The sequence below is a fragment of the Mycolicibacterium peregrinum genome (assembly GCF_001665625.1).
In the GTDB taxonomy this organism is placed as follows: domain Bacteria; phylum Actinomycetota; class Actinomycetes; order Mycobacteriales; family Mycobacteriaceae; genus Mycobacterium; species Mycobacterium peregrinum_B.
In genome coordinates this window covers 1-114,150 of sequence record NZ_LZSY01000172.1, presented here as the reverse complement: position 1 = coordinate 114,150, position 114,150 = coordinate 1, and the positions used below count along the sequence as shown (strand labels likewise).

At 67.3% G+C, this 114,150-nt stretch carries 109 protein-coding genes and 1 pseudogene (1 of these 110 only partly in view); 75 read left to right on the top strand and 35 right to left on the bottom strand.

Annotated elements, in window-relative coordinates; genetic code table 11:
* The 3 genes in view from A5779_RS27845 to A5779_RS27835 are tightly spaced (at most 13 nt apart) and all read left to right on the top strand, a layout consistent with a single transcriptional unit that may run on beyond the window.
* Positions 1-853: the 3' end of a thiamine pyrophosphate-dependent enzyme gene (locus A5779_RS27845; RefSeq protein ID WP_064886965.1), read on the top strand. 1,295 nt of this gene lie to the left of the window's left edge; the window shows 853 of its 2,148 coding nt (coding positions 1,296-2,148); its start codon lies off the left edge, out of view; its stop codon occupies positions 851-853.
* 13 nt (positions 854-866) lie between these two features.
* Positions 867-2,093, top strand: coding sequence for a CoA transferase (locus tag A5779_RS27840; RefSeq protein WP_064886964.1), 1,227 nt, complete (start codon positions 867-869; stop codon positions 2,091-2,093).
* A complete protein-coding gene (locus A5779_RS27835) occupies positions 2,090-2,893 on the top strand; it encodes an acyl-CoA thioesterase (RefSeq protein ID WP_064886963.1) in 804 nt (267 codons plus the stop codon). The genes A5779_RS27840 and A5779_RS27835 overlap by 4 nt, the downstream gene beginning before the upstream one ends.
* Here the strand turns inward: A5779_RS27835 and A5779_RS27830 are convergent.
* Genes A5779_RS27830 through A5779_RS27815 form a run of 4 tightly spaced genes read right to left on the bottom strand, consistent with a single transcriptional unit; the run spans position 2,813 to position 9,038 of the window.
* Positions 2,813-5,395: an AMP-binding protein gene (locus tag A5779_RS27830; RefSeq protein ID WP_064886962.1), complete on the bottom strand. Its 2,583-nt coding sequence runs from the start codon at positions 5,393-5,395 to the stop codon at positions 2,813-2,815. The genes A5779_RS27835 and A5779_RS27830 overlap by 81 nt on opposite strands.
* Entirely contained in the window at positions 5,392-6,450 is a 1,059-nt protein-coding gene (locus tag A5779_RS27825; protein ID WP_064886961.1) for an ABC transporter ATP-binding protein, read from the bottom strand. The genes A5779_RS27830 and A5779_RS27825 overlap by 4 nt, the downstream gene beginning before the upstream one ends.
* On the bottom strand, positions 6,447-8,021 hold the full coding sequence (locus A5779_RS27820) for an ABC transporter permease (RefSeq protein ID WP_064886960.1): 1,575 nt from the start codon (positions 8,019-8,021) through the stop codon (positions 6,447-6,449). Before A5779_RS27820 ends, A5779_RS27825 begins: the two co-directional genes overlap by 4 nt.
* Positions 8,022-9,038, bottom strand: coding sequence for an iron ABC transporter substrate-binding protein (locus A5779_RS27815; protein WP_064886959.1), 1,017 nt, complete (start codon positions 9,036-9,038; stop codon positions 8,022-8,024).
* Between the two features lie 140 nt (positions 9,039-9,178).
* On the opposite strand from A5779_RS27815, the gene A5779_RS27810 reads away from it, so the two are divergent.
* From A5779_RS27810 to A5779_RS27780, 7 genes and pseudogenes are all read left to right on the top strand, one after another.
* Entirely contained in the window at positions 9,179-9,547 is a 369-nt protein-coding gene (locus A5779_RS27810; protein ID WP_061264549.1) for a YraN family protein, read from the top strand.
* Position 9,548: 1 nt separating this feature from the next.
* Complete coding sequence (locus A5779_RS27805) at positions 9,549-11,060, top strand: YifB family Mg chelatase-like AAA ATPase (protein ID WP_064867665.1); 1,512 nt, start codon at positions 9,549-9,551, stop codon at positions 11,058-11,060.
* Positions 11,057-12,185: pseudogene (gene dprA, locus A5779_RS27800) on the top strand (DNA-processing protein DprA). The gene A5779_RS27805 and the pseudogene dprA overlap by 4 nt, the downstream one beginning before the upstream one ends.
* Positions 12,186-12,267: 82 nt before the next feature.
* A complete protein-coding gene (locus A5779_RS27795; protein WP_064886958.1) occupies positions 12,268-13,131 on the top strand; it encodes a siderophore-interacting protein in 864 nt (287 codons plus the stop codon).
* A 23-nt stretch (positions 13,132-13,154) separates the two neighbouring features.
* A complete protein-coding gene (locus A5779_RS27790; protein WP_064886957.1) occupies positions 13,155-14,315 on the top strand; it encodes a lactate 2-monooxygenase in 1,161 nt (386 codons plus the stop codon).
* An 84-nt stretch (positions 14,316-14,399) separates the two neighbouring features.
* Positions 14,400-15,299, top strand: coding sequence for a tyrosine recombinase XerC (locus A5779_RS27785; protein ID WP_064886956.1), 900 nt, complete (start codon positions 14,400-14,402; stop codon positions 15,297-15,299).
* A gap of 10 nt (positions 15,300-15,309) precedes the next feature.
* Positions 15,310-16,209 carry an alpha/beta fold hydrolase gene (locus A5779_RS27780; RefSeq protein WP_081278911.1) on the top strand — a complete coding sequence of 300 codons (900 nt, stop codon included), beginning with the start codon at positions 15,310-15,312 and terminating at the stop codon, positions 16,207-16,209.
* On the opposite strand, the gene A5779_RS27775 is transcribed toward A5779_RS27780, so the two are convergent.
* Both A5779_RS27775 and A5779_RS27770 read right to left on the bottom strand, forming a co-directional pair.
* Positions 16,206-17,171 (bottom strand): TIGR03621 family F420-dependent LLM class oxidoreductase, encoded by a 966-nt coding sequence (locus A5779_RS27775; protein ID WP_064886955.1) that lies wholly within the window; start codon positions 17,169-17,171, stop codon positions 16,206-16,208. The two genes, A5779_RS27780 and A5779_RS27775, sit on opposite strands and share 4 nt — an antisense overlap.
* A gap of 103 nt (positions 17,172-17,274) precedes the next feature.
* Complete coding sequence (locus A5779_RS27770; protein WP_064886987.1) at positions 17,275-17,739, bottom strand: M23 family metallopeptidase; 465 nt, start codon at positions 17,737-17,739, stop codon at positions 17,275-17,277.
* Between the two features lie 333 nt (positions 17,740-18,072).
* Here A5779_RS27770 and rpsB point away from each other — a divergent pair, with 333 nt between their 5' ends.
* The 7 genes from rpsB (at position 18,073) to A5779_RS27735 (ending at position 24,666) form a co-directional block, all read left to right on the top strand.
* A complete protein-coding gene (gene rpsB / locus A5779_RS27765; RefSeq protein WP_064886954.1) occupies positions 18,073-18,906 on the top strand; it encodes a 30S ribosomal protein S2 in 834 nt (277 codons plus the stop codon).
* A gap of 18 nt (positions 18,907-18,924) precedes the next feature.
* Positions 18,925-19,752: a translation elongation factor Ts gene (tsf, locus tag A5779_RS27760; RefSeq protein WP_064886953.1), complete on the top strand. Its 828-nt coding sequence runs from the start codon at positions 18,925-18,927 to the stop codon at positions 19,750-19,752.
* Between the two features lie 221 nt (positions 19,753-19,973).
* On the top strand, positions 19,974-20,828 hold the full coding sequence (locus A5779_RS27755; RefSeq protein WP_064886952.1) for an LLM class F420-dependent oxidoreductase: 855 nt from the start codon (positions 19,974-19,976) through the stop codon (positions 20,826-20,828).
* Between the two features lie 59 nt (positions 20,829-20,887).
* Complete coding sequence (locus A5779_RS27750) at positions 20,888-22,339, top strand: amidase (protein WP_064886951.1); 1,452 nt, start codon at positions 20,888-20,890, stop codon at positions 22,337-22,339.
* Between the two features lie 136 nt (positions 22,340-22,475).
* The gene (locus A5779_RS27745; RefSeq protein ID WP_064886950.1) at positions 22,476-23,030 is read left to right on the top strand and encodes a hypothetical protein; all 555 of its coding nucleotides are present in this window, start codon (positions 22,476-22,478) and stop codon (positions 23,028-23,030) included.
* Positions 23,031-24,194, top strand: a complete 1,164-nt coding sequence (locus A5779_RS27740; RefSeq protein WP_064886949.1) for a glutathionylspermidine synthase family protein — start codon at positions 23,031-23,033, stop codon at positions 24,192-24,194.
* A gap of 16 nt (positions 24,195-24,210) precedes the next feature.
* The gene (locus tag A5779_RS27735; protein WP_055112942.1) at positions 24,211-24,666 is read left to right on the top strand and encodes a DUF350 domain-containing protein; all 456 of its coding nucleotides are present in this window, start codon (positions 24,211-24,213) and stop codon (positions 24,664-24,666) included.
* A gap of 6 nt (positions 24,667-24,672) precedes the next feature.
* Here the strand turns inward: A5779_RS27735 and A5779_RS27730 are convergent, their stop codons facing one another.
* Positions 24,673-25,794 (bottom strand): glycerate kinase, encoded by a 1,122-nt coding sequence (locus tag A5779_RS27730; RefSeq protein ID WP_064886948.1) that lies wholly within the window; start codon positions 25,792-25,794, stop codon positions 24,673-24,675.
* A 56-nt stretch (positions 25,795-25,850) separates the two neighbouring features.
* Entirely contained in the window at positions 25,851-26,282 is a 432-nt protein-coding gene (locus A5779_RS27725; RefSeq protein WP_413784944.1) for a MarR family winged helix-turn-helix transcriptional regulator, read from the bottom strand.
* 45 nt (positions 26,283-26,327) lie between these two features.
* On the opposite strand from A5779_RS27725, the gene A5779_RS27720 reads away from it, so the two are divergent.
* The 4 genes from A5779_RS27720 to A5779_RS27705 all read left to right on the top strand — a co-directional run bounded on the left by A5779_RS27720 (position 26,328) and on the right by A5779_RS27705 (position 29,391).
* The gene (locus A5779_RS27720) at positions 26,328-27,020 is read left to right on the top strand and encodes a class I SAM-dependent methyltransferase (protein ID WP_064886946.1); all 693 of its coding nucleotides are present in this window, start codon (positions 26,328-26,330) and stop codon (positions 27,018-27,020) included.
* A gap of 146 nt (positions 27,021-27,166) precedes the next feature.
* Positions 27,167-27,922 carry a UMP kinase gene (pyrH, locus tag A5779_RS27715; protein WP_055112949.1) on the top strand — a complete coding sequence of 252 codons (756 nt, stop codon included), beginning with the start codon at positions 27,167-27,169 and terminating at the stop codon, positions 27,920-27,922.
* 42 nt (positions 27,923-27,964) lie between these two features.
* A complete protein-coding gene (gene frr / locus A5779_RS27710; RefSeq protein ID WP_055112951.1) occupies positions 27,965-28,522 on the top strand; it encodes a ribosome recycling factor in 558 nt (185 codons plus the stop codon).
* Positions 28,523-28,545: 23 nt separating this feature from the next.
* Complete coding sequence (locus A5779_RS27705; RefSeq protein ID WP_064886945.1) at positions 28,546-29,391, top strand: phosphatidate cytidylyltransferase; 846 nt, start codon at positions 28,546-28,548, stop codon at positions 29,389-29,391.
* On the opposite strand, the gene A5779_RS27700 is transcribed toward A5779_RS27705, so the two are convergent.
* Positions 29,299-30,252 (bottom strand): DMT family transporter, encoded by a 954-nt coding sequence (locus A5779_RS27700; protein ID WP_064886986.1) that lies wholly within the window; start codon positions 30,250-30,252, stop codon positions 29,299-29,301. The two genes, A5779_RS27705 and A5779_RS27700, sit on opposite strands and share 93 nt — an antisense overlap.
* 170 nt (positions 30,253-30,422) lie before the next feature.
* Between A5779_RS27700 and A5779_RS27695 the strand changes: the two genes are divergently transcribed.
* Entirely contained in the window at positions 30,423-31,277 is an 855-nt protein-coding gene (locus A5779_RS27695; protein ID WP_064886944.1) for a LysR family transcriptional regulator, read from the top strand.
* A gap of 13 nt (positions 31,278-31,290) precedes the next feature.
* A complete protein-coding gene (gene rlmN / locus A5779_RS27690) occupies positions 31,291-32,382 on the top strand; it encodes a dual-specificity RNA methyltransferase RlmN (protein ID WP_064886943.1) in 1,092 nt (363 codons plus the stop codon).
* A gap of 77 nt (positions 32,383-32,459) precedes the next feature.
* On the opposite strand, the gene A5779_RS27685 is transcribed toward rlmN, so the two are convergent.
* The 4 genes from A5779_RS27685 to A5779_RS27670 form a co-directional block, all read right to left on the bottom strand.
* Positions 32,460-32,873, bottom strand: coding sequence for a nuclear transport factor 2 family protein (locus A5779_RS27685; protein WP_082941887.1), 414 nt, complete (start codon positions 32,871-32,873; stop codon positions 32,460-32,462).
* Positions 32,873-34,357 carry an aldehyde dehydrogenase family protein gene (locus A5779_RS27680; protein ID WP_064886941.1) on the bottom strand — a complete coding sequence of 495 codons (1,485 nt, stop codon included), beginning with the start codon at positions 34,355-34,357 and terminating at the stop codon, positions 32,873-32,875. The genes A5779_RS27685 and A5779_RS27680 overlap by 1 nt, the downstream gene beginning before the upstream one ends.
* A 208-nt stretch (positions 34,358-34,565) precedes the next feature.
* Positions 34,566-35,123 carry a TetR/AcrR family transcriptional regulator gene (locus tag A5779_RS27675; protein ID WP_064886940.1) on the bottom strand — a complete coding sequence of 186 codons (558 nt, stop codon included), beginning with the start codon at positions 35,121-35,123 and terminating at the stop codon, positions 34,566-34,568.
* A 43-nt stretch (positions 35,124-35,166) separates the two neighbouring features.
* Positions 35,167-36,306 (bottom strand): phosphotransferase, encoded by a 1,140-nt coding sequence (locus A5779_RS27670; RefSeq protein WP_064886939.1) that lies wholly within the window; start codon positions 36,304-36,306, stop codon positions 35,167-35,169.
* A 55-nt stretch (positions 36,307-36,361) separates the two neighbouring features.
* Here A5779_RS27670 and A5779_RS27665 point away from each other — a divergent pair, with 55 nt between their 5' ends.
* Entirely contained in the window at positions 36,362-37,543 is a 1,182-nt protein-coding gene (locus tag A5779_RS27665; protein WP_064886938.1) for a CoA transferase, read from the top strand.
* Here A5779_RS27665 and A5779_RS27660 read toward each other — a convergent pair.
* Positions 37,531-39,744, bottom strand: coding sequence for a glycoside hydrolase family 3 C-terminal domain-containing protein (locus A5779_RS27660; RefSeq protein WP_064886937.1), 2,214 nt, complete (start codon positions 39,742-39,744; stop codon positions 37,531-37,533). The genes A5779_RS27665 and A5779_RS27660 overlap by 13 nt on opposite strands.
* A gap of 36 nt (positions 39,745-39,780) precedes the next feature.
* Entirely contained in the window at positions 39,781-40,317 is a 537-nt protein-coding gene (locus A5779_RS27655) for a TetR/AcrR family transcriptional regulator (RefSeq protein ID WP_064886936.1), read from the bottom strand.
* Positions 40,318-40,404: 87 nt separating this feature from the next.
* Here A5779_RS27655 and A5779_RS27650 point away from each other — a divergent pair, with 87 nt between their 5' ends.
* On the top strand, positions 40,405-41,661 hold the full coding sequence (locus tag A5779_RS27650) for a cytochrome P450 (RefSeq protein ID WP_064886935.1): 1,257 nt from the start codon (positions 40,405-40,407) through the stop codon (positions 41,659-41,661).
* A 9-nt stretch (positions 41,662-41,670) separates the two neighbouring features.
* Positions 41,671-41,862 (top strand): ferredoxin, encoded by a 192-nt coding sequence (locus A5779_RS27645; RefSeq protein WP_064886934.1) that lies wholly within the window; start codon positions 41,671-41,673, stop codon positions 41,860-41,862.
* A gap of 75 nt (positions 41,863-41,937) precedes the next feature.
* Here the strand turns inward: A5779_RS27645 and A5779_RS27640 are convergent, their stop codons facing one another.
* On the bottom strand, positions 41,938-43,167 hold the full coding sequence (locus A5779_RS27640) for a cytochrome P450 (protein WP_082941886.1): 1,230 nt from the start codon (positions 43,165-43,167) through the stop codon (positions 41,938-41,940).
* A 29-nt stretch (positions 43,168-43,196) separates the two neighbouring features.
* Here A5779_RS27640 and A5779_RS27635 point away from each other — a divergent pair, with 29 nt between their 5' ends.
* Together A5779_RS27635 and A5779_RS27630 are read left to right on the top strand one after the other, a co-directional pair.
* Positions 43,197-44,105: a cyclase family protein gene (locus tag A5779_RS27635; protein ID WP_064886932.1), complete on the top strand. Its 909-nt coding sequence runs from the start codon at positions 43,197-43,199 to the stop codon at positions 44,103-44,105.
* Complete coding sequence (locus tag A5779_RS27630) at positions 44,102-45,280, top strand: alpha-hydroxy acid oxidase (RefSeq protein WP_064886931.1); 1,179 nt, start codon at positions 44,102-44,104, stop codon at positions 45,278-45,280. The genes A5779_RS27635 and A5779_RS27630 overlap by 4 nt, the downstream gene beginning before the upstream one ends.
* A gap of 45 nt (positions 45,281-45,325) precedes the next feature.
* Here A5779_RS27630 and A5779_RS27625 read toward each other — a convergent pair whose 3' ends face one another.
* On the bottom strand, positions 45,326-46,147 hold the full coding sequence (locus A5779_RS27625; protein ID WP_064886930.1) for a thioesterase family protein: 822 nt from the start codon (positions 46,145-46,147) through the stop codon (positions 45,326-45,328).
* Between the two features lie 12 nt (positions 46,148-46,159).
* Entirely contained in the window at positions 46,160-47,020 is an 861-nt protein-coding gene (locus A5779_RS27620) for an SMP-30/gluconolactonase/LRE family protein (protein ID WP_064886929.1), read from the bottom strand.
* Positions 47,021-47,095: 75 nt separating this feature from the next.
* On the opposite strand from A5779_RS27620, the gene A5779_RS27615 reads away from it, so the two are divergent.
* The 8 genes from A5779_RS27615 (at position 47,096) to A5779_RS27580 (ending at position 55,416) form a co-directional block, all read left to right on the top strand.
* Positions 47,096-47,800, top strand: coding sequence for a hypothetical protein (locus tag A5779_RS27615; protein WP_064886928.1), 705 nt, complete (start codon positions 47,096-47,098; stop codon positions 47,798-47,800).
* Between the two features lie 61 nt (positions 47,801-47,861).
* A complete protein-coding gene (locus A5779_RS27610; RefSeq protein WP_064886985.1) occupies positions 47,862-49,037 on the top strand; it encodes a cytochrome P450 in 1,176 nt (391 codons plus the stop codon).
* Position 49,038: 1 nt separating this feature from the next.
* Positions 49,039-50,007 (top strand): zinc-binding dehydrogenase, encoded by a 969-nt coding sequence (locus tag A5779_RS27605; protein ID WP_064886927.1) that lies wholly within the window; start codon positions 49,039-49,041, stop codon positions 50,005-50,007.
* Complete coding sequence (locus tag A5779_RS27600; protein WP_064886926.1) at positions 50,004-50,816, top strand: HpcH/HpaI aldolase family protein; 813 nt, start codon at positions 50,004-50,006, stop codon at positions 50,814-50,816. Before A5779_RS27605 ends, A5779_RS27600 begins: the two co-directional genes overlap by 4 nt.
* Positions 50,817-50,854: 38 nt before the next feature.
* Positions 50,855-51,559 carry an SDR family NAD(P)-dependent oxidoreductase gene (locus tag A5779_RS27595; RefSeq protein ID WP_236734905.1) on the top strand — a complete coding sequence of 235 codons (705 nt, stop codon included), beginning with the start codon at positions 50,855-50,857 and terminating at the stop codon, positions 51,557-51,559.
* Entirely contained in the window at positions 51,541-53,076 is a 1,536-nt protein-coding gene (locus tag A5779_RS27590) for a flavin-containing monooxygenase (protein ID WP_064886924.1), read from the top strand. The genes A5779_RS27595 and A5779_RS27590 overlap by 19 nt, the downstream gene beginning before the upstream one ends.
* A 3-nt stretch (positions 53,077-53,079) precedes the next feature.
* Complete coding sequence (locus tag A5779_RS27585; RefSeq protein ID WP_064886923.1) at positions 53,080-54,003, top strand: alpha/beta hydrolase; 924 nt, start codon at positions 53,080-53,082, stop codon at positions 54,001-54,003.
* 177 nt (positions 54,004-54,180) lie between these two features.
* Positions 54,181-55,416, top strand: coding sequence for a MinD/ParA family ATP-binding protein (locus A5779_RS27580; protein ID WP_082941885.1), 1,236 nt, complete (start codon positions 54,181-54,183; stop codon positions 55,414-55,416).
* Positions 55,417-55,514: 98 nt separating this feature from the next.
* Here A5779_RS27580 and A5779_RS27575 read toward each other — a convergent pair whose 3' ends face one another.
* Entirely contained in the window at positions 55,515-55,994 is a 480-nt protein-coding gene (locus tag A5779_RS27575) for a hypothetical protein (protein ID WP_064886922.1), read from the bottom strand.
* A 33-nt stretch (positions 55,995-56,027) separates the two neighbouring features.
* Positions 56,028-56,735 (bottom strand): DUF427 domain-containing protein, encoded by a 708-nt coding sequence (locus A5779_RS27570; RefSeq protein WP_064886921.1) that lies wholly within the window; start codon positions 56,733-56,735, stop codon positions 56,028-56,030.
* 226 nt (positions 56,736-56,961) lie between these two features.
* On the opposite strand from A5779_RS27570, the gene A5779_RS27565 reads away from it, so the two are divergent.
* Together A5779_RS27565 and A5779_RS27560 are read left to right on the top strand one after the other, a co-directional pair.
* The gene (locus A5779_RS27565) at positions 56,962-57,546 is read left to right on the top strand and encodes a hypothetical protein (RefSeq protein WP_082941884.1); all 585 of its coding nucleotides are present in this window, start codon (positions 56,962-56,964) and stop codon (positions 57,544-57,546) included.
* Entirely contained in the window at positions 57,546-58,412 is an 867-nt protein-coding gene (locus tag A5779_RS27560; protein ID WP_064886920.1) for an acyl-CoA thioesterase, read from the top strand. Before A5779_RS27565 ends, A5779_RS27560 begins: the two co-directional genes overlap by 1 nt.
* A 22-nt stretch (positions 58,413-58,434) precedes the next feature.
* Here A5779_RS27560 and A5779_RS27555 read toward each other — a convergent pair whose 3' ends face one another.
* Complete coding sequence (locus A5779_RS27555) at positions 58,435-58,689, bottom strand: DUF2631 domain-containing protein (protein WP_064886919.1); 255 nt, start codon at positions 58,687-58,689, stop codon at positions 58,435-58,437.
* Between the two features lie 87 nt (positions 58,690-58,776).
* The gene (locus A5779_RS27550; protein WP_064886918.1) at positions 58,777-60,111 is read right to left on the bottom strand and encodes a cryptochrome/photolyase family protein; all 1,335 of its coding nucleotides are present in this window, start codon (positions 60,109-60,111) and stop codon (positions 58,777-58,779) included.
* Positions 60,112-60,158: 47 nt separating this feature from the next.
* Here A5779_RS27550 and A5779_RS27545 point away from each other — a divergent pair, with 47 nt between their 5' ends.
* The gene (locus A5779_RS27545) at positions 60,159-61,028 is read left to right on the top strand and encodes a TIGR03619 family F420-dependent LLM class oxidoreductase (protein WP_064886917.1); all 870 of its coding nucleotides are present in this window, start codon (positions 60,159-60,161) and stop codon (positions 61,026-61,028) included.
* A gap of 60 nt (positions 61,029-61,088) precedes the next feature.
* On the top strand, positions 61,089-62,579 hold the full coding sequence (locus A5779_RS27540; protein WP_174554282.1) for a hypothetical protein: 1,491 nt from the start codon (positions 61,089-61,091) through the stop codon (positions 62,577-62,579).
* Between the two features lie 3 nt (positions 62,580-62,582).
* Here A5779_RS27540 and A5779_RS27535 read toward each other — a convergent pair whose 3' ends face one another.
* A complete protein-coding gene (locus A5779_RS27535) occupies positions 62,583-63,665 on the bottom strand; it encodes a hypothetical protein (protein ID WP_064886916.1) in 1,083 nt (360 codons plus the stop codon).
* Between the two features lie 106 nt (positions 63,666-63,771).
* Here A5779_RS27535 and A5779_RS27530 point away from each other — a divergent pair, with 106 nt between their 5' ends.
* Together A5779_RS27530 and A5779_RS27525 are read left to right on the top strand one after the other, a co-directional pair.
* Positions 63,772-64,245, top strand: coding sequence for a hypothetical protein (locus A5779_RS27530; protein ID WP_064886915.1), 474 nt, complete (start codon positions 63,772-63,774; stop codon positions 64,243-64,245).
* Between the two features lie 20 nt (positions 64,246-64,265).
* Positions 64,266-65,084, top strand: a complete 819-nt coding sequence (locus A5779_RS27525) for a DUF4097 family beta strand repeat-containing protein (RefSeq protein ID WP_064886914.1) — start codon at positions 64,266-64,268, stop codon at positions 65,082-65,084.
* A 19-nt stretch (positions 65,085-65,103) separates the two neighbouring features.
* On the opposite strand, the gene A5779_RS27520 is transcribed toward A5779_RS27525, so the two are convergent.
* Both A5779_RS27520 and A5779_RS27515 read right to left on the bottom strand, forming a co-directional pair.
* Positions 65,104-65,556 carry a nitroreductase family deazaflavin-dependent oxidoreductase gene (locus A5779_RS27520; protein ID WP_064886913.1) on the bottom strand — a complete coding sequence of 151 codons (453 nt, stop codon included), beginning with the start codon at positions 65,554-65,556 and terminating at the stop codon, positions 65,104-65,106.
* A 12-nt stretch (positions 65,557-65,568) separates the two neighbouring features.
* Positions 65,569-66,411, bottom strand: coding sequence for an NmrA family NAD(P)-binding protein (locus A5779_RS27515; RefSeq protein ID WP_064886912.1), 843 nt, complete (start codon positions 66,409-66,411; stop codon positions 65,569-65,571).
* A 93-nt stretch (positions 66,412-66,504) separates the two neighbouring features.
* On the opposite strand from A5779_RS27515, the gene sigI reads away from it, so the two are divergent.
* Positions 66,505-67,359, top strand: a complete 855-nt coding sequence (gene sigI / locus A5779_RS27510; protein WP_064886911.1) for an RNA polymerase sigma factor SigI — start codon at positions 66,505-66,507, stop codon at positions 67,357-67,359.
* Here sigI and A5779_RS27505 read toward each other — a convergent pair.
* On the bottom strand, positions 67,350-68,105 hold the full coding sequence (locus A5779_RS27505) for a GNAT family N-acetyltransferase (protein WP_207549126.1): 756 nt from the start codon (positions 68,103-68,105) through the stop codon (positions 67,350-67,352). The genes sigI and A5779_RS27505 overlap by 10 nt on opposite strands.
* Positions 68,106-68,211: 106 nt before the next feature.
* On the opposite strand from A5779_RS27505, the gene dxr reads away from it, so the two are divergent.
* From dxr to A5779_RS27485, 4 genes are read left to right on the top strand one after another with little or no spacing between them, the layout of a single operon-like run.
* Positions 68,212-69,396 (top strand): 1-deoxy-D-xylulose-5-phosphate reductoisomerase, encoded by a 1,185-nt coding sequence (gene dxr, locus A5779_RS27500; RefSeq protein ID WP_110777800.1) that lies wholly within the window; start codon positions 68,212-68,214, stop codon positions 69,394-69,396.
* Entirely contained in the window at positions 69,393-70,613 is a 1,221-nt protein-coding gene (locus A5779_RS27495; protein WP_064886905.1) for a M50 family metallopeptidase, read from the top strand. Before dxr ends, A5779_RS27495 begins: the two co-directional genes overlap by 4 nt.
* A gap of 13 nt (positions 70,614-70,626) precedes the next feature.
* Complete coding sequence (gene ispG, locus A5779_RS27490) at positions 70,627-71,781, top strand: flavodoxin-dependent (E)-4-hydroxy-3-methylbut-2-enyl-diphosphate synthase (RefSeq protein WP_055113031.1); 1,155 nt, start codon at positions 70,627-70,629, stop codon at positions 71,779-71,781.
* Positions 71,782-71,836: 55 nt separating this feature from the next.
* Entirely contained in the window at positions 71,837-72,691 is an 855-nt protein-coding gene (locus A5779_RS27485) for a GNAT family N-acetyltransferase (protein ID WP_064886903.1), read from the top strand.
* Positions 72,692-72,709: 18 nt separating this feature from the next.
* On the opposite strand, the gene A5779_RS27480 is transcribed toward A5779_RS27485, so the two are convergent.
* Positions 72,710-73,270, bottom strand: a complete 561-nt coding sequence (locus A5779_RS27480; RefSeq protein WP_082941883.1) for a peroxiredoxin-like family protein — start codon at positions 73,268-73,270, stop codon at positions 72,710-72,712.
* A gap of 75 nt (positions 73,271-73,345) precedes the next feature.
* Between A5779_RS27480 and A5779_RS27475 the strand changes: the two genes are divergently transcribed.
* From A5779_RS27475 to A5779_RS27465, 3 genes are all read left to right on the top strand, one after another.
* Positions 73,346-73,954, top strand: a complete 609-nt coding sequence (locus A5779_RS27475; protein WP_064886901.1) for a TetR/AcrR family transcriptional regulator — start codon at positions 73,346-73,348, stop codon at positions 73,952-73,954.
* A 91-nt stretch (positions 73,955-74,045) separates the two neighbouring features.
* Positions 74,046-75,869 carry a penicillin-binding transpeptidase domain-containing protein gene (locus A5779_RS27470; RefSeq protein WP_064886899.1) on the top strand — a complete coding sequence of 608 codons (1,824 nt, stop codon included), beginning with the start codon at positions 74,046-74,048 and terminating at the stop codon, positions 75,867-75,869.
* 23 nt (positions 75,870-75,892) lie between these two features.
* On the top strand, positions 75,893-76,480 hold the full coding sequence (locus tag A5779_RS27465) for a DUF1707 SHOCT-like domain-containing protein (protein ID WP_055113041.1): 588 nt from the start codon (positions 75,893-75,895) through the stop codon (positions 76,478-76,480).
* Positions 76,481-76,482: 2 nt separating this feature from the next.
* Here A5779_RS27465 and A5779_RS27460 read toward each other — a convergent pair whose 3' ends face one another.
* Entirely contained in the window at positions 76,483-76,863 is a 381-nt protein-coding gene (locus tag A5779_RS27460) for a PaaI family thioesterase (protein WP_064886897.1), read from the bottom strand.
* A gap of 153 nt (positions 76,864-77,016) precedes the next feature.
* On the opposite strand from A5779_RS27460, the gene map reads away from it, so the two are divergent.
* The 4 genes from map (at position 77,017) to A5779_RS27440 (ending at position 80,695) form a co-directional block, all read left to right on the top strand.
* Complete coding sequence (gene map, locus A5779_RS27455) at positions 77,017-77,874, top strand: type I methionyl aminopeptidase (RefSeq protein WP_064886896.1); 858 nt, start codon at positions 77,017-77,019, stop codon at positions 77,872-77,874.
* Between the two features lie 10 nt (positions 77,875-77,884).
* Positions 77,885-79,384: a cobyric acid synthase gene (locus tag A5779_RS27450; RefSeq protein WP_082941882.1), complete on the top strand. Its 1,500-nt coding sequence runs from the start codon at positions 77,885-77,887 to the stop codon at positions 79,382-79,384.
* Between the two features lie 9 nt (positions 79,385-79,393).
* Positions 79,394-80,068: a hypothetical protein gene (locus A5779_RS27445; protein ID WP_064886894.1), complete on the top strand. Its 675-nt coding sequence runs from the start codon at positions 79,394-79,396 to the stop codon at positions 80,066-80,068.
* Between the two features lie 63 nt (positions 80,069-80,131).
* Complete coding sequence (locus A5779_RS27440; protein ID WP_064886892.1) at positions 80,132-80,695, top strand: alpha/beta fold hydrolase; 564 nt, start codon at positions 80,132-80,134, stop codon at positions 80,693-80,695.
* Positions 80,696-80,887: 192 nt separating this feature from the next.
* Here the strand turns inward: A5779_RS27440 and ngg are convergent, their stop codons facing one another.
* Positions 80,888-82,675 carry an N-acetylglutaminylglutamine synthetase gene (gene ngg / locus A5779_RS27435; RefSeq protein ID WP_064886891.1) on the bottom strand — a complete coding sequence of 596 codons (1,788 nt, stop codon included), beginning with the start codon at positions 82,673-82,675 and terminating at the stop codon, positions 80,888-80,890.
* Positions 82,672-84,477 (bottom strand): N-acetylglutaminylglutamine amidotransferase, encoded by a 1,806-nt coding sequence (locus tag A5779_RS27430; protein ID WP_064886889.1) that lies wholly within the window; start codon positions 84,475-84,477, stop codon positions 82,672-82,674. The genes ngg and A5779_RS27430 overlap by 4 nt, the downstream gene beginning before the upstream one ends.
* Positions 84,478-84,574: 97 nt before the next feature.
* Here A5779_RS27430 and A5779_RS27425 point away from each other — a divergent pair, with 97 nt between their 5' ends.
* Positions 84,575-87,901: a DEAD/DEAH box helicase gene (locus tag A5779_RS27425; protein WP_064886888.1), complete on the top strand. Its 3,327-nt coding sequence runs from the start codon at positions 84,575-84,577 to the stop codon at positions 87,899-87,901.
* Here the strand turns inward: A5779_RS27425 and A5779_RS27420 are convergent.
* Complete coding sequence (locus tag A5779_RS27420) at positions 87,860-89,491, bottom strand: amino acid permease (protein ID WP_064886886.1); 1,632 nt, start codon at positions 89,489-89,491, stop codon at positions 87,860-87,862. The two genes, A5779_RS27425 and A5779_RS27420, sit on opposite strands and share 42 nt — an antisense overlap.
* Before the next feature lie 189 nt (positions 89,492-89,680).
* Between A5779_RS27420 and A5779_RS27415 the strand changes: the two genes are divergently transcribed.
* The 7 genes from A5779_RS27415 (at position 89,681) to nicT (ending at position 96,269) form a co-directional block, all read left to right on the top strand.
* Positions 89,681-91,048, top strand: a complete 1,368-nt coding sequence (locus tag A5779_RS27415; protein WP_064886885.1) for a glutamine synthetase family protein — start codon at positions 89,681-89,683, stop codon at positions 91,046-91,048.
* Positions 91,049-91,181: 133 nt separating this feature from the next.
* Positions 91,182-91,889, top strand: a complete 708-nt coding sequence (locus A5779_RS27410; protein WP_064886884.1) for a gamma-glutamyl-gamma-aminobutyrate hydrolase family protein — start codon at positions 91,182-91,184, stop codon at positions 91,887-91,889.
* The gene (locus A5779_RS27405; protein WP_064886882.1) at positions 91,886-93,250 is read left to right on the top strand and encodes an aldehyde dehydrogenase family protein; all 1,365 of its coding nucleotides are present in this window, start codon (positions 91,886-91,888) and stop codon (positions 93,248-93,250) included. Before A5779_RS27410 ends, A5779_RS27405 begins: the two co-directional genes overlap by 4 nt.
* Positions 93,251-94,024 carry a 3-oxoacyl-ACP reductase gene (locus A5779_RS27400; RefSeq protein WP_064886880.1) on the top strand — a complete coding sequence of 258 codons (774 nt, stop codon included), beginning with the start codon at positions 93,251-93,253 and terminating at the stop codon, positions 94,022-94,024.
* 17 nt (positions 94,025-94,041) lie between these two features.
* Entirely contained in the window at positions 94,042-94,773 is a 732-nt protein-coding gene (locus A5779_RS27395; RefSeq protein ID WP_064886878.1) for a FadR/GntR family transcriptional regulator, read from the top strand.
* Positions 94,774-94,782: 9 nt separating this feature from the next.
* Positions 94,783-95,112 carry an ArsR/SmtB family transcription factor gene (locus A5779_RS27390; RefSeq protein WP_064886877.1) on the top strand — a complete coding sequence of 110 codons (330 nt, stop codon included), beginning with the start codon at positions 94,783-94,785 and terminating at the stop codon, positions 95,110-95,112.
* A 56-nt stretch (positions 95,113-95,168) separates the two neighbouring features.
* Positions 95,169-96,269: a Nickel transporter NicT gene (gene nicT / locus A5779_RS27385; protein WP_064886875.1), complete on the top strand. Its 1,101-nt coding sequence runs from the start codon at positions 95,169-95,171 to the stop codon at positions 96,267-96,269.
* On the opposite strand, the gene mtr is transcribed toward nicT, so the two are convergent.
* A complete protein-coding gene (gene mtr / locus A5779_RS27380; protein ID WP_064886873.1) occupies positions 96,266-97,651 on the bottom strand; it encodes a mycothione reductase in 1,386 nt (461 codons plus the stop codon). The two genes, nicT and mtr, sit on opposite strands and share 4 nt — an antisense overlap.
* A 9-nt stretch (positions 97,652-97,660) precedes the next feature.
* Positions 97,661-98,698, bottom strand: coding sequence for an alpha/beta hydrolase (locus tag A5779_RS27375; RefSeq protein ID WP_064886872.1), 1,038 nt, complete (start codon positions 98,696-98,698; stop codon positions 97,661-97,663).
* A 325-nt stretch (positions 98,699-99,023) separates the two neighbouring features.
* Between A5779_RS27375 and mqo the strand changes: the two genes are divergently transcribed.
* From mqo to A5779_RS27330, 9 genes are all read left to right on the top strand, one after another.
* Entirely contained in the window at positions 99,024-100,463 is a 1,440-nt protein-coding gene (gene mqo / locus A5779_RS27370) for a malate dehydrogenase (quinone) (RefSeq protein WP_276029272.1), read from the top strand.
* Between the two features lie 13 nt (positions 100,464-100,476).
* Positions 100,477-100,962 carry a GNAT family N-acetyltransferase gene (locus A5779_RS27365; protein ID WP_064886870.1) on the top strand — a complete coding sequence of 162 codons (486 nt, stop codon included), beginning with the start codon at positions 100,477-100,479 and terminating at the stop codon, positions 100,960-100,962.
* An 83-nt stretch (positions 100,963-101,045) separates the two neighbouring features.
* On the top strand, positions 101,046-102,932 hold the full coding sequence (locus A5779_RS27360; protein WP_064886869.1) for a magnesium chelatase subunit D family protein: 1,887 nt from the start codon (positions 101,046-101,048) through the stop codon (positions 102,930-102,932).
* 34 nt (positions 102,933-102,966) lie between these two features.
* Entirely contained in the window at positions 102,967-103,581 is a 615-nt protein-coding gene (cobO, locus tag A5779_RS27355; protein ID WP_064886867.1) for a cob(I)yrinic acid a,c-diamide adenosyltransferase, read from the top strand.
* Positions 103,582-103,654: 73 nt separating this feature from the next.
* Positions 103,655-105,031 carry a cobyrinic acid a,c-diamide synthase CobB gene (locus tag A5779_RS27350; protein WP_064886866.1) on the top strand — a complete coding sequence of 459 codons (1,377 nt, stop codon included), beginning with the start codon at positions 103,655-103,657 and terminating at the stop codon, positions 105,029-105,031.
* Positions 105,032-105,040: 9 nt separating this feature from the next.
* Entirely contained in the window at positions 105,041-106,258 is a 1,218-nt protein-coding gene (gene cobA, locus A5779_RS27345; RefSeq protein ID WP_064886864.1) for a uroporphyrinogen-III C-methyltransferase, read from the top strand.
* A 33-nt stretch (positions 106,259-106,291) separates the two neighbouring features.
* Positions 106,292-107,812: an MFS transporter gene (locus A5779_RS27340; RefSeq protein WP_064886862.1), complete on the top strand. Its 1,521-nt coding sequence runs from the start codon at positions 106,292-106,294 to the stop codon at positions 107,810-107,812.
* Positions 107,813-107,845: 33 nt separating this feature from the next.
* A complete protein-coding gene (locus A5779_RS27335; RefSeq protein WP_064886860.1) occupies positions 107,846-108,520 on the top strand; it encodes a 4a-hydroxytetrahydrobiopterin dehydratase family protein in 675 nt (224 codons plus the stop codon).
* A 24-nt stretch (positions 108,521-108,544) separates the two neighbouring features.
* Positions 108,545-110,305 (top strand): proline--tRNA ligase, encoded by a 1,761-nt coding sequence (locus A5779_RS27330; RefSeq protein ID WP_064886858.1) that lies wholly within the window; start codon positions 108,545-108,547, stop codon positions 110,303-110,305.
* Positions 110,306-110,374: 69 nt separating this feature from the next.
* Here the strand turns inward: A5779_RS27330 and A5779_RS27325 are convergent, their stop codons facing one another.
* Both A5779_RS27325 and A5779_RS27320 read right to left on the bottom strand, forming a co-directional pair.
* Positions 110,375-110,854: a ferritin-like domain-containing protein gene (locus A5779_RS27325; RefSeq protein WP_064886856.1), complete on the bottom strand. Its 480-nt coding sequence runs from the start codon at positions 110,852-110,854 to the stop codon at positions 110,375-110,377.
* Complete coding sequence (locus A5779_RS27320; RefSeq protein WP_110777797.1) at positions 110,851-111,381, bottom strand: hypothetical protein; 531 nt, start codon at positions 111,379-111,381, stop codon at positions 110,851-110,853. Before A5779_RS27320 ends, A5779_RS27325 begins: the two co-directional genes overlap by 4 nt.
* 201 nt (positions 111,382-111,582) lie before the next feature.
* Here A5779_RS27320 and rimP point away from each other — a divergent pair, with 201 nt between their 5' ends.
* The 4 genes from rimP to A5779_RS27300 all read left to right on the top strand — a co-directional run.
* A complete protein-coding gene (gene rimP / locus A5779_RS27315) occupies positions 111,583-112,128 on the top strand; it encodes a ribosome maturation factor RimP (protein WP_064886979.1) in 546 nt (181 codons plus the stop codon).
* Positions 112,125-113,153, top strand: a complete 1,029-nt coding sequence (gene nusA, locus A5779_RS27310; RefSeq protein WP_055113091.1) for a transcription termination factor NusA — start codon at positions 112,125-112,127, stop codon at positions 113,151-113,153. The genes rimP and nusA overlap by 4 nt, the downstream gene beginning before the upstream one ends.
* A gap of 51 nt (positions 113,154-113,204) precedes the next feature.
* Positions 113,205-113,582 carry a YlxR family protein gene (locus A5779_RS27305; protein ID WP_082941880.1) on the top strand — a complete coding sequence of 126 codons (378 nt, stop codon included), beginning with the start codon at positions 113,205-113,207 and terminating at the stop codon, positions 113,580-113,582.
* 79 nt (positions 113,583-113,661) lie between these two features.
* Positions 113,662-114,150: translation initiation factor IF-2 N-terminal domain-containing protein (locus A5779_RS27300; RefSeq protein WP_207549124.1), on the top strand; the 489-nt coding region annotated here is incomplete at its 3' end.

Genomic DNA, 114,150 nt, shown 5'->3' with positions numbered 1-114,150 from the left:
CACCCTGCTCGACGAACAGACCATCTTGGGACTGGCCCTGGGCGCCGGTGTCTCGGGGCTGGTGCCGATCCCGGAGATCCAGTACCTGGCCTATCTGCACAACGCCGCCGATCAGATCCGCGGTGAGGGGGCCACGCTGCAGTTCTTCTCCAACCGGCAGTACCGCAATCCGATGGTGGTGCGGATCGCGGGCTACGGATATCAAAAGGGGTTCGGCGGTCACTTCCACAACGACGATTCGGTCGCCGCGATCCGCGACATCCCCGGGGTGGTGATCGCCTCGCCGGCCCGGCCCGACGACGCCGCGGCGATGCTGCACACCTGCGTTTCCGCCGCGAAAACCGCTGGTGTGGTGTGCATTTACCTCGAACCCATCGCCTTGTACCACAGCAAGGATCTCCATGTCGACGGTGACGAGCAGTGGCTGGCGGCCTATCCACAGCAGCCAGTCCGTGTCGGTACGGCCCGCACGTACGGCAACGGTGCCGACCTGACCATCCTGACGTTCGCCAACGGACTGTGGATGAGCCTGCGGGTCGCGGCTCGCCTGGAGCGCGCCGGGATCGCCGCCCGGGTGGTCGACCTGCGCTGGCTGTCGCCGCTGCCGGTCGAGGACATGCTGCGCGAGGCGGACGCGACCGGACGGGTGCTCATCGTCGACGAGACCCGCCGCACCGGGGGCGTGGGGGAAGGGGTGCTGGCCGAACTCGCTGACCACGGCTTCACCGGGCGGGTGCAGCGGGTCTCCAGTGCCGACAGCTTCATCCCACTGGGCGATGCCGCACTGGAGGTGCTGTTGTCCGAGGACACCATCGAGGCCGCCGCGGTGAAACTGGTGGGCGAACCGGCTTGATAGCTTGACTCCCATGGCCGAATCCGTAACGCCGGACCCGACCCGCCCGCTGGCCGGGGTACGGATCGTCGAGATCTCCAGTTTCGTCGCCGTGCCGCTGGCCGGCATGACCCTGGCCCAGTTGGGCGCCGAGGTGGTGCGCGTCGATCCCATCGGGGGTGCTGCCGACTATCACCGCTGGCCGCTGACCGACGGTGGCGACAGCATCTACTGGGCCGGGCTGAACAAGGGCAAGCGTTCGGTGGCTGCCGATATGCGTTCACCGGAGGGCCAGCAGCTGGTGCAACGGCTGATCGCCGAGGCCGGTGTGCTCATCACGAATGTGGCTGGACGGCAATGGCATTCGTACGACGTGCTGTCCGCGCAGCGTCCGGACCTCATCCACGTCGAGGTGTCCGGGCGTGCCGACGGCGGCACCGGGGTGGATTACACGGTCAACGCCGGGTTGGGCTTCCCGATGGTCACCGGGCCAGCGCAGCTGTCCACCCCGGTGAACCATGTGTTGCCCGCCTGGGATGTCAGCTGTGGGCTGTACGTGGCGCTGGCGGTCAGTGCCGCACTGCGCCACCGTGATTCCACCGGTGAAGGCGCCCGGATCAGCATCCCGCTGGAGAACGTCGCCCTCGCCACCGCGGGCAATCTCGGATTCCTGACGGAGGTGATGGTCAACGGTACGGGCCGCGAACGGCTCGGCAACACGCTGTACGGCACCTACGGACAGAACTTCACCAGCAGTGACGGCGTCGGCTTCATGCTGGTGGCGCTCACCGGACGGCATTTCCGTGACCTCACCGAGGTCACCGGCACCACGAAAGCCGTTGCCGCCCTTGCCGAGGCGTTCGGCGCAGATTTCACCGACGAGGGGCAGCGGTACATCCACCGAGACGCCTTGACTGGCCTGTTCACCTTGTGGTTCAGCGAACACACCGCCGAGGAGATCAGTGCGGCGCTGTCGGGCACCTCGGTGCTCTGGGAGCGGTACCGCAGCTTCGCGGAGGTTGCCGTCAACGAGCGGGTGGTGGCCAATCCGCTGTTCACCCCGCTGGAGCAACCCCGCATCGGCACCTACCTGGCGCCGGGCCTGCCGGTTTCGATCGGCGGGATGTATCCGCCTGCGGTCCCTGCTCCCGCTCTCGGCGACGACACGGCCTCGGTGCTGGCCGAACACCTCGGGCTCGGTGCCGACGAGATTGCCGCGCTGACCGAATCAGGCACTGTCGCAACGGGTACCGATCAATGAGTGCTCTGCTGAAGCTGTTGGACGTACGGGCCGCCGACGGTGATGTGTTCACCGGGCAGGCCAGCGGTCCGGAGGGCAAGCGGGCCTACGGTGGTCTGCTCGCCGCACAGAGCCTGGCCGCCGCCTGCCGGACGGTGGGCGATGACCGGTCGCCGACCAACATGCACCTGCAGTTCCTGCGCGGCGGGGACGCCGGGGAACCGGTCGAGCAGCGCGTGCACCGCGTGTACGACGGGCGGACCGCCTCGGCGCGACGTGTCGAATCGTATGAACATGGCCGCATGCTGACCACGGCCACGGTGTCGTTCGCGACAGCTCTCGCCGGCCCCGCACACGGGCTCGGTGCGATGCCACACGACCCCGAGGTGCTTCCGTGCACCGGCCCGCCCGGCCCGGCGCCGTCCCTGCCGCTCGACGAGTTCGACATCCGCATCGCCGACGACGGTTCGGGCGAGGAGTTCGTGCGCCGCATGTGGTGGCGGGTCACCACCGAGCTGCCGGACGATCCGTTGGTGCACATGCTGATCGCGGTGTACATCACGGACCTGTACGGCATCGATCCGGCGTTGGCCGTGCATGGGCACAGCATGCGGTCGCGCAGTCACCGCAGTGGCACCACGGATTCGTCGATCTGGTTTCACCGTCCGGTGCGGGCCGGGGAGTGGAACCTGCTGGAGTCACGCTCACCTGCCGCTGAGCGGGGGCGGGGGCTGATCACGTCAAGCCTGCTGCGTGCCGACGGTGCGGTGGCCGCCACGCTGGTGCAGGAGGGGCTGGTCGCCGACCGCTTGGCGGACTGAGTTTCCGTGCCCAGCAGACACGTAGGGACCCACTTTCGTCGCGATCCGGGCACCTACGCGTCTTCTCGCGAACTTCCTTCGGGTCACGTTGATCAGGTACGTGAGCGCCACCCCCACGATCAGCGCCGCCACCACACCGAGCACCCGGTGGTCGCCGAACAACGGATAGACCTGGTAGTGCGTCAGGTACGTGTACAGCGAGGCCTCGGCGAGCAGCCCGCAGCCAGTCGCTATCGGCGCGGGACAGCGCACCGCGGGCAGCCAGATCAGCAATGCGAACCCGGCCAGTACCAGGGTTTCCCGGCCGGTGTTGCCGAAGTAGCCGTGCAAGCCCACCACCAGCACGACGGTGACGAGGGCGCGTTGCCAGGTGGCGGTGGCCTTGGCTGCCACCCACCCGGCCGCGAAGAACCAGAATGCCAGCACCGTGAACCAGGCTTCGCGGCCCAGACCCAAACCGGGTAGGTCGTAACGCAATACCAACCCGAGTGCGAGGAACGCCGCGGCGAAGGCCAACGGGCGGCGTCGCTCCAGCCGGTCGGCGCCCGGCAGTGCGCATACCGCGGTCAGTGCCACCAGGATCCAGACGAGGACCTCGACGAACCACAATCGTCCGGCGGTCATGCTGTCGGGCGGCCCGAGGAACTTGTTGGCCAGCAACAGGTTCGACGCGTGATAGTCGTCGGTGAGGACCAGCGCGACGGCGACCCAGACGATGGAGGGCACGGCGATCCAAGCGATCGTGTTGCGCAGGTGACGCAGCCGCGTCGACGGCGGGACCGGGGTCAGGCAGAACCGGCCGAAGTTGTAACCGGCCACCCCGAGCAGGATGTGCGCACCGCCCCACAGTGCGAACAACTCGGCATGCGAACCGACGATGAGAACAATGGCTGCGGCGCGCAGGGCGACGCTGGTTTCCACGGTTGCCCATCGACGCCGACGGGGCGCGCAATGGTGCTCCAGGTCCCGCAGCGGCATCCGGTGCCAATCCTTCGGCAGCCGTCCCAGGGCGCGTTCCAGCCGAACCGACATCGCCACATAGGACAGTGAGTTACCGCCGAGATCGATGAAGCTGGCGTCGCGGTCGACGGACGCAGCAGGCAGGTGTAGAACCTCGGCGAACAGGCCCTTCAGGTCCGAGATGTCGCCGACTGGGGGTGCGGCGGCCAACGTGCGCACCGTGGCGTAATCGGGCTTGCCCGAGATCAACCGGGGCAGTTCGGAGACGAGCGCCGAGCGCACCGCACCGGCGGGCACGCCGGCCAGAGTGGCGGTCAACTGCTGCACTTCACCGGCAGTCGTTGCGCCCGTGTCAACGGCGGCCACCGCAAGGGCTTCGCCGTCGTCGGCGCACAACGCCGTCACTCCGTGGTCGGCGAGGGTGGTCTGGAGACGGTCGAGGTCGATGCGCAGGCCGAACAGCTTCACGAATCGGCCACTGCGGCCGATGACTTCGTACAGGCCGTCCGAGGTGCGCCGGGCGATGTCGCCGGTGCGGAGTTCGGAGATGGCGGCGCCGAGGGCCAGGTCCTCGGGTCGCTGCGCGTATCCGAGCATCACGTTGGCGCCGCGGTAGACGAGTTCACCTGTGCCCTCGGGCCAGCCGTCACCGGAACGGATGGACAGGCTGCCGCCGGGAATCGGACGTCCGACGGCTTCGGGGTGAGCCAGAGCCAATTCCGGTGGCAGATACGCCATCCGGGCGGTCGCCTCGGTGGCGCCGTACATCACGAACAGCTGCCAGCCACGGCGCTGTCCCAGTGCCGCGAAACGACGCACCCGATCGGGTGCCATCCGGCCACCCGCCTGGGTGAGGTACCGCAGATGGGGCAGGTCCATGGTGTCGAAGCCGATGCGGTCGAGCAGTTCGAACGTGTGGGGTACCCCGGCGAAGGTGGTGGCCCGGTAACGGGTGAACAGGTCCCAGAACTCGTCGTCGACCACCGAGCGATCGGTGAGGATCAGGCCGGCTCCGCGCAGCAGGTGACTGTTGACCACCGACAGTCCGTAGCAGTACGACAGTGGCAATGTGGTTGCCGCCCGATCGGTTTCACTGATCGCGAGGTACTCGGCGATGGCGGCGGCATTGCTGGCGAGATTGGTGTAGGACAGCCGGACCAGCTTCGGTGACCCGGTGCTGCCGGAGGTCGACATCAGCAGTGCCAGATCGTCGTGCAGCCGGTGCGTGCTGTGGGTGCGCCGGTGGTGGATGCCTGCGGCGTCGATCACGGTGTCGGGGGAGTAGGTCCGCAGGATCGTGCCGTGGTCGCCGTCCGCGGGTACCGGCAAGGACACGTGGCCACCGGCCAGTGCGCCCAGGTAGTGCACCAGGGTGGGCAGGTCGTTGCGTGCTCCGAGGAGCACGAGGCGCCGTTCGGTGCCCAGCGTCATCGCGGACTGTGACACGAGGTCGGCGAGGGTCGCGTAGCTGATCTGCCGGGTCTCGGTGAAGACCGCGATCCGGTCACCGTGCGCCCTCAACGCGGCGACGATGTGGCTCAAGGCAACGCCGTTCCCGCGCCCCGCACATCGATCCGGACCTTGGTGTCGCGGGCCGGCGGATTCAGACTGTGCTGGCGCACGACGATGGGCTCACCGGCTGCGGCCGGCTCGATGGTGAGCAGCACATCGTGGCCGAGGAACTCGGTGCCGACCACGGTTCCCACACTGGCGGCGGCGTGGGCATCACCCTCGCTGTCCGAAATCGCGGTGGCGACAAGCTGTTCAGGCCGCAGCACCAGCGTGCACGGACCGTCGGCGGCGCCGGCCTGTACCGGTATCCGGCCCAGCGCGCTGTCGGCCCAACCTGACGTGACGGTGCCGGCCACCGTGATGCAGTCCCCGAGGAACTCGGCGGTGAACCGGTCGGCGGGTTGGCGGTACACGTGCTCGGGTGTTCCGACCTGGGTGAACCTGCCCTCGCGCATCACCGCGACCTGATCGGAGATCGACAGCGCCTCCTCCTGGTCGTGCGTCACGATCAGGGTGGTCACCCCGGTCTCGGACAGCGCCCGGGCCACGGACTTTCGGGTGGCGGCACGCAGTCCGGTGTCGAGCGCGCTGAACGGCTCGTCGAGCAGCATGACCACCGGCCGGCGGGCGAGCGCCCGGGCCAACGCGACGCGCTGCTGCTGGCCACCGGAGAGTTGATGCGGGCGGCGCTGCGCGAACGACGAATCCAGGGACACGGTGGCCAGCAGCTCGCCGACCCTGGCCCGGGCCGCGGTGCCGCGCTCGCGCAGACCGTAAGCGACGTTCTGGGCCACCGTGAGGTGGGGGAACAATGCACCGTCCTGTGCCACGTAGCCGACGTCGCGTCGATGGGGTGCGACAGTGTTTGTCGGACTTGCCATTTCGCGCCCACCGATGGTCACGGTACCGGCGTCGGGGGATTCGAAGCCGGCGATCACCCGTAGCAGCGTGGTCTTACCGCACCCGGACGACCCGACCACCGCGGTGATGGTCCCCGGCGTCAGGGTCAGGTCGATGCCATCGAGCACCGCAGTGCCGTCGAAGGACTTGCGGAGTCCGCGCACCTGCAGGACATCGTCGGTCACAGGGCAGCCACCTTTGTCGACTGGCGCAACAGCATCAGGGTCACGGGTATGGACAAGGCGATCAGCATCAGGGCGTAGGGTGCCGCCGCGGCGTAATCGAGTTCGCTGCTCAGCGACCAGAACCGCATGGCCAGGGTGCGAGTGCCGGTCGGTGCCAGCAACAGCGTCGCGGTCAATTCCGTTGCCACGGCGACGAAAACCAGCGAGGCCCCGGCCGCGGCGGCCGGGGCGGTCAGCCGCAGGGTGACGCGCACGAACGTCCGCGCCGGTGAGGCCCCCAACGAGCGCGAGGCTTCTTCCACTGACGGCGGGACCTGTGCCAGGCCCGAGCGCAGGCTGACCAGGGCGCGCGGCAGGAACAGCAGCACGTAGGCGCAGATCACCAGGGCGGCAGTCTGATAGAGCGGGGGAGCGTAGCGGATCGCGACGGTGACCAGGGCCAGCGCGGTGACGATGCCGGGCATCGAGCTGGTGATGAAGTTGGCGCCCTCGATCGAGCGGGCCAGCAGGCCGCGGTAGCGGACGGCGACCCAGGCGAACGGGAAGGCCAGCACGGTGGTCAGAACCGCGGCGGCAGCGGCCAGCGTCGCGGTCTGGGCGAGCGCGGTACCGATCTCGGTGGCGTCCCACACCTGCGCGCCACCGATCCACGTCCACCGCGTCAGCGTCCACAGCGGAACTCCCAGTGCCAGGGCGGCCAGGGCCAGCAATCCGACGGTGGCCGGCACCATGGTGCGGCCCAGACGCATCGGCGCACTGGCCCGTTGCGCTCCGGAGCCGATCCGTGCGAAGCGGGCATTGCCGCGGGCCGCGGCTTCGGTGACCAACAGCAGCAGGCACAGCAGCACCAGAACGGCGGCCAGCGTGGCGCCGGCCGCGCCGTCGAACGTGGCCTGGAACTGTTCGAAGATCGCGGTGGTGAAGGTCGAGAAGCGGATCATCGCGAACGCGCCGTATTCGGCCAGCAGGTGGACACCGATCAGCAGTGCGCCGCCCAGGATCGCGAGGCGCAGCTGCGGCAGCACCACCCGGAAGAACACGCCCGAGGAACCCGAACCGAGTGCGCGGGCCGATTCCTCGAGTGCCGGGTCGATGCGACGCAGCGTGGCCGCGGCGGGCACATAGACGAACGGGAAGTACGACAGCGTCGCGATCAGCACCCCGGCCGAGAATCCGTGCAACGACGGCACCACACTCACCCAGGCGTAGCTGTTGACGAACGCAGGCACGGCCAGGGGTGCGACGAACACCGGCCGCCACCATGTCCGTCCCGGCAGATCGGTGCGCTCAACCAGCCAGGCTGCTCCGACTCCGAGCACAACGCACACGGGCACGGTGATCACGACCAGGCCCACGGTGTTGAGCAGGAGTTCGCCGACCCGGGGCCGCACCACCAGCTCGATCACCCGACCCGGGCCGGTGGTGATGACCGACCAGGCGACGTAACCCAGCGGGATGAAGGTCGCTGCCAGCAAGAGCACCACGGCGGAGCTCAGCGCTGCCCCCGGCCGGGGACGTGCGGAACGCTGCTGCGGTCCGGGTTGAGCCGGTGGTGCTTCTGTCGCGACCAATTACAGCAAGCCAGCCTTCGTCATCAGGTCGGTGACCTTGGCGGCATCGAGATTGGACGGGTTGACCGCGGGCGCCTGCAACGTGTCCAACGGCGGCAGGGCCGGGTTGGCCGCGACACCACTGGCGACCGGGTATTCGAACGAGGTGCCCTTCTGCAGCACTTCCTGACCGGCCTTGCCCGTGATGAACCGGAGGAACCGCTGGGCCTGATCCTGCTTCTTGCTGGATTTCAGGACGCCGCCGCCAGACAGGCTGACGAACGCGCCGGGATCTTGGTTCTTGAAGTAGTGCAGGGCGGTGTTCCCGCTGATCTCCTTGGTCTTGGCTTGATCGCGGAACCAGTAGTAGTGATAGATGATCCCGCCGTCGACCTGACCGTCGTTCACGGCGCGCAGCGTCGCGATGTTGTCCTGGAGCACAACGGCATTGGTCTTCAATCCGGCCAGCCACTGCGCCGTGGCCGGCTCGCCCTTCAGCTCGAGGATGGCCGCGACGATCGCCTGGAAGTCCGCCTTGGCCGGCGGCGCACCCCAGCGACCCTTCCACTGTGGCTGCTGCAGATCCATGATCGAGTGGGGCAGCTGGTCGGCCGGCAGCTTGGCCTTGTTGTAGACGAAGACCGTCGAGCGCGCCGCCACGCCGCTCCACTTGTTCGACGACGGGCGGAACTGGGCCGGGACCTGGTCGAGGGTCTGCTGCTCGACGTCGGCGAACAGCCCGGCCTTCTCGACAGCCGCCATCGCCGGGGAGTTCTCGGTGAGGAACACGTCGGCCGGGGAGGCGTTGCCCTCGGCCACCAGCTGGTTGCCGAGCTCGGTGTCACCGCCCTGCCGGTAGGTGACCTTGATGCCGGTCTCCTTGGTGAACGCGTCGATCCACTCCTTGGTGAGCGACTCGTGCTGGGCGTTGTAGATCAACAGCTCGTCAGACCCCGAACTGGAGCACGCGACCATCCCGGCGGCGACCGCGACGGCAGACAGGACAACAGCAACCCGGCGGCTCCAGCGTGTGAGCATCAAGTGAATCCTTTCGGCGTTAGCTGAGCATCACCTAAGGACACTACCGGGGTGGGCGAGACCTGTGGATGAACTCGACGCTGGGGATAACTCGGCCGGATTGAGCAGATGCTGTCGGACCGGGTCCGCACGGTGTGGGCATGAGTTCTCTGACACGGGCCGAGATCGGCGCACTGGGCGAACAGCTGGCCGTCGAGTATCTGACGGCACAGGGCTTGCGCACCCTGACCCGCAACTGGCGATGCCGCTACGGCGAGCTCGACGTGATCGCCGTGGACGTCGCCACCAACACGGCGGTCTTCGTCGAGGTGAAGACCCGCACCGGCGATGGTTTCGGCGGGCTGGCCGAGGCGGTGACGGCCCAGAAGGTGCGCCGCATCCGCCGGCTGGCGGCGCTGTGGCTGGCCGAGCAGGAGGTTCGTTTCGCCGCACTGCGCATCGACGTGATCGGGGTGCGCCTCGGCCGCCGCCGAGAACCCGAGCTGACGCACCTCAAGGGGGTGGGTTGAAATGGGTTTGGGCAGAGCCTATTCGGTGGCCGTGCGTGCGGTGGACGGCGTCATCGTGGAGATCGAGGCGGATATCACCTCGGGGTTGCCGGGCGTGCATCTGGTGGGGTTGCCCGACACCGCCCTGCAGGAGTCGCGGGATCGGGTGCGGGCGGCGATCACCAACTGTGGCAACGAATGGCCGATGTCGCGCCTGACGTTGGCGTTGTCCCCGGCCACGTTGCGCAAGGTCGGTTCGGTCTATGACGTGGCGCTGGCGGCTGCGGTGCTCTCGGCGCACACCAAGACGGCGTGGGCCCGGCTGGAAAAGTCGGTTCTGCTCGGCGAACTCGCCCTCGACGGCCGCATCCGTCCGGTCCACGGCGTCCTGCCGGCGGTGTTGGCCGCCAAGCAGGAGGGCTGGCCCCTGGTGGTGGTGCCCGTCGACAACCTGGCCGAGGCGAGTCTGGTGGACGGGATCGAGGTGTGCGGTGTGCGCACGTTGCGTCAGCTGCAGGCCTGGCTCGACGGCAAAGGAGATCTGGTGGCGCGGGTGGCCGCGCCGGGGTGCGCCCCCGAGCCCACAGCTGATCTTGCCGATGTGGTCGGTCAGGCTCAGGCCCGCTACGCCCTGGAGGTGGCCGCCGCGGGTGCTCACCACCTGATGCTCACCGGCCCTCCCGGCATCGGTAAAACGATGTTGGCGCAGCGTCTTCCAGGCTTGTTGCCGCCGTTGTCGCCGGGGGAGTCGTTGGAGGTGACCGCGATTCACTCCGTGGCAGGGCTGCTGGCAGGGGATACACCGCTGATCACGCGGCCGCCGTTCGTGGCTCCTCACCACACCTCGACCGTGGCGGCGCTCGTCGGAGGGGGAAGCGGGTTCGCTCGCCCCGGAGCGGTCAGTCGGGCACACCGCGGTGTGTTGTTTCTCGACGAGTTCGCCGAGATGGGCTCAAGTGCCCTCGAAGCGCTGCGAACCCCGTTGGAGGACGGTGAGATCCGGCTGGCCCGCCGGGACGGGGTGGCGTGTTACCCAGCCCGCTTCCAACTGGTTCTGGCGGCCAATCCGTGCCCGTGCGCGCCGCCCAAATCGCAGGACTGTGTCTGTTCGGCCCAGGCCAGGCTGCGGTATCGCGGCAAGCTGTCCGGGCCATTGGTGGACCGCGTCGACCTGCAGGTGGAGTTGCATCCCGTCAGCGTCGGAGCATTCACCCCGCAGGCCGGAGAGTCGAGCGCCGTGGTGCGCGACCGTGTTGCGGCGGCCCGCCTCGCCGCCCAGGAACGGTGGAAGCCGTACGGGATCGGTACCAACGCCGAGGTCGGCGGTTCGCTGCTGCGGCGTGAGTTCCGACTGCCCAGAGCCGCCATGGAGCCTTTGCGGTCCGCACTCGACCTTGGGGTGATCAGCATGCGCGGCGCCGACAGGAGTTTGAGGGTCGCCTGGACGTTGGCCGATCTCGCCGGTCGGACCATGCCGGCGCGTGAGGACGTGGCCACGGCGTTGGGCTTCCGTCGGGCCGGGGGTGTGTCATGACCGACGAGGTCCGGCGTGCCTGGGCCTATCTGTCACGGGTCGCTGAGCCGCCGTGCGCGGAACTGGCGGCCTTCGTCGCGCAGGTGGGTCCTGTCGAGGCGGCCGATCGGGTCAAATCCGGTGAAGTCGAGTCGGAGTTGTCGAGCCGGGTCGAGGCCCGTCGGGAATTGGATTGTGCAGTCAAGGATCTGGACATCCTCGACAAGATGGGCGGGCGGTTGATCTCCCCCGATGACGATGAGTGGCCGCTGCTGCGATTCCGCGCACTGGGCGTGGGCAAGGATCGCAAGCGTTCCAATGATCATCCGCCGTTGGTGTTGTGGGCGAGCGGGCCGGTCCGGCTCGACGAGGTGACTGAGCGCGCCGCGGCGATCGTCGGTACCCGCGCGGCCACGGCGTACGGCGAGCACGTGACCGCTGACTTGGCCGCTGGGTTGGTTGAGCGCGAGGTGACGGTGGTGTCCGGTGGTGCGTATGGAATCGATGGAGCAGCGCACCGCGCCGCCCTGGCCTGTGAGGGTATGACCGTCGCGATCGTTGCCGGCGGCATCGACAATCCGTACCCGGCCGGGCACAGCGCACTGTTCCATCGGATCCGCCAGGAATGCCTGTTGGTCAGCGAGTATCCGCCTGGCGTGGCGCCGGGCCGGCTGCGGTTTCTCACCCGCAACCGGTTGGTCGCTGCACTCTCGGGCGCGACGGTGGTCGTCGAGGCCGGGTTGCGCAGCGGTGCGGCCAATACAGCCGGGTGGGCCAAGTTGCTGGGGCCGGTCGGTGTGCGCGGTGCCAGGGCCAGTGACATCGGCGGCATCGGCGGGATGCCATGCGCTGCTCCGAGGTGGTGCCAATCTGGTCGGCCGTGCCGAGGAGATCGTCGAACTCGTCGGCCGCATAGGCGAACTCGCATCGGAGGAACCGCATCCGGTGGCGCCGCTCGACAAGCTCTCGCCGATTGAGAAACAGGTCTACGACGCGCTGCCGTCGCGCGGCGCCCACACCGTGGACGAGATCGCGATGCTCGCCGCCCTTCCGCCGCATCAGATACTGGGGCCGTTGACGACGTTGGAGCTCGCCGGGATGGTCGTCAGCGAGGACGGGTGCTGGCGGTTGCGCCGGCGCCGGTAGACCCCATGCGCGGGGCCTGTCTCCGTATAGTCGATGAGGTCGGCTAATAAAGAGATCCGGCCGAGCGAGTTTTGGAGGCGGTATGGCAGGACGTCCCGTGCACACTTTTGAAGTGGTGCGCCGCGAGCAACTGACCGACCACATGGTCAGGCTGGTGCTGGGCGGCAACGGTGAAAATGGCTTCGACACGTTCTCGCCCAACGAGTTCAGTGATGCCTACGTCAAAATCGCCATCGTCCCTGACGGTGTCGATGTCGCGGCGCTGCCGAAGCCTTTGACACTGGACAGCTTTCAGGAATTGCCCGCCGAGCAGCGACCGACGGTGCGCACCTACACCGTGCGCAACGTCGACGCCGAGCGTGGCGAGATCACCATCGACTTCGTCGTGCACGGTGAGCAGGGCGTAGCCGCACCGTGGGCTGCGGCGGTCCAACCCGGTCAGCCCGCTTACCTGATGGGGCCGAGCGGGGCCTACACCCCCGACCCGGCCGCTGATTGGCATCTGCTGGCTGGTGACGAAGCCGCGCTGCCCGCCATCAGTGCAGCACTGGAAGCCTTGCCCGACAACGCGATCGGCAAGGTCTTCATCGAGGTGGCCGGCCAGGGGGATGAAATCGCGCTCACCGCTCCCGATGGTGTCGAGGTCACATGGATCCACCGGGGTGGGCGCGCCGACCTGGTCGGCGACGACCACGCCGGAGACAACGCACCACTGATTGCCGCGGTCAAAGAGGCGGCCTGGCTGCCAGGCCAGGTCCAGGTGTTCATCCACGGCGAGGCCCAGGCCGTCATGCACAATCTGCGCCCGTACATTCGCAAGGAGCGCGGCGTCCCGGCGAAGTGGGCCGCCTCGATCTCGGGCTACTGGCGTCGTGGACGCACCGAGGAGACGTTCCGGCAATGGAAGGCCGAGCTGGCAAAAGCGGAGGCCGACACCGCGGGCTGACGCCAGATGGCAAGGTAGCCGTCATGGCATTCGGCGATTACCAACTCGAGATCTACCTCCAGGGGCTGTCCGGCGTACTGCCGACCATGCCGATGGACTACGCAGGACTTGAGGCCAAGGCCCAGGCGGCCATGCCGGCCTCGATCTGGTCGTATGTGGCCGGTGGTGCCGGTGACGAGCGCACTCAGCAGGTCAACCGCACCGCCTTCGACAGGTGGGGGTTGATGCCCCGGATGTTCAACGCGCACCGGGAGCGCGATCTGTCCGTCGAGGTGTTCGGGCTCAAACTGCCGTCCCCGTTGTTCATGGCGCCGATCGGGGTGCTGGGCATCTGCGGGCAGGACGGTCACGGCGACCTGGCCGGTGCCCGCGCCGCGGCGCGGACCGGGGTGCCGCTGATGGTGTCCACCCTCACCGAGGATCCACTCGAAGACGTCGCCGCCGAATTCGGCGACACCCCAGGCTTTTTCCAGCTGTACACACCGACCGACAAGGACCTGGCCGCCAGTCTGGTGCAGCGTGCCGAGAAGGCCGGGTACAAGGGCATCGTCGTCACACTCGACACCTGGGTGCCCGGCTGGCGCCCCCGCGACCTGTCCACCTCGAACTTCCCGCAGTTACGCGGCAAATGTCTGGCCAACTACACCAGTGACCCGGTGTTCCGTGCCGGCCTGCAGCAGCCGCCCGAGGAGAATCCCCAAGCGACGGTGCTGCGCTGGGTCAGCCTCTTCGGCAATCCGCTGACCTGGGATGACCTGCCGTGGCTGCGGTCGCTGACCAAGCTGCCGCTGATCCTGAAGGGCATCTGTCACCCCGACGACGTCCGGCGGGCCAAGGACGGTGGCGTCGACGGTATCTACTGTTCGAATCATGGTGGGCGCCAAGCCAATGGTGGCCTGCCGGCGATCGACTGCCTGCCCGGTGTGGTCGAGGCCGCCGACGGGCTGCCGGTGCTGTTCGACTCGGGAATCCGCAACGGCGCCGACATCGTCAAGGCGCTTGCGCTGGGCGCCACCGCGGTCGGTGTGGGCCGTCCGTATGCCTACGGGCTGGCCTTGGGCGGCACTGACGGCATCGTCCATGTGCTGCGGTCGCTGCTCGCCGAGGCCGACCTGATCATGGGCGTCGACGGTTATCCGACGCTGGCCGACCTCACGCCGGACGCCCTGCGACGGGTGGACTGACCCGGCTCGCGGCAACCAACTGAACGCCGCGACACGCGCAGGCGGTTGCCTGCGACGGTCGGAACGGTCTGACACGGTGGTGGGGTGAGCACCGGGACCGACGCGATACTGGACGAGTTCGACCAGTATCTCGAGCTGGAACGTGGCAGGTCTGCACACACCCGCCGCGCCTACCGGGGTGACCTGACTGCGCTGTTCGATTTCACCGGCGGCGGACTGGAGACTCTGACCCTGCCGAGGTTGCGCTCGTGGTTGGCCGCCCAGGCTGCAGCCGGAACGGCGCGGACCACGTTGGCGCGCCGAACCTCCTCGGTCAAGACCTTCTCCACCTGGGCGACACGGCTGGGACTGTTGCCGAATGACCCCGCCGCGCGGTTGCAGGTGCCCAAGGCTCACCGCACGCTGCCTGCGGTGCTGCGCCGCGACCAGGCAGTGGACGCCATGGAAGCGATGAATTCAGCTGTGCAGGAAGGTGACCCGCTCGCACTGCGGGACAGGTTGATCGTCGAGCTGCTGTACGCCACCGGTATTCGGGTCAGCGAACTCTGCGGTCTGGACGTCGATGACATCGATACCCCGCGCCGGGTGCTGCGGGTGTTGGGTAAGGGCAACAAGCAGCGCACGGTCCCGTTCGGGGTACCGGCACTGGTCGCGTTGACCTCCTGGCTCACCGACGGGCGGCCCGAGCTGGTCACTGCCGATTCCGGCCCCGCGCTCCTGCTCGGGGCGCGCGGCAAGCGCCTCGACCCCCGTCAGGCCCGAACCGTGGTGCACCAGACCGTCTCTGCGGTCGACGGTGCCCCCGCCATCGGCCCCCACGGACTACGCCACAGCGCGGCCACCCACCTGCTGGAAGGCGGTGCCGACCTGCGCGTCGTACAGGAGTTGTTGGGACACAGTTCGCTGGCCACCACCCAGCTCTACACACACGTCACAGTGGAACGGTTGCGCGCGGTGCACGACCAGGCGCACCCACGAGCCTGAAGAGGAGATCGTGCCGGAGTTGACTGTCGAGCCGACCCGAACCACCGTCGATCTGCCCTGCGGGCCGGTGTCCTATCTCAGCTGGGCCACCGACCACACGGCGCCGACCGTCGTGTTGCTGCACGGTGGAGGCGTGGACAGCGCGTCGTTGTCCTGGGGCGGTATCGGCCCCCGGTTGGCCGAGGCAGGCTACCGCGTGATCGCGCCCGACCATCCCGGCTATGGCTGCAGTCCGCCGGCGCGGTTGCCCGTGACACAGGACCGTTTGGTCGGCTACGTGGGGGAGTTCGTCGACGGACTCGACCTGCAGCGCTACGCGATCGGCGGGCTGTCACTCGGTGGGGGCATGACCATCGGCCATGTCCTGGACCGGCCGCAGCGGGTGACGGGTGCGATGCTGCTGGGCAGTTACGGCCTGATGCCGCGCCTCTCGGACGGGCCGATGTCCGGTGTGCGGCAACTGGTCACGTGGGTGACGCTGCGTACCGGTCTGCTCGGAGCGGTGACGCGGTGGGTGGGCACCAACCGCCGAGCGATGGTGCGCAGCATGCAGGCCCTGATCACCGACCCCGCGCAGGTCACCGATGCGTTGATGGACGAGGTCATGGCTGCCGCGGGCCAACCGGAGGGATTCTCGGCGTTCGAGCAGTGGCAGCGCGATCAGGTCCGGTGGAACCGGCTGCGCACGGACTACAGCGGACGGTTGTCATCGTTTCCCCGCCCGGCGCTGATCGTCCACGGTGACCGTGATCCGGGCGTGCCGGTTGCGCGGGCCCGGGCGGCTGCGGAGCTGATCCCGGATGCGGAGCTCAAAATCATTGCGGGAGCCGGACATTGGGTGCAGCGCGATCGTCCGGACGCTGTGCTCGAGGCGATGGCCGGGTTTCTGGGGGGCGTCGTCGGCCGTTAGCGCAGCAGCTTGATGACTTCGGCCAGGTGCGGAAGCGCCGACTCGCGGCCCGTCCATGCGTCGATCGCCGTCCAGTAGCTGATCCCGAACCGACGCTGCCGCTCGGCCAGAGACTCGGCCATCTGCTCGTAGCTGCCGAACAATGCAAACGGCGATTCCAACAGCAGTTCCGCCGAGGCGCCCAACGGCCCGGCCACCTCGGCTGCCGCGGCCGCGGGGTCGTCGGTGTGGACCACGAACTGCAGCAACCCGTTGAGCTCGATGGCTTCGAACCGGTCGCCGGCGGCATCGTGCACAACAGCGATCCGGTCCAGCAGGCCCTTCGCGTCGAAGTGAGTCAGCCGGACCTCCGTGGCGTCATGGTTGTGACTGAAACCCGCCAGCCCGGCGATATCGGCGACCCGACCGGCGAGCTGCAGCACGCGCGTGCCGTTCCCACCGATGAGCAGCGGCACGTCGACTCCTGCCGGTGCGACCAGCGAGCCGGCGTCCGCCCGCACGCAGTAGTGCGCGCCGTCCGCGTCCACGGGCTCACCGGCCAGGAGTGGGCGGATCACGTCGACCGATTCGATCAACCGGTCCACCCTGGTGGCCCCGTTGTCGAATTTCAGTCCGGCCGCGTCATATTCGGCCTTCATATGGCCCGCACCCAGGCCCAACTCGAACCGTCCACCCGACAGCGCTGCCACGCTTACGGTTTCCCGTGCGGTGTCGACCGGATGACGCAGATCGTTGTTGAGCACGAGTGTGCCGGTGCGCAGGCGTGAGGTGACGGCACAGGCGGTGGCCGCCCCGCTGAACGGTGCCAGTGTCGGTGCGAGGTGGTCGGGGATCGTCATGACGTCGAACCCGGATCGTTCGACGGTGCGCGCGAACTCGGCGAAATCGGCACCGCGGGGGAGTGCGGTGTGCAGACCGAATCGCATCGGCCGGGTGCTGTGGAAATGCGACGCGACGGTCATATTTCGACCCTAGGCCGCACTCGGTGCGGAGTGAGTGTGCGCGAACTGCTGATGTTTGGCGGCGTGGCGGTCGGCAGACACGCACGGTCGCGATGCAGGGGGGTCACCCACCCACCGGCTTGAGCCGGATCGGGGTCTCGGCGAGCAGCCCCAACGGGTTGACGTAGTCCGCCCTGGCAGCGGCGCCCCACATCGCGCCCCAGTGCAGGCAGGCGGTCGCCGCACAACCGGGGTGACCGGCCAGCAGTGTGCCGAGCAGCTGGCCGGCGGTGACGGTCTGTCCGGGCTGGACCGTGGCCTGTACCGGCTCGTAGCTGGTGCGCAGCCCACCCGGATGGGCGAGCGAGACCACCGGCCGCCCGGCCAGCACACCGGCGAACACCACAGTTCCCGGGCCGGCGGCATAGACCGGTTGATCCGGCGCGGACGCGAGGTCGACGCCGCGGTGGCCGCGGTTCCAGTTGGGGGAGGGGGCGTCGAAACCCCTGGTCACCGTCGGTCGGGGGGACACCGGCCACTGCAGTCGGGGGGTCTCGGCGTGGGCGGCCGCCGGCCAGATCCACGTCATACTGAGCAGCAGCGCCGTCACGGCAAACCTCACTGCTTCAGTTCAGCGTCAACCCCGGGCGGTCCGGAAGCCCCAAAGTCGGGGCTGTGGATGGATGGGCCCGCGTTTGCCGCGTGGTAAAAGCACCCCTGCCCAGCGTGTAAACTTCTACCCGCAGCTCGCTTGCGGGCTGACTTCGCGTGTCTGCGCATATTGATCGCCTTGATGGGGTCGTACACGGATGCCGACGGTCCTGACCTGGGATTTCCCGGATCGGGTTCGGCGTCCGGGCAGGCACCAGGGCCTGGCATCACCCGACGCCTGGCGACAACCGACACATAAAGGAATGAGCTCATGGCTGTTGTGACCATGAAGCAGCTGCTGGACAGCGGCGCTCACTTCGGGCATCAGACCCGACGCTGGAACCCCAAGATGAAGCGGTTCATCTTCACCGACCGCAACGGCATCTACATCATCGATCTGCAGCAGACGCTGACCTACATCGACAAGGCCTACGAGTTCGTCAAGGAGACGGTGGCCCACGGCGGCTCCGTCCTGTTCGTCGGCACCAAGAAGCAGGCGCAGGAGTCCATCGCCGAAGAGGCCACCCGCGTCGGCATGCCCTACGTGAACCAGCGCTGGCTGGGCGGCATGCTCACCAACTTCTCCACCGTGCACAAGCGCCTGCAGCGCCTCAAGGAGCTCGAGGCCATGGAGCAGACCGGTGGCTTCGAGGGTCGCACCAAGAAGGAAATCCTCATGCTCACGCGTGAGAAGAACAAGCTTGAGCGCAGCCTCGGCGGTATCCGGGACATGCAGAAGGTGCCCTCGGCCATCTGGGTCGTCGACACCAACAAGGAGCACCTGGCGGTCAACGAGGCCATCAAGCTCGGTATCCCGGTCATCGCGATCCTGGACACCAACTGCGACCCCGATCAGGTCAACTACCCGATCCCGGGCAACGACGACGCCATCCGTTCGGCCGCCCTGCTGACCAAGGTCGTCGCCTCCGCGGTTGCCGAGGGCCTGCAGGCTCGCGCCGGCCAGGGTGCCGGTGAGAAGCAGGACACCGAGGGTGCTGCTGAGCCGCTCGCCGAGTGGGAGCAGGAGCTGCTCGCCGGTGCGACCGCTGGTACCGCCGAAGGCGAGGCCGCTGCTGCACCCGAAACATCCACTGACGCTTCGTAATTCCAGGAGAAGTCTTAAATGGCTAACTACACCGCCGCCGACGTCAAGCGCCTTCGGGAGCTGACCGGCTCCGGCATGATGGACTGCAAGAACGCGCTGGCCGAATCGGACGGCGATTTCGACAAGGCCGTCGAGTTGCTCCGTATCAAGGGCGCCAAGGACGTCGGCAAGCGCGCTGAGCGCGCCACCGCCGAGGGTCTGGTCGCGGCCAAGGACGGCGCGCTCATCGAGCTGAACTCCGAGACCGACTTCGTCGCCAAGAACGCCGAATTCCAGGAGCTCGCCAACCAGGTCGTGGCGGCCGCCGCTGCGGCGAAGGCCGGCGATGTGGATGCCCTCAAGGCCGCCAAGGTTGGCGACACCACGGTCGAACAGGCCATCGCCGACCTGTCCGCCAAGATCGGCGAGAAGCTCGAGCTGCGTCGGGTCGCCTACTTCGACGGCACGGTCGAGACCTACCTGCACAAGCGTGCCGCGGACCTGCCGCCGGCCGTTGGTGTCCTGGTCGAGTACACCGCCGGTGACGCGGAGAAGGGCAAGGAGGCCGCCCACGCGGTCGCCCTGCAGATCGCCGCGCTCAAGGCCAAGTACCTCACCCGTGAGGACGTCCCCGCCGACATCGTCGCCAACGAGCGGCGCATCGCCGAGGAGACCGCGAAGGAAGAGGGCAAGCCCGAGCAGGCACTGCCCAAGATCATCGAAGGTCGCGTCACGGGCTACTACAAGGACGTCGTGCTGCTGGACCAGCCGTCGGTGTCCGACAACAAGAAGACCGTCAAGGCGCTGCTCGACGAGGCCGGTGTCACCGTGACCCGCTTCGTGCGGTTCGAGGTCGGTCAGGCCTAACACCGAGAAGACTCGGGCGACACATCACACCCGATTGACGGCTCGGCCGTCGCCGCCCGTCGCAAAACCCCGCGCTCATTCCGGCGATCCCGGAAAGCGCGGGGTTTTGTTCATTCGTGACCCGGTCGGTGCCGGGTAGTTGCTCACGGCGGGGCAACAGGCTTTGCCGATGTGGGAGTGTGGCAGGTACGAATGGGTTGGGGAGTGGTGTTGGAGGTGACATGCGCGTAGGTGTGGTGTTTCCGCAGACGGAACTCGGCGGAGATCCGGGAGCGGTGCGCGCATACGGCCAGCGTGTCGAAGAGTTGGGCTACACCCACATCCTGGCCTACGACCATGTGGTCGGCGCCGATCCGGCTGTTCACCGGGACTGGTCGGGCCCATATGACCTCTACACCACTTTTCACGAGCCGATGGTGATGTTCGGCTACCTGGCCGCAGTCACCTCGTTGGAACTGGTCACCGGGGTGATCATCCTGCCGCAGCGCCAGGCCGTTCTGGTTGCCAAGCAGGCCGCCGAGGTCGACCTGCTCAGCGGTGGGCGGATGCGCCTGGGCGTCGGGCTGGGCTGGAATGCGGTCGAGTACGAGGCGCTCGGCGAGGATTTCGGAAACCGTGGCAAGCGGTCCGAGGAGCAGGTCGAGTTGATGCGTCGGCTGTGGACCGAATCGTCGGTGACCTTCGAAGGTCGCCACCACCGGGTGACCGGTGCGGGTCTGGCGCCGCTGCCGGTGCAGCGTCCGATCCCGGTGTGGTTCGGCGCTGCCTCCGCTCGCGCCCTGGAGCGGGCCGGGCGACTCGGCGACGGCTGGTTCCCGATGGTCGGGCCGGGGCTGGAACTCGACGACGCCCGGGCCAGGGTTGAGCGTGCGGCCATCTCCGCCGGGCGAGATCCCGCCGGGATCGGCATGGAGGGTCGGGTGACCTGGACCGGCGATCCGGACAAGGTGGTGGCCGACATCGCCGCGTGGGCCGACGCCGGGGCCACCCACGTCACCGTGAACACCATGGGAGCCGGTCTGCGGACCGTCGACGAGCATCTGGCTGTGCTGCAGAGCGTGGCCCGGACGCAGTAGGCGGCGGTTGGGCGGCGAGAGCCCGCCGCCCGATCGGTACCAGTTGGTACCGTCTGGTCATGAGTCGAATCTTCGCCTTCGGCGACGACGCCCTCGGTGAACACGACGCCGTCGGTCTGGTGGAAGAACTGCGAGCCGGCCGGGTATCGGCGGCCGACCTGATCGAGGCGGCAGTGGCGCGCGTCGAGGCGGTCAATCCCACCCTCAACGGGCTGGCATTCGAGGCCTTCGACCGGGCCCACGCCCGCGGCGCCGCCCCCAGCCCCTACGGCGGGTACTTCGACGGCGTCCCGACCTTCGTCAAGGACAACTCCGCGGTCGAGGGCATGCCGACGATGCGCGGCACCGACGCGTGGGAACCCCGCGCCGAAACGTCGCACGGCGACTTCGCCCGCGCCTACCTCGCCACCGGCCTCGTACCGCTGGGAAAGACCCGGCTCTCGGAATTCGGTTTCAGCGCGGCGTGCGAGCACCCTCGGCTCGGCCCGGTGCGCAATCCATGGAACCCGCTCTATACCGCCGGCGCGTCCTCGTCGGGTTCGGGTGCCTTCGTCGCGGCCGGAGTCGTACCCATCGCGCACGCCAACGACGGCGGCGGATCGATCCGGATCCCGGCGGCCTGCAACGGGCTCGTCGGTCTCAAGCCAACCCGGGGTCGGCTGCCGCAGGATCACGATCTGCGGATGATGCCGTTGCGGATCGTGGCCGACGGCGTGCTCACCCGGTCGGTGCGTGATACCGCAGCGCTGTACCGGGAGATGGAACGCGTCTACCGCAACCCCAAACTGCCACCGATCGGCGATGTCAGCCGCCCGGGCAAACAGCGTCTGCGCATCGCGGTGTGCACTCAGTCCGTCGTGCACGATGCCGGCCCGGAGATGACCGAGCTGACCCACAAGACCGCAGCGCTGCTCGAGGAGCTGGGGCACCAGATCACCGTGATCGGCAATCCGGTCCAGCCCCGGTTCAAGGATGATTTCCTGCTGTACTGGTCGTTCCTGGCCTATGCGTTGGTACGCGGTGGGAAGCGATCCTTCGGCCCGAGCTTCGACCGCGACAAGCTCGACAATCTCACGTTGGGCCTGGAACGACACGCATCGCGCAACCTGTATCGGGTCCCGGCGGCGATCGCCCACCTGGCCCGGTCGCGGCGGATCACCGAGCGGCTGTCCAACAGCTATGACGCGGTGCTCATGCCCACCCTGGCCGAGCCCACCCTGGAAATCGGCCGGCTCGATCCCACGGCGGACTACCAGCAGATCATCGACCGGCTGCTGGGTTGGGTGGCGTTCACACCGCTGCAGAACGCCACCGGGGACCCGGCCATCTCGCTGCCGCTGGCCCAGACGAAAACCGGCCTTCCGGTGGGCATGATGCTGTCGGCGACCCGTGGCCGCGAAGCGCTGCTGCTGGAGCTGGCGTACGAGCTGGAGGAGGCCAGGCCCTGGCCGCGTATCCAGGATCCGGTTCCCGCAGCTCCGCGGAAGCGGGCACGAAAAGCAGTGAAGTAGACCGTTTTTACGCGACCGGAGCCAGATCTGAGACGCGCTCCCGCCTCCACACCCGGGTTTTGCTCAGGTGCTGCGCTCAGGGGTGGCGATGTGCTCTTATGATGACCGTCAGGTGTCAGAGTTTGCGGGGGTGTGAATGACGTCTGGGCCAGACGAGCAGTGGAACCAGGCCGGCGAGGGATCGATTCGTTGGCAGGATCCGGCCACAGCCACGCCACGGCCTCCGACCGTGGCCGAGGCGCGGCAGCGCGACAAGATGCAGAAGGAGCGCGAGGCCGCCGAGGCGTGGGCCAGGCAGCAGGAGGAGACGCGCGAACAGCGTGCCGCCACCGGCAAGAAGATCCTGATGGGCTCGGTGGCCGTGGTCGGTGTGGTCGGAGTCATCGCGCTGGGCTACCACTTGTTGCACAAAGAGGAAATCGCGGCCTCGTGCGTCAAGGACGGGACCAACGAGGTGGTGCCCGACTCGTATTGCTCCAGCGGCCACAGCGGCTCCGGGGGCACCTTCATCTACCTCGGCTCGCCATACCGGTACTACTACGGCGGCAACAACAGCGGCGTCGGCACCATTGCCCGGGGCGGGACCATCGAACAGCCCAAGGGCACCACGGCCAAGACCAAGTCGGGGACGTCGATCTCGCGCGGCGGTTTCGGCTCGTCGTCGAGCTACGGCAAGAGTTCGGGGAGCTGAATGCACCGCCAACGCAGTTCCCCGCGACCAGGCTGGGAACAGATCGTCGCCGACCAAGGCATGTGTTATGGCACTCCGGCACGCGACGCGACCGGCGCCGACCGCCCGTACTGGGACGAGTCGGTGCACTACGTCTTCGACATGGACGAGGTGTTGTCGATCGAGGCCTCGGTCGAAGTGCTGCACTCGATGTGTCTGGAGGCCGTTGAGCACGTCGTGCTGACCGGGCGCTACCGCGACTTCGGGCTTCCCGAATGGAGCTGGGAGCACATCGAGAAGTCGTGGCGGCGCAGCGACCCGCACCTCTACGGCAGATTCGACCTGCGCTACGACGGTCGTCGGCCGCCGGTTCTGCTGGAATACAACGCCGATACGCCTACCACACTGTTGGAGGCGGCGATCCTGCAGTGGCACTGGAAGACCGACGTCTACCCGGCCGACGATCAGTGGAACTCGTTGCACGAGAAGCTGGTTGCCCGCTGGGCTGAGGTCCGTGACCGCCTCCCGGGCGCCGAGACCTACTTCACCTGGTCGGGTGCCGAGCACACCGGTGAGGATCACGTCACCGTGGCCTACCTCCAGGAGTGCGCAGCGGAAGCCGGCCTGCACACCGTGGGCCTGGCCATCGAGGACATCGGGTTCGACCGCGACCTCGACCGGTTCGTCGACCTGGAGGAAGCTCCGATGTCGTCGATCTTCAAGCTCTACCCGTGGGAGTGGATGCTCGACGACGATTTCGGCCGTCGGGCCGTCCAATCGTTGCCGGCCACCATGTGGGTGGAACCGCTGTGGAAGACGCTGCTGAGCAACAAGGCGATCCTGGCCGTGCTGTGGGAGATGTATCCGGGGCATCCGAATCTGTTGCCCGCTTACGTCGATGACCCGCACGAGCTCACCGACTACGTTCGCAAACCGAAGCTGGGTCGCGAGGGCGCCAACATCACCATCGTCGGCGCAGGCTTCGAGACCGAGACCGGCGGTGTCTACGGCGAAGAGGGCTACGTGTACCAGTTGCTCGATCCGCTACCGCAGTTCGACGACATGCGCCCCGCGTTGGGGGCGTGGATAGTCGGCGACGAATCTGCCGGACTCGGGATCCGCGAGACCTCGGGTCTCGTCACCGACAACGGCGCTGCCTTTGTGCCACACCGCATCCCGCAGTGACCCGGAAGGAATACCTATGACAACCACTCTGGTTGCGCTCGACTCCGATTACTGGTCGGTTCTCGGCCACGGCGTCTCGGCGATCGTGTTGTACACGATTGTCGGTGTGGCACTGATGGTCCTGGGTTTCTACGTGATCGACTGGACCACACCCGGGCCATTGCGGACCTTGGTACGAGCGGGCCGCCCGAATGCTGCCGCTGTGACGGCCTCCGGCGTGGTGTCGATGGCTTTCATCATCGTTCTCGCCATCTACTCCTCGTCGGGTGACCTCGTCCAGGGGCTCATCATGACGCTGGTGTTCGGGCTCTTGGGCATTGCGGCCCAGGCGTTTTCCGTTCGGCTCATCGGCGCGATCAAAGGCATCGACATCGGCATGGTGCTGGCCTCCGAGCGGTTCACGCCCCAGGTCCTGGTCGTGACGGCGTCCTATCTGGCTTTCGGGCTGATCGTCGCGGCGGCGATCCTGTAGCTGGCGCTACAGGGACCGGCACACCGCGGCGGCCGCGCGGGTCAACGCGGCGCGGCCGTCGCGCAGGGCCTGATCCAGCGGAGTGCCCGGCTCGGTGATGGCGACCAGCTGTGCCACCCCGTTGGCCAGCAGGACGTCGGCGTCGGGGGACACCCGACCGGCGAAGATCACCACCTGGGTGCCGGTGTGCGCGGCCACCCGGGCGACGCCGAACGGCGTCTTGCCCAGCATGGTCTGGGCGTCCACGCTGCCCTCCCCGGTGAACACCCAGTCCGCTCCGATCAGTGCCTGCGCCAGCCCCACGGTCTCGGCGATCACCTCGACACCCGGGTCGCATTCGGCGGCAAGGAATTCCATCAGCCCGAAACCCAGGCCCCCGGCGGCCCCGGCACCCGGGCGATCGGGCCGGGCGTGGCCGAGAGCGGTCTGGGTCACTTCGACCAGGCGGGCGAGGGCGGCTTCGAGGGTTGCGACGTCTGACGGGGTGGCTCCCTTCTGCGGTCCGAAAACCGCACTGGCACCACCGGTTCCGAGCAGCGGTGCGGTGACGTCGGAGGCGATCCGGACGTGTACTTCGGCGAGCCTGGGGTCCAGGCCGGCGACGTCGATGTGATGGAGCCGGGCCAATGCCGCGCCGCCGGGTGGCAGAACGGCACCGTCGGTGTCGGTGAAGGCGACGCCGAGCGCGGTGAGCATGCCGGCCCCGCCGTCATTGGTAGCCGAACCGCCGATGCCGATCAGCAGCTCGGTCGCGCCGTGCTCCAGGGCTGAGGTGATGAGCTGTCCGACTCCGAAGGTGCTGGCGCGCAGGATGTCACGATCCTCCGGTGCCACCAGCTCTAGGCCGGAGGCGGCGGCCATTTCGATCACGGCCAGGTGACGCTCGGCGACATAGCCGTAGGTGGCCGCGACCGGTCGGCCGAGCGGGTCCTGCACCGTCTCGGTGATGCGGTCACCGCCGAGCGCGTCGACGACGGCGTCGACGGTGCCTTCGCCGCCGTCGGCCATCGGCACCCCGATACATTCGGCCTCCGGCAGTGCAGACCGGACGCCCTCGCGCAGCGCTGCGACCGCTTGCGACGCGGTCATCGACTCCTTGAACGAGTCCGGGGCCAGCACGATCTTCATCGGCTGGCGACATTACCGACTGCGGCGCCACACGGCGCGCCAGACGGCATTCCGGTTCAGGGAACGGCGTGGGCCAACAGTCGCTTGAGCTCGTGTCGCTGCTCGGCGTCGAGGCGATCGAGCACCTCCTCCTCGGCGGCGTACACGGCGGCTTCGGCGCGTTCGAGCAATTCGGCGCCCTCGGCGGTCAGCTCGGCGGGTAGTGCGCGTCCGGAGTCGACGGTGGCCGGCCTGCGCACCGCCCCTCGGTCTTGTAGCCCGCGCAGCACGTTGTTCATCGCCTGCGGTGACACGTTGGTGTGGCGGGCGAGCTCGGCGTTGGACTGACCCGGGGCCATGGACAGGATGCGCAGGCAGACGAACTCGGGCAGTTTGAGGCCCAGTGGTTGCAGTTGCGCGGAGACCCGTGGCTGCAGCACCGCGACCACGCGATACATCAAGTAGCCGAGTGGCTGCTCCTCCAGGGCGGCTCCCTTATCGGAGTTCATGTCAAGCATATTGACACATATCAACCAGGTTGATATACCGGACGTATGACCACGCCAAGCGAAATGTCAGACGCAATGTTCGAATCCGCTTACCGCGGTGAGGCTCCGGAGTTCGCTGGGGTACGCCCGCCGTGGAGCATCGGCGAACCGCAGCCCGAGATCGCGGCCCTGATCGCCGAGGGCAAATTCCACGGGGAGGTGCTCGACGCCGGCTGCGGTGAGGCGGCCACCGCTCTCGACCTGGCCGAGCGCGGATTCACCACGGTCGGGCTGGATCAGTCGGCCACCGCCATCGAGTTGGCCAGGGCCGAGGCGGCCAAACGCGGGCTCACCAACGCGACCTTCGAAGTAGCCGATATCAGTGCCTTCACCGGTTACGACGGCCGTTTCGGCACGATCGTCGACAGCACGCTGTTCCACTCCATGCCCGTGGAACTGAGGGACGGCTACCAGCAGTCGATCGTGCGGGCCGCTGCTCCCGGCGCCTCCTACTTTGTGCTGGTGTTCGACAAGGGGACGATGGGCGATTCCGGACCGGCCAATCCGGTCAGCGAGGACGAATTGCGTGAGGTCGTCGGCAAGTACTGGGTGATCGACGACGTGCGGCCGGCCCGCATCCACGCGCACGTCCCGGCGGAATTTGCCAACTTCGCCGATTTCGCCCGAACGGACCTCCGTGACGAGGGCAAGGACCGGAAGTCGATGGCCGCCTGGTTGCTTCAGGCGCACCTGGGATAGGCGCCGGCTGAGCTGCGCCGCCGGCGACACTCGGTCCTGCAGAGTTCACCCAAACTAGGTGTGCCGCCCGCCATAGGGCAGGATGGAGAGGCCGTCCAGGGGTAACCCGGGTGGCTCTCTACATGCGAGGAGTGCCGAGGAGACCGATGGCGGATCCGAATGTCGCCGGCGAGGGCGCAGCACCCATTCGTCCCTTTTACAAAAGGGTTCTGCTGAAACTCGGCGGAGAGATGTTCGGCGGCGGCCAGGTCGGCCTCGACCCCGACGTCGTGCACCAGGTGGCCCGCCAGATCGCCGCAGTGGTGCGTAGCGGAGTTCAGGTCGCGGTCGTGATCGGTGGTGGCAACTTCTTCCGCGGCGCCCAGCTTCAGCAGCGCGGGATGGAACGCACCCGCAGCGACTACATGGGCATGCTCGGCACGGTGATGAACAGCCTTGCGCTGCAGGACTTCCTGGAGAAAGAGGGCATCGACACCCGCGTGCAGACCGCCATCACGATGGGGCAGGTCGCCGAGCCGTACATCCCGTTGCGGGCCGTGCGACACCTGGAAAAGGGTCGCGTCGTCATCTTCGGTGCCGGCATGGGCCTTCCGTACTTCTCCACCGACACGACGGCCGCGCAGCGGGCTCTCGAGATCGGGGCCGACGTGGTGCTGATGGCCAAGGCTGTCGACGGCGTCTACACCGCCGACCCACGCGAAGACCTGAACGCCGAGTTGCTCACCGAAGTCAGCCATCGTGATGTCATCGACCGCGGCCTGCGGGTCGCCGATGCCACTGCCTTCAGTTTGTGCATGGACAACCGCATGCCGATGCTGGTGTTCAACCTGCTCACCGAAGGCAATATCGCCCGTGCCGTGGCGGGTGAGAAGATCGGAACACTGGTCACCACCACCACCTGACCTGCCGCGCACGCGAGGAGCAAGATCGATGGAGAACCCGAAGTGATCGACGAAACTCTCTTCGACGCCGAAGAGAAGATGGAAAAGGCCGTGAGTGTGGCCCGTGACGACCTGGCCACGATCCGCACCGGCCGGGCCAATCCGGGCATGTTCTCCCGGATCAACATCGAGTACTACGGGTCGATGACGCCGATCACGCAGATGGCGAGCATCAACGTGCCCGAGGCGCGGCTCGTCGTCATCAAGCCCTACGAGGCCGCTCAGCTCCGGCCGATCGAGGACGCGATCCGTAACTCCGACCTCGGGGTCAACCCGACGAACGACGGCAACATCATCCGGATCTCCATCCCGCAGCTCACCGAGGAGCGCCGCCGCGAGCTGGTCAAGCAGGCAAAGTCCAAGGGCGAGGACGCCAAGGTGTCCGTGCGCAACATTCGTCGTAAGGCGATGGAAGAGCTCAGCCGGATCAAGAAGGACGGCGAGGCCGGCGAGGACGAGGTCGGGCGCGCGGAAAAGGATCTCGACAAATCCACCCACACCTACACCAGTCAGATCGACGAGTTGGTCAAGCACAAGGAAGGCGAGTTGCTGGAGGTCTAGGCGACCTTCAGCACCCCAGTCCCGTGGCACAGACCGAGCCACCGCAGAAGACCTCGCGCGCCGGCCGTGACCTGCCGGCCGCCATCACCGTCGGCGTGGTCCTCGGCGCCCTCGCGATAGGCACCCTGCTCTTTGCGCCCATCTGGTGGCTGCCGCTGTTGGCCATCGCCATCGCCATCGCCACCCATGAGGTGATCCGGCGGATGCGTGAGCACGGTTACGCATTGCCCGCCGTTCCGCTGCTGCTGGGTGGCCAGGCGATGATCTGGCTGACGTGGCCCTTCGGGGCCGTCGGTCTGCTGGGCGCCTATGGCGGCACGATCGTCGTTTGCATGGTCTGGCGTCTGGTCGGGCAGGGCCTGGACCAGCAACCGGTCAATTACCTGCGAGATGTCGCCGCCACGATCCTGCTTGCCACGTGGGTGCCGTTGTTCGCGGCCTTCACCGCGCTGCTCATCTTCGCCGACCACGGCGGAGTCCGGGTTTTCACCATCATCGTGACGGTCGTCTTCGCCGACATCGGCGGCTACGTCGCGGGCGTCCTGTTCGGCAAGCATCTGCTCGCGCCGGCGATCAGTCCGAAGAAGTCCTGGGAAGGTTTGGGCGGATCGCTGCTGTTCGGTGTCACCGCAGCGGTGTTGTCCGTGGCGTTCCTGTTGGACAAGCCGGCCTGGGTGGGCGTACCGCTCGGCCTCTTGCTGGTGATCACCGGTGTGCTCGGGGACCTGGTCGAATCGCAGGTCAAACGCGATCTCGGCATCAAGGACATGGGCACGCTACTGCCGGGCCACGGCGGGATCATGGACCGCATCGACGCGATGTTGCCGTCCGCCGTCGTCGGCTGGATCGTGCTCACGCTCCTCGCGTAGACCGCGTTCGCTGCGCGTGGCAGACGCGTTCAGCCAGCAGGCGATCGCACCCAGGACCAGTCCCGCGGCGATGCCGATGTTCACCCGCTCGCCGAGCATGAGCCAGGACAACACCCCGGCGACTGCGGGGATCACACAGAACAGCATCGCGACCGCCGACGCCCCGTGCAGGTTGATGGCCCGCACGTAGAGCGACACCCCGAGGATGGCGTTGAGCAGCACCACGCCGGCCACCGCCAGCACGGCTTTGGTGGCGTCATGCACCTCGATCGGGGTGCTGAGCGCCAGCGCCAACGCGGGTAGGAACGCGACGGCGTTCTGCACGGAGGTCGAGGCCCGGAAGTCGACATCAGAGCAGAACCGCTGCTGATACACCCCGCCTGCCGCCAGACCGAGCAATGCCACCAACAGCAATCCGACTGCCGGGTCGATACCACCTGAGGTGACCAGTCGCGTCGCGCATGCTGCCAGCACTGCGGCGATACCGAGCACCAACGCGACGATCCGGCGTGGTGTCAGCCGGTCACGTAGGAACACCGCGGCCAGCAGTGCCGTCGCCACCGGGTTCATCGCAATGACCACCGCGCAGAGCACTGCCGGGGCGCCCTGCTGAATCGCAACGTAGAGCGCACAGAACTGCACCGCCTGCATGAGCAGACCCGCCACCGCGACGTGCAGCAGCTTCCGGCCCGTCGGGAAGCCGACCCGGGCCAGCCCGGCCCAGGTGCCGAGGATCAGTCCTGCCGCCCCGAAACGAACAGCCAACACCGCCATCGGGGAGAGGGCGTGCACGGCCAGGTTCCCGATCGGATAACCCAGGGCGTAGAAGAACGTCACGGTGGTCGCCGTGCGCATCGGCATCGGAGTGGGCGGCATGATCCCTATCGTGAGCGAGCCTCGTGCGCGCGGTCCAACGATTATCGGCAATCACGATTGATCATCGATGCTAATCAATTCGGCGGAATAACCCGATGAATAGGGTGAAATGCCAGGTCTTTGATCGTGAGTACTGATCGGAGTACCTTGATCGCATGGGTCAGGTGCTGGACATCGCGCCGCTGCGCAGCGTGGTGGCGGTGGCGGACTGTGGCGGGTTTCACCGTGCCGCCGCGGTGTTGCACATGACGCAGTCGGCCGTCAGTCAGCATGTGCGGCGGATCGAGGCCGTCGTGGGTGGCCCCGTCGTCGAACGGTCCGGTCGCGGTGTCGCCTTCACCGAACTGGGCCACCGCGTACTCGGGCACGCCCGGGGCATTCTCGCCGCCCACGACGCGGCGCTGACCGATCTCGGTGCAGCCGAGGAGCAGGTGCTGCTGATCGGTGCCACCGAGCACGGCGCCGATGTCATGCTGCCCGCCCTCACCGCGGCGCTGGGCGAGCGGTTGCCGAACTGGCGGCTGCGGTTTCGCCTCGACCGCAATGTCACGCTCGCCGACGCCGTCGAACACGGTCTGGTCGACCTTGCCGTGATGCTCGACGGTTCCGGGATGGACCCCGCTCACGCCTCGGGAACGCTTGCACTGAAATGGGTTTCGGGGCGCAGCCTCGCTGCGCACGCGGTGAACCAGCCGTTGCCGGTGGTGATGTTCTCCGAACCCTGCACATTGCGCGAACCCACGTTCGCCACGCTCGACCGCAGCGGGACCGACTACCGCATCGCCGCCGAATCCGCGAACCTCTCCGGCCTGTTCGCAGCGGTGCGCTCTGGTCTCGGGGTGGCTCTGCTGCCGATGATCGGCCGGCTGCCCGACGGGTTGTGTCTGGCCGAGGGGCTGCCCCCGGCCAGCCGCGCATCGGTCTTCGTCCGCGGCCGTCCCGGGGTGGATAACGATGTCCTGGACACCGTTGAGCGCACTGTTCACGATGTTCTCGCCGAACAAGCCTGATACTGGAAAAGACATGAAGCAGGAATTGGTCTTCGAAGCCCCGCGACGCGGCATGCCGCCGCGGCACCTTGCCGACCTCGACGAGGACGGCCGCGCTGCTGCCGTCACCGAGCTGGGGCTGCCGAAATTCCGGGCCAAACAGCTGGCCAACCAGTACTACGGCCGCCTGATCGCCGACCCGAAGCAGATGACCGACCTGCCTGCCGCGGTGCGAGATCAGGTGGCCGAGGCACTGTTCCCGACGCTGATCGACCCGGTGAAGCAGGTCCAGTGCGACGCGGGGGAGACCCGCAAGACGCTGTGGCGCGCCGGCGACGGCACGACCTTCGAGTCGGTGCTGATGCGCTATCCGCAGCGCAACACAGTGTGCATCTCCTCGCAGGCCGGCTGCGGCATGGCCTGCCCGTTCTGCGCGACCGGCCAGGGCGGCCTGATGCGCAACCTGTCCACCGCCGAGATCCTCGAACAGGTCCGGTCGGCGTCGTCGGCCATGCGGCTCGAACATGACGGGCGGCTGTCCAACATCGTCTTCATGGGCATGGGTGAGCCGCTGGCCAACTACAACCGGGTGGTCGCCGCGGTGAAGCGCATCATTGCGCCGCCGCCGAACGGTTTCGGGATCAGCGCCCGGTCGGTGACGGTGTCGACAGTCGGTCTGGCTCCGGCCATCCGCAAGCTCGCCGACGAACGCCTCGGCGTCACCCTTGCCGTGTCGCTGCACACCCCCGACGATGAACTACGCGACACCCTGGTGCCGGTCAACAACCGGTGGAAGGTGGACGAAGTTCTCGACGCCGCGCGGTACTACGCCGACGTCACCGGCCGTCGCGTGTCCATCGAGTACGCGTTGATCCGCGATGTCAACGACCAGCCTTGGCGCGCAGACCTTCTCGGTAAGAAGCTGCACAGCAAGCTGGGGCAGCTGGTGCACGTCAACCTCATCCCACTCAACCCGACGCCGGGCAGCAAATGGGACGCCAGTCCCAAACCCGCCGAGCGTGAGTTCGTCAAACGCGTTCAGGCCAAGGGCGTGTCGTGCACCGTGCGCGACACCCGGGGGCGTGAGATCGCCGCGGCCTGTGGCCAGTTGGCCGCCGAGGGCTGAGGTGCGGCGTCGACTTTGAACTGATGGTGCAAAAGGTCGAGTAGACGTCTGCGTCGATTCAATGTCAACGTGGGTCGTCAGGCTTGACCCGGCGCGTTGGTGAACCAGAGGTTCTCTTCGCGCAGACTGCGACTGCGCCAACCGTCGAGGGTGCGCACCAACTCGTGGTGGTAGTAGCCGCCGCACGCGCTCATCTCGGCCATCCCGGGCAACTGCATGGGGTTGTAGAACATCGCCCGCACCGTTGCGGCGTCGCCGTCGCTTTCCAGGATCTCGACGTTGGTGATGTAGTGCATGCTCCACGGGATCACCCCGAAGTTGGCGGCGAACCAGTCGACCACCTCGTCGCGACTGCCCACGACGGCCCCCGCCGACGAGTAATCGATGTGTGCGTCCTCGGTGAACACCGACCGGTACAGCTCCCAGTCCTTGGAGTCGACCGCCCGCGCGTAGCGGTACAGCAGGGCCGAGATGTCGGAATGCTCGCTCACTATTCGGGCATCCCGATGGTCTTGGATTCGAAGTACTCCTTGAAGCCTTCCTCGCCGTTGCGCCGGCCCAGACCGCTCTGCTTCGAGCCACCGAACGGGCTGTTGATACCGAAGTGGCTGCGGCTGTTGATGGTGACGTTGCCGGTCCGGATGCGGCGTGCGACGGCGAAGGCCCGGTCGACGTCACCGGATGAAACCTCCCCGGACAGGCCGTAAATCGAGTTGTTGGCGATGGCGACCGCTTCGTCGTCGGAGTCATACGGGGTGACCGTCAGCACGGGTCCGAAGATCTCCTCCTGCGCGACCTGCGAATCGGGGTCGACGTCGGCGAGCAGCGTGGGCTGAGTGTAGTAACCCGTGGGCAGGTTTTCCGGAACGCCGCCGCCGGTGACCAGCCGGGCGCCCGAATCGATACCCGACTTGATGAGCCCGAGCACCTTTTCGCGCTGCGTGGCGCTGATCTGCGGGCCCTGCATGATGCCCGGGGTCCACGGGTCGCCGACCGGAAAGTTCTCCATCGCGCCCTTGAGGAGCTCGACTCCTTCGTCGTAACGGCTGCGGGGGAGCAGGATCCGGCTGGGCAGGATGCAGGACTGGCCGCTCATGACGCAGGCCATCATCGCCGCGATGGGCAGTGCCGAGTTGAAGTCGGCGTCGTCGAGCACGATGTGCGCGGACTTGCCGCCGAGCTCGAGCATCGTCTTCTTGACCGTCGAAGCGCCGGCGGCCAAGATGGCGCGTCCGGTCGCGGTCGAACCGGTGAAGGTGATCATGTCCACCCGCGGATCCGCCGACAGCGCGGCGCCGACCTCATTGGCGTTCGAGACGACGACGTTGAACACGCCGGCCGGGATGTCGGTGTGCTCGGCGACGATGCGACCCAGCTCGGTACCTGACCACGGAGTGAGCTGCGCGGGCTTGAGCACCACCGTGTTGCCGGCCATCAAGGCCGGAACGGTCTCGGCGACGTTGAGGTAGAACGGCACATTCCACGGGGTGATGGCGCCGACCACACCGACCGGTTCATAGGCGATCTTGCGTCGCGCCGGCCCGAGCTGGGTTTGGTGGACGCCATTGTCGACCACGTACTCGAAATTCCTGCCGTGTTCGGCCCAGTGCTTGACCTCGCCGATCGGGTCTTCGATCTGGGAGCCGGTGACGGTGACGGGACAGCCCACCTCGGTGACCAGAATCCGGCGCAGGCGCTCTTTCTCGGCATCCAGCGCGTCGTGTAGCTGCATCAGGCAGTGGTAGCGGAACTCGACGTCGCGGCTCCAGTCGGTTTCGTCGAAGGCTCGTCGCGCGGCACCGACGGCACGCTCGATGTCGGCCACCGTACCGTCGGTGGCCTGGCCCGCCACCTGCTCGCTGGCGGGGTGTACGACGTCGAACTTCGCGCCGCCGCTGGTGTATTGGAGTTCCCCGTCGATGAGCATCCGCTCGTCACCGGCGAGCACGCCGGTGTCGCTCTGCACCTGAGTCATGCCGATAGCTTTACAAAATTTACGTGTCGTGTCACCCCTCAAAACGAGGATTGACCGATCGGGAAGTCTCTGCGATCGTAGAGTTCCGAATGTCACGCCAGAGTGGCGGTCGGCGCCGAGAGTCACGCCGGCGTGACGGAAAGGGGTTCAGAACCGAGCAGAAACAATCAGAACCGAGCAGAAACAAGTAGCGCCGAGGCTGGAGGTCTCAGTTCGAGTCGGGCTGTTTGAGGCCGACGGCATGACGCAGCTGCGCCAGAAACTGGTCGCCGTCATCGCTGCGCACGATGTAGTGCGAGACCGCGACCCGGATCGCGGTGGCCGCCTTGACCGGGGCATTGGCGCCCGACAGCAGCTTGAGCAGCCGTGCGCGCATGAGGGGGATGACGTTGGCCAGTTGGGCGATCACGACTTCCGGCTCGATGTCGACCAGCCGGACCCCCGAATACGACTGCTGATACTGCACGATGAAACGCAGTGCGGCGTCAAGCTTCTCGTTGCCGCGCAGGCCTACGGTCGCGCGGCTGATGCCGTGGTCGAACATCTCGCGCTCGTAGGTACCGAACGCGTCGAGTAGCTCCTGTTTGTCGGCGAACCAGCGATACAACGTGGGCCGGGAAACGCCCGCCTGCAGCGCCACCTCGGACAGACTCAGCTTGGTCTGACCGCTGCGGGCCAGCACCTCGGCCGTCGCGACCAGGATTCGGTGGCGTGTCGAGGTGTCTTCGACTGATGCGTCCCGCTGCGCGGGTAGAGGTTCATTCACGTCCAGGCCTTGGTTGTTCGTGGTTCACCAAATGGTAGGACCATCACAGCAACTTCTTGAGTATTGCCACAGTCTCGAGGTCGGCCAAGGCTGCCACGCCCCGCCTGGCTCCTTCTATTGCGATACCTTCATCCTGCATACCGCCGAGTCCGGCGGTGATGACCGGTGCGGCGTAGGCGTAGATCGCACCGAGCCGATAGCGCTCCCACAGGTCATCGTGACCCAGTGTCGGTCCGCCCGCCGCGGCGAGTGCGCGTCGGTACTCGTCGAGCAGGTCGCGTTCGGCAGCCTGCCGGTCGGCCGTGGTCATGCAGGTGACCAGCGTGTAGGCCAGCTCCCGGCCCGGATGGCCGCGGCGCACGGCCTGCCAGTCGAGCAGGCCCGCTTCGCCGTCGCGGAAGAACAGGTTGCCCGGATGCGCGTCACCGTGCATCACTGTGTGTGGTGGCCGGTCCAGTAGTTGGGCCGCCGCGCGATAGTTCTCGTCGATGAACCGGCCGTCGGCCACCGGTATGTCGGTGCTCTCGGCCAGCCGTTTCGTCGACAGCTTGAGCAGGGAACCGGTCATCAGCGAGGTGTGGTCCCCGGACGCGGAATACAGCCAGCCCAGCGGCCCGGTGCCGGTTCTGGCCGGCAGCCGCCCCCAGAACGCGGCGTGGACCCGGGCCAGGAGCTCGACGGTCTGCGCGGCGCGGTCCTTGTCCAGTGGATGCAGGGTGTCGGTGAACTCGCATGGGCTGAGCGTCAGGTCTTCCAATGCCAGTACGTACCGCCCGGTCAGGGCATCGAAGGCGGCGCCGTAGGCGCGGGGCACTCCGGGCAGGCCGTCGGCCAGTTGTTGGTAGAAGCGCACCTCGGTGTGCCCCAGCCGGCCCAGTTCGCCCATCATCCGGGTGGCCGCGGTTTCGGCGGGCATCTTGACGAAGACCGATTCCGGCGCGTCGACTCCCGTCAGTGCCAGCCGCGCCCGCGACGACGTGCCGGCGTCACCGCCGATGATCGATACCGATTCGATCCTGCGCCCGGTGAGCTGCGACAGGTAGGCCGGGTCGAGGTCGCCGATGCGGCGGGGCATTGCACGCATTCGGCTGACGGCCGCGTCGGTTGCGATACGTTGCACGCCATGGCCGATATGTGCGGCCAAGCCGGCGACAGGGACGAGGCGGCGGGCCGGTGTGAGCATTGGCCAAGTTTACAAATCTCAATCAGATTGTAAAGCACTTTCGGAAGGAGCGTTGATGGCGGGTCCGATGGAGGGTTTTCGGGTCATCGAGTTGGGCGTGTGGGTCGCCGCGCCGGCCGCCGGAGCGATCCTCGCCGACTGGGGCGCCGACGTCATCAAGATCGAACCGCCCTCGGGTGATCCGGCGCGAACCTTCGGTCGGATGCTCGGCCTCGATCCGGACCTGGGCGTGGCGGCCAACCCGCCCTTCGAGATGGACAACCGGTCCAAGCGCAGCATCGTCCTCGACCTCGCCACCACCGAGGGACGTGATAACGCACGGGAATTGCTTTCTACCGCAGACGTTTTCCTGACAAATGTGCGCCCGGCAGCGTTGCGCCGGCTCGAACTCGACTTCGAGACCGTCGCGGCGCGCAATCCACGTCTGGTGTACGGGTTGGTCACCGGCTATGGCCTGACCGGGCCGGAGGCGGATCGGGCGGCCTACGACGTCGCCGCGTTCTGGGCGCGCGCCGGTGTGGCCGATCTGCTCACCCGCCCCGGCGACACTCCGCCGTTTCAGCGCGGCGGCATGGGGGACCACTCCGCCGGAATGACGCTGGCGGCCGCGGTGTGCGCCGCGCTGCTCGCCAGAAACCGCACGGGCACAGGCCAATTGGTCAGCACCTCGCTGTACCGGCAGGGTGCCTACACCGTCAGCTTCGATCTCAACACCGTGCTGATGAGCGGTGAACAGATCGCGATCGGCCAACGCGAGGCAATGGCCAACCCGTGTATGAACAACTACGCCGCCGGTGACGGGAAGCGCTTCTGGATCGTCGGACTGCAGGGGGACCGGCACTGGCCCGCACTGTGCCGGGTGGTGGCTCGCGAGGACTGGCTGACCGACACCCGGTTCGCCACGGCGCGGGACCGGTACCGCAACGCCCGCGAGCTGATCGCCGAGTTGGACACCATCTTCGCTGCCCATCCGATGGACCACTGGGCCCCGCTCTTCGATGGCGAGCCCGATTTCTTCTGGTCGCCGATCAACAGCCTCGACGACGTCATCGCCGACGAGCAGTTCCACGCTGCCGGTGGCATCGTCGAAGTGCCCGACGGCATGTCGACCGTGCCGATGGTGGCCAGCCCCGCCGACTTCTCGGCCACGCCGTGGCAGCCACGCATGGTTGCCCCGACCCTCGGGGCGCACACCGACGAGATCCTGGCCGAGCTACGGGGCGGTCAGGATCGGTGAGCGTTGATGCCCGCGAGCAGTTCATCGAGCTGCTCGCGGGTGACCTTGCCCGCCGAGAACCCGACCATCCGACCGACCGGCACTGATTCCAGCATCCGCAGCAGGTCGCTGCCGAGCGCGGAATCGGCAGCACCGAACGGGGATGCACTACCCAGCGCCGTCAGGATGGTCTGCGCTGCCGTGGGGTCGGCGAGCAGTTCGCCCAGCGTCGACTCCCGGGTGAACGGCCGCGCCGGCTCGTCGCCGGCGACGGTCACCGTCGCGGTCAGCCGGATGTCTCGGCTTGATGCCCCCACCGACACCTCATATCCGCCGGATTCCACGACCCAGCGGGCGGCATCCGTGCTCCAGTACGCGAGATCGGTTCGGTCGACGGCGATTTCGACCGTCTGTCGGCGCCCTGGGTCGAGGGTGACCGAAGCGAATCCGGCCAACCAACGCGTCGGCCTGCCGACGCGGGAGCCGGGTAGCCCGGCGTAGGCCTGCACCACGTCCCGGCCCGGTCGGTCTCCGGTATTGGTGACCGTCACACGCACGGTCACACCGGCACCGGTAGCCTCCAGCTCGAGATCCGAGTACGTGAAGTGGGTGTAGGACAAGCCGTGGCCGAACGGGAATGCCACCGGTAGATCCCGCGTGTCATACCAGCGGTAGCCGACGAACATCCGCTCCCCGTAGACGGTGTGACCCGATTCGGACGGAAAGTTGAGATAGGCCGGAGAATCCTGCAGCCGCAGCGGTACCGTCTCTGCCAACCGGCCCGAGGGGTTCGCAACGCCGAACACCACGTCGGCGAGCGCGCCGCCGCCGGCCTGCCCGAGCAGCGCCCCGTCCATGACCGCCGGGGCCAGATCGGCGACGGTGTCGAGGCGTACCACGCCACCATGGGCCAGTACCACCACCGTGCGCGGCTGGACCTCGACGACGGAACGCAACAGGTCGAGTTGTTCGGGCGGCAGATCGATGTGCTCGCGGTCGTAGCCCTCGGATTCCTCTTCGGCGGTGAGTCCGAGGAAAACGATTGCGGTTTCCGCAGATTCAGCGGCCGCGGCTGCAGCCGCGACGTCGGTTCCGGAGGAGTAGCTGACCGGATGGTCGCCCGCCAGCCTGCGGATCTCGTCCAACGGAATGTCGACGCGGGACGGGTTCACATGGGAACTGCCGCCCCCCTGATATCTGGGCTCCTGGGCGAACCGGCCGATGACCGCAAGGGTTGACGGCGCCAGCGGCAGCAGATCATCGTCGTTCTTCAATAACACGATGGCTCGAGTGGCCGCCTCGCGGGCCAGCTCGTGGTGGGCATTGACATCGAATGATGTTGCAGCGGGGGTTGTCCGGGTGGCACGGCGCGACAGGTCGGCCACCCGTGCGGCGGCCCGTGCGACGGCAGCCGCGTCCAACTCGCCGGCGCGGACCGCGCGCACCACCTCGGCATCGGAGCTGCCACCGGTCGCCGGCATCTCCAGGTCCAGGCCCGCGGCCACCGCCGCGACCCGGTTGGACACCGCGCCCCAGTCGCTGACCACCACGCCGTCGAAACCCCATTCGTCACGCAGGATCGTGGTCAGCAGCCAGGTGTTCTCCGAGGCATAGACGCCGTTGATCCGGTTGTAGGAGCACATCACGGTCCATGGTCGGGCCTGGCGCACCACGATCTCGAACGTCCGCAGGTAGATCTCACGTAACGTGCGGACGTCGACGTCGGAGCTGGCACGCATGCGATCGTGCTCGGCGTTGTTGGCCGCGAAGTGTTTCAGCGACGCGCCGACACCACGGCTTTGTACGCCGCGCACCCAGGCCGCCCCGAGCGCGCCGGACAGGAGCGGGTCTTCGGAGTAGTACTCGAAGTTGCGCCCGCACCGTGGGTCGCGCTTGATGTTGACTCCGGGGCCGAGCAGCACGTGGACGCCCAGCGCACGGCTTTCGTCGCCGAGAGCCTGACCGATCCGTTCCACCAGTTCGGGATCCCAGGTGTGGCTGAGCCCGACCGCGGGCGGAAAACAGGTCGCCGGCTCACTGCCGGAGATGCCCAGATGATCTGTCGCACTGCCGGATTGACGGCGAACGCCGTGCGGTCCGTCGGTGAGCATGATGGCCGGCACCGTGCCGATTGCTTTGGTGGTCCAGAAGCTCGCGCCGCTGCCCAGCGCGGCCTGGTCGGTCAGGTCGAGCCCGGCGATGGCATCAATGGAGTCGGTCACCGCCGCCAGCGTAGCGCCGGATGCGGCCTGCCCAGGTCAATGCGGGTGTCGGACGCCGGCGGCATGGCGCAGCTGTGCGAGGAAATCGTCGGCGTCATCGCTACGAACCAGGTAGTGACAGACCGCCACCCGCACTGCGGTGGCCGCGGCGATGTCGGCGTCGGGCCCGGTGGTCAGGCGCTGCAGGCGCTCCCGCATCAGCGGGATGACCTGGGTGAGCCGTTTGATGACGTGTTCGGGCTCGATATCGACCATGCGAAGACCCGGGTAGGACTGCTGGTACTCGACCACCGTGCGCAGGGCGGCATCCAGGTGCTCGCCCTCGGGCAGATCGGCGGAGGCCTGTGCCACCGCCTGTTCGTAATACTTGCGCTCCCACACGACGAACGCGTCGAGCAGCTCCTGTTTGGAGGCGAACCAGCGGTAGAGCGTGGGCCGGGACACCCCGGCCTGCATCGCCACCTCGGACAGACTGAGCTTGGTCATCCCGTTGGCCCCGAGCACCTCGGCGGTCGCGGCCAGGATCCGCCCTCGGGTACTGCTCTCGTCGTCGAGGGACGATATTTCCGCCATGCCCACAGCTTTACAAACTATCGACGAACTGTCACGCTAATTCGTGGCGCGACACCGTGGTCGGACGCCGTGCAGGGAGGGAATACCGTGACAGTTGCCAGCTCACCGCAGGCACGCGAATACAGCCCATTCGACATCACGTCGCACGACTTCTGGAGCCGGCCGTTCGCGAAGCGCGACGAGACTTTCGCTCGGTTGCGTGCCGCTGACGGCCTGAGCTGGCATCAGCCGCTGTCGACACTCTTCGACGTCGAAGAGCCGGGTTTCTGGGCGATCACCCGCCGCGCCGACATCCAGTTCGTGAGCCAGCATCCTGAGTTGTTCACCTCCACAAAGGGTGTGGCGCTGGATCCGATGCCGGCCGACGTGCAGAAGTTCGCCACCTTCTTCCTGATGATGGACCCGCCCGAGCACACCACGTATCGCCGCCTGATCAGCTCGGCGTTCACCCCGCGGAACGTGCGCAAGATCGAGGAGCAGATTCACCGCAACGCGGTTTCCGTCGTCGACGAACTGATCGGTGCCGGCGACGTCGATTTCGTCGAGGCGTGCTCGGCGCAGCTACCGATGCGGACGATCTCCGACATGCTCGGTGTGCCCACCGCCGATCAGCCCGCATTGGCCAAGGCGGCCGAAAAGCTCTTCAGCATGAGCGACGACGAGTACTCGTCTCTCGAGGAGCGGGCGATGGCCACCATCAACGAGATCATGCTGATCTCGAACACCGGGGTCGAGCTGGCCAAGTTCCGGCGGGCCAACCCCGGCGACGACCTGATGACCAGCATCGTCAACGCCGAGGTCGACGGCCACCGGCTCACCGACGAGGAAATCGGCGCCTTCCTGATCCTGTTGGCCTCGGCCGGCAACGACACCACCAAGCAGACCACCACCCACGCGATGATGGCGCTGGCCGCAAATCCGGACCAGAAGGATTGGCTGCTGGAGGATTTCGACAACCGGATCGGTCTGGCCACCGAGGAATTCGTTCGGTGGGCCACCCCGGTGATCCAGTTCGCGCGGCATGCCACCGAGGACGTCGAACTGGCCGGCCAGCAGATCAGGGCCGGTGACAAGGTGGGCCTGTTCTACTGTTCGGGCAACCGGGACGAGTCGGTGTTCACCGAGCCCGGCCGTTTCGACCTCAGTCGTTCGCCCAATCCGCAGGTCGGTTTCGGTGGTGGCGGCCCGCACTTCTGCCTGGGTAATCAGCTGGCCAAGACCGAGCTGCGACATCTGTTCCGTGAGTTGCTGACTCGGCTCAAGGCCGTCGAGTTCGGTGAGCCCGAACTGCTGTACAGCAGTTTCGTGCACGGCATCAAGCGCGTGCCCGCGCACATCGCGTAGGTCGCGGCCATGCGCGTGGAAGTCGATCTGGGCAAGTGCACCGGGCACGGCATCTGCGAATCGATCGCCGAGGACGTGTTCGAGGTTTCCGACGAGGGCATGGTGCACATCCACGGCGACGACCACCCCGAGAGCGACCGGGAACGATTGCAGCAGGCCGTGACTCAGTGTCCGGCTGGGGCTCTGTGGATGCAGGGCTGAATCACGTCGACCGGCCAGCTATGCGCACGATCTTCCGGAATTCGTGTCATAACTGGCCATTGGGCGACTGAATCGTCAGCCCAGCGACACAAGTACCCGGCTCGGCCCGCGCACCGTGTAGTTGGTGCCGTAGTCCAGCGGACCGGCCAGCTGCCAGTCACCCACGGTGCCGATCAGTTCCTCGAGGAAGATCTGGGCCTCCAGACGAGCCAAGTTCATCCCGAGACAACTGTGCAGGCCGAACGCGAATCCCAGGTGCGACAGCTTGCGCCTGGTGACGTCGAAGTCGTCGGGGTGCTCCCAGCGTCGCGGATCGCGATTGGCCGCGCCCAGGAGCAGGGTGATCCGTTCACCGTCGGCCATGGCAACGTCACCGACGGTCACGCCGTCACCGACCACATCGCGGAAGATGGAGTGCGACACCGTTTCCAGGCGGTGCACCTCTTCCACCGCGTCCAGCGCCAGAGTGCGATCTGCCTGTAGGGCTCGGCGCTGATCCGGATGTGTGGCCAGCGTCGCGACGATCTGAGCGAGCAGCTTGGCGGTGGTCTCGTTGCCGGCGAACACCAATTGGGTGTTGCTGGCGACGATCTCCTGCTCGGTCATGTGCTCACACGCGTATTCGTGGGCGACCATCGTCCCGATCAGATCCCAGCTGTCGTCGGCGGGGCAGCCGCGGCGGGGCAACTGCTCACGAATGTAGGAATTCAGTTGGGCGGTGGCGTGTTTCCCGGCTGCGATCAAGTCAGCTCCGTGCCCGTTCGGCATGCTGTAGCCCTCGGCGGAAGCGCCCATCGCGTCGCTCCACACGGTGAACTGGCCGACCATCTCCGGTTCCACGCCGAGCATGTGCGCGATCACTTCCGTCGGAATGCCACGGGTGAGTTCCGAGACCACCTCGACGGTTTCGCCATCACGCAATCTGGCGGCGACCGGCTCCAGCCTGGACCGGACGATTTCGGCGATCACCGGGCGCAGCCGCGCCAAGGCCCTGGGGCGGAAATCGCCGGACCAGATCGACCGGATCTGATCATGGTGCGGACCGTCGTAGAACTCCATCGTCGGCCCGCCGAACACCGCGGCGTGCTCCACCTGACCGCGTTCGGAGCCGAACCGTGAAGGTGCGCTGAGGATCTGCTTGACCAGGTCGAATTCGCCGACCATCCAGCGGTTGATCCGCTCGTTGAAGACAATTCCGCCCAGATCCCGGATCTCGCGGTAGCGCCCCCACGGCTCGGCGACGAACGCCGGGTCGGTGGTGTCGAACGACAGCAGCGGAGAATGGGTGGCGACCATAGCTGCCATGTTGACAATTGTGTGCAATTCTGTAAAGCGTGAGTTTCAAAGACCTCGGCCGGGAACTGTCCAACTGGGGCCGCTGGGGGCCGGACGACCAGATCGGCACCCTCAACCTCGTCGAGCCCAGTCATGTGCAGGCCGGCGCCCGTGAAGTCCGTTCGGGCAAGGTGTTTCAGCTGAGTATCCCGGTGGGCAAGGACGGTCCCCAGAGCGGTATCGGCGGCCGGCTCAACCCGGTTCACCTGATGTCGATGCAGCCCGACGACTGGGAGCCGCACGGTCTGCAGGTTGCTGACGACTGGATCATCATGCCGTTGCAGTCCGGTACTCAGTGGGACGCCCTGTCGCACGTCGCCTACGACGACAAGCTGTACAACGGTTACTCGACCGACCAGGTCCGCACCCGTGCCGGAGCCCGTCAGTTGGCTGTCGACGCCTTCACCGACAAGATCGCCGGGCGCGGGGTGCTGCTCGACATCGCCCGGTTGCACGGAGTGGACTGGCTCGAAGGCGGTACCGCGATCACCCCGGCCGATCTCGAAGCGGCCGAACAGGCGCAGAGCGTGACGGTCGGCGAGGCCGACTTCCTGCTGGTGCGCACCGGGTGGCGGGGCAGGCTGCTGGCGCAGGGCCGCGACGACTGGATGTCCACCGAGCCGGGCCTTGGCATCGACTGCGCGCGCTGGTTGCATGACCGCGGCGTCGCAGCGGTGGGCAGCGACAACTGGGCCATCGAGGTGATCCCCAGCGAGACAGGGGAGACGCTGCCGCTGCACTGCATCCTGATCCGCGACATGGGCATGCCGCTGGCCGAGATCCTCGATCTCGACGAGCTGGCCGCCGACTGTGCTGCTGACGGCCTGTGGAGTTTCCTGTTCGTGGCGCCGCCGCTGCACATCAGCAACGCGGTCGGCTCACCCGTCACGCCCATCGCGATCAAATGAGCCCGGCCTTTCAGTACCGGTTGCGCACACCGACCCCGTTGGTCACGGTCGAGGACTATCGGGACGTGGCGCGCCGGGTACTGCCGAAAATGGTGTGGGCCTACCTCGACGGCGGGGCCGAAGACGAGCGCACGTTGCGTGCCAATCGCAGCGCCTTTTCGAGTTGGTCTCTACGCCAACGGGTTCTGGCCGGGCACCCAGGCGCTGACTTGGGAGTGACGATCGACGGACAGCGACTCGAGCTGCCGGTGGTGCTGGCCCCCACGGGACTCACCGGCCTCGCGCACTGGTCGGGTGAACTGGCCGCCGCGCAAGCCGCCGAACGTGTCGGAACCCGTCTCACGCTGTCCACGGCGTCGTCGTACTCCATCGAGGAAGTCGCGGCGGGAACCTCGGCCGACCACTGGTTCCAGCTGTATCCCTGGGGCGACGGCCCGTTCTCGGATTCGATGCTCAGCCGGGCTCGTGACGCCGGGTATCGCACCCTGGTGGTGACGGTCGACGTTCCCGTGCAGGGCAACCGGACGGGGGAGCGGCGCACCGGCATGGGGCACCCGCCGATCCTCACTCCGCGCCGGATCGCCGACGCCGCGATCCGGCCGCACTGGTGGTACGGGCTGCTGCGACACCAGCGGATGACGATGCGCAGTCTCACCCATACCGCCGGAGCGAAAGGGGCGGTGGAATCCGTCAGCATCCAAAATCGCCGGATGCGGCCGGATCTCAGCTGGCGTGACGTCGCCGCGCTCCGCGAGCGCTGGGACGGGCCGTTCCTCGTCAAAGGCGTGCTGGAACCCGGCGATGCGGTGCGCGCGATCGATGACGTGGGCGCCACCGGGGTGGTGGTGTCCAATCATGGTGGGCGCCAACTCAATGGCGCGATCGCGTCGGTCGACGCGTTGCCCGACATCGCGGACGCGGTCGGCGGCCGCGCCACCGTGCTGCTGGACAGCGGCGTGCGAACCGGTAGCGACATCGTGACGGCGCTGGCTCTCGGCGCCGACGCCGTACTGATCGGCCGGCCCTACCTCTACGGACTGGCCGTTGCCGGTGGCGCGGGGGTGGGCGCAGTGCTCGACATTCTGGCTGCCGAGATCCGGTCGACGCTGACGCTGATGGGCGTGGCGAGCGTCGCCGACCTGACCCGTGACGTTCTTCGGCGAGCAGACGCGTAGGTACCCAAAAAGCGCTATTGACGGGTACTTGAGTGTCTGCTCGCGCTAGGAACGCTTGGGCGGACGCGGCCGCACCAGCACCGACTGTTGGATCGCGCCGACCGCACCGCTCTGGTCGAACAGCGTCCCGACCGTGGTGCCGATACCGTCGGGCCCATAGTTGGTGTCGGCACGGATGCCGATCCACTCGCCGTCCGGCACTCGGTGGATGTGCACGACCAGATCGGTGTTGAGGAACGTCCACTTTCGGATGTCGATCTTGGAGCCGATTCCGTTGGCGTCATCGGCCACTGCGAACAGCCGCTGCAACGGCGTCATCGGCTCACCCTTGACCACGTCGACCGTCGGCTTGAGCCAGGACTCACCGGGCCCGGGTGCCTGCGGCACCGTCAGCCAGCGCCAGTCCACGCTGTGCACGTAGTTGGGCTCCCAGTTCTTGGCCATGTCGCGGCTGCGGGCCTGCTCGAGCGGTGGTAGCGGCTCGACCCCGGTGTGCGCGACCGCGGTGGTGTCCAGCCGCAACATCCGCCAACCGCTGGCCCGGGCCACCACCCGGGGATCACCATCGGGCCCGGTCGCCAGCATTTCGGCGCTGACCAGTTCGATCTGCTTGCCCGGTCGCTCCAGCTGCGCACGTACCCACAGATCACCCTCGGAGGGCACGCCGCCCATCAGATCGATCGCCACCCGGCTCAACCGGGTTTCGGCACGGTGCTCACACCCTTCCAGCGCCCGCACCAGCAACGCCGATACCGGGGCACCGTGCTGGATCGCCGCCGACCAGATGCCGCGCGCCATGTCGGTCGCGCGAAATTTCGCTCCGATCGGATCGTTCTCGTCGATCAGCTCGTAGTAAGAGTCAGACATGTCTACCTGTCGTCAGTGGTGGTGATGTGAGTCGTGATCGCCCGGAGCGGGCGTTTCGACCATCAGCGCGTCGACCCGTGACAGTTTGGTGCCGATCAGTCGCTCCGGATAGGCGTCGGTGGTGGTGACCAGAAACAGCGTGCGTCCCTCGACACCGCCGAGGGCGCACGCGATCGCGGTACGTCCGTCGGTTTCGATTCGATGCGTGATGGCCGATCCGCCGGGCGCGATGCGCTGGAACTCGTGGGCCAACGTCAATGCTGCCCACACCCCGCCCTCGACGTCGATCGCGAGACCGTCGGGAGGGCCGTCGAGCCCCTCGGCGAACACCCGCCGATCGGTGAGGCCGCCGTCGGCGCCGATGGCGAACGCGCTCAGTCGTCGTGCGGTGGACTCCGCGACGATCAGGGTGGCGCCGTCCGGGGTGATCACCATGCCGTTGGGGAAGTCGAGATGTTCGGCGACGACAGCCGTGGTGCCGTCGGGGTCGATGCGCACGATCACCCCATCCGTACGGGCCTGCGATCCGACATAGGCCCGGCCGTGCTCATCGACCACCATGTCACCGAGGGCGGCGGGGACCAGGTCGGTCAGATCGGACAGAAGTTCGACTGCGTCGCCGTCGTAGCGCAGCACCTGGCGGCGCTCGGTCGACACGATCAGCAGGGTGCCGTCGGGCCGAAAACCCAACCCGGACGGGGAATGTCCGGGGACAGGCAGCGTGGTCATGGAGCCTGCCAGCGTGACCGTGTGCACGGCCTCGCCCAACATGTCGGAAAACCAGAGCAGACCCTCGAACCAGCGCGGGCCTTCACCAAAACAGAAACCCTGTGCCAGTTCGGTTGTCCCGGTTTGGTCGGTTCCCGCCGTCATGTTCCCGCACCTTTACAAAACACGCCTCAAGTGTCACGCTCGCAGGGTGTCACTGTCAACCACCGGAGCGTCGTGATGAAGAAGTTCTACGGCCACACGCTGCTGTACTTGCACGAGACCATCGACCTTGGGTCCGGTCGAACCGATCGGTTCACAGAAATCTTCGGTGAGGTCTATCAGCCGATGATGGAGGACCTCGGAGCCCGGCTGTTCTCGATCTGGGAAACCACGCCCTACAACGGGCACTGGCCGCAGGTGACGATCATCTGGGAGATCGACGCATTCGCCGACTACGCCCGGATCGGCAAGGCGCAGGCGGTCGGCGGCAGCCACGAGAAGCCCGCGCTGCAGTGGGCGTCCTACCTGTCCGAGATCGGGGCCCGTGGTGAGGGCCGAATCATGTACGCCGGCAAGTACAACCGGACACTCGCACAGTTGCGAGAGGCGAACTTCGGTGCGGGCCTGGTGATCCAGGAGATCATGGAGACCAAGCCCGGACGTCAGGACGACTACATCCGGGAACTCGAGCGGCTGTATGTGCCGTGGTCGGAAAGCACGGGCAAGCGTTGGCTGGGTTCGTTCATCACCACCTTCCGGTTCAACGAGGTGATCCACTACTGGGCACTCGACGACGACTGGGACTGCTTCGAGAACCACTACCCGTCGTGGAAGGGCAATCCGCCCGCGGAGATCGTCACCTGGATGAGCGTGGCGCCCGCGCTTCGCGACGGCTGGGAAGATTCCATTCTTTCAGCCCTGCCGCCGTCGCCGCTGAAGTAGGACTGCCGTGAATCAGCCCGTGCTGCAGGATTTCACCTACGATCCGTTCGATCCGGACGTGATGGCCAACCCGCTGCCGTACTACCGGATCCTGCGCGACGAGTACCCGGTGTACTACATCGACAAATGGGACACCTACGCGCTGTCCCGGTTCGACGACATCTGGAACGTGCTCGGACTCAACGACGGGACCTTCGTCGCCTCGGAGGGGACCCTGCCGGCCGCGAACGTGCTGGCGAACCGCAACGACGGCCCGGTGCCCGATCCGCCGCTTCATCCCATGCCCTTCCACGCCAACTTCGATTCCCCGCTCTACGAGAATGTGCGGCGGTGCACCTCGGCGCAGTTTCGGCCGCGGTCGGCGGCCAAGCTGGTCGAGAGGATCCGGACGTTGGCCAACGAGCGCCTGGACGAGTTGCTGCCACGCGGCACCTTCGACCTCACGCAGGATTACGGTGGCATCGTCGCCGCCGCGATGGTGTGCGAGTTCGTCGGACTGCCAGTCGATCTCGCGCCGGAGGTGCTGGCCACGGTCAACGCGGGCAGCCTCGCGCAACCCGGGGAGGGGGTGGAGGTGGGCAACGCCCGCCCCGGCTACCTGTCCTACCTCACCCCGATCATCGAGCGGCGGCGCGCAGCCGGTCACGACGGCAGCGTGCCGATCGCCGATGCCCTGATCGACTTCCGGCTGCCGGATGGATCGGCGTTCGGGGACATGGAAGCCGCTGTGCAGATGCTCGGCGTGTTCATCGGCGGCACCGAGACGGTTCCGAAGATCACTGCGACCGGGCTGTGGCAATTGCTCCGGCACCCCGACCAGTTGGCCGCGGTACGTTCCGATCTGGACGCCAACGTGCCGGTCGCCCGCGAGGAGATCATCCGGCACAGCGCCCCGGCGCAGTGGTTCGCCCGGACGGTGCGGCGGCCGTACACCGTTCACGGCACCACCATCAATCCCGGGCAACGGGTCATCACACTGCTGGCGTCGGCCGCCCGAGACGAACGGGAGTACGAAAATCCGGACGATTTCGTGTGGAACCGGCCCATCGAACGGCTGTTGTCGTTCGGCCACGGGCAGCATTTCTGCCTCGGCGTACACGTGGCCCGGCTGGAGATCACCATCATGATCCAGGAATTCCTCAAGCGCGTGCCTGATTACCGCATCGACGAGGCCTCGGCATCCCGGCCGCCGTCGAGTTTCCAGTGGGGCTGGAACAACATTCCCGTGGAGGTGTGACGTGTGGTCGTATCGACTCGTCGCTCCATTTACGTTCGAGCGGCAAGAGGTTTCAGAACCATCGCCGGAATCGTTGGCCGACGGCCAGGTACTACTCGACTTCCTGGCCGCCGGTATCTGTGGCAGCGATCTCCCGGGATTCCGTGGAACCCAAGGCAAGCTGCCGGGGGACACCGGATGCTGCGCGGCGGAGATGAACGGCTTCCCCATCCACGAGATCGTGGGCGAGGTACTGGCCAGCCGCCATCCGGACCACCGGCCGGGCGAGCGGGTGGTGGGGTGGGCGTCGGGTTTCGACGGTCTGATGGGCCGCGTGATCGCCGACGGAGCGGGGCTGGTCTCCTACGATCCAGCACTGACGCCGGAACAGGCCGTCGGCCTGCAGCCGCTGGCGTGTGTCCTCTACGCCGTCGAACAACTGCCGGTTCTGGAAGGTCGTCACGTCGCAGTCATCGGACAGGGCTCGATCGGCTTGTTGTTCTCCTATGCGGCAAAGGCTTTCGGTGCCGCACGGGTTACCGGGGTGGATCCGGTGGATCGTTCTTCGGTGAGCGCCCAGTTCGGGGTTGACGACGCGGTCCGGGCCACCAGTGACCGTTGGGTCCGACATCTGGAACACGCGGACAAGCCCGATGTCGTCATCGAGGCGGTCGGGCACCAGGTCGCCACGCTCAACCACGCGTTGGAAGCCGCCGCGTTCGGGGGCACGGTGTTCTACTTCGGGGTGCCCGACGACGACAGCTATCCGATCAGCATGCGCACGATGTTGCGAAACAACCTCACCCTGAAATCTGGTGTGACACTGGACCGTCAGCGCGTGCTGCGCCGGGCCGACGAGTTTGCCAGGGAGCATCCCGATCTCTTGCCCAGCTACGTGACCCACACTTTCGGCTCGGACGATGTGCAGGCGGCATTCGAACTGGCCTGTCGTCCGGTGCCCGGGCGCGTCAAGATTGCGATCACCCGATGAACCCCAGTCGCCTGCAGGACGCGTTGGCATCCAACTCCCAGGTCTGGGGTGGATGGGTGGTCGGGCCGACGATCCTCGGGCCCGAGGAATTCGCCGCGGCGGGATACCACTATGTCGGATTCGACGTTCAGCATGGGTATCTCGACGATGCGGACGTGGCGCTGCTGTTGCGGCGCCTGGAGCACGTGCCGATCGCCACCGCCGTGCGCCTGCCCTCGGCCGATCCCGCACCGATCGGCCGGGTGCTCGACGCCGGCGCTGACGCGGTGATCATCGCGATGGTGGAATCGGCCGAGCAGGCCGCCTCGGCGGTGGCGGCTACGCGATATGCGCCCGCCGGGATACGCAGCTTCGGGCCGTTGCGTGCTGGTCTGGGACACGACACCGCAGCGCTGGAAGCCCGGGTGAGTGTGTTCGCGATGATCGAGACCGCGCGGGGTCTGGCTGCTGCCGACGAGATCTGCGCGGTGCCCGGTCTCACCGGGATCTACGTCGGCCCGGCTGATCTGGCCATCTCGATGGGTTACCAACTGTCCGATGCCTGGACGCATCCCGAGGTGCGGGCGGCGATGGTCGCGATCCGGACTGCCGCCCATGCGGCCGGACTGGTCTCCGGGATCCATGCCGGCGCAGGAAAACTCGGAAAGGCCATGGCCGACTTGGGGTTCCAGATGATCACGCTGGCCTCGGAATCGCAGGCGCTGCGCCGGGGTGCCACCGAACACCTCAACGAGGCAACAGGAAATACCGACGGTCCGTCTGCCCCCGCGCAAGCCGCGACCGGCACCGAACGAGGAGGCTACAACTGAACGCAGGACCACAGCCTGGCCGCACCCGGGTGGCCTTGGTGACCGGAGCTGCCCGGGGCCAGGGCGCGGCCATCGTGCGCAGGCTGGTGACCGACGGCTACCGGGTGACCGCGGGGGATCATCTGATCGACGAACTCACCCCTACTACAACGGAGTTCGGCGACGATGTGTTGGCTGTCGAGCTCGACGTGACATCGTCAGAGCACTGGCAAGCTGCCGTATCGGCCACCGTGGCCCGATTTGGTGGGCTCAACGCACTGGTGAACAACGCCGGTGTGCTGCACAGTGCCTCGATCGCCGAGGAAACCCCGAGCGGTTTCGAGGGCTTGTGGCGAGTGAACTGCCTGGGGCCGTTCCTGGGACTGCAGGCAGCGCTCGAGCCGCTGCGGCGCGCGGACAACGCCGCGGTGGTGAACACCTGCAGCACTGGCGCGATCCGCCCGTTTCCGCACCACGCGGCCTACGGTTCGTCGAAGTGGGCACTGCGCGGGCTCACTCAGGTGGCGGCCGCCGAACTCGGCCGTCACGGGATCCGGGTCAACTCGATCTTTCCCGGCCCCGTCGAGACGCCGATGCTCGACGAGTCCACCCAGGCCCGGCTGGCGGAGCGGGCCACGTTGGGGCGGCTGGGCAAGCCGAGCGAGATGGCCGACGCGGTGGCGTTCCTATTGTCCGACCAGGCGGCGTTCATTACCGGTTCGGAGCTCGTCATCGACGGCGGCCAATGTCTGCAGATCGGATGACGCAGGTGCCCGGTTCAAGACTGTCAGTCGGGATCATCGGTGCCGGTCCGGGTGGGCTGGCGCTCGGAATCTTCCTGAAGAAGGCGGGTTTCGACGATTTCACGATCTTCGACCGCGAGGACGGGGTCGGCGGAACATGGCGGATCAACACGTACCCAGGTCTGGCCTGCGACGTGAAGTCGCACCTCTACTCGTATTCGTTCGATCTCAATGCCGGCTGGAGCCGGCTGTGGGCGGGGCAACCGGAGATCCTCGAGTACTTCGAGCGCTGCGCCGAGCGCTACCGGTTGGGTCCGCATCTGCAGCTGAACACCGAGGTCACCTCGGCGCGGTGGAATGCCGACACCAACAGTTGGCTGTTGACCACGGCCTCGGGAGGGCAGCACAGCTTCGACATCGTGGTGTCTGCCATCGGACTGTTCACTCAGCCGCTGCAACCGGATCTGGTGGCCGAGGAGCCGTTCACCGGCACCGTCATGCACACCGCTGAATGGGATCACAGCGTGGCGCTCGACGGCGCCAGGGTAGCCGTTCTCGGCACCGGATCGACTGCTTCCCAAGTGGTTCCGGAACTGGCGAAGGTCGCCGACAAGGTGTACTCGGTGCAACGTTCGGCGACCTGGGTGCTGCCCAAGCCCGACCGCCCGTACACCGACCGGGAACGCTGGCTGTTCGCGCATGTGCCGTTCGCGAAGAAGATCTACCGGACCCGGCTGTGGCTGCGCAGTGAATCCAACATCGCGGTCATCGAGAACGGCAGCGACAAGACCCAAGAGTTCAAGGCGATTGCACTCAACCTCCTCGAATCGACCGTCGCCGACGAGGAATTGCGCGCCCGGCTCACCCCGGATCACCCGCTGGGGTGCAAGAGACTGGTGTTCTCCCCGGATTTCATCGCGGCGTTGACCAAGCCCAACGTCGAGGTGGTGTCCAGCCCGGCTCGTGCCCTGCGGTCCCGGTCCCTGGTCACCGACGACGGCCGGGAACTCGACGTCGATGTCGTGGTGTGCGCCACCGGTTATGCGGCGGCCGATTACCTGGGTGAGATCGAGGTCACCGGTGAAGGCGGGGCGTCGCTGCACGACACCTGGAGTGACGGGGCATTCGCCTACCTGGGCATGACGGTGCCGGGCTTCCCGAATTTCTTCATGCTGTACGGGCCGAACACCAATGTCGGCTCCAACAGCGTCATCTTCATCCTCGAGGCGCAGGCCCGCTACGTGGTGCGGGCCCTGAAACACCTTCGGCGCAAACGTAAGTCCTATGTGGCGGTGCGTCCCGGCGCGATGGCCGCGTTTCTCGCCGACATCGACCGGTGGATGCAGGGCACCGTGTGGCTGACCCGGTGCAGCAGTTACTTCCGGGCCCCGAGCGGCCGGGTGGTCACCCAGTGGCCGCGCAGCGCCCGAGCTTTCTGGTCGATGACCCGCCGGTTCCGGTCCGCGGACTACACTTTCGAACCGCCCATCAACTACCCGGCCCGGGTCCCCGCGGCCGCCGATCGGACGGACGGCTGAGCCATGGCCTGGCTGGAGCGCCTCGACCCCGCGTTACACGGATTTGCCGAGGCCCGGACCGACCTGAGCGCCGAGCAGTTGGGCGTGGTGCGTACCTCGCTGGATCAGCGTCGGCGGGACGCTGCGCAGGTGCTGGACACCCCCGGCGTGGAGATCGTCGGGGCCCGCGTCGCACTCGGGCGGCGCACCATCCCGGTTCGCATCTACCGCGGTGGACCGTCGCCGTCGCCGGTGGTCGTCTACTGCCATTCGGGTGCCTTCGTCCTCGGCAATCTCGACACCGACCAGATCCAATGCGTGGAGTTGGCCAGGCGCGCCAGGTGCACGGTGATCGCGATGGATTATCGGCTGGCGCCCGAGTATCCGTATCCGGCCGCTTTCGACGACGCGATGGTGGTGCTCAACTGGGCCGCCACGCTGGCCGGGGAACTCGACATCGATGCCGGCCGCATCGCAGTTGCCGGCACCAGCGCCGGCGGCGCGCTGGCCGCGCTGCTGGCCCAGCACTCCGCAGCCGGTTCCGCTCCACCGATCGTGTTCCAGGCGCTGCATCAGCCCGTGCTCGACGACCGGCCCACCCGTTCCAAGCAGGAATTCTCCGACACCCCGGGCTTCGACGGCCCGGCGACGGTGGCGATGTGGCGGCACTATGCGGGCGCGAGGGACGTTCCGGAGGCGGCGGTGCCCGCCCGGGCCGCCACCTTGGCCGGTGTGGCGCCGGCACTGATCACCTGCTCGGAACTCGATCCGCTGCGCGACGAGGCACTCGACTATGCGCGCAGGCTGCTCGCCGACGGCGTTGCCACCGAACTGCATCTGTTTCCCGGGACGTGCCACGGGTTCGATTCGTTGCTTCCCGAGTGGGAGGTCAGCCACCAGCTTTTCGCACTACAAGGTGCGGCGTTGCGCCGCGCCCTGCACGGATGACGCGGTAGCTGGCCAGCTCGGCGGTGGTTGCGATCGACGTTGTGGGCAATAATGCAGGTTCTGTTCTATCCGGATTTCGCACGGACAAATCTGTGCGGCCGGTGCGACGATGGCTGCGGCACGCCCGAGGGGTCAACCCGGGTACGTCGGGAGCGAGTAAGCGATTGAGAGGTAACTATGTCGGCCGACGACGACCGGCTCATGTACTCCGGCGACGCCAAACACGCCAGGGAACCTCTGGGATACGGCGGACTCGACGCCCTGCTGGGCGGACCGGTCGCGGCCCTGCCGAGCGGACGGTCCCGCCACGGCGACGCCAGGGTATCGACTCCTCCCATCGTTCTGACCTCGAATTTCGCTGCTCCCCGCGAATCGGAGATCACCACCAAGCTCCCGCCGGTCCCCGGCCGCCCGATCAGCGGGTCGTCCTCGGCCGGGAGCTGGATCCTGGAACAACCGGTCCCGGCGGCCGCTCCGGGCGAGCCCCGCGCCATCGACAACCTCTCCCGCGTCGGCGTGCGCTCCTCGGTCAAGATGCAGCCGCGGCGCGGCTGGCGGCGGGCGGTCTATGTCACCACCCGCCTCAACCTGGGGTTGTCCCGCGACGAGCTGTACGAACTGGACCTCTACGCCAGGGTGCGCCGCACCGCCCGTGAGTCCCATCAGATCGGTGTCTTCGGCCTGAAAGGCGGCGTGGGCAAGACCACCGTCACCGTGGCGCTCGGATCGGTTCTGAGCGCGGTTCGGGGTGACCGGATCCTCGCCGTCGACGCCGACCCGGCCGGCGGCAATCTGGCCGACCGGGCAGGCCGGCAGTCCGCGGCGACGGTGAGCGACCTGCTGGCCGCCAAGGACCTGTCGCGTTACAACGATGTCCGGGCCTACACCAGCATGAACGAGTCGAAGCTGGAAGTGCTGTCCAGCGATGAGTACAGCGGCGCCAGCCGGGCCTTCAACGACGCCGACTGGAATGCGGCGACCGCCGCTGTCTCCAAGCACTACAACCTGGTGCTGGCCGACTGCGCGGCCGACATGTTCGCGCCGGCCGGCCGCGGCGTGTTGGCGACGGTTTCCAGTGCGGTCATCGTGGCCAGTGCCTCGATCGACGGTGCGCGCCAGGCCGCGGTGACCATGGACTGGTTGCGTCACAACGGGTACCAGGACCTGCTCAACCGCTCCTGCGTGGTGGTCAACCACGTCGGGCCCCGTAAACCCAACGTGAACACCGGCGACCTGGTGCATCAGTTCCAGAAGCATGTGGCTCCGGGCCGGGTGTTCGTGCTGCCGTGGGACAAACACATCGCCGCGGGCACCGAGATCCATTTCGATCTGCTGCGGCCGGCGTTCCGGCGCCGCACCCTGCAGTTGGCGGCGGCGCTGTCCGACGATTTCGAGGGCGGTGCGGGCGTCTGATCCGCGGCTCAGCCGTGCCGGCTTGATTCGCGGCTCCGACCGCGGTGCCTGATTCGCGGCTCAGCCGCGGTGCCTGATTCGCGGCTCAGCCGCGGCCGCTAGCTTGACTCGCCGCTCAACTCCCGGGCCACAGCGGCGTGATAGGCGTCGATGTTGGCCGGGTTGACCACGCGGAACAGTGCATCCGGCAACGGGGCATCTTTGTAGGCCTCGATGGTCATCGTGCGACTGAACAGCGTGATGTCGTTGCCCGGGCGGGTGAACTGGTACTGCACGGTGATGCGGCCTTCTCTGCCGCCGTTGCCGTCGGCATCGTGGCCGAGCCGGCCTACCGAGTTGAACACCCACATCCGCGGTCGCATGGCGATCGCCAGGTGCCAGGTGTAGATCTGCGTGCCGTCGGGTCCGGCCTCGGTCCAGGTGTCGCCGACCTCCAGCGGCAGCCGCTCGGGTAGTCCGCCGATGTGCGCACTCCCAGGGTAGGTCTTCACCCAGTTCGCCGGATTGGTGACGAAGTCATAGATCTCCTCCGCCGATTGTGTGAACGCGGTTTCGGAACTGGTCGTCACGATGCCCAAAGTTGTTCGCCTTCCTCGGTGTTCCCGGTGTGGTCAGAGCTCGCAGCCGCAGGTTGCCGACGCCCCCGAGGAGGGAAGCTCGGCGAGTACGTCCACCCGCGTCGTGTCGAAGCTGAGGAATCCCTGGATGGGCAGGGACTCCGGAGGGGTGTCGGGGTAACTCCACGCCACGTCGGCGATGACGGTGTCACCCACGACCGCCGACCAGTAGGCGGCGATGCCCTTGTAGTTGCAGTACGACGTGGTCGAACTGGGCTGCAGGAGATCGGTGCGGACCAGGGTGGGGTCCACATACAGTCGCGGTTCCAGTGCCGTCTCGAAGACGATCACTGTGTCGTCGGTGTCGACGAGAACGGACCCGGCGGCCGTCACCCGAAGGCCTCGGCGGGACGGCCGGCAGTCGATCCGGTGGTAGGGGTTCGGCGGGTAGTGCACCAGCTTGCGTCCCTCTTCGAACCACGCGTCGACGGCATCCCAGGGCACCGTCACGTATCCCGGTGCCTCGGCCACCGGCGCATGCGGAAGGCCGCCGACCTCGTCGCTCGGAAACGCATAGCTGAGCGGGTGGCCGGCGCGGTGCACCATCAGGGCATGTTCGGTGTCGAGCACGGCGACATCGCCGCGCAGGGCTTGAATACGGCGCGGGTGCGGTTCGACGTAGACCGTGCCGCCCGCGAGCGGTGGCGTGAACCAACCGGCCGGTTGTGTACTCAACGGACCCCGCCCTGCGACGAGACTCATTGCGGGACCTCCATTTTGGCAGACTGATGGATATGGGCGCGGCCATCGAACGCAGCGGTGTCCGTTCGGGGGGTCGATCGCTGCGTCCAGATAGAAGCTTTACAGATTCTCTTGAGAATGTCACGCTGTTGGGTGAGGCGGGCCACACCGCAATACCCCCGTCGAGAGTGCCGGCCGATCAGCCCTTTGGACCCGGATTGGATGCCCTATGTCCCTACAGTCAGGAATGTCCGCACAGTTGTCCGAAGCGCGCGGCGGCAATGTGCACGGCACGGTTGCCCGCACTGGCCCGCTGTCCGGGCCGCGGGCGCAGCCCGACAAGACCCTGCAGTACGAACTCAACGTGGTGGCCGCCGACGTCACCGCCGTGGTGTCGGCCATCGGCGGATGGTTGTTCGACCGGGCGATGGCGGGCTGGCGTGTCAGCGTCGCCGCCGACGCCTGTGCAGACGAGCGTGCACTCCGGATCCTCGGGGTGAAAGCCGTTGATCTGACCGGCCTGTGGTCGACCGAGGCAGATGCGGTGACGATGACGGCGATCGGGACCGATCGGTTCGAATCCGGTGACCACGTACGCGCCGTGCGCCGATCCGGTACCGGCGTGGTCTTTTTCGGGGCACATGGCCCTGCCGGTCTGAGCGGGGCCGTGGACCATGTGCAGTACCAGCCGAGCGCGGCAGCGCTGGCGTTCAAGGCTCACGCGTTGGTGATCGCCGGGGCGGATCCGGGTTCGACCGGGCAGGTCGAGACACTGTTCCGGTACGGACGATCTGCGGGCCTGCTCGAGGCCGATCTGGTGCCGGTGTGTTGATGTCCCGACAGGCGTCTGTCGCCGGTCTGCTCGAGGTGTTCGATGTGACGCAGGCCGGACCGGACCGGTTCGTCGGCGTCACCGGACCGGCCGGCACCGACGGCAGGAAGGTGGCCAAGGGTACGCAAGCGTTGGGCCAGGCCATCGTCGCAGTGGCAAAGCGGTTCCCCGACAAGGTAATTCGTTCGGCCCATGCGGTCTTTACCCGGCCGGTCGAGATCGACTCCACCGTCGAGCTGGCGGTGACCGTGGTGCACGAGGGCCGTTCGACGGCGACGGCTGTGGTGGCCGTCGCCCAGGATTCACGGTTGTGCGCGACCGTTACGGTTATCGCCGATGTGCCCGCGGGCGACGTCGTCAGTCACCATGCGTTGCGGCCCGACGTCGAGACGCCCGAGGACGCCCACCCGGCCGGGCGGGCCATGGCCGGTCATGAGTTGCGCCTGGTCGATGTGGTCGATGTGAACAGTCCCGAGGAGGTGGGGCCGCCGGAACTCTACGCCTGGCTGCGCTATGACCCGATCCCTGAACGGGACGAACTCGCCAAGGCGCTGCTGGCATATTTCACGGGCCAACTCGGAATCTCCACCACCATGCGGCCGCATCGCGGGATCGGCACGGCGCAGGCGCACTCGACGCTGTCGACCGCCCTGATGTCGACATCGGTCAGCTTCCACGAGCCGGTGGAGTGGGACGGCTGGTTGCTCTACGGCCACGAGAGCACCGCGGCCGGACAGGGGATGTCATATGTTCGCGGTCAGGTGCATACCGAGGATGGCGAGCTGCTGGCGTCATTCGCCCAGGAGGGGCTGATTCGCCCGATGCGACCGGTGGATACCGCGATCGATGTGCCAGCCCGGTTGTAGGGCCGGCGGGCGCGCTGTGCGGCTAGCGGATCCAGCCGCGGCGACGCAGCCAGATGTTGCGGATCACGGCCAGGAAGATGAGCGCCGCGAACGTGATGAGGAACCAGTTCTCGACATGTCCGATGTGGTTGCCGTGCATCATGACCAGCAGGAAGATCGCGGACAGGATGCCGCCGAGGTGGATCACCTTGATGTTCAGATCCGACCAGCCCCACGCTGCGGACGGCACTTCCTCGACGTCGACGCCGTTGTTGCGCTCCACTTCGGTGCTGGCCACGGTTGCTCCTCCGGATCGAACTGGCTTCAGGCTTGGCTTCCGCACATTCTGACATACGACACTGCGTCGTACGCCGGCCCTGGGGGTTCAACCGAGGCGCCGGTACCTCCGCAGGGCCTCCTGGCGCTCCTCGGCGTGGTCGACGAGCGGTTCCGGATACGACCTCGGTCGTCCGGCGCCGAGTTTGTGCACATCGGCGACATCGGCCAACTCCGGTATCCAGCGTCGGATGTAGTCGCCGTCGGGGTCGAACTTCGCGCCCTGCAGGTCCGGATTGAAAACGCGGAAGTACGGTGCGGCGTCGGTGCCGCAACCGGCTGCCCACTGCCACCCGTGCTGGTTGTTGGCCAGATCGCCGTCGATCAACTGGTCCAGAAACCAGCGCGCGCCCCATTGCCATGGCAGATGCAGGTCCTTGACGAGAAACGAGGCCACGATCATGCGCACCCGGTTGTGCATGAAGCCGGTCGAGGCGAGCTGGCGCATCCCGGCATCGACGATCGGGAAGCCCGTCCGGCCGTCCTTCCACGCCTCGAATGCCTGCTGGGCCGCCTCGCCGTCGTCCACTTCGATCGCGTCGAAGTCGCGGTTCCAGTTTCGCCACGCGCTGTCGGGCCAGTGGTGCAGCACGGCGGCATAGAAATCGCGGAAGGCCAGCTCGCGCAGGTAGGTCTCATCGTTCGAGTCGAGGTCAACGGCCATGGAGCGTGGGTGGATGGCGCCGAACTTGAGGTGCGCCGACATCCGGCTGGTGGCATCGAGGCCCGGGCGGTCGCGCCGGGCCGGATAGTCGGCCAATTCCTCCGCCACGAATTCCCGCCACTGCGACCGCGCCGCGTCCTCTCCTGCTTCGAAAATCAGTTGTCCTGTGACAGCAGGTATTCCGACGCGTGCGGAGATGTCGCCAGGGATGTCGGCCGGGTCGATCCAGCGCGCGCAATCGGGCCCGGAATCCGCAGGAATGCGCCAGCCGTGCCGACGCCAGGCGCGGAAGAACGGCGTGAAGACCTGATATGGCGTGCCATCCGATTTGGTGATCCTGCCGGGCGACACCAGGTAGCCCGATCCTGTTGCACACAGGTCGGTTTCGCCGAGGGCCGCCCGGACCGCCTCGTCGCGACGCCGGCCGAACGGCGCGTGGTCCTGCGAGGTGTGCACCGAGGTGGCGCCGATGGCCCGGGCGAGCGCCGGAATCCGCTGTTCTGGTCGGCCACGAGTCACCAGAAGTTTTCCGTCGAGGTTGTCGTTGAGGTTGCGCAACGCTCGGTACAGATACTGCAGGCGACGTGCACCCGCGGATGTCTCCAGTCGCGGATCGAGCACGTAGCAGGCCAGTACCTCGCCGCCTTCTCGTGCGGCCTCCAGCAGGGCGGGATGGTCGTGGCACCGCAGGTCTCGCCGGAACCAGAGCAGTGTGGGCATGTGTCCATGCTGCCTATGAACACACCGGAATACACGGAAGGGCGCAGATGCAGTTCTGGAGCGGTACGGCATTCATGGACACCACCGACGCGCTGGCGGTGGCGCCGTTGCTCGACGAGGCCGGCTATCACGGCATGGTCTGCTCGGATCACATGATCTATCCGCGCGAGCTGTCATCGCCGTATCCGGACTCGTCGACGGGTAAGCCGTCGTGGGCACCGGAGACGGCCTGGCCGGACTCCTGGGTTCTGATCGGGGCAATGGCGGCGCTGACCCGCCGGTTGCGTTTCTCCAACGCCGTATACGTGGCGCCCGCGCGTCCGCTGCTCGAGGTCGCCAAGCAGGTGGCGACGGCCGCGGTGATCTCCGGTGGTCGGGTGGCGCTCGGGGTCGGGGTCGGCTGGATGCGTGAGGAGTTCGAGCTCATGGGCCAGGATTTCGACACTCGCGGCAAGCGGCTCGACGAGATGATTCCGGCGCTGCGCGAGATCTGGCGCGGCGGCTGGGTGTCGTACGAAGGGCGCTACTACTCGGTTCCCGAGCTGATGATCGAACCTCATCCGCCCGCCCCCGTGCCGATCCTGTGCGGCGGTGAATCAGAGGCGGCGCTGCGGCGGGCGGCCCGATCGTGCGACGGCTGGATCGGCTACGCCTACACGCTGGAGCAGGCCACCCGCTACACCACCCGGTTGGCCGAACTGCGCCGTGACCACAGGCGGCAGGACGAGCCGTTCGACATCATCCTGGCGCTGCTGGATCCGCCGTCGCCGGATCTGTACAAGCGCGCCGAGGATCTCGGCATCACCGCGGTGATGTGTGCGCCCTGGCTCTCAATGCCCAACGGCGCCACCGGCGTCGACCGATTCCGGGGTCCCATCGAGCAGTTCGCGGAAACGGTCATCGCGAAGATCTGCTGACCGGGGCTACCCGGTCGGCGCCACTATGATCGCGCTAAACCGGTGTGGACAGGGAGGGTCATGAAGCGCACGCTGATGCGCGTCGGCCAAGCCGGCGCTGCCGGTGTCCTCATCGCCGCCGGGATCGGGCTCGGCGCTTATAACGCCTGGTGGGTGGCGGTGTTGGTCTCAGTTCCGCTCATCGTCGCGGGTCTTGCGATTGCACCCCGGCTCTCGCGGGCATCCGACCTTGAGGTGTTCGGGGACCTGACGCATCCGCAAGCGGTGCCGGTCCGTGTCGACGCACTCGCCCGCAGCAGTCTCACCGACGACGATCTGCAGCCGACACTGGTGAGCGCGACGATCAGCCCACCGCACGACACCGTGTATCAGGCGCGGTGGATCGCGTCGATGTCACGTGGCAACTTTCGCTCCCTGACGGAAAATCCGCTCACGACGCTGCCGCCAGATCGACTGCCCGCGCGCGACGTTTCCCGTCCGCCGGGCTTCGGCGATCACCGCGGCGCGCGCGACGTGATGTATCCGGTGGTGACCGTGCTGGTGACGTTCGCCGTGCTGTTCGGGGTTGGCGAGGCCTGGCATATCTCGTTCGGTCGGCCGGCGTCGCCTGTGCCACGGGCCGATACCGAAACCAAGTCGAAGAGCATGAACTTCAACGCCCGTCGTGACGGCATGATCCGCGCGATCGCCGAACAGTTCGGTCCGGCGGCGTCCAACAATCTGCTCGATCTGCGTCTCACCGCCAGCGGGTCGGACTATGGCACGGTGCTCGACCCGACCAACGGTGACGCGACCATCGTCTACATCAACAACGGCGGCGACGCGTTCATCACGCCGTCACAGCGGGTGCTCCGCAAGGACAGCACTTTCACGGCTGCCGAGATCGCGTCGACCGATCTGGACGCGATCGCCGACAAGATGGTCCAACGTGCGAGCTCGGCGGGGCAGCGGGGCGACCTGGAGATCAAACGGTCGGCGCCCGGCGCTCCGGTGATGCTGACCGGCTCCTTCGGTGGCAAGACCGTCAACGGCCTCCCGGACGGCACAGTGGGCGAGATCTTCGATCCGGCGGATTTCGCGGTGTCGTTCGACAAGGCGCGAGAAGCGTTGGCACAGGCCGGGATTACAACCTCCGACCGGGTGCTGACGAACTTCGAGATCCGCGGCACCCACCGGGCCACGCCGACCGCGCACGCGAGCCAACTCCAGAGCAGCGGCGGGGTGCTGCTGGATTTCGACACCGGTGACCGGTCCGGTCAGATCGTCATCGTGCCGGGCGAACTGCCCGAGGTCAGCGCTGAGTCGCACCACTCGCGGAGGCAGACGTTCGCTTTCGACGACATCAGCCTGGAAGCGTTCGAATCCGTTCGCGCACAAGCGATGCAACGTGGCGCCCTCGAACCCTACGAACGGGAGGCTGTCGAGATCTGGATGACCGACCGGGAGATCGACCAGCACCGGTTGGCGATCCGGATCGAGCTCGCGGGCGTGGATGCGGCGACTGGGACCTACTCGGTCACCGGTGAATTCCTTGCGCCCGGCGCCATTTGAGTGTCACTGCGGTTTGGCCGCCTCGATGGCCCGCCGCGTGACACCCTCCAGTTGCGCGAGTTGGACTCTGGGTGGATGCAGGGCGCCACGGTCGGCGAGTTTGGTGACGATTTCGCGGACCCGGCCGTAATAGGTGGCCTGTTCGGCAGGCGTGGTGCTTGACGTGGCGTGGTTGTAGAGCTTGAGTGCGGTATCCAGTTCAGCGCGATCGGTCGCATCCAAATAGGACGTGCCGACCTTCTTCCCGTGTGATTCGCACGCGATCCAGGCGCGGCGCAGGGCCACCACCGCCTGTTGGTAGGCATCGGCCAGTCCCCGGCTGCCCGGATAGTCCTCGGTGCGCAATGCTTGCGCCTCGTCCAGAGCGACATGGAACGTCTGCGTCGGTTCAACGGTGACGTCGGTGATCGCGGGGTAGCGCAACAACATCGCCGGGTCGAGTTCGTAGGCGCCGTAGGCGCCGAGGATGTCGCTGTGGCGCCGGGCGGCCTCCTCCCACAACCGCCGCGCCGCGTCGTCGGTCCCGGCGTCGGCGATCCGCGAACTCGAAACCGGCGCTTCGATACCGGATTCGGAATCGGGCGATCTCGATTCCAACCGGCGCAGGATCTCGGCGGCCGCGGGGTCGGAGCCGACGACGGCCACCCGCCATTCCTCGCTGCCGGCGTCGGCGGTGAAAGTCAGCGTCAGGTACTGCTGCCCCCGCACGGTCAAGAGCCGACCGTCGGTCGTGGTGTCAGCGGCTGGTCCCGCTCGACTCACCGCGATCAGTGATGACAGCGGGTAGCTGACGATGCCGTGGAACTCATGGCCGAGAGAGACGGTGTCGTCATCGACCGTGATCAGCACCGCGCCCGGCTTCTCCAGCCGCCCGAAGGCCACAGCGGCCAGTCCGGCGGCGATGAACATGGCCACGACGACGGCGGTGACAAGTCCGGACACCTCGGCGTAGCTGAGCGCGACCAGCGTGACCATCCCCGCCAACAGGGCGGCGCCCGATGCGACGGCCGACGCACGGTGCCGGCTGGTCAGGTACTCGGTCCGAGCTGTGACGGGGACCGTCCGGGCGTCCTCGGCAGAGTTCATCCGCCTGAGCATACGGTCGCGTCCAGGTGGCCCTTCAGTGCGCGCCGCAGCGGCATGCATCAATATGATGCTTGTTGTGACGTCAAAATGATGTCACCATGACACCATGGATTTGCAGCCGTATGTCGACACCGTCCGGCACGAACTCGGCGTGGCCGCCGCGGCGGGAGGGCCAGAGGCCGAGGCATTGGCCCACCGACTGACCGCGCCACTGGAATCGGCGCTGCGCCTGGCTCTGCTGGAGGCGCTGTCCGAGGCTGCCGAGCAGATCACCCGCGAATTCGCCCCCGGATCCGTCCATGTCCGGCTCAACGGGCGTGACCCCGAGTTCACGGTCCAGCCCACGGAGGCCGACGCTTCCGCACCACCCGTCATGGACGTCCCCGACGACGGTGACGGCGGCACCTGGCGTGTGTCGCTACGAGTCCCGGAGAGCCTGCGGGCCGGGGTGGAGGCCGCCGCCCGGCGGGACGGTGTGTCCGTGAATGCCTGGCTCGTACGTTCGGCCGCGGCGGCCGTCGGTCGGACCGGGCGAGCGAGTCGCGGCACCGACAAGACCTTCAGCGGCTGGGTCCGCTGACCGATCGACAGGAGAAACCGATGCCCAAGTTCCACACCGCCGAACCCATCACGGCCGTCGTCGAAGTCGTTGCCGGCACGGTGCGCCTGGCAGCCACCGGCCGCGAGGACACCGTCGTCGACATCAAACCGCGAGATCCCGAACGCACCTCCGACGTGCGCGCGGCCGAACAGGCCCGGATCGATTTTCACGACGGCACTCTCGTGGTGACCGCAGGCAGGAAGGTCCTGTCGATGGGACGTGGGGGAGCGGTCCGCGTCGACATCGCCCTGCCGACCGGCTCCCGACTGAATCTGTCCTCCGCGTCGGCCGACATCGACGCCGAGGGTGGGTACTCGGACTGCCGTCTCGCCACGGCGAGCGGCCCGATGCGCGTGGCCAGTGTCGCGGGAAACCTCAAGGCGGACAGCGCCTCCGGTGATATCACCATCGGCGACCTGACGGGCAACGCGCGGATCGCCACCGCGTCCGGCGACGCGCAGATCGCTCGCGTGGATGGCGATGTGAAGTTCCAGGCGGCCAGCGGCAGCCTCACCGTCGGAACTCTGCACGGTCACGTCAGGCATCAAACCGCCTCGGGTTCTGTCACCGTCGCCGTAGCCGTCAACGGTGCGCTGAGCGCGCAAACCGGCAGCGGCGAGGTCGAAGTCGGCATTCCGGAGGGCACCGCCGCGCGGCTCGAATTGAAGACCCACTCCGGCACCGTCGACAACGGGTTGCAGTCCTCGGACGGGCCGGCCGACGGTGACGAGACATTCAGGCTCCAGGCCCGCACCGGATCCGGAGACATCTCGATCCGCCGTGCCGTCGGTCCGGTGTCCGCGGGCCACTCCTCTTAGGCGGGTTGTCCGGGGCGCGTTAGGCCGGATCGAACCGAAACACCGTCAAACGTCCTGCCAGTGCCTCGAACTCGTCGGCTGTGCCCTCGATCACCAGGCCGCTGCGCTTGGCGAAGCCGACACCGACCGGAACCTTGACCGCGAACGCTCGCAGCACCGGACGTGACTGGTCCGGCGTGAGTTCGACAATCCTGACCGTCCGGGAGCGTCGGCCCCGGGTCAGGGTTCCGGTACGGGCGGCACGCGCATTGGCCGCCCAGTCCGAGCCGGGGTAGCCCGCTACGGTGTAGAGCCCGCCGTCGTGGTCGAACGGCGTCATCGGCGTGCTGCGGAGTTTACCCGTCTTGCGGCCCGGGACGGTCAGTACCATCGCCGGTCCGGTCGGGATCCCGAGGCTCTGCACCGCCATCATCACCTTGTTCATCGGCTTGAGCCAGCGCGGTGGGTGTGGCTCGGTCGCGTGTCCTGACATGTCTTGTCCTCCTCAGCTATTGGCGAAAAGCTCGCGGTGGTCGGCCACCCACTCGGCAAAAGTCGTGGCCGGCCGACCGAGAATCTTGTCCACCTCGTGGGTGACCAGCGCGGGCCTTTCGACCGTGTCGGCCAACAGGCCCATGTAGGCATCGGCGAATGCGGCCGGAAAGCCCAGATCGACGAACCGCTGCCGTACCACCTCGGTGGGCACCTCGTGATAGCGCAGCGGCCGGTCCAGCACGCGGCCGATCGTTGCCACCAGTTCGGTGTTGGTGAGTGCCTGTGGTCCGGTCAACGGGATGCGCTGTCCCACAAGGTCGTCGGTCATCAGAGCGACAGCGGCGACGGCGGATATGTCGGCATCGACGATCACCGCGGTGGACGCGGCGGCGTACGGTCCGCTCACCACCTCGCCGGCCCGGATCTGAGCCGACCACATGCCGGCGAAATTGGACGCGAACACCGTGGGGCGCAGGCTGACCCACTCCAGGCCGGAGGCCACGACCAGCTGCTCGACTTCACGGTTGCGATCCCCGCGGACCCGGGACGGTTGCCGGGTGTCGTCGTCATCGGCGTTGATCGCAGACAACGCGACCAGGCGTTGCGCCCCGGCGGTACGGGCCAATTCGACTGTCGCGGCGAGATCCGGGCCCAGTGCCCGGGAATTGAGGAAGACCGCCGAGGCGCCGACCATGCCTTCGGCGGCCGATCGCACCGCCTCGACACCGGACGGGAACCCGGCGGCGTCAGGATTGCGGGTGACGGCGCGCACACGGGCGCCGGCACGGACGAGTTCGGTGACAAGCGGGCGGCCGACGTTGCCGGTTGCGCCCGTGACGAGAATTGTGTTCATGCGATCAAGGACGGGGCGGCCGTCCAGAAAGTTACAGCGGCCACGAATCAAGGCCACGAGTAACTTTTCGGGCCGCGGATTCGTCGTAGACACATGAACGGATCTGCCGGTCTCGAGGCGGCGTGGCGTGACCACCACCCCTATCTGGTCAACCTCGCCTACCGCATGCTGGGCGACATCGGTGACGCCGAGGACGTCGCGCAGGAAGCGTTTCTGCGGCTGGCCGGCGCCGACCAGGAGCATCTCGATGATGTCCGCGCCTGGTTGACAGTGGTGGCGGGCCGGCTGTCCCTGGACCTCCTGCGATCGGCCCGGGCGCGGCTCGAACGCCCCGACGGCTCGGCGGCACTGGCCACGACCGCGGCTGTCGGCTCCGACCCGGCAGACCGCGTCACTCTCGACGACCAGGTCGGCTCGGCGCTGCTGGCGGTGCTGACCCGGCTCAGTCCCGGCGAGCGCGTCGCATTCGTACTGCACGACATCTTCCGGGTCCCGTTCGACGACATCGCCGACACGGTGGGCCGCCCGGTCGGAACGTGCCGACAGCTGGCGCGTCGGGCCCGGACGAAGGTGACCGGCGCCGCGCCGACGCTGGATCAGGTCAGCGCCGACGAGCACCGACAGGTCACCGATGCGTTCATCACCGCGTGTGCCAACGGCGACGTGGCGGCGCTGGCCTCGGTGCTCGACCCGAGCGTCTGGGGTGTCGGCACGGTGCTCACCGACCCCGCCCTGCGTCAGGTCAACCACGGCCGCCATGACGTCGCGACAAACCTGCTCCGCTACCTCGGGCCGGGGGCGACGGTGGTGTGCGCGGCCGAACCGGTGCTGCTGGCCTACGACCGGCACCGGCTGTTCGCGGTCGTGGTGCTGACCATCCGCGACGGGCTGGTGCTCAAGATCGAGGCCACGGCCGACCCGTCGGCTCGGCAGGCGAGTCAGCCCTGAGTCGGTTCGATCCCGACCGGACCGTCCTCGGCGATGACCTCCCACTCGCCGAACGGCTGCAAACCCAGCGACTTGGCGAGCGCCACGGACGGGTAGCTGTCGAGCTGACAGCGGTACTGCGGTTCGTAGCCCTGCTCGTAGACATAGCGGCTCAGAGCGCGAACCACGGTGCGCGCGTGACCGTTTCCGCGGAAGGGCGACAGGGTCAGTACACCGAGGTCGGCGAGCGGCGCGTCGTCCCACGGATACGCGCTGGCCGCACACACCAGCCGAGGTTGCTCGAACGCCCCGAACACCGCCCAGTGGTCGAGCTCCACGTACGCGCCGTCCAAGTCAGCTGCCGAGGCGCCCGACTCGAATTCCGCGAAAATCGCACTGTCGAGGTCGGTCAACCGGCGCACGTCCGGGCAGTCATCGGTCAACGACTCGCGTGTCCCCGATCCGAAGTAGAACACGTAGTCCGCGCCGTTCAGGGTGATGCCGGCGGCCGTGAGGGCCCGGCGGAACTCCGCTTCCGACAGGTTGGCCCGCCCACCCAGTCGCGCCCGGTCGGCAAGATCGGGGGTCAGGGCTGCGCTGACCCGGCCGTCGGCGGTCTTGAGCACCATGACGGGGGAGTCGACGTCGAGGTCCGGCCTGGTCACGACGGTGAAGTCCGTGTCGCGGTACAACACGTCACCGGCGAAGCAGGTTTGCCAGTACGCGGCGACGGCCGGTGCGAACAGCGGGCTTGAGAAGGCGGACATGCTCATTTTCTGGAGAGGTTCGACGGGCCTCTTGACGGTAAGCGCGGTCGCAAGCGAATTTTGGCCGGCGCATTAGGGAACGCCCATCACAGCGCGGCACAATGGGTTGGTGAGCGATTCCCCGGCGCGGCAGCGCGTGCTGATCCTCGGAAGCACCGGATCCATCGGCACGCAGGCGCTCGACGTCATCGCAGCCAATCCCGACCGGTTCGAGGTCGTCGGCCTGGCTGCCGGTGGGGGTAACCCCGACCTGCTCGCCGCCCAGCGCGCCGCGACCGGCGTCACCAACATCGCGGTGGCCGACGCGGCCGCCGCGGAGAAGGTCGGCGACGTGACCTATGCCGGTCCTGACGCGGCAACCCGCCTGGTCGAGAACACCGAAGCCGATGTGGTGCTCAACGCGCTGGTGGGGGCGCTGGGGCTGGCGCCGACGCTGGCCGCCCTGGCCACCGGTGCGCGGCTGGCCCTGGCCAACAAGGAGTCACTGGTCGCGGGTGGCCCCCTGGTGCTCAAGGCGGCCGCACCGGGGCAAATCGTCCCGGTGGACTCCGAACACTCCGCGATGGCCCAGTGCTTGCGGGGCGGCACCGCCGACGAGGTCGCCAAGATCGTGCTCACCGCGTCGGGCGGTCCGTTCCTCGGATGGTCGGCCGCTGACCTGGAATCGGTCACCCCGGAGCAGGCCGGCAAGCATCCGACCTGGTCCATGGGCCCGATGAACACGCTGAACTCGGCGACCCTGATCAACAAGGGCCTGGAGTTGATCGAAACCCATCTCCTGTTCGGCATCGACTACGAGCGCATCGAGGTCGTGGTGCATCCGCAGTCGATCGTGCACTCGATGGCCACCTTCACCGACGGCTCGACACTGGCCCAGGCGAGCCCGCCGGACATGAAACTGCCGATCGCGCTGGCCCTGGGCTGGCCCGAACGGGTTGCCGGCGCGGCCCTGGCCTGTGACTTCACCACTGCCTCGACCTGGGAATTCCTGCCGCTGGACAACGAGGTGTTCCCCGCCGTGAATCTGGCCCGGCAGGCCGGAACGCGTGGCGGCTGCCTGACCGCGGTCTACAACGCGGCCAACGAAGAAGCGGCAGAAGCGTTCCTTTCCGATCGGATCTCGTTCCCGGCGATCGTCGACACCGTCGGTGACGTGTTGCACGCTGCCGACCAGTGGGCTGCCGAACCCGCTACCGTGGAAGAAGTACTCGACGCGCAGCGGTGGGCCAGGGATCTGGCCCGGCGCACCGTCGAGCAGAAATCCGTCAGAAAAGGGCTCGTCACCAAATGATGTTCGTTATCGGCATCGCGCTGTTCGCGCTGGCCATCCTGGTATCGGTGGCCCTGCACGAATGCGGGCACATGTGGGTGGCGCGCGCCACCGGCATGAAGGTGCGACGCTACTTCGTGGGCTTCGGCCCGACGCTGTGGTCGACGCGGCGGCCCAACCGGTTGGGGGAGACCGAGTACGGCATCAAAGCCATCCCGCTGGGTGGGTTCTGCGACATCGCCGGTATGACGTCGGTCGACGAGATCGCACCCGAAGACCGGCCATATGCGATGTACAAGCAGAAGGTGTGGAAGCGCGTCGCGGTGTTGTTCGCCGGGCCCGCGATGAACTTCATCATCGGGTTCGTGCTCCTCTATGCGGTCGCGATCATGTGGGGCCTGCCCAACATCAATCAGCCCACTACTGCGAAGGTCGGCGAAACCGGTTGTGTGGCAGCACAACTGAGCCTCGACAAGATGGGTGAGTGCACCGGGCCCGGTCCCGCCGCGTTGGCCGGTATCCAGGCCGGCGACGAGATCGTCAAGGTCGGCGACACTCCCGTCTCGGACTTCAAGCAGATGGCCACCGAGATCCGCAAGCTCAACGGTCCGGTGTCGATCGAACTCAAGCGCGACGGTCAGACCATCACGACCGTCGTCGACGTGACCCAGACCAAGCGGTTCACCAGCACGGAGGCCAAGGAGGCCACCACCGTCGGCGCCATCGGCGTCAGCGAGGCCCGGGGTGAGCCGCCGACGCAGTACAACGCGATCACCGCGGTGCCCGCCACGTTCTCGTTCACCGGCGACCTCGCGGTCGAGCTCGGTAAGTCGCTGGCCAAGATCCCGACCAAGATCGGTGCGCTGGTGCACGCGATCGGCGGCGGCGAGCGCGACAAGGAAACCCCGATCAGTGTCGTCGGCGCGAGCATCATCGGCGGCGAGACTGTCGAGGCCGGGCTGTGGGTGGCGTTCTGGTTCTTCCTGGCGCAGTTGAACTTTGTGCTCGGGGCCGTCAATCTGGTGCCGCTGCTACCGTTCGACGGCGGCCACATCGCGGTCGCGACGTACGAGAAGATCCGCAATATGTTCCGTGCCGCCCGCGGCAAAGTCGCCGCAGCCCCGGTCAACTACCTCAAACTCATGCCCGCCACCTACGTGGTGTTGCTGGTGGTGGTCAGCTACATGCTGTTGACCGTGACCGCCGACCTGGTCAACCCGCTCAGCATCTTCGACTAGGAGATCTCATCTCATGACGTCCATCGGTTTGGGAATGCCCGCACCCCCGGCACCGACCCTGGCGCCGCGCCGCAAAACCCGTCAGCTCGACGTGGGCGGTGTCGGCATCGGCAGCGAGCACCCGATCGCCGTGCAGTCCATGTGCACCACCAAGACGCACGACGTCAACTCGACGCTGCAGCAGATCGCCGAGCTGACCGCGTCGGGTTGCGACATCGTGCGGGTGGCCTGCCCCCGGCAGGAGGACGCCGACGCGCTCGCCGAGATCGCCCGGCACAGCCAGATCCCGGTGATCGCCGACATCCACTTCCAGCCCAAGTACATCTTCGCCGCGATCGACGCCGGCTGTGCCGCCGTGCGCGTCAACCCCGGCAACATCAAGGAGTTCGACGGCCGGGTCAAAGAGGTGGCCAAGGCCGCCGGTGAAGCGGGCATCCCGATCCGGATCGGCGTCAACGCCGGCTCGCTGGACCCACGGTTGCTGCAGAAGTACGGCAAGGCCACCCCAGAGGCGCTGGTCGAATCCGCGCTGTGGGAGGCGTCGCTGTTCGAGGAGCACGGCTATGGCGACATCAAGATCAGCGTCAAGCACAACGACCCCGTGATCATGGTCGAGGCGTACCGCCAACTTGCCGCCCAGTGCGACTACCCGCTGCACCTCGGTGTCACCGAGGCCGGCCCGGCGTTCCAGGGCACGATCAAGTCCGCGGTGGCGTTCGGCGCGCTGCTCTCGGAGGGCATCGGCGACACCATCCGGGTGTCCCTTTCTGCGCCGCCCGCCGAAGAGGTCAAGGTCGGCAATCAGATCCTGGAGTCGCTCAACCTGCGACCGCGTGGTCTGGAGATCGTGTCCTGCCCGTCCTGCGGGCGCGCCCAGGTCGACGTGTACACGCTGGCCAACGCGGTGAGCGCAGGCCTGGACGGCCTCGATGTTCCGTTGCGGGTCGCGGTGATGGGCTGTGTGGTCAACGGTCCGGGTGAGGCCCGCGAGGCCGATCTGGGCGTTGCCTCCGGTAACGGCAAGGGCCAGATCTTCGTCAAGGGTGAGGTCATCAAGACCGTGCCCGAGGCACAGATCGTCGAGACACTTATCGAAGAGGCGATGCGGCTGGCGGAATCCGCGGGTTCAGATGATGCCAGCGGTTCGCCAGTGGTGACCGTAAGCTGATAGCGACCCTGTGAGCGGGGTCACCCAGCCTTGGCTTGAGCAGAGGAAATCGCCAATGTCGGCTCCGCCGCTGTTCCGACTCGTCGACGAGCGACGAGTTTCCGTGGTGCGTGACGCCACCCCCTGCCTGCAGGTGTTCGACGAGGACCCGGTGGGGTCGTGCATGGTGGCCGCGCGCGTCGCCGAGTTCGGCGTCGAGCACGGCGCGATCGGCGGGGAGCTGTGGACGCGTCGCGGCGTCACCGAGTCGTTGTGTTACGCCGGGCCCAATCTGATCCCGCTACGCGGGGACGCCGAGGATCTCAAGGCGTTCTCGGACAAGGCGATGAGCACCGCGCGGCGCTGCTCCTCGGTGGTGGGCCGCGCCGAGCTGGTGATGCCGATGTGGCGCCGGCTGGAATCGGTGTGGGGTTCCGCCCGTGACGTCCGCGAGCAGCAGCCGCTGATGGCGTTGAGCTCGATGCCGCTTTGCGCGATCGACCCGGCGGTCCGCCCGGTGCGAATGGAGGAACTCGACACCTACCTGGTGGCGGCCATCGACATGTTCATCGGCGAGGTCGGGGTCGACCCGCGGTTGGGTGACGGCGGTCGTGGTTACCGTCGCCGCATCGCCAGCCTGATCGCCGCGGGACGGGCGTGGGCCCGGTTCGAGCGCGGCGAGGTGGTGTTCAAGGCCGAGGTCGGGTCGCAGTCGCCCACGGTCGGCCAGATCCAGGGGGTGTGGGTGCATCCGGAGTGGCGCGGCCATGGGCTCGGTACGTCCGGGACAGCGGCGCTGGCATCCGCCGTGGTGGCCTCCGGCCGTATCGCAAGCTTGTACGTCAACAGCTACAACACGGTGGCTCGGGCGACATACGCGCGCATCGGATTCGAGCAGGTCGGTACGTTCGCCACCATCCTGCTGGACTGAGCGCGTCGGGTCCCGGTGTCACCGCCGTCCGGCGGCGGCCCGCGCCAGCAGCTCGTCGACCGACCATTGATCGTCGGCATGAGCGCCGTATTTGGCCGCGAGCACCACGCCGTCGGGTGCGATCAGGAAATCTGCTGGTAGCCCGAGCCGTCCACCGGCCTGCCTGCCGGCCGGTGCGCGGAATCGTCCGCGCAGTGTCAGGGCACTGCCCCGGATGATCGCCGGCCAACTGCGGGGATCGAGCAGGGCGCGGGCGCTGGACTCCACACCGAACTGTCGGTAGATGTCCTTGTCCGGGTCGGCAACGGTCGCAAACGGCAGATCCGCTGTGTGCTCGGCCAATTCGGCGGCAGGGGAGTGGAAGAAGACCACTTCGCGGATGCCCGCGGCGTGGATCTCGGCATGCCGGGCGACGAAGGACTGCAGGTGCAGATTGCAGATCGGGCAACCGGCGAAGCGCCTGAACTGCAGGTGGACCAGATCGCTCGGGTCGGGTACCGGGATGTGTTCGCCTGTGACACTGCGGAATTGGTATCGACCGATGGTCCTTGGCACCTTGGGCGAGACGGGTGTGGTCACGGATCCTCCTGGTTAGCGTGCACTGTACGCCTATGATTGGACGGTATAGGAGTACGGTGTACGCTGTCAATCGTCATGCCGCGCCCACGTTCACTCACCCAACGTCAGGTTGCCGCAGCTGCGCTTGAGGTCGTCGACACCGACGGGCTGGCGGGGCTGTCGATGCGAGCTGTCGCTCGTCAGTTGGGCATGGGCACCATGTCTCTGTATCGGTACGTTGCCGATCGGGACGAGCTCGAAGCGATGGTGGTGGACCTCGTGCTCGACGGAGTCGATCTCGCATCGCCTCGGGGATCCGCGCGACACCAACTCGTCGAACTCGCCGAGCGGGTACGTACGGCGACCGCGCGGCATCCGGCCGTGGCGCCGCTGATGCTCACGCACCGACACCGCTCGCCGGCGTCACTGCGCTGGGGTGAGTCGGTGCTCGGCGTGCTCACGACCGCCGGATATGACGGCAAGCGACGGGTCTACGCGTTCCGCGCCCTGCTCGCCTACATCTTCGGAGCGCTCGAGATCGAGATACTGGGAAGTCTGGCCGGGCCAGGTACTCAGGCGCTGGCGGGCTTGCCGGCGGGCGAATATCCGTTGTTGTCGGAGACTGCGGCGGTCGCCGCAGGCATCGGGCCCGATGAGGAGTTCCGGCGCGGCCTCGAGATCCTGTTGAGTGCCCTGGACGTGTGAAGCGGGCAACTCGTCGGTCTCGCCACAGTCTCGGTTCGGTATCGGTGCGCCTCCGACGATTCCGGCCTCCACGTTTCTAACATCAGCCTCAATGGCAACTCAAACATCATCAGTCACACGGACCGCGGGCCTGTTCACGGTCATCGCGGTCCTCGGGGCGACGGCGCTCAGTGCCTGCACCCCACGGCCCGACGGGCCGGAGCCTGCCGCCGAACAGTTCTTCGCGGCACTGGCCACTGGTGACACCGCGGCAGCGGCGGCGCTGGCCGACCGGCCCGACGATGCCAAGACCGCTCTTGGTGAAGCGTGGAACGGTTTGCAGGCCACCGGACTCGACGCGCAGATCCTGGGTTCGAAGTACGCCGGGGACACCGGCAGCGTCACCTACCGCTACACCTGGCACCTGCCGAAGAACCGCACCTGGACGTACGACGGGCAGCTCAACATGATCCGGGACGAGGGTCGGTGGGAGGTGCGCTGGAGCGCCACCGGACTGCACCCCAGGCTGGGTGAGCACCAGACCTTTGCCCTGCGGGCCGACGCGCCGCGACGGGCATCGGTCAACGAGCGTGGCGGTACCGATGTGCTGGTACCCGGCTACATCTATGCCTACGCACTCGACGCGAGGGCGGCCGGTGCCGCGCTGATGCCGACCTCCCGCGCGGTCGCCGACGCCCTGCGGGGATTCGACCCCGCCTTGGGAGACCCCCAGCGACTCGCCGAACAGGCGAGCGCGTCCGCGCAGCCGATGAGCCTGATCACGCTGAGGCAATCCGACAACGACCGGATCGCACCTGCCATCGGCCGGCTACCCGGCGTCGTCGTCACGCCGCAGCCCGAAATGTTGCCCACCGATGAAACTTTCGCCCCGGCGATCGTCAACGAGGTCAAGAGATCGGTGGCCGACCAGCTCGACGGTCAGCCGGGCTGGCGGGTGGTCACGGTCAATCAGAACGGCGTCGATGTCGACGTGCTCAACGAGGTGGCCGGTGATCCGGCACCGTCGATCACCATCAGCTTGGACCGCTCTGTGCAGGACGCCGCGCAGAACGCGGTCAACACCACCGGCAAGCAGGCGATGATCGTCGCGATCAAACCGTCCACCGGCGAGATCCTGGCCGTCGCGCAGAACGGGGCCGCCGACGCCGTCGGACCGCTCGCCACCATGGGGCAGTTCCCGCCCGGTTCGACCTTCAAGATGGTCACCGCGGGCGCGGCCATCGAGCGCGACATGGCAACGCCCAACACTCTTTTGGGGTGCCCCGGCACGCTCGACATCGGGCACCGGACCGTCACCAACTACGACGCATTCGATCTCGGCACCGTGCCGATGTCACGCGCATTCGCCAATTCGTGCAACACCACCTTCGGTGAGCTCGCCAGCCGGATGCCTCCACGCGGTCTCACCCAGGCCGCTGCGCGCTACGGCATCGGTACCGACTACCAGGTGGACGGCATCAACACGTTGACCGGTTCGGTGCCGCCCACAGTCGACCTGGCCGAGCGCACCGAGGACGGCTTCGGTCAGGGCAAGGTGCTCGTCAGCCCGTTCGGCATGGCGCTGGCGGCCGCGACCGTGGCGGCGGGCCGGACTCCGGTGCCGCAACTCATCGAGGGTCGCCAGACCATGGTCGACCGCGCGGGGGCCCCGATCAGCCCGAAGATGGTGGACGGACTGCGACCGATGATGCGGTTGGTGGTGACCAACGGCACGGCCAAGGATCTCAACGGGCTCGGCGACGTGCGCGGCAAGACCGGGGAGGCCGAGTTCATGGGTGGCTCGCACTCCTGGTTCGCCGGTTACCGCGGGGACATGGCGTTCGCGGCGCTGATCGTCGGCGGCGGCAGCTCGGAGTACGCGGTGCGGATGTGCAAGACCATGTTCGACAGCCTTCCCCCCGACTACCTGGCCTGAACGGCGGTACCGTTGAACCTGCCATGACAGGGATCAATGAACAATCTGTGGACCTACGGGTCTCCGATGCGGACCGCAATGGCACGCTGCGGCGGCTGCACAATGCCGTGGCACTCGGACTGATCGACATCGCCGAGTTCGAGGAGCGCTCGGCGATGGTGTCGCACGCCCGTTTGCATTCGGACCTCGATGCGTTGGTGGGGGATCTGCCCGGGCCCGGAGCCATCGTGACCACCGCCACCGACCGCGTCGAGTTGCGCGGTGTGCTCGGCTCGCTGAAACGCCAGGGTGAATGGACCGTTCCGACCCGGCTGGCCCTGGTACGCCGGATGGGTTCGGTGGAGCTGGATCTGACCCGGGCCCGGTTCGCCGGGCCGATGGTGGTCATCGAGCTGGACATGAAATTCGGGTCGGTGGAGATCCGGTTGCCCGACGGTGCGAGCGCCTCGATCGACGACGTCGAGGTGATCGTGGGCAGCGCCGACGATCACCGTCGCGACGCGCCGGCCGAGGGTTCCCCGCACATCATCCTGACCGGCAAGGTGGTGTGCGGTTCGGTCGATATCCGTGGGCCGCGGCGCAACTGGAAGCTGACGTTGCGCCGGTCCTGATCTCAGCGGGGTTCGAGCACCGCGAACGTCAGCGTCGCGCGGGCAGCGAGCCGACCACGGGTGACGTCGGTGACGTCGACCGAGGTCACGATGAGGCGTTTCCCGGCCCGTACGACCTTCGCCTCCGCGCGAGCCGTGCCCATGATCGGCGCGAGGAAGTGGATGTTGAGGTCGGCGGTCGTCACGTCGTAGCCGACCCCGCTGGCATTGCCGGCCAGCATCCCTGCCGCGATGTCGATCAGAGTGGCCACCAACCCGCCCTGCAGGGCGCCGCGGACGTTGGCGAGGTCGGGCCGGTTGTCCATTTCGAGTACCAGCCCGTCGGCGCTCGACTCGACCTCGCGGTACTCCAGTAGTTCCAGCACATGAACGGTTTCGGTCATCGCCGTGCCTCAGTCATCCTCGTACGGTAACACCATTACCGGTTAACGAGAGGGCCGCTCTCGCGAGGGTTGCCGCAACGCCTCGGTGGGCGGCAGCTCGACGCCGCACAACGCTGGAGGCGTTGTCGCTGAACTGACGATTAAGCTGTCCACATGCCAGTTCGTACCGCCCTGCGCCCCGGCGTGCAGTCACCGACCCTGCCGGTTCCGAAGTCGATCCCGCGGCCGGAATATGCGTGGAAGTCCACCGTGCAGGAGGGCAGCGAACCCTGGGTGCAAACGCCCGAGGTGATCGAGAAGATGCGCGTCGCGGGCCAGATCGCGGCGGCGGCGCTGGCCGAGGCCGGCAAGGCCGTGGCGCCCGGCGTCACCACCGACGAGTTGGACCGCATCGCCCACGAATACATGATCGACCACGGTGCCTACCCATCGACATTGGGCTACAAGGCATTTCCCAAATCCTGCTGCACCTCGCTCAATGAGGTGATCTGCCACGGGATTCCGGATTCGACCGTGATCGAGGACGGTGACATCGTCAACATCGACGTCACCGCCTACATCGACGGCGTGCACGGTGACACCAACGCCACCTTCCTGGCCGGTGATGTCTCCGAGGAGCACCGGCTGCTCGTCGAGCGCACTCACGAGGCGACCATGCGCGCCATCAAGGCGGTCAAGCCAGGGCGTGCCTTGTCGATCGTCGGCAGGGTGATCGAAGCCTACGCAAACCGATTCGGTTACAACGTGGTTCGTGATTTCACCGGGCACGGCATCGGCACCACCTTCCACAACGGGTTGGTGGTGCTGCACTACGATCAGCCGGCCGTGGAGACCGTGCTGGAACCGGGCATGACCTTCACCATCGAGCCGATGATCAACCTCGGATCGCTCGACTACGAGATCTGGGACGACGACTGGACCGTGGTGACCAAGGACGGCAAGTGGACCGCTCAGTTCGAGCACACCCTGGTGGTCACCGAAGACGGCGCCGAGATCCTCACCCTGCCGTGACGCAGGTACCGTGAGCGGCGCGTTGCTGGTCGCCGGCACCACCTCCGACGCCGGCAAGTCGATGGTCGTGGCGGGGCTGTGCCGGTTGTTGGCGCGCAAGGGCCTGTCTGTGGCGCCGTTCAAGGCGCAGAACATGTCCAACAACTCGGCGGTCACAGTCGACGGCGGCGAGATCGGCCGCGCCCAGGCCATGCAGGCCCGGGCCGCCGGGCTGGCGCCCAGCACCAGGTTCAACCCCATCCTGCTCAAGCCTGGCGGGGACCGCACGTCACAGTTGGTGATTCGTGGCCAGGTGGCCGGAACGGTGGCCGCCGGCGATTACTTCACCCACCGGGAGCGGCTCGCCGCTGTCGTCGCCGACGAATTGGCCTCACTGAGATCCGAATTCGACGTGGTGATCTGTGAAGGGGCCGGCTCTCCGGCCGAGATCAACCTGCGTGCCACCGACCTCGCCAACATGGGGCTGGCCCGTGCGGCAGATCTGCCTGTCATCGTCGTGGGCGACATCGACCGCGGCGGTCTACTGGCCCACCTGCACGGCACCGTGGCGGTCCTGGACCCTGAGGACCAGGCGCTCATCGCGGGATTCGTCGTCAACAAATTCCGTGGTGACCCAGCCCTCCTCGAACCCGGCCTGCGGCAGCTGCTGGAGCTGACCGGGCGGCCCACCTACGGCGTGATCCCGTTCGACGACGGGATCTGGCTCGACACCGAGGATTCGGTGTCGGTCCGGCCCGGCGGCATGGTGGGCACACCGCAGCCGCCCCGCGGGGCGCAGACACTCACTGTCGCCGCGATCAGGCTGCCGCGCATCTCCAACTCCACCGACATCGAGGCACTGGCCTGCGAGCCCGGTGTAGCGGTGCGCTGGGTCGCCGACGCCGCAGACCTCGCCGGTGTCGACCTCGTCGTGATTCCCGGAAGCAAAGCCACCGTCAGCGACCTGGCCTGGCTACGGCAACGCGGCCTGGCCGAGGCCGTCCTCGAACACGCGGTCCAGGGCCGGCCCGTGCTCGGGGTGTGCGGCGGGTTCCAGATGCTGTGCCGCCGTATCGACGACGGCGTCGAGTCCGCGGCCTCGGAATCCGTCGAGGGGCTCGGACTGATCGACGCCGACATCGAATTCGCTCTCCACAAAACCCTGCGGCACTGGGAAGAACCGTTGTGGGGCTACGAGATCCATCACGGGCAGGTGACCCGCAGCGCAGCCGATGACTGGCTGGGAATCGGGCTGCGTTGCGGCTCGGTGTACGGCACCCACTGGCACGGTCTGCTCGACAACGACCACCTGCGCCGGGCCTGGCTCACCGACGTCGCCGCGGGTGCAGGTCGCGACGGGTTCGTGGTTGCCGACGACATCGACGTCCGGGGTCGGCGCGACGCCCAGTTGGATCTGATGGCCGACCTGCTGGCCGCACATCTCGACGTCGATGCCGTGATGGACCTGGTGTCGCAGGGGCCGCCGCCGCGGCCCACCATGAGCACTGCGCTCGCTGATGTACCTCGGTAACCTGGGCAGATGATCCGGTGCCATCGGTGGGTGGCAGCTTTGGTGGGGCTGGTCGCCGTGATGACGGTGTCCGGTTGCTCGACCGTGGTCGCCGGATCTGCCACCTGGCCTGGAGCCACCCTTGAGAAAGTGTTGCTGACGCCCGCCGACTTCCCGCCCGGTGTGCAGTTCGATCGCGTGATCGACGACGGCGGCGGTCCTGGCGGATCCGGTGGACCGCCACCGATGCTGTCCAACCCGGCCGGATGCAGTGACGGCCTGACCCGGGTGATCGCCGAAACCGCCGAGCGGGGCCCGGGCAGTGCCGCGCAGATCATCGCCGCCTACGACGGCGCGCGCATGGTGCTGACGGTGATGACCTCGCCGCTGCCGCTCGACCGGCTGGCCGCCACCGCAGAACGGTGCGCACAGTTCTCCACCTACTTCGATCCGGCGGACAAGGGCATCCCGATGACCACCACCAAGGTCGCTGCGCCGCGTGCGTCGGCGTTGGCCTATCAACAGACCATGCGGCTGGGCGGTGAGGAACAGAGCATCTTCTTCGCCTTCGAGAACGTCGGCAACTGGGCGGTTCTCGGCATCGCGTTCCCGGCCCAGAATCCTTCTATCGTCGCCAAAGGTGCATTGCCGCAGACATTTCTGGACGTTTTCGGTATCCAGGCCCACCGCCTGGATGCACGCTGACGCCGACGTCAGGACAATATTGATTCCGGCCCGCACGTCGCTACTGGACGGTAGTTTGTCCGAATGCTTACCACCGTCGCGACGATCGACGGATTCACCACGCCCGTCGACGTCTCGGGACCTGAGCAGGGTTCCACCGTGGTGGTGCTGAGCGCGGGCCATCACGGTCCAGCCGCTTATGAGCCGATCTGCCGACGGTTGCACACCGCGTCACTGCGCACGGTGATCATCGGTCCCGATCCACGCTTGACCGCCAAGTCCGTGGTCGGCATTCTCGATTCGCTCAACATCAAATGGGCGTTGCTGGTGGGCGACCGACTCGGGGGAGAACTCGCCTGGGAGCTGGCCGCCACCCGGCTGGACAAGTTCATCGGCCTGGTGGTCGTGGACCGCGGCCACCCACGTGTCGCCGACGCCACCGGTGTGATCCGCGACGACGAATGCCCCCCGGTGGAGATGAATACCACCGTGCTGGTCAGCACCCCTGCTGCCCGCGCAGTGGCCAAGGCCAGCCAGCGCTACGTCTACGGTGACTTCCGCTTGGTGGAGATGCCGGGCCGGCGCAGTGCCGGTGATTCGACCGCGCAACTGGCGGCCGAGATCGTGCTGCGCACCAGCAGTTGGTGACGGGTCGCAGCCTGCTCTTGATTGTCACGCTGGAGTGGCGGTCGACCTCGAGTGTCACGCTGGAGTGGCGGTCGGCGGTGTTGGGCTGCGGCGTGCTCGTGGTTTGTCACGCTGGAGTGGCGGTCGACCTCGAGTGTCACGCTGGAGTGACGACGTAAGTGCAAATTCGGCGGCCTGGCTTCGCGCGGGCGCTCAGTCAGCCGCCTCCGAAGGCTTCCAGGCTTGTGGCAACCCCGGCTGCTGCGGGAACAGGAAATCCACAAACGCCGCGGCCGTGGGCTGCGGCTCATGATTGGCCAGGCCTGGGCGTTCGTTGGCTTCGATGAAGACGTACTCACGGCCCGTCACGTCGGGCACCAGAAGGTCGATTCCCGTCACCGGTATGCCGAGCGCCTCGGCCGCTGCCACTGCGACCCGGCACAGTTCCGGGTTCACCTCCGCGGTGACGTCGTGGATCGTCCCGCCCTGGTGCAGGTTCGCGGTCCGTCGCACCCGCAGCCGCTCGCCCTCGGGCAGCACATCGTCGAACGACCATCCGGCCTCGGCGACCGTGCCCTTGGTGACGTCGTCGATCGGGATGCGCGATTCCCCACCGGTGGCGGCGGCGCGGCGCCGCGACTGCGTCTCGATCAGCTCGCCGATGGTGTGCTTGCCGGTGCCGACGATCTCGGCGGGCCGGCGAATCGCGGCGGCCACCACCTTGCCGTCGATCACGACCAGGCGAAGATCGTCGCCGGCGGCGCGCTGCTCGATCAGCACCTCCGGATATTGCTCGCGGGCCCGGTGCAGCGCCGCGTCCAGCTCGTCGCCTCCATCGACCCCCACAGTGATGCCCTTGCCCTGCTCGCCGCGGGTGGGTTTGACCACCACATCGCCGACCTCGGCCAGGAACTCGTGATCTTCGGCGTCGAAAGTGGCCAGGCGGCCCTTGGGCACCGTGATGCCGGCGTCGGAGACGATGCGTCGGGTCTGGCGCTTGTCGTCGCATCGGGCCATGGCCACCGCAGAAGTGAACTCCGAGAGCGACTCCCGGGTGATGACGCTGCGGCCGCCGTGCGACAGCCGCATCTCTCCGGCACCCGCATCGAGCACCTCGACGCGGATACCCCGACGCATGGCTTCGTCGGCGATGATGCGGGCATAGGGATTCAGATCGTCGACGGTCTCCGGCGGATGGGTGAACAACGGCTCGTTGATCGCGTTCTTACGCTTGACGGCCAGCACCGGGACCCGGTGGAAGCCCAGTTTCTCGTAGAGCGCGATCGCGGCGGAGTTGTCGTGGGCCACAGAGAGATCCAGGTAGGCCCGGCCCCGCTCACGGAAGATCCCGGCCAGGGTCCTGGTGAGCGCATCGCCGACGCCGGGGAGTCCGGCCGCCGGATCCACAGCCAGGCTCCACAGGCTCGACCCGTCCTCGGGGTCGGCGAACAACCGCTTGTGGTCGACGCCGGTGACGGTGCCCACCACAGTGCCGTCGTCGTCGCGCACCGCGACCAGATAGACCACGGCAGGGGTGAGGGTGTGGTTGTGCCAGATGACGTCGACGGGTGCGGGGACCATCCCGCACCGCACGTACACCCGGTTCATCGCGTCGGCGTCGTTCGGCGTCTGCAAGGTACGCACGGTGAACCCGACGGGCTGGGCGGCGGTGAGTTCGTCGGTGAACCGCAACCGGTAGGTGTGGCTCGGGTCGATGAACAGTTCCGCAGGGGAGCGGGCGATCAGCACGTGCGATTCGCGGGCGTAGATGCAGATGTCGCGGCGGCCCGGGCCTTCCCGCTGCAGCACCTCGGCCAGAGTCTCGGGGTCGGCGAACGTCTGCCCGAAAATCAGTCGACCCCAGCCTAATTCGAGTACCACATCGTCGGCCATGGCGTCGACGAGGTGCTGCGGTGAGGCATCGTGCAGGCCGAGCGTGATCGCCTCGGTGTGGTCGGGCTCCATTGCCGGGGCCGACGCGTCATGGTCGGTGGCGGTCATGCCGCGGCTCCCGTCACACCGTGGCGCTGCAGCCACAACTCGAGCAGCGCGATCTGCCATAACTCGTTGCCACGCAGAGGAGTCAGCCTGCCGTTCGGGTCGGCCAACAGCCGGTCGACGGCCTCGGGACGGAACAGGCCGCGCTCCTTGGCCTCCGGCGCATAGAGCGCATCGCGGACCATGTCCAGGTACGGCCCCTCGAGGTGGGTCAGCGCCGGGACCGGGAAATACCCTTTGGGGCGATCGATCACCGCTGCCGGAATCACCCGGCGCGCAGCCTGTTTGAGCACACCCTTGCCGCCGTACGCGGTCTTCAGGCCCGGTGGGCAGGTGGCGGCCAACTCTACAAGCTCGTGGTCGAGGAACGGCACGCGGCCTTCCAGGCCCCACGCCATGGTCATGTTGTCCACGCGCTTGACCGGATCGTCGACCAGCATCACGGTGGTATCGAGCCGCAACGCCCGGTCCACACCGGTCTCGGCGCCCGCCGCAGCGAAGTGATCGGTCACGAAGACCCCGCTGGGGTCACCGTCGGCCCGGTATCCGTCGCTGATGAGTGCGCCCACTCCGGTGCTGTCCCGGTCGAAGAACGCGCCGCGGTAGCTGGCCACCGAACCGTCCAGGCTGGCCGCGCCCGGTTCGGCCATCGGCGGGTACCAGTGGTATCCGGCGAAGACCTCGTCGGCGCCCTGTCCGGACTGCACCACTTTGACGTGCTTGGCTACTTCCTGGCTGAGCAGGTAGAAGGCTACGCAGTCATGGCTGACCATCGGTTCGCTCATCGCGCCGATCGCTCCGTCGAGGGCGGGCAGCATGCGGGCGGTATCGATCCGGATCTGGTGATGATCGGTTTCGAAATGCTCGGCGATGATGTCGGAGTACTTGAACTCGTCACCGGCCACGCCGCCCACGGACTCGAAGCCGATCGAGAAGGTGGACAGACCGTGTTGGCCGGCCTCGGCGAGCAGGCCGACGATCAGGGAAGAGTCGACGCCGCCGGACAGCAGGCACCCGACGGGCACGTCGGCCACCAGACGTCGCTCGACAGCGCGCCGCAGTGACTCCAGTACCGCGTCCTCCCAATCCTTTTCCGACCAGTCGGCCCGGTCGGCGTGCCGGCTGAAGTCCGGCGACCAGTAGACCGTGGTGTGCCGGCTGCCGTCGGGTTCGATCGCGACGACGGAAGCGGGCGGCACCTTCTTGATGCCCTGCAGGATGGTCAACGGGGGCGGCACCACCGAATGGAACGTGAGGTAGTGGTGCAGCGCGATCGGGTCGATCCGGGTGTCGACCCCGCCGCCGGCCAGCAGCGCGGGCAGGGACGAGGCGAACCGGATCCGATGGTTGTCCTCGGTGATGTACAGCGGCTTGATGCCCAGCCGGTCCCGGCCCAGCAGCACCCGGCCGGTGTCCCGCTCGACGATCGCGAACGCGAACATGCCCATCAGGTGCTCGACGAACCGGTCGCCCCAGTGGTGATAGGCCTTGAGCAACACCTCGGTGTCGCTGTGCGAGAAGAAGCGGTAGCCGTGCCCGGACAGTTCCCGGCGCAGCTCCTGGTAGTTGTAGATGCAGCCGTTCCAGCAAACGGTCAATCCCAGTTCGGGATCAACCATGGGCTGGGCGCCCGCTTCGGTCAGGTCAATGATTTTCAGGCGGCGGTGACCCAGTGCGACCCGGCCTTGCGACCAAACACCGGCCGCGTCCGGACCCCTGGGTGCCATCGCGTCTGCCATGGCCGACACCGCTGAAATATCCGGTGTCCGGCCATCGAGACGCACCTCCCCGGCGGCTCCACACATCAGTTCGACCCTACACAGGATCTGGCGTCGGTGCGCCACCCGCGGTGTGTCGGGGGTGTGACCAGGACATGTCGGACAGTGGCCCTATTCTCCTCGCATGAGGCCTGGATTCGGCTTCGGGATAGCCCGTGACGAGCTGATTCGCGATTTCGGAGCGCAGTCGACCGTGCGCGGTGAACGTTATGCCGCCGAGGGCCGGGTCCGCGACATCGAGTTCGATGCCGAAGAGCGTCTGCTGCGCGGGCGGTGCGTGGGTTCGCATGGTCAGCTGTATGTCCTTGAGGTCGGACTGTCGCCGGGAAGTCGGGCTGTCGTCGAGTGGGCATTGTGTTCATGCCCCGTGGGGTCGTTCTGCAAACATGCCGTCGCCCTGGTGCTGGCGGCCTCCCCGGCTGATGCGGCACATGAGCCGGTGGAGCGTTGGCGCTACGTGCTCGACAAGGTGCTCGACGAGGTCGCCGCCCCGGAAGGGGGCGGCAAACCGATCGCGCTGGAATTCTCCATCGGTGCACCCACGCGCTACCGCCCGGGGACGCTGCTGATGCTGCGTCCGCTGACTCTGGGCAAACGGGGCACCTGGATCACCCGGGCGTTGACCTGGGGTCGCCTCGCGGACTATCCCGATCCCGGCGAGTTCGATCGTGAGCAGTACCGGGCGGTGCGGGCACTGGTGTCGGAGATGGTGCGGTACTCCTCCCCGCACAGCGGTGAGGGAATGATGCTCAACGGAATGCCCGCGACCTTGTGGCCACGGCTCGACGAGGTGCTCGCCGCCGGCGTGACCATACTGGCCGACTCCGCAACGGGCATCCGTGCGGTCGAGTTGGCCAAGAACGTCCACCTCCGGTTGGACTTCGCCGCCGAGGGCGGTGGCGGTGCGGTGATGTCGGTGTCCCTGATCATCGACGGACAGGAACGCGACCCCGACGGCGTCGGGCTGATCGGGATGCCGGCTCCGCACGGGATGTTTCAGGTGGTCGACTCGGTGCTACGGCTCGGTGCCTTCGATCCGGTACCCGCACGCACCATGGCCGAAATGCTGGGCCATCACGAGCAGGTGCACATCCCGGCCGACATGGCGCGTGAACTCGCGGTCGACATCCTGCCCCGCCTGGCCAGTAGCGTCGACATGGAGGTCGCCGACGGGCTCTTCGTCCCACCGGCCATTACCGGACCAAAGCCCGCGCTGACCGTCAAAGTCGTCGACGGCGGCGCACGGGTCTTCTGGAGCACCCGGTACGAGGTCAACGATCAGCATCACGACTTCGACCCGTTGTCTTCGGCCGGGCTGATCGGATATCGCGACCCGGTCGCGGAGGAGGAGCTGTGGCAGCGGGTGCTGCCGGCGTTGCAGATGGTCGCGGCGGCCGCGCAGGACTGGAAACGTCAAGCCTCCCAGCATGTCAACCGCCGGATCTCCACGACGCTCGACGCCGAGGCCGTCCACGAGTTACGGGCCATCGTCAATGCCGTGAGCGCTGTGGACGCGGTCGCGGTCGCGTCCCGGCGCACTCTGCTGGGCGGGGTCGACCTCACCGCGGTGGAGGCAGCGGTGTTGTGTGACCAGACCCTGCCGCAGCTGGACTGCTACGCGGATCTGATCGTCGATGCCGATGGCCGGTACCGAGCTGCCGGCGCCGACCCGGTGCTGTCGTTCTCCGGGGACGTCTCCGCTCCGGGTGACTGGTTCAACCTGAACGTCACGGTATGCGTGGACGGCGAGACAGTGGCCCTGCCCGAGGTCATCCGCGAATTGGCCACTGGAGCAACGCATATGTTGCTGCCGTCGGGTATCTACTTCCGGCTCGACACGCCGGAGCTGGTCCGGCTGAGGGCCTTGCTCGACGAGGCGCGTGCGCTCGGTGAGATCGACGGGGACCGGGTCAACGCCGCATCGCTCAATGTCACTTTGTGGGACGAACTGCTGGAACTCGGCGTTGTCGACGAGCAGCTCGCCCGGTGGCGGGCGAATCTGGCGCGCTTGGCCGCCGCGCGTCCGCCGGCGCCGATCGCACCGCCGGCGGGCCTCGACGTCGACCTGCGCGACTACCAGCGGGACGGGCTGGACTGGCTTTCTTTCCTGTGGGACAACGGGCTCGGCGGAGTGCTCGCCGACGACATGGGCCTGGGCAAGACCGTGCAGACCTTGGCACTCATCGCGCGGGCGGTCGCCGGGGGCGCCGGCAAGTTCCTGGTGGTGGCGCCGACGAGCGTGGCCCGCAACTGGGTGGCCGAGTGCCGCAAGTTCACCCCTGACCTGAGTGCGGTGGTGCTGACCTCCACCACCGCCCGCTCGGCGGTGGGTTTGGCCGAACAGGTGGCCGCGGCCGACATCGTCGTCACCTCCTACACGCTGCTGCGGATGGACGTCGCCGCCTATTCGCAAATCCAGTGGGCCGGAATGGTTCTCGACGAGGCCCAGTTCGTCAAGAATCACCACAGCAAGACCCATCAGGCCGCCCGGCTGCTCGACGTGCCGTTTAAGGTGGCGATCACCGGCACACCGATGGAGAACAATCTGATGGAGTTGTGGTCGCTGCTGTCGATCACCGTGCCCGGTTTGTTCCCGTCACCGAAGGTGTTCGAGACGTATTTCCGTAAGCCGATCGAATCGGGTCAGGCCGACGACCTGCTTCCGGTGCTGCGCCGGCGGATCAAGCCGGTGCTGTTGCGCCGCACCAAAGGCCAGGTGCTCACCGAGTTGCCACCGAAGAGTGAGCAGGTGCTGACCATCGGTCTGAGCGCCAAGCACCGCAAGATCTATGACACGCGGCTGGCGCGGGAACGCCAGAAAGTGTTGGGACTGCTGGGGGACTGGGAGAAGAACCGGTTCCAGATCTTTCGGTCGCTGACGCTGCTGCGTCAGCTCAGCTTGCACCCGGGGCTGGTCGACGACTCCGCGCGCTCGGTGGGTTCGGCCAAGATCGACTTCCTGGTCGAACAGCTCGATCAACTGGTGGCAGAGGGGCACAGTGCGCTGGTGTTCAGCCAGTTCACCGGGTTCCTCGGCATCGTCAGGTCGCATCTGGATTCTGCGGGGATCGCCTACAGCTACCTCGACGGTTCCGTCGACTCGGACGGAAGGGCCAGGGCCATCGAGGAATTCGGTGCCGGTACCAAGCAGGTGTTCCTGATCAGCCTGAAGGCGGGCGGATTCGGGCTCAACCTCACCGCCGCCGACTACTGCTTTCTGTGCGACCCGTGGTGGAGCCCGGCCGCCGAGGCACAGGCCGTCGACCGGGCCCACCGCATCGGGCAGGCCCGGCCGGTCAGCGTCTACCGTCTGGTGGCGGAGAACACCATCGAGGAGAAAGTGGTTGCGCTGCAGGACCGCAAGCGGGCCCTGTTCGCAGCGGTGGTCGACGACGGCGATCTGTTCGGCTCAGCCATCACCGCCTCCGATATCCGCGAGCTGCTCGGCTGATCGACCGGAGACGGGTGTGCTGGCGGTGTCCACCTGTTTGATCGGACCGGTGAACCAGTGCTTCACCGAGGCGTGCCAGTAGATGAACAGCAGTATCAGCACGCTGCCCACCAGCAGCGGGGTGTAGTTCACGAACTTCCACTCGAAGCTCGGGTCCCACGGCATGCCACCGAGCGAGGTCGGGAACATCGCGATGATCGCGGTGACGATGATCTCGACGATCGCCACCGGTGCCATCCACTTGTACCTGTTTCCGACATTCCACTTGCCCTGCTCGAAGGAGTCGCCGGCCTTCCACCGGTAATAGATCGGCACCGCGAAGCACAGGTACAGGCCCACCACACCGATCGAGACGACCGCGTAGAACGCGACCGGGGACGGGACGTCCACACCGTTGACCGGAATCTTCACCGGCACGATGGCGGGCAAGGTGATGATGGCCGCGACCACCGCGGTGATGATGACGGCGTTGGCGGGCACGCGGCTGGCACTGACCTTCGACCACCATTGGTGTCCGGGGACCGCGCGGTCCCGGCTGAAGGCGAACAGCATGCGCGAGGCGCTGGTCTGGCAGGCCGTGGTGCAGAACAGCTGTCCGGCAGTGGCGATCAGCAGCACGACGCCGGCCCACTTGGATCCCAGTGCCTGGGTGAAGATGGTCGCCACCGCGCCACCGTTGGCCGATACCTCGTCGGAGTTCTGCACGGCGAACAGGAACGACAGCAACAGGATCCAGCCACCGATCGCCGAATAGAAGATCGACTGCCAGATGCCCTTCGCGGCGGCATTGGCCGCGCTCTTGGTCTCTTCGGACAGGTGCGCCGACGCGTCATAGCCGGTGATCGTGTACTGCGTGAGGATCGCCGAGATGGGCAGGACGAACAGCAGGAAGCCCCAACCGGACGTCGAGCCGGAGAAGATCCCGGAATTGTTGATGGTCTTGGCGAAAACATCGGAGACACTTGCATGTTGGTCCGGGAGTAGCCACAGGATCGCGATCACTGCAGTGGCTCCGGCGACGTGCCACCACACCGAGACATTGTTGATGACGGCCAGCAGGTGCGACGAGAAGATGTTGATCAGGGCCGAGACCGCCAGGATGATCAGGAAAATGATGAACACCCGGGTCAGGCTGTAGCCGGCCAGCCAGGATTCGCTGAACGTGCCCAGGGTGAGGTCCAGGAATGTCGCGCTGCCGTAGGACACCGACGCCAGAATTGCGATCAGGCCGATCAGGTTGAGCCAGCCGGTGTAGAAGCCGGCCCTGGGCCCGCCGAGTTTGGAAGCCCACCAATAGATTCCACCTGAGGTGGGATAGGCGGAGACCAGTTCGGCCAGACAGAATCCGATGATCAGGATGAAGACCGAGACGATCGGCCAACCCCAGGCGATGGCGGCAGGGCCGCCGTTGTTCCAGCCCAATCCGAACGACGTGAAGCAACCGGCGAGGATCGAGATGATCGAGAACGAGATGGCGAAGTTGGAGAATCCTGACCAGGACCGCTGCAGTTCCTGGACGTAACCGAGTTTGGCGAGATGTTGTTCGTCGTCCGTGAGTTGTTCGGTGAGTTCTTCGTGCCCCTCGGGCATGGCGGCTCCTCGTGTGCCGGGCGGTGGGCGGTCTGCCAAACGGACCATAGAACTTTATTGGTCTGCTGTCCTACCTTTTGACGTGACAATCGTGCTAATTCGGTGCACGATCGTCACGTCATCGGCGAGACAATGGTCGGCTGGACGTCAGGTTGGTCGGCAAGTCCCACACGGGCAGGAGGGTGCGCAATGAGCCAGAACCCCGGCATGCTGGCACGAGCCGACCTGGAGCAAATGGTGGCGGCGGGTGAGATCGACACCGTGATCGTCGCCTTCTGCGATATGCAGGGCCGGCTGACGGGCAAGCGGGTTTCGGGCCGGTTGTTCGTCGAAGAGGTCGCCGCCCACGGCGCGGAGTGCTGCAACTACCTGCTCGCGGTCGACGTCGACATGAACACCGTCGGCGGCTACTCGATGTCGAGTTGGGAAACCGGCTACGGCGACATGGTGATGACAGCCGACTTCAGCACCTTGCGGTTGATCCCGTGGCTGCCCGGCACCGCGCTGGTGATGGCTGACCTGTCGTGGCTCGACGGTCGTCCTGTCGAACAGGCGCCCCGCAGCATCCTCAACCGGCAGATCGACCGCCTGGCCGAGCGCGAACTCGTGCCGTACGTCGGGACCGAGCTCGAATTCATGGTGTTCGACAACACTTTCCGCGAGGCGTGGGCGGCGGGCTACCGGGGCCTGACGCCGGCCAGCGACTACAACGTCGACTACGCCATGATGGCGTCCACCCGGATGGAACCGCTGCTGCGCGACATCCGCCTCGGCATGGAGGGCGCCGGGTTGTACTGCGAGGGTGTCAAGGGAGAGTGCAACCTGGGTCAGCAGGAGATCGCGTTCCGCTACGACCACGCCCGCAACACCTGCGACAACCACACCATCTACAAGAACGGTGCCAAGGAGATCGCCGACCAGCACGGCAAGAGCTTGACGTTCATGGCGAAATTCGATGAGCGTGAGGGCAACAGCTGTCACATCCACGTCTCGCTACGCGGCGATGACGGGTCTCCTGTGTTCGCCGACGAGTCCGATCCGCGGGGAATGTCGTCGATGTTCCGCAGCTTCATCGCCGGTCAACTGGCCACGCTGCGTGAGATGACGCTGTTCTACGCTCCGAACATCAATTCCTACAAGAGGTTTGCCGACGGCAGCTTCGCGCCCACCGCCATTGCCTGGGGTATGGACAACCGCACCTGCGCGTTGCGGGTGGTCGGTCACGGGCCTGGTATGCGGGTGGAATGCCGGACACCCGGAGGCGACGTCAACCAGTACCTTGCGGTGTCGGCGCTTCTCGCCGGCGGACTGTATGGCATCGATCACGAGCTGGAACTACCCGACCCGCTGCCGGGCAACGCCTATGCCAGTGAGGCGCAACGGCTGCCCACCACCCTGGCCGAGGCGGCTGAGCTGTTCGCAAAGTCCGAGGTGGCACGCGCGGCGTTCGGGGACGACGTCGTCGAGCACTACCTCAACAACGCGCGCGTCGAGTTGGCTGCGTTCAATTCCACGGTGACCGACTGGGAAAGGGTCCGCGGCTTTGAACGGCTCTGAGATGGGCTCGACATCCAGCGCGAGCAGGCCCCCGCAAGCGGGAGGGGCCCCCAGCGTGGGTCCCGTAAAGGGGCCGATATCGGGTACCTTCACGTCTGCTCGCCGGGAGACTGAGGTCCACCCGGTCATCGGCATGACGACCTATCTGCAGCAGGCGCAGACGGGTGTGTGGGATGTACGGGCCAGCTTCTTGCCGCAGGTCTACTTCGAAGGCATCACCCGGGCCGGTGGGACCGCTCTTCTGCTGCCGCCGCAAGCGGTGGACCGCGACATCGCCGACCGGGTGCTCGACCGCCTCGACGGTCTGGTGATCACCGGCGGCCCGGATGTCGATCCGGCCCGCTACGGCCAACAGCCGCACCCGGCCACCAACGAACCAGACAGCGGGCGTGACGCGTGGGAGTTCGCTCTGCTGGAAAGTGCTCTGCAACACGGCATCCCGGTGCTCGGTGTGTGCCGCGGGGCGCAGGTTCTCAACGCGGCGCTGGGCGGCACGTTGCACCAGCATCTACCCGACGTCATCGGGAGCACCCACCACCAGAAGGGCAATGCGGTGTTCGGCACCTCGACGGTACGCACCGTGCCGAACACCCGACTGGCGGCTCTGATCGGCGATTCCTCCGATGCGCAGTGCTATCACCATCAGGCCATCGATCTACTGGGCGAGGGCCTGGTGGTCAGCGCCCGGGATGCCGACGGGGTGATCGAGGCGGTTGAGTTACCCGGCGAGGCCTTCGTGGTCGGCGTGCAATGGCATCCGGAGGAGACTCTCGATGACCTGAGACTGTTCGCCGCCCTGGTCGATGCGGCCGGAACCTATGCAACAGAAAGGATCTCATGACATCCAGTCAGGTCATCAATCCGGCGACCGAGGAGCTGTTGACCACCGTCGACCTCCTCGACGTGGCCGCTGTGGACGACGCAGTGGCGCGTGCCGCCGCGGCGCAGCGGAAATGGTGCCGGCTGGCTCCGGCCGAGCGGGCGGCAGGCTTGCGAGCCTTCGCCGGTGTCGTCGACGCACACATTGATGAGCTGGCCGCCCTCGAGGTTGCCAATTCCGGGCACCCGATCGCGCAGGCCGAATGGGAGGCCGGGCACGTCCGCGATGTCCTGCAGTTCTACTCGGCGACTCCGGAAAGATTGAGCGGCAAGCAGATCCCGGTGGCCGGCGGTCTGGACGTCACGTTCAACGAGCCGCTCGGCGTGGTCGGCGTGATCACACCGTGGAACTTCCCGATGACCATCGCCGCGTGGGGCTTCGCCCCGGCGCTCGCCGCCGGCAACGCCGTCGTGCTCAAACCTGCCGAGTGGACCCCGCTGACCACGATCCGGCTCGGTGAGCTCGCCATCGCATCGGGCTTGCCGGAGGGGCTCTTTCAGGTGTTGCCCGGCAAGGGCTCGGTGGTCGGAGAACGGTTCGTCACCCATCCAGGCGTCCGCAAAGTCGTGTTCACCGGATCCACCGAGGTGGGGATGCGGGTGATGGCCGGAGCGGCGGCCCAGGTCAAACGGGTGACCCTGGAATTGGGTGGCAAGAGCGCGAACATCGTTTTCGACGACTGCGATCTGGAGAAGGCGGCAGCCACCGCGCCATACGGCGTGTTCGACAACGCTGGACAGGACTGCTGTGCGCGCAGCCGGATCCTGGTGCAGCGCAATGTCTACGACCGGTTCATGGAGCTGCTGGAGCCGGCCGTCAAGGGCGTCGTCGTGGGGGATCCCACGTTGCGTGACACCGAGATGGGGCCGTTGGTGTCCCGTCCGCACTGGGAGTCGGTGGTGTCCTACGTGCCCGACGGCGCGCCGGTCGCATTCCGGGCGTCTGCCCCTGAGGGGCCCGGGTTCTGGTTCCCGCCGACGGTGTTGACGCCGCAGCGTACGGACCGGACCGTGACCGAGGAGATCTTCGGCCCCGTGGTGACCGTGCTGCCGTTCGAGGACGAGGCCGACGCCATCGCACTGGCCAACGACACGCCTTACGGTTTGTCGGGCTCGATCTGGACCGACAATCTCTCGCGAGCGATGCGGGTGTCGCGGGCGGTGGAATCGGGCAATCTCAGTGTCAATTCGCATTCCTCGGTGCGCTACAACACGCCGTTCGGTGGCTTCAAACAGTCCGGACTCGGGCGCGAGTTGGGGCCTGACGCACCGTTGTCTTTCACCGAGACCAAGAACGTCTTTTTCGCAGTAGAGGAGCTGTAGATGGATCTGACCCAACGTCTGGCCGGCAAGATCGCCGTGATCACCGGGGGCGCCAGCGGCATCGGCCTGGCCACCGGCAGGCGATTGCGGGCCGAGGGGGCCACGATCGTGGTGGGCGACATCGACCCTGCCACCGGAGAGGCCGCTGCCGAAGAACTCGACGGGTTGTTCGTCCCGGTCGACGTGTCCGATCAGGATGCCGTCGACAACCTCTTCGATACTGCGGCGGCGACATTCGGATCGGTCGACATCGCGTTCAACAATGCCGGGATCTCGCCACCCGAAGATGACCTGATCGAGACCACCGAACTGCCGGCCTGGCAACGGGTGCAGGACATCAACCTGAAATCGGTCTACCTGTCGTGCCGGGCGGCGCTGCGCCACATGGTGCCCGCGGGCAAGGGCTCGATCATCAACACGGCATCGTTCGTGGCCGTGATGGGCTCGGCCACCTCCCAGATTTCTTACACCGCGTCTAAGGGCGGCGTGCTGGCGATGTCGCGCGAACTCGGCGTGCAGTATGCGAGGCAGGGAATCCGGGTCAACGCACTGTGCCCCGGGCCGGTCAACACCCCGCTACTGCAGGAGTTGTTCGCCAAGGATCCCGAGCGTGCCGCGCGCCGGCTGGTACACATCCCGCTGGGCCGGTTCGCCGAACCCGAGGAGTTGGCCGCCGCGGTGGCGTTCCTGGCCAGTGACGACGCGTCGTTCATCACCGGTTCGACATTCCTCGTCGACGGCGGCATCAGCTCCGCGTACGTGACGCCCCTGTGACACCCTGGTAGCTCGCCATGACAGCCGAACCGGATCCCCAGCCCGCCGCGGAAACGGCCGGTGCCCTGCTGCGTCCGGTCCGGCTGGGCAATGCCTTCGAGGACACCGTGGGTCGGCTGCTGGAGACGATCCGACTGGGCGTGTTGGGTCCGGGGGAGTCGCTTCCGCCAGAGCGTGAGCTTGCCGCGCGGCTCGGGGTCAGTCGCGACACCGTCCGGGAGGCGATCAAATCGCTCGCCGATGCCGGTTATCTGGTGTCCAAGCGGGGTAGGTACGGCGGCACCTTCCTGGCCGCTGAGTTGCCCAGGCACACCGCCGACGGTCCGAGTCCGACGCGCGCGGAGATCGACGATGCGTTGCGGCTGCGCGAGATCCTGGAGGTCGGGGCGGCGCGGATGGCGGCCGGACGGACGTTGAGCGCGGCCGAGCGGGAGGGCCTGTGGTCGCGGCTGGAAGACGTCCGCGCGGCCGAGCCCGACGATTACCGCCGCCTGGATTCGCGGCTGCACCTGGCCATCGCGGAGGCCGCGGGGTCGCCGTCACTGGTACCGCTGGTCGCCGAGAACCGCATGCGGCTCAATGCGCTGCTGGATCAGATCCCGCTGCTGCTGCGCAACATCGCCCATTCCGACGAACAGCACGAAGCGATCGTGATGGCGATCCTGGCTGGTGACAGAGAGCGGGCCGCCGCGGCCATGCTGGCCCACGTCGGGGGATCGGCGGCCTTGCTGCACGGCTTCCTGGACTAGATTCGTACCGTGGACCGGCACGGTAAACAGGTCCAGGTCGAACGCGCGTCGTCGGCCTTGGCCGACGTCGACACCCCAGGGTGGGCGCAGCGCTTCGACCTGCTGTCCGACCCGCACCGGCTGGAGATCCTGCTCGGCCTGCACCGCGCGCCGGGCATCTGTGTCAGTGACTTGGCCACGGCTCTCGGCCGCTCGGAAAACGCCGTCTCCCAGGCGTTGCGTGTGCTCCGGGACCAGGGCTGGGTCACCTCCACCCGGGCCGGCCGGACGGTGAACTACCGGCTCGAGGACGAGACCGTGCACGACCTACTGCACTGGATCGGGGCCCGGCACGGCTGACACCGTGCTCATCTGTTCACCTGGACAGATATCCAGTACCGTCCTAGGCTCGCCGAATGACCATTGGCGCGGCTCCCGAGGTGACGACGACGAAGCCGCAGCCATTCGACCGCCCAGACTGGATTTCGATTGCGATGGTCGGCGCGGTGGTGGTGTTGCTGCATGTATTCGGTTGGGGCGTGCTGGTTTTCGGGGTTGCCCCGCAACACATCACGCTGGGATCGGCCGGCGTGTTCGGGGTCGGAATCGGAGTCACCGCCTATCTGCTGGGCGTGCGCCACGCGTTCGACGCCGACCACATCGCCGTCATCGACAACACCACCCGAAAACTCGTCGGTGAGGGCACGCGATCACTTTCCGCAGGATTCTGGTTCTCGCTGGGGCATTCCAGCGTGGTGTTCGGGCTTGCCCTGTTGTTGGCGTTCGGAGTTCATGCGCTGGCCGGACCGGTGCAGAACGACGAATCGTCGATGTTGCAGACCCTGGGACTGATCGGGTCGGTGGTGGCCGGGACATTCCTCATTCTGATCGGCCTGACGAATCTGTTCGCCGTGGTCGGTATCGCCAAGATCTTCCGCGCCATGCGTAGCGGACAGTTCGACGAAGCCGAGCTCGAACGTCAACTTCACCAGCGAGGCTTCCTGGCCCGCCTGCTCGGCCGGGTCATGCGACGGGTGAGCAAGCCGTGGCACCTGTACCCGGTCGGCTTCCTGATGGGCCTCGGCTTCGACACCGCCACCCAGGTGGCGCTTCTGGTGTTGGCGGCGGGTGCGGCCGCATTCACCTTGCCCTGGTACGCCATTCTCGTGCTTCCTGTGCTCTTCGCGGCAGGGATGAGCCTGTTCGACAGCCTGGACGGAATCTTCATGGCGCGCGCCTACGGCTGGGCGTTCCTGCAGCCGGTCCGCAAGGTCTATTACAACCTGACTGTCACCGTGCTGTCGGTCATCGTGGCCCTGGTGGTCGGGGTCATCGTTCTGGCCGGTCTCCTGGTCGAGCGCCTGGGCATCACCACGGGTCCGCTGGCATTCATCGGTTCGGCCGATCTGGAGTTCGTCGGGTTCGCGATCGTCGGGCTGTTCGTACTGAGCTGGCTTGTCGCCCTCGGAATCTGGCGGTTCGGCCGGATCGAGCAGCGCTGGGCTGCACGGGTCTAATCGATCAGGCCCAGCAAGGCGTTCTCGATCACCTCGGGCAGCGCCGGGTGAATCCAGTACTGGCCCCGGGCCACCTCCTCGGCGGTCTGCCCGAAGCTCATCGCCTGGATCAGCGGCTGGATGATCGATGACGCCTGATAGCCCATGATGTGGGCGCCCAGTATCTTGCCGGTGGCACGGTCGCCGATCAGTTTGGCGATGCCGGTGGTGTCCTCCATCGCCCAGCCGTACGCGGTGTCGCCGTAGGCCTGGATCTTGGTGACATAGTCGTAGCCCTCGTCGCGGGCCTGCTCCTCGGTCAATCCGACCGTGGCGATCTGTGGGTCGGTGAATACCGCGGACGGTACGAATCGGTGGTCGCTGCGCACCATCGCGCCGGTGTCATCCCACTCGCGCAGCAGGTTCTCCCTGACCACCCGGGACTCATGGTTGGCCACGTGTTTGAGCTGATAGTCCGAGGACACGTCACCGAGTGCGAAAACACCACGCGCCGTTGTGCGTTGGTATTCGTCCACGATCACCAGGCCGTCCTCGTCGACCTCGACCCCGGCGAGGTCGGCATCGAGCAGGTCCCCGTTGGGGACGCGTCCGGTGGCCACCAGCAGCATGTCGGCGGGCAGCGTCTTGCCGTCGTCGAGTTCGAGGACGATCTTGTCGCCGTCCTGATGAGAACCGACCACGTTCTCATGGGTCCGGAAGTCCCACTTCTTGGCGGCCAGCGCGCTGAATTCCCGGCAGATCGTCTCGTCGCAATGGCTGAGAAGGCAGTCGCCACGCACCACGATGGTGACCCGCACGCCCAGCGCTGAGAACACATGGGCGAACTCGGCGGCGACGAATCCGCCGCCGACGATCACCAGGTGTTCGGGCAGCTCGGGGTTACGCATGATGTCGTCGCTGGTGTAGTACGTGACGCCGCAGTCCGTGATGGCCGGCGGGACGTAGGCGCGGGACCCGGCCGCGATGACCACCTGGTCGCTGCTGAATTCGTCACCGGCCTCGGTGCGCAGCGTGTAGCGGCCATCGGCGGTCTTGGGTCCGAAGCGGGTGTGGCTGCCGTACACCGTGATGTGGGGGTCGTTGCGGCGATAGTCCTCGCCGCCGGCGGCGATCGGGTCGATCCGGCCGAACACCCGCGCGACGACGTCGGGCCAGCGCACCTTGTCGATGTGGGAATCGATGCCGTACTTGGCGCTGTCCTTGATCGTGTCCGCGACGTCAGCGGCGTAGACGAACATCTTGGTGGGGATGCAGCCGACGTTCAGGCAGGTGCCGCCGAACGTGCCCTGCTCGCAGATCGCGACCTTCTTGCCGGCGTAGCGCTCGTCGAGAATGCTGTTGCCCGAGCCGGTACCGATGATCGTCAGATCGTAATGCTCCATGTGCGCTCCCTATCCGGAAGATGTTGTGCTTGGCCGGGTTTGCAGGCTCAGGTAGTAGTCCAGCCAGCGGTCGAGCTCACCGTAGGCCGCCGCGCGGGCGTCGGCCATCGACAGGAACACGTCGTGCTTGGCGTCGGTGATCGGTGCGACTGTGGTGTGATTACCCACGCAACCCGACCACCGTGCGATCTGGCGAACATCGAGTACCGCATCGCCGCGCTGCATCGCGGCCGGATCGGAAGTTTCGGTGACACTCCGGTCCGAACGCAGGATCAGGTTCGGTACGCCGACGTCCAGGCCGCGGTGTAGGCGGGCCTGTCCGCGGCGGATCGCATTGATCCACCCGAGGGTGACGGGGAAGCCTCCCAACGGTTTCCAGTCGAGGTTGTAGTCGAAATCGCCGCCGTAGTCGCGGTGAAGTGTTGTGCCGTACCCACCTTCGGTGGGTCTGCGGATCACCGACAGTTTGCGCAGCCGGGCCAGGGCGATCAGCGCCGCCGATGTGGGCGCAGTGCGCAGGATCGCCGGGCCGTGCAGGTCGAAGAACGGGCTGTTCAGGATCAGTCCGCCGACGTGCAACGGAGCAAGCCGGCGGCTGCGACGCAGACGATCGGCGAACAACGTGAGGATCAGCCCTCCCGCCGAATGCCCGTACAGGCACACCGTGGCGTTGTCGGTGTCGGCCGCGATCACCTCCAGCGCGCGCTGAAGCTCGTCGTCGTACCGCGCCAGATCGGTGGTGAAATGCGCGGTCTGCCCCTCGTGTCGGGAGCGTCCGCACTTGGGGAGATCCAGCGCGTAGAACGCGAAGCCGCGCTCGGCGAATCGATCCGCCAGTTCGGTGTGGAAGAAGTAGTCGGTGTAGCCGTGCAGTGCCAGCACCGCGTGGCCGGGGCGGGCGGACCCGCTCGCCGTGGCGGCCGGGCCGCGGCGAACCAGCGTGGCGACCAGGTCGCCTTCGCCATCGGGATCAGGTCCTGCATCGATGGTCTGTTGCCAGAACCCCGGCAATACATCCGGCTCCCAAGAGGGCTCCCGTGACGTCACGGTTCCACCCTAGCCGCGCGCCGGAAACGGGTGTCGTAACGACGGCGGAGAGTCCGTTTGCCGGACCGGGGACCTGCAGAGTTGCCGGGCCACCCGCCAGATCCAGGGGTGCCCGGCGGCCGATGTCGGGTTGAGGAGGCCTGACGGGTGACGGATCGCACTACCATGCCTGGCCAACTGGGATTCGTCGCGCGATAACCTGGGCATAACAAAAGCCGTCCATGTCGACGGGCCGCGCAACAACAAAGGACGAGCGATCAGGGTGTCTGAGGCAAACGTGGGTACGACCGTGAAGACAGACGTCGTGCTGGTTGGGGCCGGCATCATGAGCGCAACCCTCGGCGCGCTGATCCGTCTGCTGGAGCCGGACTGGTCCATCACCATGATCGAGCGGCTCGACGGCGCTGCCGCCGAGAGCAGCGATCCGTGGAACAACGCAGGTACCGGGCACTCGGCGCTGTGTGAGCTGAACTACACGCCCGAGCTGTCCGATGGCTCCATCGACACCACCAAGGCCATCAACGTCAACGAGCAGTTCCAGGTGTCGCGGCAGTTCTGGGCCTACGCGGCCGAGAACGGCGTGCTGCCCGACGTGCGCGGTTTCCTCAACCCGATCCCGCACGTCAGTTTCGTGCACGGCGCAGGCAACGTCGACTACCTCAAACGCCGGCATCAGGCCCTCGTCGGTAACCCGCTGTTCGCGTCGATGGAATTCATCGACGACAAGGACGAGTTCGCGCGCCGGCTGCCGTTCATGGCCGCCAAGCGCGATTTCTCCGATCCGGTCGGGCTGAACTGGTCGCAGCACGGCACCGACGTCGACTTCGGCGCACTCTCGCGCCAGCTCATCGGCTTCACCGCGCAGCGTGGGATGGACACCCTGTTCGGCCATGAGGTCCGCAACCTGCGCAAGGAATCGGACGGGACCTGGACGCTCAAGGTGACCAACCGGCGCACCGGTCTCAAGCGCAAGTTCAATGCGAAGTTCGTGTTCGTCGGCGCCGGTGGTGGCGCGCTGCCGCTGCTGCAGAAGTCCGGCATCCCCGAGGCCAAGGGCTTCGGCGGATTCCCGGTCGGCGGCGCGTTCCTGCGGACCAACAACCAGGCGCTGACCGCAGGCCACCAGGCAAAGGTGTACGGGCTGCCGCCCCTGGGCGCCCCGCCGATGTCGGTGCCGCACCTGGACACCCGCGTGATCAACGGCAAGTCGTGGCTGCTGTTCGGTCCGTTCGCCGGTTGGACGCCGAAGTTCCTCAAGCAGGGCAAGTTCACCGACCTGCCGTTGTCGGTCAAGCCCAACAACATCATGTCGATGCTCGGCGTCGGGCTCACCGAGATGGGGCTGGTCAACTACCTGGTCGGCCAGCTGCTGCTGAGTGAGGCCGCACGGGTCGACACCTTGCGCGAATTCGCGCCCAGCGCAGTCGATTCCGATTGGGAGCTCGACATCGCCGGACAGCGCGTGCAGGTCATCCGGCGCAAGGGCGCGGGTGGTGTGCTGGAGTTCGGCACCACCGTGCTGACCGCCGCCGACGGCAGCATCGCCGGCCTGCTCGGCGCCTCGCCGGGCGCGTCCACCGCCGTGCCGGCCATGCTCGACGTGCTGGAGCGCTGCTTCACCGATCGGTACCAGAGCTGGTTGCCGAAGCTCAAGGAGATGGTGCCCTCCCTCGGTACCAAGCTGTCCACCGAACCCGGCCTGTTCGAGGAAGTATGGGCGTGGGGCACCAAGGCGCTGCAGCTGGACGTCCCTGTGACTGCGTGACCGGGGCGGGCGGATGACGGTCGCACTACGCCGCAGTTGGGCCAAAGACCTAGACGTACCAACGCTTTACGAGCTGCTCAAGCTCCGTGTCGAGGTGTTCGTGGTGGAGCAGGCCACGCCCTACCCTGAGCTCGACGGCCGGGATCTGCTCGCCGAGACCCGCCACTTCTGGCTGGAAAGCCCGGACGGAGAAGTCATTTCGACGCTGCGGTTGATGGAGGAGCATCCCGGCGGCGAGAAGGCATTCCGGATCGGCCGGGTGTGCACCAAACGCAGTGCCCGGGGTAGCGGCCACACGACCCGGCTCATGCAGGCCGCGCTGGCCGAAGTCGGCGACTACCCGTGCCACATCAATGCCCAGACCTACCTGATCGACATGTACGGCCGGCACGGATTCGTCCGTGACGGCGACGAATTCCTTGATGACGGAATCCCGCACGTGCCGATGGTGCGGGCCGGGTTCCGGACCGACGAGCGCTTGCGCGAGGAGCCGACATGACCGACGAGCGCTTGCGCGAGGAGCCGACGTGACCGACGAGCGCTTGCGCGAGGAGCCGACATGACCGAGAGCGAGTCCTCCTGATGACGGCCGAGACCAACACCTACCCGTTCAGCGCACTGGTGGGGCAGGACCGGCTGCGCCTGGCCCTGCTGCTGTGCGCGGTTCATCCCGAGATCGGCGGCGTGCTGATCCGCGGTGAGAAGGGGACGGCGAAATCCACCGCGGTCCGCGGCCTGGCTGCGGTGCTGTCCGCGGTCGACGACGACGCCCGCCTGGTGGAATTGCCGATCGGCGCCACCGAGGACCGGGTGGTCGGATCGCTGGATCTGCAGAAGGTGCTCCGCGACGGCGAGCACGCGTTCTCGCCGGGCCTGCTGGCCCGCGCCCACGGCGGCATCCTCTACGTCGACGAGGTCAACCTGCTGCACGACCACCTGGTCGACGTGCTGCTCGATGCCGCCGCCATGGGACGGGTTCACGTTGAACGCGAAGGGATTTCGCACTCGCACGAGTCCCGGTTCGTCCTGATCGGCACCATGAACCCCGAAGAGGGGGAGCTGCGCCCGCAGCTGCTGGACCGGTTCGGTCTGACCGTCGACGTCGCCGCCTCACGCGATGTCGACGTCCGCGTCGAGGTGATCCGCGCCCGCATGGCGTTCGAAGCCGACCCGCGGGCCTTCGTCGAGCGCCACGCGGGCGCCGATGCGGAGCTGGCCGACCGGATCGCCGCCGCCCGCGCGGCGATCGGCACGGTCGAACTGCCCGACACCGAATTGCGGCGCATCGCGGCGCTGTGCGCGGCATTCGACGTCGACGGGATGCGTGCCGATCTGGTGGTGGCACGCACCGCCGTCGCTCACGCTGCCTGGCGCGGTGCCACCACGGTCGCCGAAGAGGACATCCGAGTGGCCGCCGAACTGGCGTTGCCGCACCGGCGCCGGCGTGATCCGTTCGACGATCCGGGCCTGGACCCCGAACGTCTCGAAGAGGCCATGCAGCAGGCGGGGGAGTCGGCCGCCCAGTCGGGGAATGACGCCGAGCCTGACCCCGATTTCGATCCAGATTTCGATCCGCCCGGCGGAGGCGTCGACTCCGGCGCGGACGGGCAGCCGGCACAGGGGAATTCGAAGCCGCGCAACTCGAAAACATCGGCGAACCGCCCGAGTGCCCCGCCGTCGGCGGTGTTCCGGACCAAGGCGCTGGTGGTGCCCGGAGTCGGCGAGGGCGCGCCCGGCCGCCGTTCGAGGGCCCGTAACCGCACCGGCACCCCCATCGCGGCCACCGCGGAACCCGGCAGCGGGCACGGGCTGCACATGTTCGCCACCTTGCTCGCCACCGCAGGCCGCCAAAAGGGTGCGGGACTGCCGCGGCCCCGCCCCGAGGACATCCGGCGTGCGGTACGGGAAGGCCGCGAAGGCAATCTGGTGATCTTCGTCGTCGACGCCTCCGGGTCCATGGCCGCCCGCGACCGGATGTCGGCGGTCACCGGCGCGACGCTGTCGCTCCTGCGCGACGCCTATCAACGTCGGGACAAGGTCGCGGTGATCACGTTCCGTCAACAGGACGCTCGGGTGCTGCTGCCGCCAACCACCTCGGTGCACATCGCCGGCCGCCGGCTGGCCCGGTTCGACACCGGGGGCAAGACTCCGCTGGCCCAGGGGCTGCTGGCGGCCCGCGATCTGGTGATCCGGGAGAAGGCCCGTGATCGGGCCCGGCGCAGCCTGGTGGTGGTGCTCACCGACGGCCGCGCCACCGGCGGCCCCGATCCGCTGGGCCGTACCCGGCAGGCTGCGGCCGCGCTGGTGGCCGAGGGCGCTGCCGCCGTGGTGGTGGATTGTGAAACATCTTTTGTGCGACTGGGATTGGCCGGGCAACTGGCTGAGCAGCTGGGGTCGCCGGCAGTCCGGCTCGAGCAGTTGCGCGCGGCTGAACTGACCCGGCTCGTCCAGCACCAGACTGCCGCCTGACGCGGCCTCATACTCTGCGCAGAAAGGACCGCCCATGCCACAGGGACAGCCGCTGACGGTGCCCGACGACGGCCTCACCACCAAGGCCCGACGCAACGCGCCGCTGCTCGCCGTGCACACCGGGCCGGGGAAGGGCAAGTCCACCGCGGCCTTCGGTATGGCGCTGCGGGCCTGGAACCAGGGCTTTTCGGTCGCGGTGTTCCAGTTCGTCAAGAGCGCGAAGTGGAAGGTCGGCGAGGAGGCCGTGTTCGGTCAGCTCGGTCGGCTGCACGACGAGCACGGGGCCGGCGGGCCGGTCGAATGGCACAAGATGGGCTCGGGCTGGTCCTGGACCCGCAAGCACGGCAGTGATGTCGACCATGCCGCGGCGGCCGCCGACGGTTGGGCCGAGATCAAACGTCGGCTGGCGGAGGAGCGCCATCAGTTCTATGTGCTCGACGAGTTCACCTATCCGCTCAAATGGGGCTGGGTGGACGTAGAAGAAGTAATTGAGGTGCTGAATGCCCGCCCGGGTAGCCAACATGTGGTGATCACGGGCCGCGATGCCCCGCAGGCCCTGATCGACGCCGCGGACCTGGTGACGGAGATGACCAAGATCAAGCATCCGATGGATGCCGGCCGCAAAGGCCAGAAGGGCATCGAATGGTAGGTGCCGAGCGTGCGCATAGTGCTGTCATTTCGCGGTGTGTCGGGCAGCAGACACGCACGCTCGCGGTGCTGAGGTGAGCGCCACGCCGGCGGTGGTGATTGCTGCTCCGGCCTCGGGCAGCGGGAAGACCACGGTGGCAACGGGTTTGGTCGGTGCGCTGCGCCAGGCCGGTCACACGGTGGCGCCGTTCAAGGTGGGTCCGGACTTCATCGACCCCGGCTACCATGCCCTGGCCGCCGGCCGCCCGGGCCGCAACCTGGACCCGGTGCTCGTCGGTGAGGATCTGATCGGACCGCTGTACCGGCACGGCTGCGCCGGCGCCGACATCGCGGTGGTCGAAGGCGTGATGGGCCTGTTCGACGGTCGCATCGAGGGGCAGATGACCGGTATCCCGCGGGGTTCGGCGGCCCAGGTGGCCGGCCTGCTGGGTGCCCCGGTGGTGCTGGTCGTCGATGCCCGTGGGCAGAGTCACAGCATCGCGGCCCTGATCCACGGCTTCGTCACCTTCGACCCGGCGGTGCGGATCGCCGGGGTGATCCTCAACCGGGTGGGTTCCGACCGGCACGAGGCGGTGCTGCGCCAGGCCTGTGAACACGCCGGGGTGCAGGTCCTCGGTGCGATTCCGCGGAGTGACGAGTTAACGGTCCCATCAAGACATCTCGGTCTCATCACCGCCGTCGAGCACGGCCGGCAGGCCCGTGACGCGGTGGCCGCAATGACCGCCCTGGTGGCCCGGCACGTGGATCTCGGGGCCCTGGCATCCGCAGCTAGCGCGCACGTCACCGCCGAGCCGTGGAGCCCCGTCGCCGAGTCGGTGACCAACGTCACGGTCGCCCTGGCGGCCGGCAAGGCCTTCAGCTTCAGCTATGCCGAGCATGCCGAGCTGCTGCAGGGGGCCGGGGCGCAGGTCGCCGAGTTCGACCCCCTGTCCGAACCGCTGCCCGCCGGTGCGGATGCGCTGGTGCTGCCCGGCGGGTTTCCCGAGCAGTTCACGGCCGAACTGTCGGCCAACGATGTTGTCCGCCAGCAGATCCGCCGCCTTGCTGCCAGCGGAGCCCCGGTGCATGCCGAGTGCGCAGGTCTGACGTATCTGGTCGACGATCTCGACGGGGTGCCGATGTGCGGTGTGCTGGCCGGTTCGGCGCGGTTCACCGAACGCCTCACGCTGGGCTACCGCGACGCGGTGGCGGTCGTGGACTCCAGCATGCACGCGGCAGGCGATCGGGTCACCGGTCACGAATTCCACCGGACTGCCGTCGAATTCGTCGAACAACCATCGCCCGCCTGGGCGTTCGCCGGGCCCGGCCAGGCGGGCCGGCGGGACGGTGCCGTGCAGCGCGGTGTGCATGCCGGATATCTCCACACCCACCCCGCGGCACATCCGGAGGCCATCACCCGCTTCGTGGCGTCGGCGGTGCCGACACAACGGTCGGGTGGCAGCAACCACTAAGCTCGGCGGGTGACCGAGAATGCCTACCTCGTCGGCCTGCGCCTGTCGGGCAAGAAGGTCGTCGTTGTCGGCGGCGGAACCGTCGCGCAACGTCGGCTGCCCCTGCTGATCGCCCATGGCGCCGACGTACATGTGATTGCCCGGGCGGCCAGCCCCGCGGTGGAGGCGCTGTCGCACGACGACCCGGGGATCACCCTGCAACTGCGCGACTTCCGCGCCGGGGATCTCGACCGCGCCTGGTATGTGCTTGCGGCCACGGACGACTCCGAGGTCAACGCCGCCATCGCCGCCGAAGCCGACGAGCGACGCATCTTCTGCGTCCGCGCCGACGTGGCGCGCGAGGGATCCGCCGTGACCCCCGCAACGTTCGACTCCGACGGCCTGTCGGTGGGCGTACTCGCCGGCGGGGAGCACCGCCGTTCGGCGGCCATCCGCACCGCCATCCACGAAGCGCTACAGCGCGGCCTGCTCACCGCAGACGCCGGTGACGAGCCGGGGGAGGCGCCCCGTGGGGTTGCTCTCGTCGGCGGCGGCCCCGGCGATCCCGAGTTGATCACCGTGCGCGGACGCCGCCTGCTGGCCCGCGCAGATGTGGTGGTCGCAGACCGGCTGGCGCCCCAGGAGTTGCTCGCCGAACTCGGACCTCACGTCGAGGTGATCGACGCGGCCAAGATCCCGTACGGCCGGGCGATGGCGCAGGAGGCGATCAACCAGGTACTCGTGGACCGGGCCCGCGACGGAAAATTCGTCGTCCGGCTCAAAGGCGGTGACCCGTTCGTCTTCGCCCGCGGATATGAAGAGGTCCTGGCGTGCACCGAGGCCGGCATCCCGGTGACCGTCGTTCCCGGTGTGACGAGTGCCATATCGGTACCCGCGCTGGCCGGGGTTCCGGTCACCCACCGCGGCATGACCCACGAGTTCGTGGTGGTCAGCGGCCATGTTGCGCCTGGCCACCCCGAATCGTTAGTCAATTGGAATGCCCTGGCGGCGATGACCGGCACCATCGTGCTGCTGATGGCCGTCGAACGCATCGAGCTGTTCACCAAGGCGCTCCTGGACGGGGGCCGACCTGCGGATACGCCGGTCCTCGTGGTGCAACACGGCACCACCCTCGCGCAGCGCACCCTGCTGGCGACCCTCGGCGACGCGCCCGAGCGGATCCGTGCGGACGGCATTCGACCTCCGGCGATCATCGTGATCGGACCCGTGGCGGCCTTCGCCGGTTAAAGGATTCTTAAGATTCCGGTAAGGTGACGCGTTATGACGGCACTCAACGACGCCGAGCGCCAGGGCCTCGCCGCCCGCCTCCCGTCCTGGTTCCCGTCCTGGGGCTTCCTTTCCGCGGTGATCGCAATCGGTGGCATGCAGCTGCTCGCCACGATGGACAGCACGGTCGCGATCGTCGCGTTGCCGCGGATCCAGGACGAACTCGGCCTGTCCGACGCCGGGCGCAGCTGGGTCATCACCGCCTACGTCCTGACCTTCGGCGGCCTGATGCTCCTGGGCGGACGGCTCGGCGACACGATCGGCCGCAAACGCACCTTCATCGTTGGCGTCGGGTTGTTCATCATCGCCTCGATCCTGTGCGGCATCGCCTGGAATGAGGCCACCCTGGTCGTCGCCCGGCTGCTTCAGGGCGTCGGCGCCGCCATCGCGGCACCAACAGGGCTCGCGCTCGTCGCGACGACGTTCCCCAAAGGCCCGGCCCGCAACGCTGCCACCGCGGTGTTCGGAGCCATGACCGCAGTCGGTTCGGTGATGGGCTTGGTGGTCGGCGGAGCTCTCACCGAGGTGTCCTGGCGGTGGGCCTTCCTGGTCAACGTGCCCATCGGTCTGGTGATGCTGTACCTGGCCCGTACCTCGCTGCAGGAAACGCATCGCGAGCGGATGAAGTTGGATGCCGCCGGCGCGCTGCTGGCCACGCTGGCCTGTACGGCCGCGGTGTTCGCCTTCACCCAGGGCCCGGAGAGCGGCTGGTTGTCCCCGATCACGCTCGGCTCCGGCGCCGCGGCAGCCGTCTTCGGCATTGCCTTCCTCATTGCCGAGCGCAGCGCCGAGAACCCGGTGGTGCCGTTCGACCTGTTCCACGAACGCAACCGGGTCGCCACGTTCGCGGCGATCTTCCTGGCCGGCGGTGTGCTGTTCACCCTGACCGTGCTGATCGGTCTCTACGTGCAGGACATCCTGGGCTACAGCGCCCTGCACGCCGGCGTCGGCTTCATTCCGTTCGTGATCGGCATGGGCATCGGCCTCGGGGCCTCGTCCCAGATCGTGCGGTTCTTCCAGCCGCGCATCGTGGTGATCGCGGGCGGGATCCTGGTGCTCGGGGCCATGCTCTACGGCTCGACGCTGCACGCCGGCATTCCGTACTTCCCGAACCTGGTGGTGCCGATCACCATCGGCGGTATCGGTATCGGCATGATCGTGGTGCCGCTGACGCTCTCGGCGATCGCCGGTGTCGACATTGACCGTATCGGTCCGGCGTCGGCCATCGCGCTGATGCTGCAGAACCTGGGCGGCCCGCTCGTGCTGGCCATCATCCAGGCGGTCATCACCTCGCGCACCCTTTACCTGGGCGGCATCACCGGTCCGGTCAAGGACATGAACGAACCGCAACTGGCGGCGCTCGACGCGGGCTACACGTACGGATTGCTGTGGGTGGCCGCGGTCGCGGTCCTGGTCGGTGTCGCGGCATTGTTCATCGGCTACACCTCCAAGCAGGTGGCCCACGCCCAGGACGTCAAGGAAGCCATCGACGCCGGAGAGCTCGAAGTCGACTGACCTCGTCCCGGTCGCGGAGTTAGGCTGACGCCGATGAACCGCCGGGAGATCTCGGACGCCGTCGGCCCGCTGGGCTGGCGTCTGGTGCTGGGAGCCGTCTACACCGAGGTCCTGGCCCCGTCGATGGGCGACGCCGCCTCAGCGGCCGGCCACGCCGTGCACGCGGCCGGCGCGGATGCGTCACAACACCTCTCCGTCGACATCCGTGGTGATCGGGCGGTGCTGAGGCTGCGCACGCGCGACGCCCACGCGGTGACCGAGCGGGATCTGGAACTCGCCCGTGAGGTGTCCCGGGCGCTGGCCGGGCACGGCTTCGAAACGACCACCGGTCGCGTGGCCGTCCAGGCGATCGAGATCGCGATCGACGCCCTCGACATCGGTGCGGTCCGCCCGTTCTGGAAGGCCGTCACGGGTTATATCGACGAAACCCCAGCTGAACCGGGCGTATCAGATCTCAACGCCGGACTCGTGGATCCCTTCGGCCGTGGCCCGGCCATCTGGTTTCAGCAGATGGATGCGCCTCGGCCCCAACGTAACCGGATCCACCTCGACATCGACGTTCCTCACGACGCGGCGCAGGCCCGCGTCGACGCGGCACTGGCCGCAGGCGGCATGTTGCTCAGTGATCGGGTCGCCCCGCGCTTTTGGGTGCTGGCCGACACCGAGGGCAACGAAGCCTGCATCTGTACCTGGCAGGGCCGTGACTGAAGACACGCCTTAAGGTTGTCGCCTGTGATCACCCGCATGTCCGAGCTGTTCCTGAGAACCCTGCGCGACGACCCCGCTGATGCCGAGGTGCCCAGCCACAAGCTGCTCATCCGCGCCGGCTATGTCCGGCCGGTCGGCCCCGGCATCTACAGCTGGCTGCCGCTGGGCCTGCGGGTGCTGCGCCGGATCGAGAGCATCGTGCGGGAAGAGATGAACGCGATCGGTGGCCAGGAGATCCTCCTGCCGGCGCTGCTGCCCCGCGGTCCCTATGAGACCACCAACCGGTGGACCGAGTACGGCGACACTTTGTTCCGGCTGCAGGACCGGCGCGGCAACGACTATCTGCTCGGGCCGACGCACGAGGAGATCTTCACGCTGACGGTCAAGGGGGAGTACTCCTCCTACAAGGACTTCCCGGTGATCCTGTACCAGGTCCAGACCAAGTACCGCGACGAGGCGCGTCCGCGAGCCGGCATTCTGCGTGGCCGCGAGTTCGTGATGAAGGACTCGTACTCGTTCGACGTGGACGACGACGGCCTCAAGAACGCCTACCACGCCCACCGGGAGGCCTACCAGAAGATCTTCGGCCGCCTGGGTGTGCGCTACGTGATCGTGTCGGCGGTGTCGGGCGCGATGGGCGGCAGTGCCTCGGAAGAGTTCCTGGCCGAGAGCGAGGTCGGCGAGGACACGTTCGTGCGCTGCCTGGATTCCGGGTACGCCGCCAACGTCGAAGCGGTGATCACTCGGGCGCCGGCGCCGCGGCCGATTGAGGGGCAGCCCGAGGCGCAGGTGCACGACACCCCGGACACCCCGACCATCGCGACACTGGTCGACTGGGCCAATTCGGCTGAGCTGGCACAGTTCTCGGGCCGTGAGGTGACCGCCGCCGACACCCTGAAGAACGTTCTGCTCAAGACCCGTGAGCCCGGCGGTGACTGGGAGCTGCTGGCCATCGGCGTGCCCGGTGACCGTGAGGTCGACGAGAAGCGCCTGGGCACCGCACTGGAGCCGGCCGAGTTCGCGCTGCTCGACGAAGCCGACTTCGCCAAGAACCCGTTCCTGGTCAAGGGCTACGTCGGACCGAAGGCGCTGCTGGACAACGAGGTTCGCTACCTCGTCGATCCGCGCGTGGTGGACGGCACGGCGTGGATCACCGGTGCCGACGCCCCCAACAAGCACGTGGTCGGCCTGGTCGCCGGCCGCGACTTCACCGCCGACGGAACCATCGAGGCCGCCGACGTCCGCGACGGTGACCCGTCACCGGACGGTGCCGGGGTGCTGACCTCGGCGCGGGGCATCGAGATCGGCCACATCTTCCAGCTGGGCCGCAAGTACGCGGAGGCCTTCACCGCCGACGTGCTCGGCGAGGACGGCAAGCCGGTACGGCTCACGATGGGCTCCTACGGCATCGGGGTGTCCCGAATGGTCGCGGTGATCGCCGAGCAGCAGCACGACGAGCTCGGCCTGCGCTGGCCCAGCGCCGTCGCACCTTTTGATGTGCACGTGGTCGTGGCCAACAAGGACGACGCCGCACGGACCGGCGCGACCGAACTGGTCGCCGCGCTGGACCGGCTGGGCCACGAGGTGCTGTTCGACGACCGCAAGGCCTCACCCGGCGTGAAATTCAAGGACGCCGAGTTGCTGGGTATGCCGTGGATCGTCGTTGTCGGACGCGGCTTCTCCGACGGTGTGGTGGAGCTGCGCAACCGGTTCACCGGTGAGAACCGCGAGATCGCTGTCGACGATGCGGCGGCCGAGATCTCGGCGGCCCTCACCGCCGGCTGATCCAGCGCGAGCAGACGTGGCGGTACCCCGGAGAACGCGTTACCGGGTACCTGAGCGTCTGCTCGCGGGTTATTCGCCGCCGCCGGGGAAAGCGACCGTCACCGGCCAGGCGTTGACGATGGCTCGCCACCTGGCCGCCGTGACGGCAGTCTGGGTCAGCGCGGCCACCGCGAACGTGCGGTCGTCGTCACTGACGGCCTGCTCGAGCACCGCACGCCAGGCCACCGAGGAGTCCTCCTCCATCCGGATCGCGAGGTTGGCCGCGTCGGCCGGATCGGTGACCGGCGCAGGCAACTGATATCCGGCCGCGGGCAGCGGCGGGGTGACCGAACGGGCTTCGAGCCTGGCCATGGCCTCCTCGCGACGCGCCCGATGTTCGGCCATCGCCGTGGCGACCAGCGCGTTGTCCTCGGCCGTCGAATGAGCAGAGACCAGCCCGTAACCGTAGATGACGCCATGCTCGACGGCCACGGCGTCGAACAGTGCGGCATCGGCGGCGGTCGTCGGCCGGGTGGGCGAGGTGGTCGATCGTGGTCCCGGTGAGGTCACTGTGCACCTCCCAGCGCGACGGTGTGGCCGGCCGTGCACGAGGCCGCGATGGATCCGAGCAGTCCGGCGCGATAGCCGGACAATCTGCGGGCCAGGCCGGCGGCCCGGTCGGCGGACTCTCTGAGCGCATCGACCACGTCATCGACGCTGGGCGCCGACGGGTCTGCCCCGGTACCCGGAGCAGCCTTGGCTGTGCTCTTGGTGGTGGCAGTGGTGGTGTTCGCCGGGGTGGAACCCGTCATCCGGGTCAACTCGTCGGCCAGGGCTTTGGCGTGCGCGCTGCGATCGGTCGCCACCGCGTTCAGCGCCCGGGTCACCGGTGCCTGGGCAGGCTGGGCGGCGGCCGCGTCGGCGGCCAGCGCACTGTCGGCGCGCGCCCGGTCCAACTGCGCGGTCAGGTCGTCCACTTCGGGTTGAGGGGGCGTTGTACTGCATGCGGCGGTGGCGCCCAGCAGGGCAAGGGCCGCGGCCGAGAGCAGTACGCGCCGCCGGCTGATGTCTGCATGGGCGCTCGGCACGGTGAACATCCTGCCATTGCTCAGACACCCGCCTGACGCGGCGCTGACCGGCCGGCCGGCGTGGGCGCGACGACATTCGCCACGCACCGAACTGCGATTGGCGGTTGCTGCCGGGGGCCTGGCGTATCGTGGATAGGCAATTCCGGGGCCGATCCAGGTGGCTGGCCCTGAGACTTTGTGTCGGAGACAATTCAAGATGAGGAGCTCGCCGTGGCACCGGATCCAAAGTTGCGGTCTGCGGATTTGCCGTCGCAGACGCAGGTGATCGAGCTGCTCGATGGCGAGTTCGCACGCGCAGGCTATGAAATCGACGATGTCGTGGTCGACGCGTCGACCCGGCCGCCCCGCATCACCGTGATCGCCGACGGCGACGAAGGTCTCGATCTCGATTCGCTGGCGGCGCTGTCGCGGACGGCGTCTGAGTTGCTCGACCAGGTTGCACCGGGCGACACGCCGTATGTGCTCGACGTCACCTCGCCGGGTGTGGATCGGCCCCTCACCAAGGCCAAGCACTTCCGCCGCGCCCGCGGGCGCAAGGCCGAGCTCACGCTGGCCGACGGTTCGGTGTTCACCGGCAGGCTCGGGGAAACCGACGGCACGGTCCTGAAAGTCGTGGTGCCGGAAGGTCGCGAACTGGCCATCCGTGAGATCGCTCTGACTGATATCGCCAAAGCTGTTGTCCAAGTGGAGTTTTCACCTCCGAACCGACGCGAACTGGAACTGTCGGGAGAAACTGGGAAGGGGGCCGGCGAATGAACATCGACATGGCGGCGCTGCATGCCATCGAAGCCGACAAGGGCATCACTGTCGACGTGGTCGTGGAGACCATCAAATCGGCGTTGCTCACCGCGTATCGCCATACCGAGGGTCATGAGCCCGACGCGCACATCGACATCGACCGGAAGACCGGCGTGGTCAAGGTGATCGCCCGTCAGACCGACGCCGACGGCAACGTCCTGCACGAATGGGATGACACACCCGAAGGATTCGGGCGGATCGCGGCGACGACGGCCCGCCAGGTGATCCTGCAGCGGCTGCGCGACGCGGAGAACGAGAAGACCTACGGGGAGTTCGCGGCCCACGAGGGCGACATCGTGGCCGGAGTCATCCAGCGCGACGCGCGCGCCAACGCCCGCGGGCTGGTCGTGGTCCGGATCGGCAGCGAGACCAAGGGCTCGGAAGGCGTGATCCCCAGCGCCGAGCAGGTGCCGGGGGAGCGCTACGAGCACGGCGACCGGTTGCGCTGCTACGTCGTCGGCGTCACCCGAGGCGCCCGCGAGCCGTTGATCACGCTGTCCCGAACCCACCCGAACCTGGTCCGCAAGCTGTTCTCCTTGGAGGTACCCGAGATCGCCGACGGATCGGTGGAGATCGTGGCGGTCGCCCGGGAGGCCGGGCACCGGTCCAAGATCGCCGTGGCCTCGCGGGTCCCCGGACTGAACGCCAAGGGTGCCTGTATCGGCCCGATGGGGCAGCGGGTGCGCAATGTGATGAGCGAACTGTCCGGCGAGAAGATCGACATCATCGACTACGACGAGGACGCCGCCCGATTCGTCGCCAACGCCCTGTCACCGGCAAAAGTCGTGTCCGTGTCGGTGATCGACGAGGCCGCGCGGGCGGCACGGGTGATCGTGCCGGACTTCCAGCTTTCACTGGCGATCGGCAAAGAAGGACAAAATGCCAGGTTGGCGGCCCGGCTGACCGGCTGGCGGATCGATATCCGCAGCGATGCGGCGCCGCAACCGGAGCAGGATGTGCGTCCCGGGGCGGTACACGACTGACAGTAGTGACCGGCGTTTCGGAGCACGGGCCCCGGGGCGGTAGACTCAGCCGTGATCCAGCGCGAGACTCCGGCTCTGACGCAACGAAGCACCTCCGACACCTCTGTCGGACCAGTGCGGACCTGCATAGGGTGTCGGAAGCGAGAGTTGGCCGCCGAGTTGCTCCGAGTGGTTGCGGTGACCGACGGGAACGGGACGAGTTCCGTAACCGTTGACCCCGCGGCGAGTCTGCCTGGGCGTGGTGCGTGGCTGCACCCCGACCAGCAGTGCGCACAGATGGCAGTGAAGCGACGAGCCTTCGTCCGAGCGTTGCGACTCACCGGTTCACCGGATACATCCGCGGTGATCGAGTACGTCGAGAAGTTCGACCTCGACGGGCCCGCCACCCCGGCAACAGAACAGGTAGCGAAGAACATGAGCACACCGTGAAGTCCCGATGACCATGCGTCATAGCTAAACCCGAGGCGCGGCGCCTACCACCGCTGTTGCCTCCAGACGAGGAGATGTAGTGGCAGCAGGTAAGGCCCGTGTACACGAGTTGGCGAAGGAACTCGGTGTCACCAGCAAGGAACTCTTAGCCAAGCTCAAGGAGCAGGGCGAGTTCGTCAAGTCGGCGTCCTCCACTGTGGAGCCGCCGGTCGCGCGTCGTTTGCGCGAGTCGTTCGGCACCAAGGCCGGCGGCAAGAAGCCCGAAGACAAGCCCCGCCCGCAGGGCAACGCTGCAGCGTCCGCGGCACCCAAGCCCGGCGCTCCGGCTCCCAGCCCCGCGACGGCGGCCAAGCCGTCACCGGCCAAGCCCGCGGCCCCCGTGGCCCCGGCGGTCGAACCCCAGGCTCCGGCAGCCGAGGCGGCCCCGGTCGCTCCGGCCCGTCCCGCCGCACCCAAGCCGGCTGCCCCGCAGCCTCCGGCCGCGCCCAGTGCGCCGGCCGCTGCTGCGCCCAGCGCCCCGGCAGCGCCCACTCCGGGCGCCACGCCCGGTCCGCGGCCCCCCCCCGGT

What these genes read in the sequence shown, in the direction of transcription:
- A5779_RS27840 (WP_064886964.1), top strand. Translation starts at nt 867, where the DNA reads ATGGCCGAATCCGTAACGCCGGACCCGACCCGCCCGCTGGCCGGGGTA.
- A5779_RS27835 (WP_064886963.1), top strand. Translation starts at nt 2,090, where the DNA reads ATGAGTGCTCTGCTGAAGCTGTTGGACGTACGGGCCGCCGACGGTGAT.
- A5779_RS27815 (WP_064886959.1), bottom strand. Translation starts at nt 9,038, where the DNA reads ATGCTCACACGCTGGAGCCGCCGGGTTGCTGTTGTCCTGTCTGCCGTC.
- A5779_RS27810 (WP_061264549.1), top strand. Translation starts at nt 9,179, where the DNA reads ATGAGTTCTCTGACACGGGCCGAGATCGGCGCACTGGGCGAACAGCTG.
- A5779_RS27805 (WP_064867665.1), top strand. Translation starts at nt 9,549, where the DNA reads ATGGGTTTGGGCAGAGCCTATTCGGTGGCCGTGCGTGCGGTGGACGGC.
- A5779_RS27795 (WP_064886958.1), top strand. Translation starts at nt 12,268, where the DNA reads ATGGCAGGACGTCCCGTGCACACTTTTGAAGTGGTGCGCCGCGAGCAA.
- A5779_RS27790 (WP_064886957.1), top strand. Translation starts at nt 13,155, where the DNA reads ATGGCATTCGGCGATTACCAACTCGAGATCTACCTCCAGGGGCTGTCC.
- A5779_RS27775 (WP_064886955.1), bottom strand. Translation starts at nt 17,171, where the DNA reads ATGACCGTCGCGTCGCATTTCCACAGCACCCGGCCGATGCGATTCGGT.
- A5779_RS27770 (WP_064886987.1), bottom strand. Translation starts at nt 17,739, where the DNA reads ATGACGTGGATCTGGCCGGCGGCCGCCCACGCCGAGACCCCCCGACTG.
- rpsB (WP_064886954.1), top strand. Translation starts at nt 18,073, where the DNA reads ATGGCTGTTGTGACCATGAAGCAGCTGCTGGACAGCGGCGCTCACTTC.
- tsf (WP_064886953.1), top strand. Translation starts at nt 18,925, where the DNA reads ATGGCTAACTACACCGCCGCCGACGTCAAGCGCCTTCGGGAGCTGACC.
- A5779_RS27755 (WP_064886952.1), top strand. Translation starts at nt 19,974, where the DNA reads ATGCGCGTAGGTGTGGTGTTTCCGCAGACGGAACTCGGCGGAGATCCG.
- A5779_RS27750 (WP_064886951.1), top strand. Translation starts at nt 20,888, where the DNA reads ATGAGTCGAATCTTCGCCTTCGGCGACGACGCCCTCGGTGAACACGAC.
- A5779_RS27745 (WP_064886950.1), top strand. Translation starts at nt 22,476, where the DNA reads ATGACGTCTGGGCCAGACGAGCAGTGGAACCAGGCCGGCGAGGGATCG.
- A5779_RS27740 (WP_064886949.1), top strand. Translation starts at nt 23,031, where the DNA reads ATGCACCGCCAACGCAGTTCCCCGCGACCAGGCTGGGAACAGATCGTC.
- A5779_RS27735 (WP_055112942.1), top strand. Translation starts at nt 24,211, where the DNA reads ATGACAACCACTCTGGTTGCGCTCGACTCCGATTACTGGTCGGTTCTC.
- A5779_RS27730 (WP_064886948.1), bottom strand. Translation starts at nt 25,794, where the DNA reads ATGAAGATCGTGCTGGCCCCGGACTCGTTCAAGGAGTCGATGACCGCG.
- A5779_RS27725 (WP_413784944.1), bottom strand. Translation starts at nt 26,282, where the DNA reads ATGAACTCCGATAAGGGAGCCGCCCTGGAGGAGCAGCCACTCGGCTAC.
- A5779_RS27720 (WP_064886946.1), top strand. Translation starts at nt 26,328, where the DNA reads ATGACCACGCCAAGCGAAATGTCAGACGCAATGTTCGAATCCGCTTAC.
- pyrH (WP_055112949.1), top strand. Translation starts at nt 27,167, where the DNA reads ATGGCGGATCCGAATGTCGCCGGCGAGGGCGCAGCACCCATTCGTCCC.
- A5779_RS27700 (WP_064886986.1), bottom strand. Translation starts at nt 30,252, where the DNA reads ATGCCGATGCGCACGGCGACCACCGTGACGTTCTTCTACGCCCTGGGT.
- A5779_RS27695 (WP_064886944.1), top strand. Translation starts at nt 30,423, where the DNA reads ATGGGTCAGGTGCTGGACATCGCGCCGCTGCGCAGCGTGGTGGCGGTG.
- rlmN (WP_064886943.1), top strand. Translation starts at nt 31,291, where the DNA reads ATGAAGCAGGAATTGGTCTTCGAAGCCCCGCGACGCGGCATGCCGCCG.
- A5779_RS27680 (WP_064886941.1), bottom strand. Translation starts at nt 34,357, where the DNA reads ATGACTCAGGTGCAGAGCGACACCGGCGTGCTCGCCGGTGACGAGCGG.
- A5779_RS27670 (WP_064886939.1), bottom strand. Translation starts at nt 36,306, where the DNA reads ATGCTCACACCGGCCCGCCGCCTCGTCCCTGTCGCCGGCTTGGCCGCA.
- A5779_RS27665 (WP_064886938.1), top strand. Translation starts at nt 36,362, where the DNA reads ATGGCGGGTCCGATGGAGGGTTTTCGGGTCATCGAGTTGGGCGTGTGG.
- A5779_RS27655 (WP_064886936.1), bottom strand. Translation starts at nt 40,317, where the DNA reads ATGGCGGAAATATCGTCCCTCGACGACGAGAGCAGTACCCGAGGGCGG.
- A5779_RS27645 (WP_064886934.1), top strand. Translation starts at nt 41,671, where the DNA reads ATGCGCGTGGAAGTCGATCTGGGCAAGTGCACCGGGCACGGCATCTGC.
- A5779_RS27640 (WP_082941886.1), bottom strand. Translation starts at nt 43,167, where the DNA reads ATGGCAGCTATGGTCGCCACCCATTCTCCGCTGCTGTCGTTCGACACC.
- A5779_RS27630 (WP_064886931.1), top strand. Translation starts at nt 44,102, where the DNA reads ATGAGCCCGGCCTTTCAGTACCGGTTGCGCACACCGACCCCGTTGGTC.
- A5779_RS27625 (WP_064886930.1), bottom strand. Translation starts at nt 46,147, where the DNA reads ATGTCTGACTCTTACTACGAGCTGATCGACGAGAACGATCCGATCGGA.
- A5779_RS27620 (WP_064886929.1), bottom strand. Translation starts at nt 47,020, where the DNA reads ATGACGGCGGGAACCGACCAAACCGGGACAACCGAACTGGCACAGGGT.
- A5779_RS27615 (WP_064886928.1), top strand. Translation starts at nt 47,096, where the DNA reads ATGAAGAAGTTCTACGGCCACACGCTGCTGTACTTGCACGAGACCATC.
- A5779_RS27610 (WP_064886985.1), top strand. Translation starts at nt 47,862, where the DNA reads ATGGCCAACCCGCTGCCGTACTACCGGATCCTGCGCGACGAGTACCCG.
- A5779_RS27600 (WP_064886926.1), top strand. Translation starts at nt 50,004, where the DNA reads ATGAACCCCAGTCGCCTGCAGGACGCGTTGGCATCCAACTCCCAGGTC.
- A5779_RS27590 (WP_064886924.1), top strand. Translation starts at nt 51,541, where the DNA reads ATGTCTGCAGATCGGATGACGCAGGTGCCCGGTTCAAGACTGTCAGTC.
- A5779_RS27585 (WP_064886923.1), top strand. Translation starts at nt 53,080, where the DNA reads ATGGCCTGGCTGGAGCGCCTCGACCCCGCGTTACACGGATTTGCCGAG.
- A5779_RS27580 (WP_082941885.1), top strand. Translation starts at nt 54,181, where the DNA reads ATGTCGGCCGACGACGACCGGCTCATGTACTCCGGCGACGCCAAACAC.
- A5779_RS27570 (WP_064886921.1), bottom strand. Translation starts at nt 56,735, where the DNA reads ATGAGTCTCGTCGCAGGGCGGGGTCCGTTGAGTACACAACCGGCCGGT.
- A5779_RS27565 (WP_082941884.1), top strand. Translation starts at nt 56,962, where the DNA reads ATGTCCGCACAGTTGTCCGAAGCGCGCGGCGGCAATGTGCACGGCACG.
- A5779_RS27560 (WP_064886920.1), top strand. Translation starts at nt 57,546, where the DNA reads ATGTCCCGACAGGCGTCTGTCGCCGGTCTGCTCGAGGTGTTCGATGTG.
- A5779_RS27550 (WP_064886918.1), bottom strand. Translation starts at nt 60,111, where the DNA reads ATGCCCACACTGCTCTGGTTCCGGCGAGACCTGCGGTGCCACGACCAT.
- A5779_RS27545 (WP_064886917.1), top strand. Translation starts at nt 60,159, where the DNA reads ATGCAGTTCTGGAGCGGTACGGCATTCATGGACACCACCGACGCGCTG.
- A5779_RS27540 (WP_174554282.1), top strand. Translation starts at nt 61,089, where the DNA reads ATGAAGCGCACGCTGATGCGCGTCGGCCAAGCCGGCGCTGCCGGTGTC.
- A5779_RS27535 (WP_064886916.1), bottom strand. Translation starts at nt 63,665, where the DNA reads ATGAACTCTGCCGAGGACGCCCGGACGGTCCCCGTCACAGCTCGGACC.
- A5779_RS27530 (WP_064886915.1), top strand. Translation starts at nt 63,772, where the DNA reads ATGGATTTGCAGCCGTATGTCGACACCGTCCGGCACGAACTCGGCGTG.
- A5779_RS27525 (WP_064886914.1), top strand. Translation starts at nt 64,266, where the DNA reads ATGCCCAAGTTCCACACCGCCGAACCCATCACGGCCGTCGTCGAAGTC.
- A5779_RS27520 (WP_064886913.1), bottom strand. Translation starts at nt 65,556, where the DNA reads ATGTCAGGACACGCGACCGAGCCACACCCACCGCGCTGGCTCAAGCCG.
- A5779_RS27515 (WP_064886912.1), bottom strand. Translation starts at nt 66,411, where the DNA reads ATGAACACAATTCTCGTCACGGGCGCAACCGGCAACGTCGGCCGCCCG.
- sigI (WP_064886911.1), top strand. Translation starts at nt 66,505, where the DNA reads ATGAACGGATCTGCCGGTCTCGAGGCGGCGTGGCGTGACCACCACCCC.
- A5779_RS27505 (WP_207549126.1), bottom strand. Translation starts at nt 68,105, where the DNA reads ATGTCCGCCTTCTCAAGCCCGCTGTTCGCACCGGCCGTCGCCGCGTAC.
- A5779_RS27495 (WP_064886905.1), top strand. Translation starts at nt 69,393, where the DNA reads ATGATGTTCGTTATCGGCATCGCGCTGTTCGCGCTGGCCATCCTGGTA.
- ispG (WP_055113031.1), top strand. Translation starts at nt 70,627, where the DNA reads ATGACGTCCATCGGTTTGGGAATGCCCGCACCCCCGGCACCGACCCTG.
- A5779_RS27485 (WP_064886903.1), top strand. Translation starts at nt 71,837, where the DNA reads ATGTCGGCTCCGCCGCTGTTCCGACTCGTCGACGAGCGACGAGTTTCC.
- A5779_RS27475 (WP_064886901.1), top strand. Translation starts at nt 73,346, where the DNA reads ATGCCGCGCCCACGTTCACTCACCCAACGTCAGGTTGCCGCAGCTGCG.
- A5779_RS27470 (WP_064886899.1), top strand. Translation starts at nt 74,046, where the DNA reads ATGGCAACTCAAACATCATCAGTCACACGGACCGCGGGCCTGTTCACG.
- A5779_RS27465 (WP_055113041.1), top strand. Translation starts at nt 75,893, where the DNA reads ATGACAGGGATCAATGAACAATCTGTGGACCTACGGGTCTCCGATGCG.
- A5779_RS27460 (WP_064886897.1), bottom strand. Translation starts at nt 76,863, where the DNA reads ATGACCGAAACCGTTCATGTGCTGGAACTACTGGAGTACCGCGAGGTC.
- map (WP_064886896.1), top strand. Translation starts at nt 77,017, where the DNA reads ATGCCAGTTCGTACCGCCCTGCGCCCCGGCGTGCAGTCACCGACCCTG.
- A5779_RS27445 (WP_064886894.1), top strand. Translation starts at nt 79,394, where the DNA reads ATGATCCGGTGCCATCGGTGGGTGGCAGCTTTGGTGGGGCTGGTCGCC.
- A5779_RS27440 (WP_064886892.1), top strand. Translation starts at nt 80,132, where the DNA reads ATGCTTACCACCGTCGCGACGATCGACGGATTCACCACGCCCGTCGAC.
- ngg (WP_064886891.1), bottom strand. Translation starts at nt 82,675, where the DNA reads ATGACCGCCACCGACCATGACGCGTCGGCCCCGGCAATGGAGCCCGAC.
- A5779_RS27430 (WP_064886889.1), bottom strand. Translation starts at nt 84,477, where the DNA reads ATGTGTGGAGCCGCCGGGGAGGTGCGTCTCGATGGCCGGACACCGGAT.
- A5779_RS27425 (WP_064886888.1), top strand. Translation starts at nt 84,575, where the DNA reads ATGAGGCCTGGATTCGGCTTCGGGATAGCCCGTGACGAGCTGATTCGC.
- A5779_RS27420 (WP_064886886.1), bottom strand. Translation starts at nt 89,491, where the DNA reads ATGCCCGAGGGGCACGAAGAACTCACCGAACAACTCACGGACGACGAA.
- A5779_RS27415 (WP_064886885.1), top strand. Translation starts at nt 89,681, where the DNA reads ATGAGCCAGAACCCCGGCATGCTGGCACGAGCCGACCTGGAGCAAATG.
- A5779_RS27410 (WP_064886884.1), top strand. Translation starts at nt 91,182, where the DNA reads ATGACGACCTATCTGCAGCAGGCGCAGACGGGTGTGTGGGATGTACGG.
- A5779_RS27405 (WP_064886882.1), top strand. Translation starts at nt 91,886, where the DNA reads ATGACATCCAGTCAGGTCATCAATCCGGCGACCGAGGAGCTGTTGACC.
- A5779_RS27400 (WP_064886880.1), top strand. Translation starts at nt 93,251, where the DNA reads ATGGATCTGACCCAACGTCTGGCCGGCAAGATCGCCGTGATCACCGGG.
- A5779_RS27395 (WP_064886878.1), top strand. Translation starts at nt 94,042, where the DNA reads ATGACAGCCGAACCGGATCCCCAGCCCGCCGCGGAAACGGCCGGTGCC.
- nicT (WP_064886875.1), top strand. Translation starts at nt 95,169, where the DNA reads ATGACCATTGGCGCGGCTCCCGAGGTGACGACGACGAAGCCGCAGCCA.
- mtr (WP_064886873.1), bottom strand. Translation starts at nt 97,651, where the DNA reads ATGGAGCATTACGATCTGACGATCATCGGTACCGGCTCGGGCAACAGC.
- mqo (WP_276029272.1), top strand. Translation starts at nt 99,024, where the DNA reads ATGAGCGCAACCCTCGGCGCGCTGATCCGTCTGCTGGAGCCGGACTGG.
- A5779_RS27365 (WP_064886870.1), top strand. Translation starts at nt 100,477, where the DNA reads ATGACGGTCGCACTACGCCGCAGTTGGGCCAAAGACCTAGACGTACCA.
- A5779_RS27360 (WP_064886869.1), top strand. Translation starts at nt 101,046, where the DNA reads ATGACGGCCGAGACCAACACCTACCCGTTCAGCGCACTGGTGGGGCAG.
- cobO (WP_064886867.1), top strand. Translation starts at nt 102,967, where the DNA reads ATGCCACAGGGACAGCCGCTGACGGTGCCCGACGACGGCCTCACCACC.
- A5779_RS27340 (WP_064886862.1), top strand. Translation starts at nt 106,292, where the DNA reads ATGACGGCACTCAACGACGCCGAGCGCCAGGGCCTCGCCGCCCGCCTC.
- A5779_RS27335 (WP_064886860.1), top strand. Translation starts at nt 107,846, where the DNA reads ATGAACCGCCGGGAGATCTCGGACGCCGTCGGCCCGCTGGGCTGGCGT.
- A5779_RS27320 (WP_110777797.1), bottom strand. Translation starts at nt 111,381, where the DNA reads ATGTTCACCGTGCCGAGCGCCCATGCAGACATCAGCCGGCGGCGCGTA.
- nusA (WP_055113091.1), top strand. Translation starts at nt 112,125, where the DNA reads ATGAACATCGACATGGCGGCGCTGCATGCCATCGAAGCCGACAAGGGC.